The sequence below is a fragment of the Stenotrophomonas sp. SKA14 genome (assembly GCF_000158575.1).
GTDB classification, from domain to species: Bacteria; Pseudomonadota; Gammaproteobacteria; order Xanthomonadales; family Xanthomonadaceae; genus Stenotrophomonas; species Stenotrophomonas forensis.
Genome location: NZ_DS999412.1, coordinates 1,873,938 through 1,975,685 on the forward strand (window position 1 = coordinate 1,873,938; position 101,748 = coordinate 1,975,685).

A 101,748-nucleotide genomic window follows, 5' to 3' on the forward strand; every position below is an offset into this window, starting at 1 on the left:
GGGGTGGGCAGGACCGTTGGCGCCATGGATGGCGCCATCGAGCCCCCATGGATGGGTTTACGGCGTGTCCTGACCACCCACACCGCCCCGCCAAACCCACAGAAAACCAGAGCCGCTTTGGCTGTTGCTGTTGCTGTTGCTCTGGCGCTGGCGCTGGCTTGCAGCAGGTGCAGGGCGCAGCCCTGCCGAAACCCCTACTTCACTCGACGACCCGAACGGTCGATGCGGAACCGCTCTCCGCCTTCCATCGGCGTGTGCCCATCCGTATCCGGCGTGCCGCGACGGCAACCGTTGCAGACCTCGGCCACGCCATCGCGGAACGGCCAGCCGAAATCGAAGGTGCCCGGCACCACCTGACGGAACTTCAGATCGAAGTAGCCCACGCGGTTGCCGACGCGGGCCCGCAGCAGGCCCTCCTGCGGCGTCTCCGGTCCGTTGTCCCAGGTCAGCACCGGCAGGCTGCGGCCCTTGCGGTCGACGTAGTGGAAGCCCTGGTCGGCATAGACCACGGCCAGGCCGTGGTCGTCGTAGTTCAGGTCTTTCAGCGTGTCGGCGCCGATCTTCGGACGGTGATCGACCACCTCGCAGTTGGGCAGCGGCCACAGCCCGTGCTCGTCGGTGAGCAGCTTGCAGGCCGGTGCCTGCGCCAGCGCGCTGGTACTGGCCAGCATGCCGAGCAGGACCAGCGACCGCGCGAGGCGGCCGCTGGCGGCGGCAGGGCGGGCCTGCCGCTCGATCACTTGGCCTCGGCCTTGCGTTCGAAGGTGGTCGGCACCGGCAGCTGCACCGGCACGCCCTTGTCGTCGCAGGTGCCGGCCTGGCAGAGGCGCTCGCGCAGGGCCGGGGTGGCCTGCACGATCATGTGGTAGATCGCGTTCTGTTCCAGCGTGCCACGGATCGCCTTGCTGCCCGGGCCGCGTGCCCAGATGCCGACGTCCTCGCCACCGTGCGATTCAGCCTTCATCGGCACCAGCGCTTCCTGCATGTAGTCCGGGTGCTCGGTGTCGACCTCGCGCAGGTTCGGGCGGCCATTGGCCGGTTCGAAGCTGCTCGGGTTGTGCGGGTAGCGCTTGGCGCCGGCCGGCTGCTGGTTGCTGGCGCCGGTGTGGCCCGGGCCGTTGGCGTAGGTCAGGGTGGTGTACGGCTGGCCGCTGCCGTCCAGCGCATAGTCCAGCTTGCCGGCACCGTCTTCGCCGCCCTTGTCCTTCACCTTGCCCAGGATCGGGTTGCCGCGTGCCGGGTAGCCGACGAAGTTCAGCGTGTGCGAGTGGTCGGCGGTGACGATGATCAGGGTGTCGTCGGCCGAGGTCAGTTCATTGGCCACGCGCACCGCGTCGGACAGGGCGACGGTCTCGGTCAGGGCACGGTAGGCGTTGCCGCTGTGATTGGCGTGGTCGATGCGCGCGCCCTCGATCATCAGCACGTAGCCTTCCTGGTGCTTTGCCAGGTTCTTGATCGCCGCGGCGGTCAGTTCGGCCAGGCTCGGCTCGCCGCCCGGATCCTGCGGGCGCTCGTACTCGTAGCGCATATGGTCGGGCTCGAACAGGCCGAGGATGGCCGGTGCGTTGGCGGCGGCCGCCAGCTGCTTGCTGTTCCAGACATAGGCACCCTGCGGATGTGCCTGCTGCCATTCCTGCACCAGGCTGCGGCCGTCCAGGCGCTGGCCGACCTTGTCGTCGTATTCCGGATCGCGCTCTTCCACGGTGGTGAATTCACCGCGACCGCCGCCGAGGGCGACCAGCGGGCCACGGCCATAGCGCGAGGTCGACAGCAGCTGCTGGGCGATGTCCTTGCAGCCGGCCGCCTTGGCCGCTTCGGTCAGGTCGGTGTCGTTCTCCCAGTTGCGCTCGGGCGAATTCGCGTAGGTGGCGGCGGGGGTGGCATGGGTCAGGCGTGCGGTGGACACCACGCCGGTGGCCAGGCCGGCGCTGTCGGCCAGCTGCAGCCAGGTCAGCAGGCCCTTGGACAGGCTGTCGGCACAGTCGGTGCGGCTGCCGGCGCTGACGCCGATCGCACCCATGTGGGTCTTCACGCCGGTGGTGATGGCGGTCATGGTGCCGGCCGAATCCGGCGTCTGCGAATCGGTGTTGTAGGTCTTGCTGAACGCGGTGGCCGGGAAGCGCTCCCAGGACAGCAGGTTCTCTTCGCCCGAACCGCCCTTCTGCTGGCCCTCGTAGATGCGCGAGGCGGCCACGGTGGTCAGGCTCATGCCGTCGCCCAGGAACAGGATGACGTTCTTGGCCTTGCCGGACATCGCGCCGTTGGCGGCCGCCTGGGCGGCGCCGCTGCGGTACCACCACTGCGGGGTCTCACCGGCCGGGTGGGCGACGGGATCGACGGCGACCTTGAGGCCGGCCGGGGCGGACGCGGGGGCAGTGCTGGCGCAGGCGCCCAGCAGCAGGGTGGTGGCGCAGGCGGCCAACAGGGAGACGGAACGACGCATGGACGCTGGGATCTCACAAACTGTAACGGGACGTTCATTATGCCCGGCCCCGCAAGGCACGCCGATGACACACTGATTTGCCGGCCGGGCGGTCGTTCTGCCGGCCGCCTTGGGCTATCGTTCCAGCATCCCTTCTTCCCCTCTGGATTGCCTATGAAGCTGGTCTCTGCCTGGCTGCGGATTCCATTCTGGCAGCGCGTGGTCGGTGGCTTCGTGCTCGGCGCGCTGGCCGGCTGGGCGCTGGGCCCGGCCGCGGAAACGTGGTTCGGCCCGCTCGGCGAGCTGTACGTCACCCTGATCAAGATGATCGCGGTACCGCTGGTGTTCTTCGCGGTCATCAATGCGATCTCGTCACTGCACGGCCAGAAGTCGGTTGCCGCGCTCAGTGGCCGCACCTTCCTGTGGTTCGTGATCACCGCCGCGCTGGCGGTGTGCGTGGGCCTGGGCGTGGGCACCGTGCTGCAGCCCGGCGCCGGTGGCCTGCAGCTGTCGATGGCCAGCAACTATGTGCCGCGCGAAGTGCCCAGCGTGGTACAGGTGCTGCTGGACGTGGTGCCGGCCAATGTCTTCTATGCGCTGTCCGGCATCGGCACCAAGGTCAATGCGGCCGGTGAAACCGTGCTGGCCGCCGGTCGCGGCTCGATCCTGCCGGTGATCTTCTTCGCAGGTCTGGTCGGATTTGCCATCGTCAAGCTGGGCGAGAAGGTGACCGAGGCGCGCAAGCTGGTCGGCCAGATGAGCGACATCATGATCCAGGTGACCCGCTTCGTACTGGAAGTCACCCCGATCGGTACCTTCGGCCTGATCGCCGGCCTGGTCGGCAGCTACGGCTTCGAGAAGCTGCTGCCGCTGGGTCACTTCGTGCTGGCCCTGTACGTGGCCTGCGCGCTGCACATCGTGGTGGTCTACAGCGCGCTGCTGCTGGCACACGGCCTGAACCCGCTGAAGTTCTTCCGTGGCGCGGCACCGGGCATGCAGGTGGCGTTTGTCAGCTCGTCCAGCTTCGCGGCGATGCCGGTGGCCCTGCGCTCGATCACCCACAACCTGGGCGTGAACAAGGACTACGGTTCGTTCGCGGTGCCGCTGGGGGCCAGCATCAAGATGGACGGCTGCGGCGCGATCTACCCGGCGCTGTGCGCGGTGTTCATTGCACAGTACAGCGGTGTGCCGCTGACCCCGGAGCAGTACGTGGTGGTGCTGATCGCCTCGGTGCTGGGCAGCTTCGGCACCGCCGGCGTGCCGGGCACCGCGGTGATCATGGCCACGGTGGTGCTGAGTGCGGCCAACCTGCCGCTGGAGACCATCGGCTACCTGTATGCCATCGACCGCATCCTGGACATGATGCGCACGATGACCAACGTGACCGGCCAGATGCTGGTGCCGGTGATCGTGGCCAAGGAAACCGGGCTGCTGGATCAGGCGGTGTATGACAACCCGTCCGGCAATGTGGGCGTGGACGATCCCGACCCGACACCGCCGCGCAGCTGAGGTTGTGCGTAGCGATGAAAGGCCCGCCCTGACCGGCGGGCCTTTTGCTTGGCAGGTGGCTGATGCGGTGCCAACCAACGGTCGGCGCCCACCAAAGGTCAGTAGATCCACGCCATGCGTGGATGAAGGCAGCGCCGACCAAGTTCGGTACCCACCAAGGCCGGTCGGCGCCTATCCGTCATTGCGGGCCAACAAAAAAAGCCGCTGCAGGGCAGCGGCTTTTTCTCATGTCAGGCGGCGCGGTCGCGCCAACCGGTCAGATCAGAGATCGACCCGGCGGGCCTGCATGAACTTGTTGCCCCAGTAGCCACTGAGCAGGGTGTCCACGCGCACGTCCTTGCCCGAGCTCGGGGCGTGCAGGAAGCGGCCGTCACCAACGTAGATGCCGACGTGGTCCACGCGGCCCTTGCGGCCGAAGAACACCAGGTCGCCAGCTGCCAGCGCGGTGCGGTCGTTGATCAGTTCGGCGTTGTCATCGTGGGCCATCTCGCGCGAGACGCGCGGCAGCTCGATGCCGAGGGCGGAGCGGAACACGTAGCCGACCAGGCCGCTGCAGTCGAAACCGCTGTCCGGGTTGCTGCCGCCCCAACGGTACGGGGTGCCCAGCAGGGTCATCGCACGGCGCAGCAGCGACTGCACCTTGCCGTTGTCGGCGGCGGTGCCGACAACGCTGCCATTGGCGGCGCTGCTGGTGTCGTAGTTGGCGAGCAGGCGGCTGAGATCGCCGGCCACCACGGCCGAGCGGTCCATCAGCGGAATGGTGTCGTTGGCCGCCAGGTGCGGCAACAGGGCGGCCAGGGTCGCACTGGCGGCGGCATCGACGCGGCTGCGCTGCGGAGCTGCAGCCTCGGCCTTGGCGGCCGGTCGGGCGGGGCTCTCGGCCACCGGGGCCGGAGTCACATCGGAACGATTCGGAACAGTCTGCGACCAGGCCGGAAGGCTGGTCAGACACAGTGCCAGGCCAAGCAACAGCGGGCGGGCACTACGTGAAGATACGGAAGTCTGGCCTTCGCTTTTCAGGTCGTCAGTCGTCACGCGTCGGTCACAGGAAAAAAACGATGGGGCATCATGCCCTGTAAAAGCGTCAATAAGTTAAAAATTCCGTTAGCAATCCGTTAGTTCCATAGTGATGGGCGTCACAGTTTTGAACATATCGCCTGTTCATTTTAGCGAAGGATGCGTTTCGCGCCCGTGTAGTGGTCCTTCCAGTAGGGCCCGCTGAGCGAGTCCAGCCGGACCGTGCCGCCGGTGCTTGGGGCGTGCACGAAACGTCCTTCGCCCACATAGATGCCGACGTGGGTGACGTTGCCGCGACTGCCGAAGAACACCAGATCGCCGGTGGCCAGGCGCTGCGGATCGATCTTCGGGCCCTGTACCGCCGCCAGGTCACGCGAGGTGCGCGGCAGCCGCAGGTCCAGCATCTCGCGGTACACATAGGCGACCAGGCCGCTGCAGTCGAAGCCCGAATCGGGGGTGTTGCCGCCGTAGCGGTAGGGCGTACCGACCAGGCTGATGGCACGCATCAGCACCGAGTTGGCGGCCTCGGGGTTGTCCGGCACGGTCTTCGGCCAGTGGGCCGTCGGCGGGGGCGGAGCGGGGCGGGTGGCCTTGCCGCCGCCACAGGCGGTCATCAGCAGGGGCAGGGCCAGCAGCAGGGCCGGGGCGAGGAGCCGGCGCAGGCCGGACGAAACTGGCGTGATGTGCATGATCTCCGGATAATGCGCCACCTTGGATTGGCCGTCATGATGGCGGCGTCCCCGCCGGGCGACAACCCGCCCCAACCCGCCTGCCTCCGGCAGATCCAGACAGAGTTGCGCATGAAGATCGAAAAAGACCGCGTTGTCCGCTTCCACTACACCGTTTCCGAAGTCGGCCAGGAGCCGATCGAATCGTCCAAGGACCGCGGCGAGCCGCTGGCGATCCTGATCGGCCACGGCAACATCATTCCGGGCCTGGAAAACGCCATGATGGACAAGGAAGCCGGCGCGACCTTCAGCGTCGACGTCACTGCGGCCGACGCCTACGGCGAGCGCCGCGAGGGCCTGTCCCAGCGCGTGCCGAAGAAGCACTTCGGCAACACCAAGCTGGCCCCGGGCCAGCAGGTCGTGCTGCAGACCAACTTCGGCCCGCGTGCAGTGACCGTGCAGAAGGTCGGCATGAGCGTGGTCGACGTTGACCTGAACCACCCGATGGCCGGCAAGGACCTGCATTTCGACGTGGAAATCGTCGATGTGCGCGAAGCCGGCCAGGAAGAGATCGACCACGGCCACGTCCACGGTGACGGTGGTCACCACCACTGATCGCAGCGCGATCGTGATGGCAGCAACGGCCCGCTTCGGCGGGCCGTTGCGTTTCTGGAACACGGCGCGGGCATCCATGGCGCGTGGGCCGGCGGCATAATGGCGGACCTGCCCGACGGATGCCCCGTGAACGCCGCTTCTCCTTCCCTGCAGCCGATGGCTTCCGGCGAACGCATCGCCGTGCTGGACATCCTGCGTGGTGCCGCGTTGTTGGGCATCCTGCTGATGAACATCGAGGCCTTCAGTGGCCCGCTGGACCTGGCGTTCACCGGTATCGACGTGCACTGGCAAGGCATCGACTACTGGGCCGATGCCTTTGTCTATGTGTTCGTGCAGGGCAAGTTCTTCACCCTGTTCTCGCTGCTGTTCGGCGCCGGCTTCGCGGTGATGGCGCAGCGCGCCGACGTGGCCGGCCGCGACTTCACCCCGTTCTACCTGCGCCGCAGCGCCGGGCTGCTGCTGATCGGCCTGTGCCACGCGCTGCTGGTCTGGTCCGGCGACATCCTGGTGATGTATGCGCTGATCTCGCTTCCGTTGCTGGCCTGCCGCGAGGCGCCGCGCAGCTGGCTGCCATGGATGGGCGTGATCGTCTATCTGGGCGGCGCGGCGATGATGCTGCTGGTCGGTGCGATGGTGTCGATGGCTTCGGCAGACGAGGTGCAGGGCATGCTCAGCGAAGCGCAGCAGAGCATCGCGCTGCAGCGGCAGGTGTACGGGCAGGGCAGCTGGGGACAGGCCACCGTGCAGCGCTTGAGCGAGTTCGGCACCTCGATGGGCGCGCTGCTGATCACCGGCCCGGAAGTACTGGGCATGTTCCTGATCGGCAGCTGGTTCGCTGGTAGTGGCGCGCTTGCCGCGCCGGAACGCTTCCCACGCCTGTACGCCTCGCTGCGCTGGATCGCGCTGCCGCTGGGTCTGCTGGTCACGGTACTGGGTGTTGCCTGGAAACCCTACCTGGCACCGGGTGCTTACGACCTGCCGGTAACAGCCGCAATGGCACTGGTGACGATCGGCGGCCTGCCGATGTGCCTGGGCTACCTGGCGTGGATCGTGCACTGGCGCACGCGGCTGGCGTGGCTGGCACCGGTCGGGCGCATGGCCTTGACCCACTATCTCGGCCAGTCGCTGCTGTGCACCTGGATCTTCTACCACTACGGACTGGGCAGGTTCGAGATGATGCCGCGCAGCGTGCAACTTCTGTTCGCGCTGCTGCTGTTTGCCGTGCAGGTGGCCATCTCGCACGTGTGGCTGCGCCACTTCCGTTTCGGGCCCATGGAATGGCTGTGGCGTGCGATGACGTACCGGCAGTGGCCGCCGATGCGGCGCGGAGCCGGGCTGGGCTGATCGATGCCGAGGGCGCGCGAGGACGTGATCGTGGTCGGCGCCGGGGCCATCGGCCTGGCCAGCGCGCTGGCGTTGCGCGCGCAGGGCCGGCAGGTGCGCGTGATCGACCGGGGGCGCGTCGGGGGTGCGACGTCGCATGGCAACTGCGGCACCATCACCCCCAGCCACGCACCGCCACTGGCGGCGCCCGGGGTACCGCTGCGCGCGTTGCGCTGGATGCTCGATCCACGCGCGCCACTGTACGTGCGCAGGCGGCTGGATCCCACGCTGTGGCGCTGGTTGCTGCAGTTTGGTGCACGCTGCAACGCCCGCGACTGGCTGCGGTCCACGCGTGCACGTGGCGCGCTGCTGGGTGATTCGCGGCGGCGCCTGGCCGAGTGGGTGCAGGTACATGCGCTTGACTGCGAATTTGATGCGCGCGGGCTGGACTACGTGTTCGGCGATGCACGCAACTTCGACCACCATGTGGCCGAATGCGAGGCGCTGAACGCGCAGGGCATCGCCACGGCCTGCATCGGTGGTGCCGACTATGCGCGCGCGAATCCGGCCTTCCACGATCGCCTGGCGGGTGCGATCCATTTTCCTGGTGATGCGCAGCTGCGGCCGGATCGCTACACCGCCGAGCTGGCACGCGTGCTGCGCGCGCAGGACGTGGTGATCGACGAGCAGGTGGACGTGCAGGGATTCAGCGATGACGCACAGGGTGTACGCGTGCAGGCGGATGGGCAGTCGCTGGCCGCGCGCGAGCTGGTACTGGCCACCGGGCCGTGGTCGCGGCACTGGGCACGGCAACTGGATCTGCGCGTACCGATCCAGCCTGGCAAGGGCTACTCGCTGACCTGGTCGCGGCCGGCGCTGGTGCCGCAGCGGCCGGTGGTGCTGAAAGATCATTCCGTGTTCGTGATCGCCTGGCGCGAAGCGCTGCGGCTGGGTGGCACCATGGAATTCGCCGGTGCCGATCCAAGCTTGCGCGCGACCCGCCTGCGCGCGCTGCAGCAGGCCGCCGACCATTACCTGCGCGCGCCATGCGGTGCGCAGCTGCAGGAGCAGTGGTGCGGTTGGCGCCCCATGAGCGTGGACGACGTGCCGTTGATCGGCCGTGCGCCCGCGCATCCTCACGTCTGGCTTGCAGCGGGGCATGGCATGCTCGGCATCAGCATGAGCGCCGGCACCGGCCAGCTGATCGCCGATCTCGTCTGCGGCCGTACCCCAGCGATCGATCCTGCCCCTTACCGACCCGAGCGATTCCGATGAGCACTGCACCCTATGATTACGACCTGATCGTCCTTGGCGGCGGCTCCGCCGGCCTGGCCGGTGCGATCCGCGCCGCGCAGCATGGCAAGCGGGTGGCAATGCTGGAGCCGGGCGAACTCGGCGGTACCTGTGTCAATGTCGGCTGCGTGCCGAAGAAGGCGATGTGGCTGGCGGCCGACCTGCACGAACGCATCGGCCTGGCCAGTGCGATGGGCTTCGATGTCGAGGCCCGCCCGGCGCTGTCGTGGAAGGAACTGGTGATCCATCGCCAGGCCTATATCAGCAACATCCACACCAGTTACCACAAGCGCCTGGACGAAACCGGCGTGGTGCGCATTCCGGCGCGCGGCCACCTGCTCGATGCGCACACCGTGGCCTGCAGCGATGGCGTGCGCTACAGCGCCGAACACATCCTGATCGCCACCGGCGCGCACCCGCTGCGGCCGGACATTCCGGGCGTCGAACTGGGCCTGGTGTCTGATGACTTCTTCGATCTGCGTGCGGCACCTGCCGAGGTGGCGATCATCGGTGGTGGCTACATCGCAGTGGAACTGGCGGGCCTGCTGCAGGCACTCGGCAGCAAGGTGCACCTGCTGGTGCGTGGCAAGCGCCTGCTGGAGCGCTTCGATTACGAGCTGACCGATCAGCTGGCCGAGAACCTGAAGCAGCAGGGCGTAAAAATCCATTTCGACTACCGCCTGCGCGAGCTGCAGCGCGATGGCGAACGCGTGCGCGCGATCGGCCAGGATGGCGTGCTGGAGAACGCCTTCGATGCCGTGTTCTTTGCCACCGGCCGCCGCGGCAACAGCCGTGACCTGGGCCTGGAAGCGCTGGGTATCGGCATCGGCGAGCACCAACAGGTGGAAGTGGACGAATGGCAGACCACGAGCGTGCCGAGCGTGCATGCGGTCGGCGACATTGCCGGCAAGGTCGGCCTGACCCCGGTGGCGGTGGCGGCATCGCGGCGGCTGATGGATCGCCTGTTCGGTGGCCGTCCGCAGTCGAAGATGGATTACGAGAATGTGGCCAGCGTGGTGTTCTCGCACCCGCCGTTGGGCGCGGTGGGCATGAGCGAAGAGGAAGCGCGCGCGCGTTTCGAGCAGGTGAGCGTGTACCACAGCCGTTTCCGCCCGATGCTGCAGGCGCTGGCCAATGGCACCCAGCGCAGCCTGTTCAAGATGGTCTGCGCTGGCCCCGAGGAACGGGTGGTGGGCATCCACCTGCTGGGTGAAGCGGCTGATGAGATCCTGCAGGGCTTCGCGGTGGCGGTGAAGATGGGTGCGACCAAGGCCCAGTTCGATGACACCGTGGCGATCCACCCGACCTCGGCTGAGGAAGTGGTGCTGATGCGCTGACCTGCGGTTGTAGAGTCGAGCCATGCTCGACTGCCGTGCGAAAGCAGTCGAGCATGGCTCGACTCCACAGAAGGCGGCATTCGGGCACGCTCAGCGCTACCGGGGCGGGCACCGGCCGCCCCCATGCGACAATGGCGGCCCCCACGCCTTCCCGGGCCGCCCCGCGCGGCCCGCCGTCGTCCTGATGTCCAATCCCGCTTCCCGTATCGCCACCTCGTCCCCACGCATCGCGCTGGGGGGAATCGGTCTGGCTGCGATCGGCGCCATCGCTGCTTCCGGCAAGGCGATCATCGTCAAGCTCGGCCTGCGCCACGGCGTGGATGCCACTACCTTGCTCGCCCTGCGCATGCTGATGGCGTTGCCTTTGTTCGTGCTGATGGCGCTGTGGGCCGCGCGCCGGGCCGAGCCGTTGTCATGGGCCGACCGCGCCCGGGTGCTGTGGCTGGGCTTCACCGGCTACTACCTGTCCAGCCTGCTCGACTTCCAGGGGCTGCAGTACATCAGCGTGACCCTGGAGCGGTTGATCCTGTACTTGAACCCGACCCTGGTGCTGCTGATCAACGTGCTGTTGGCGCGCCAGCGGCCGGGCCGCTGGCAGATCGGCGCGCTGGTGCTGAGCTACCTCGGCGTGCTGCTGGCGTTCGGCCATGACCTGCAGCGCGAGGGCGGGCAGATCATCGTCGGCAGCCTGCTGGTGCTGGGCAGTGCGCTCAGCTACGCGCTGTACCTGTTCGGCAGTGGCCAGGTGGTCGCACGCATCGGTGCTGTACGGCTGACCGCCTATGCCAGCTGCGTGGCCAGCGTGCTGGTGCTGTTGCATTTCGCGGTCACCCATCCGCTGCCGCTGCTGTGGCAGGCGCCTGCGGCGGTGCAGTGGCTGTCGCTGGTCAACGCCACCGTGTGCACCGTGTTGCCGGTGCTGGCGATCATGCTGGCGGTGCAGCGCGTGGGTTCGTCGCTGGCCGCACAGGTCGGTATGCTGGGCCCTGTTTCCACCATCGTGATGAGCCTATGGCTGCTCGACGAACCAATGGGGCCGGCGCAGATCGCCGGCACCGTGCTGGTGCTGATCGGCGTACTGCTGGTGACCCGCCTGCGGCGCTGACGCCGGAGCAGGCGCGCGCGCGCATCCTGGCGGTGATCCGCGCCATCCCGGCGGGGCAGGTGATGGGCTATGGGCAGGTGGCGATGCGCGCCGGCCTGCCCGGGCGTGCCCGGCTGACCGCACGCATCCTCGGCCAGAACGACGATCCGGACCTGCCCTGGCATCGCGTGCTGCGCTCGGATGGGCGCATTGCCATGGAAGAAGGTTCGGCCGGCTGGCGCGAGCAATCGCAGCGGCTGCGCGCCGAAGGCGTGGTGGTGGAGAACGGCCGGGTGCGGATGCCGGCCACCGATCCGGCAGCGGCGCTGGATGCGGCGGTGTGGGGGCCGGGCTGAGCGCGGCTGGCGACTGAACGGGCCGTGCCTGCCGGTCGCCAACAAGGCAGGGTGCTGCGGCTATGATGGAGGCCGTTCCATGCCGGTGCTCCCATGTTCCCGCGACTGCCAACCGTCACCAAGGCCCTGCTGATCGCCAACGCGATCCTGTTCCTGCTGCAGCAGCCGTTCCTGCTCGGCATGCAGACCTTCGAGCCGTTCATGCTGCAACCGTTGCAGCAGGGCTTCGATGCGTTCTCGCCGGGCGGCAATTTCCAGCCCTGGCAGCTGCTGACCTATGGCTTCCTGCATGGCAGCTTCGGCCATCTGTTCTTCAACATGCTGGCAGTCTTCATGTTCGGCGCGCCGCTGGAGCAGACCTGGGGCGAGAAGCGCTTCCTGCTGTACTACCTGGTCTGCGTGGCCGGTGCCGGTGTCTGCCAGCTGCTGGTGGGGACGCTGCTGGAGAACCCGGCGACGGTGCTGGGCGCGTCCGGCGGCGTGTTCGGCCTGCTGCTGGCCTACGGCATGCTGTTCCCCAACCAGCGGGTGATGCTGCTGTTCCCGCCGATCCCGATGAAGGCACGGACCTTCGTGATCCTGTTCGGCGTGGGTGAACTGGTGCTGGGCATGACCGGCTGGCAGCCGGGCGTGGCCCACTTCGCGCATCTGGGCGGCATGCTGTTCGGCTGGTTGTTGATCCGTTATTGGCGCGGGCAGCCGCCGTTCAACAAGCGTCGGCCGCCGGGCCCGCCGAATCGACCGAACCATCTGCGCAGCGTGAAGTGAGGCGCTATGCGCCCCACTTCACGCGGGTAGGTGCCAACCTGGGTTGGCACGCTTTGAATGGGATCATTTGACGCGGTGGATGCCAACCTCGGTTGGCGTGCGCGCTGCCGCTCTGTGCCAACCAAGGTTGGCACCTACCCATCCTGCAGCACCACCTGCGCGGCATTGTGCCCCGGTGCACCGGTCACGCCGCCACCGGGATGGGTGCCCGAACCGCACAGGTACAGGCCGGGCAGGGCGCCGCGGTAGCCGGCCTGGCCGACCATCGGCCGCGCCGAGAACAACTGGTTGGCACTCAGTGCACCGTGGAAAATGTCGCCACCGATCAGGCCGAAGGTCCGTTCAAGATCCAGCGGTGACAGCACCTGGCGGCCCAGCACGCTGCCGGAAAACCCGGGCGCATAGCGTTCGACGGTGGCGATCATCAGGTCGGCCACGGTCTCGCGGTGATCATCCCAGTGACGCCCGTCGGGCAACACCGGTGCCACGTGCTGGCAGAACAGGCTGGCCACATGCTGGCCGGGCGGTGCCAGCGAATCATCCAGCGTGCTGGGAATGAGCATTTCCACGATTGGTTCGCGCGACCAGCCGTCGCGGCGCGCGTCCAGCCAGGCGCGGTCCATGTAGTCCAGGCTGGGCGCCATGATGATGCCGGCGCTGAGGTGATCGCCGGGGCCGGGCAGGGCATTGAAATCCGGCAGCCGCGACAGCGCCACGTTCATCCGGAACGTACCCGAACCGCAGCGCCAGTTCGCCATGCGTTCGCGGGTGGCTGGCGGTACGTGCGCCGGTTCCAGCAGATGTTCGTAGAGCAGTTTCGGGTTGACGTTGGCGATCACCGCGCGTGCGCGCAGGGTTTCGCCGTTGGTCAGTGCCACGCCCACCGCGCGGCCCTGCTCGATCAGCACGCGCTGCACGCCGGCCTGCACGCGTAGTTCCGCACCGGCCGCGCGCGCCGAGGCAGCGATGGCCTGGCTGATCGCGCCCATGCCACCGATTGCGTGGCCCCAAGCGCCCTTTACGCCGTTGCACTGGCCGAACACGTGGTGCAGCAGCACGTAGGCACTGCCCGGGGTATACGGGCTGGCGTAGTTGCCGACAATGCCATCGAAACCGAACAGTGCCTTGATCGGCTCGCTCTCGAACCAGCGATCCAGATACTCCGCTGCCGACAGCGTGAACAGGTCCAGCAGTTCCTGGCGCAGCGAGGGATCCAGCGTCGACAGTTCGCGCCCGAGCCGGCCCATCTGCCACAGGGCGGGCAGGGCACGCCAACCAGCTCCAACACCAATATCCGGCGGTGCACGCAGGGCCCACGCGCGCAGCACGTCGGCGAAGATCTCCAAGCGTGCCTCATATTCGGGCAGGCGCTGCGCATCCCGCTCGGAGAACTTTGCGACTTCGGCCTGGGTGCGGCCCGGTGCCGACAGCAGATAGCGGCCATCCGGCAATGGCAGAAAATTGTTGGCGGGGCGCGCGACGATGCGCAGCCCGTGCGCATGCAGTTGCAGGTCGTCGATCACCTTCGGCTGCAGCAGTGACACCGTGTACGACGCGACCGAGTTGCGGAAGCCGGGATGGAATTCCTCGGTGACCGCCGCACCGCCGAGAATGCCGCGACGTTCCAGCACCAGCACCTTCTTTCCGGCGCGCGCCAGATAGGCCGCGCAGACCAGGCCGTTGTGGCCACCCCCGATCAGGATCGCATCCCATGTCGTCATGCGTTGCGGATCGCCGCTTCGATGGTGGCGATGTCGATCTTCTTCATCGGCATCATCGCGTTGAAGGCGCGCTTGGCCAGTGCCTTGTCCTTGCTGGTCACCGCTTCGATCAGCATGCGCGGGCTGATCTGCCAGGAGATGCCCCAGCGGTCCTTGCACCAGCCGCATTGGCTCTCCTGGCCGCCGTTGCCGACGATCGCGCTCCACAGGCGGTCGGTCTCGGCCTGGTCTTCGGTCTGGATCTGGAAGGAGAAGGCTTCGCTGTGCTTGAACGCGGTGCCGCCGTTGAGGCCGACGCAGGGAATGCCGCAGACGGTGAATTCGACGGTAAGCACATTGCCTTCCTTGCCGTCCGGAAAATCACCCGGGGCGTGATGCACGGCGGTCACCGCGCTGTCGGGCAGGATGCTGGCGTAGAAGGTGGCGGCCTCGAGCGCGCCGGTGTCATACCAGACACAGATGGTGTTCTTGTGCGCCATGTGGGTGCTCCGGGATGGACGAAGCCGCAGCGATAGCATGCCCCGTGTTAACCCCGGATCGTGCTGCACCCGCAAAAAAGAGGGCGCCCGAAGGCGCCCCCTGTGTTACCGGTTCATCAGCAGGCTCAGCGCCAGACCTTGATCTGCTCGGCCTCGCTGCGCTGCATCGGCTGGCCGGCCTTGCAGCTGAAGGTGGCACCGAAGGCCGGCAGGTTGGCCAGCGTGCCATTGCTGCGCCACAGGCCCGGCGCGCGGATGTCGGCGGTCAGGCGGCGCACGGCCTCGTTCGGCGACAGCTGCTGTGCCCACAGCGTCGACCAGGCGCGGAAGAAGCCCTGCTGCTGTGCCTGCTTGGCCTTCGGCTCCTGCGCAACATACGCCGCCCAGGCCAGTTCCAGGCCGGCGATGTCGGCCAGGTTCTCTTCCTGGGTGAGCGTGCCGTTGACCTTGGCCCCCTTCACGCCCGGGAAATCGTAGGCGCTGTACTGCGCGGCGACGCGGCTGCCGAGCAGGGTCCAGGCGGTCTTGTCGGCCGGGGTCCACCAGCTGCGCAGCTCGCCCTTGGCGTCGACCAGCGCGCCCTTGGCATCGATCGCACGGGTCAGTTCGTGACCGACCAGGCCACCGAAGCTGCCGAACTTGTCGGCGGCGTCAGCCTTGGCATTGAACACCGGGCCCTGCAGGATCGCGGCGGTAACGATCAGGCGGTTCTGCGCCAGGTCGTAGGCCAGCGACGGCTGCTGCGGCAGCACGTCCCAGCGACGGTCGGCGTTGCCCTTGCCGATGCGCTTCATTTCCTCGCGATGGCGCCAGGTCGAAGCGATCAGCATGTTGCCGCCGAACGAGCCACGGCCCATCGGCTGCACGCTGTAGTCCAGGTCGCGCAGCGGGGTGCCGATCTCGATCTTCAGCGCGGCCAGCTTGGCCTGCGCTTCGGTCTTGGCTTCGGCGCTCATCCAGCTGCTGTTCCTGACCGCTTCGATCTGCACTTCGCGGACCTTGTCGACGATCCACGCCGCCTGGCGACGGTCTTCGGCCGACAGGTAACGCGCGGCGTACTCGCGGCCGACCATCGGGCCGGCGGCCACGTTGATCGCATCCAGCACGTCTTCCCAGCGCTGCGGCGGCAGGGTTTCGCCACGCAGCACGCGGCCACGGAATTCGAACTCGGCATCGCGGTAAGCCTTGGACAGGTACGGCGCCATCGAGTCACCCACGCGCCAGCGCAGGTAGGCCTTCCACTGGTCCGGCTTGAGCTTGGTGACCATGCCGTCGAGCTGCTTGAACAGGCCCGGGTCGGCCAGCGAGACCAGGTCGTCATCCACGCCCTGTGCCTTCAGGAAGGCATCCAGCTGCAGGTTGCGGTAGCGGCTGTTGAGCTCCTTGGTGGAGATCGGCGCGTAGTTGTTGAACGGGTTGTTGATGCCGGCCAGCGACTGCGCGTTGCGCGCCAGCTCGGTTTCCAGCGCGATCACCGACTGCGATTCGGCATCCAGCTTGGCGGCCGGGGTGCCGGTCAGCGCCAGGATCTGCTTGACGTACGCGCGGTAGCGACCCATCAGCGCCACGGTATCGGCGTCGGTACGGGTATAGAACGCCGGGTCCGGCAGGCCCATGCCGCCCTGCATGAAGTAGCCGATGTGGCGATCCAGCGCCTTCAGGTCGACGTCGGGGCCGAAGTTGAAGGCCACCGGGATGCCGACCTGGTGCAGCGCGGCGATCGAGGCCGGCACGTCCTTGGCTTTCTTGATGGCGTTGATGCGGGTCAGCAGCGGGGCGATCGGATTGGAACCGTCGGCTTCCACGGCGGCTTCGTCCAGGCCGCTGGCCCAGAAGTCACCCAGCAGCTTCTGCACGTTGCCCTGCGGCGACTTCATCGCGGCATCGAGCAGTTCGCGCTGCTGCTGGCGGCTGCGATCGACCAGCTGTCCCAGTGCGGTGGTGGCACCGGTCTGCGGTACGGGGTTGGCCTTCAGCCAGCCTGCGTTGGTGGCGTCGTAGAAGTCGCTGCACTGGGCACTGACAGCCGGGGCGCGTGCGGCCTTCTTCTTGGCGGCGGCGAACGCATCGTGGGTCGGGACCAGGGTCGCCAGGCTGATGCCCAGGGCGATGGCAAGCGGACGGAAGTTGGGCATGTGGAACGAATCCGTGATGGATTGAGGGCGCGCGCACTATAGCAAGCCGCGCATCGACGCGGCATGCAGGCATCACGCTGCGTTCGCAGGGCGCCGCCAAAAACAAAGGCCCGGGAAATCCCGGGCCTTTGCAGGTCTGCCGCAGCGTCAGCCGTGGCTTACCAGATCACCACCTGCTGCTCGCCAGCGCGGGCCATCGGCGAACCGGCCTTGCACTGGAACGCAGCGGCGAAGGTCGGCAGGTTCGACGGCGCACCCATGGCGCGGAACTGCGCCGGGGCATGCGGGTCGGTGGCCAGGCGGACCTTGGCGTTTTCCGGGGTGTACTTGGTGCGCCACACGGTGGCCCAGTTGAAGAAGAAGCGCTGGTCGCGGGTGAAGCCATCGACCTTCGGATCTTCCTTGCCGGCGGTGGCCTTCTGCAGGGCGTCGTAGGCGGTGGCCAGGCCACCCAGGTCGGCGATGTTCTCGCCCAGGGTCAGGTGGCCGTTCACGGCCTGGCCGTCGACCTTGTACTGGTCGAACTGCTTGACCAGCTTGCCGGTGAGGCCTTCGAAGTTCTTCTTGTCGGCCGGGGTCCACCAGTCCTCCATGTTGCCGGTCGGCCCGAAGCGCGCGCCCTGGTCGTCGTAACCATGGGTCATTTCATGGCCGATCACCGCACCGATGCCGCCGTAGTTCAGCGCGTCGTCGGCCTTCGGATCGAAGAACGGCGGCTGCAGGATGGCGGCCGGGAACACGATCTCGTTCTGCAGCGGGTTGTAATAGGCGTTCACCGTCTGCGGGGTCATGCCCCACTCGGTCTTGTCGACCGGCTTGCCGATCTTGGACAGGTTGAACTTGTAGTTGAACTCGCTGGCCGCGCGCACGTTGCCCAGGTAGCTGTCGCGCTGGGTCTGCAGGCCCGCCCAGTCACGCCACTTGTCCGGGTAGCCGATCTTCGGGGTGAAGGTTTCCCACTTGGCGATGGCCTTGGCCTTGGTCTCATCGCTCATCCAGCTCAGGCCCTGGATGCGTTCCTTCAGCGACGCGGCCAGGTTCTTCACCAGCTCTTCCATCTTCGCCTTGGCTTCCGGCGAGAAGGCAACCTTCACGTACAGCTGGCCGAAGGCTTCGCCGGCATCGTTCTCGATGGTGCCCAGCACGCGCTTCCAGCGCGGCTTCTGTTCCTTCTGGCCATTGAGGGTCTTGCCGTAGAACTCGTAGTTCTCCTGCACGAAGGCGTCGGCCAGGTACGGCGAGGCGCTGTCCACGGTATGGAAGCGCAGGTAGGCGCGCCACACCGACGGATCGGTGTCGCCCAGCGCCTTGCTCACTTCTTCATGGAAGGCCGGCATGGCCAGCGAGAACTTCTCCGGCGCGGCCACGCCCTGCGACTTGAAGAACTCGGTCCAGCTGAAGTTCGGGGTCAGCTTGTCGGCGTCGGCCAGGGTGACCGGGTTGTAGAACAGCTCGACGTTGCGCGACAGCTCGACGCGCGACTTGGAGGCCTTGGCCAGGCGGGTTTCGAACTTGACCACGTCCTCGGCCTGCTTGGCGGCATCGGCCGCGGCGACGCCGGACAGTTCCAGCACCTTGGCGACGTGCGCCTGGTAGGCCTTCAGCTTGTCGGCGTTCTTGGCATCGGTGTAGTAGGTGGTGTCGGGCAGGCCCAGGCCGCCCTGGCTGGCGTAGGCCATGTTCACGGCAGAGTTCTTGAAGTCGGCTTCGGCGCCGAAGCCGAACAGCACGTTGTCGCCCTTGGCCGCGCTGGTGCGCAGGTAGTTGGCGATGGCGGCCTTGTCCTGCAGGCCGTCGATCGCGGTCAGGTCGGCCTTCAGCGGCTCGATGCCCTGCGCATTGATCTTGGCTTCGTCCATGCCGGTGGCCCACAGGTCGCCGACGATCTTCTCGATGTGGTTCGGGTTCTTCACCTGCGCGACCTGCTCGGCCAGCTGGTGCTGCACCGCCACCGAACGCTCGTCGAGGATGGTGAAGGCGCCCCAGCTGGTGCGGTCGCCCGGGATTTCATTGGCGGCCAGCCACTTGCTGTTGACGTAGTCGCCGAAGGCGCCACAGGCGTCCTTGCTGGTATCCAGGTCGCTGGGCTGGAAGGCGTTGTAGGCCGGCAGCTTGCTTTCGTCCAGGGTGTAGTGGGTGGCTTCGGCGGCAGCCGGCGTGGAGGCGGTGGCGTCCTTGGCCGGGGCTTCAGTCTTGCCGCAGCCGACCAGCGCGGCCGAAACGGCCAGGGTCAGCAGCACGATCTTGGGAGTACGGGTCACTTGAATGGCCTCCAGGCCGAGTGAGTCAGGGAAGGGCCGCGGGGACGGCCGTGGGCCGAACGATACGCCGCCGGCCTGCCCCGCAAGGGTGTCGAAGGTCATGGCCGGGCGCAAGGGGCCGGCTTCGTGGCCCGGAAAAGACAGACCCGGCAAAAGCCGGGTCTGTCGGTACTGCGGTCAGGCTGGGATCAGAAGCGGTACTTCAGGCGCACGAACGGGGTGCGGCCGAAGTAGTCGTACTGCGTTGCGAACGGAGCAACGTTGCCGTAGCGGCTGGAGGTCGCACCGGTGGAAACCTGCGGCGGAGTGGCGTTGAAGACGTTTGCCACGCCGGCCAGCACTTCCCAGTCGGCCTGCTTGTAGCTCACCGAAACCGTGTGATAGATGCGGGATTCGGCGACCAGGTCGCGGTAGGAGTTCGGGCGACCCTGGTAGGTGAACACCGGATTGAGGTTCTTGTTCTCCGTCTTGCCCACGTACTGGGTCAGCCAGTTGTAGGTCCAATCGCCACGCTCCAGGCTCAGGCCCAGGTTGGAGACAATCTTCGGACGGCCGATCAGGCCCAGCTGGTCCGACGAGGACAGGCCGCTGGCCTCGGCACTGTCGAACAGGTTGGCAACGTCTTCGACGGTGTAGGTGACCTGGTTGTCCAGCGAGAACTTGCCGAAGCTGAATTCATGCTCCCAGTTCAGGGTCATGTCCCAGCCGCGGGTGCGCTGCTCGTTGATGTTCAGGTACTGGGCATACACCTCGGTGATCGAGTTGGCGTCAGTCCCGGTGGTGGGATTGCGCTTCATGAGATCGCAGTAGCGGTTCGGGAAGGTCGTGGAACCGTAGCAGCCCGAAACGATGTCATCCGCGCCCAGCGAGGTGATCTGGCCCTTGACCTTGTAGTCGAAGTAGTCGATCGCAATGCTCAGATCGGTGAACGAGGGAGTGAACACCAGGCCAACGCTCTTGGCGGTGGAGGTTTCCGGCTTCAGGTTGCCGGCGCCGCCACTGGTGAAGATCGTTGCGCTTGAACCCGCTCCGACGTAGTCATCCGGAATGCCGGCGGCGCCGCAGTTCGCGCGGATGTTGGTGTTGTTGCTCTCGCCCCAGCGGATGCACGGGTCGATGGCGCTCTGCGGCTGGAAGCCGGTCTGGTTGCCCAGGAACAGTTCGTACAGGCCCGGTGCGCGGTACGAGGTACCGATGGTGCCGCGCAGGCGCAGCGACGGGATGATCTGCCAGTTCAGGCCGGTCTTCCAGACGCTTTCGGTGCTGCCGGTGGAGTCATAGCGGAAAACACGACCAGAGGCATTGAGGCTCAGCGACTCGATGCCGGTAATGCCCTTCAGCAGCGGAATGTCGAGCTCGAGGAAGGCTTCCTTGACCTTGTCATCACCCTTGGTGACATCGGCCGTGCTCGAACCCCACAGGTCCTTGTAGCCCTCGCCCGGCTGGTCGTTGATCTTGTAGTAGCGATACTCCAGGCCGAAGGCTGCGCCCACCGGACCGGCCGGCAGCTCGAACAGGTTGCCGGAGAAGATGGCGTTGACGGTGGCCTGGTCGTAGGTGGTCTTGCCACGTGCAGTGATGCCCAGGATGCCGACCAGTTCGTCGACCTTGGCACCACTCAGGTAGCCCGGGTCGAAGTAGTTGGCGGCCGGCGTGGTGCCGGTACCCGGACGACCGAGATCACCGGTGATCGAGTTGCGGATGCCGAGGGTCGAGTACTTGCCGCTGGAGCGGCTGTAGTTCGCGTTGACTTCCCAGCCCCACGACTCGGTGCCCTTGAACAGGCCATCCAGCTTGTTGGCAATGTAGAAGTAATCGACCTCAACGCTCGACGCCGACTTGAACGGCATCACCGGCCGGGCCTTGGTGGTCGTGCCCGGGATGTAGACCGTCGGGAAGAACTGGCGCCACTGGAAGTTGTCCGTGGTGCGGTTGTTGTACAGGAACTGCGTCTTCCAGTTGAACGAGTCGAAGCCGAAGTCGGCGGCGACGTAGACGGACTTGCGCTCCTGCTTGTTGATGATGTTGCCTTCACCCCAGCGCGCGAAGTTCTGCGGCTCTTCGTAGTACGCAATCGGGTTGTTGGCGTAGGTCTTGTTCGCACGCGGGCGGTAGCCCGGGAACGGACCGACGGTGGTGCCCTCCGGGCTCGGCACGTAGCGGACGGCGCCGACATCGATCACGTTCATCAGCATGTTCTGGCAGCCGGCCAGGTCGGTGCCCCGCAGGATCGAATAATCCTGGCGATCGATGTTGTTGCCGTTGCCATCGGTGATCAGGTCACGGCTGCACTTGAAGAAGTCGCGATCGCCGCGGGTCAGCTCGTTCTGCTTGTACCACTCGACGGCGGCGACGATGCTGCCCTTCTCGAAGTTCCAGCCATTGGCGAGCGAGGCAGAGAACACTTCGCCACCGCCTTCGGTGGGAACGCGGCCGGTGAAGGTCATTTCCGGACGATCGAAGTGCTTCTTGGTGATCAGGTTGACCACGCCGGCCACTGCATCGGAGCCGTAGATGGACGAAGAGCCGTCCTTGACGATTTCCGCGCGCTGGAGGATTGCTGCCGGCAGGACGTTGAGGTCGAACGCGCCGACCGCGCCACGGGTACCCGCGGGACCCGGTCGCTGGCCGTCCAGCAGGATCAGGGTGCGGTTGGCACCCAGGCCGCGCAGCGAGAAGGTCTGGACGCCGGTGCCGCCGTCGACGACGTAGCCGCCGAACTGGTTGGTGATCTGGGTTTCTGCGGCGCCGATGGCGGACTTCTGCAGGAACTCGCTGACCGTCGCCTGGCCCTGGGCGGCGTTGCGCTCGGTGTCGATGGTGAACACCGGCGAAGTGGTCTCGTAGTCGGCGCGACGGATCAGCGAGCCCGTGACCGTGACCTTGTCAAGATCGGTTGCCTTCTTGCTGTCACGCGAGGGGCTTGACGCCGCCGCTTCCGTTTTGCCTGCGTCCTGGGCCAGAACCGGAGCTGCCTGGAGGCAGGCGAGCACTGCCAGGGCGAGCGGCAGGCGGCTTGGCGTAATGAGGCGGTTGACGATGGTCATGCTGTTGGATCCCCACTTGTTATGCTTCGGTTAATGGAGTGTATGTGCCGCGTAAAATAAATGCAACGTGAATGATGTCGTGGCGTAACTTGTTGTTGCTAATGGTGAATTCAGGAAGCGGGCATGAAAAAACCCCGCCGCCCTGGGGCAGCGGGGTTGTCGGATACCAGACGCTGGAGGTCAGCTCCGGTCAGAGGCCGCCCGGGCCACAGTCCTTGGCAAGGAAGTCGGCCATCAGCGGCAGCGTTGCCCGATAGTGGCTGGGGTACCACGGCATGCTGTGCGGCATGTCCGGAATGAGCTCGAACTTTGCCGGCACCTTGTCCTTGACGGCGTTGTAGAAGTTCCTGGCGTGGAAGGACGGCGTGCGTACGTCGCGGTCGCCCACGAAGGTCAGCAGGGGAATGTTGGCCTTGGCAGTGTTCTGCATCGGGTCCATGCCCTTGACGGTCTGTCCCTGCAGGATCCGTTGCAGCCTGTTCTCGCTCCAGGAGACACCCAGCCGCGCGAGGTCGGTGACCGGCGCGCCTGCGATCGCGCATTGGAACGGGGAGGGCGCGCGCACGGTGGCGGCGGCCGCTGCAAAGCCGCCGTACGAATAGCCGAAGATGGCCAGGCGATCCTTGGCGGCGATGCCCTGCTGCACAAGCCAGGCCGCAGCATCGTCGTTGTCATCCTGCATCGACAGTCCCCACTGCTTGTCACCGGCGCGCCAATGCTCGCGGCCGAAGCCGGTCGATCCACGGTACTGCGGCCGGATCACCGCGTAGCCCCTCGAGGTGAAGAACGGCACCCAGCCCGAGACGTCCCAACCGGTATAGTCGCGCGCCCACGGGCCGCCGTGCGGATGCACCAGCGCCGGAAGCGGTGCGTCGCCCTGTTTCCAGCCGGCCGGAAGATCGACGATCGCCGGAATCGTGCGGCCGTCGCGCGCGGTGTAGGTAATCCAGCGCTGTTCACCGATCTGCTTGCCGTCGATCCAGGGGCGCTCGCTGCCCAGGGCCGTGACCTGCTTGCGGTCGCTCAACAGGCGGTAGGTCGTGGGCTGGTTGGCCGCGTTGGTGGTGAACAGCACCCGTGACAGATCATCGTTGTAGCCGGTGATGGCGACGTAGGCGTCCGGATAAGCCTGCTTCAGGCCGTCGTACAGGCTCTTCATCAGCGGGTCCACATACACCGCTTCGCGGCGCGGACCGTCCACGTAGAAGCCGAGTACCTGATTGAAGTTGCTCGGCTTGGTACCCAGAATCAGGCCACCGATCGGGTATTGCGGATGGGCCGCCAACGGTTCGTTGTCGAACGCGCGCTTGGCCGGGTCGTACAGGCGGGCCTGCACCTGTTCGGAGAACTTGTCGGTGAGCACATACAACTTGCCCGTCTGGTCGTCGATGCCAACCACATCCATGGTGTAGCGGTCGCTCAGGCGGGTGGTCAGCGCATCGTGCTTCTCGAACTGGCCGCTGCTCTTGTTCTTCACCAGGATCTGTTGTTCGTACTCGTTCGAACCGGCGGGCTCGATCTGGGTACGGGTCAGCAGTTCGCCGTCGCGGGGGTGGAACAGGCCCGGCGAGGAGCGGGCATCGCCGCGGAACAGCAGGGAGGTTTCACCCGTGCGCAGGTTGAACAGGTAATAGTTCGACGACAGCGTGGACTGGTTGATCTGCGAAATGATCACCCTGTCCGGGTCCAGCGGCAGCGAGTGCACAAGCGAGGCCGTGCCTGCGATCTCCAGGCAGCGCTGGGTCTGCTCACTGATGCCAAGCTTGCGCGAGCTGTCGGCAAAGGCTTCGTCGAACTTGGCCTGGCGAGTGTCGGTCAGGTAGGCCTTGGTCAGGAAGGTCTTGGTCGAACCCACGGCGTTGCCTTCGCCGCAACCGGCCAGCTGGGCCGTCAGTTCCTGGCGGCCGATGACCAGGCTGCGCCCGGCCTTGAGGGCACTGGCGGCGATGAATTTCATCCGGTCGCCCGAGGGCGTGATCGCAACCGGGCTGCTGCCAGGGGATTCCAGGTTCCAGTTGGCCAGCGCGGTGTCGCCATTGTTGCTGCCGGGCGCGGCGATGATGGCGACCAGCTGCTTGCCATCCGGACTCATCGAGACGGATTGGATCGAGGGGATCTTGGCAAAGTCCTCGACCGGCAGCGGGACAGGCGATGCCATGGCCTGGCTGGCGGCGAGCGCCAGCGCGGCCACCAGGGCGGTGCGGGTTGCAGCGGAGTGGTTCATCTTCGGGACGTCCTTGGCGTTGATCCATCAAGATGACCAGAAGATGAACGAGTGCCCTGATTCCGTCAACTCCGCGTGAATGGCCGGGGTGCAGCGCCCGGGCGCCTCCGGGTACGGACGCCCCGCCGGGGCGGGGCGTCCACCGGGCGGACGAGGTTACTTCGCGCCGAAGTCGTACTGTGCCTGCACGTAGATTGCGCGCCCGTAGGCGTTGTACAGGGAGTTGTTGTACGGCACATCGATATTGCCGGCGTAGGAGTGCTGCTGGTTGTCCGGCACCTTGTTGAACAGGTTGTTGACCATCAGCGAGAGCGTCAGGTTGTCCATGGCGCGGTAGTTCACGCTCAGGTTGTACGTGGTGTACGAGCCCCACTTGCCGGCCTTGTAGCCGGAGGTCGGGTCGACATAGTCGTAGCCGCGGCCCAGGTAGGCCATGTAGTTCGGCGTGCGGCCGATGTAGTTGAAGTACAGCGTGGTGGTGAACTTGTCGATCGCCCAGCCCACCGAGCCGTCGGCCCGGACCTTGGCATAGGAGTCGTACACCCACATCGCGTACGGGTTGCCCAGCAGGTCCAGGAACGGGTCGTTGAGCTGCGGCTGCAGTTCACGCTTGAGCATGTTGGTGTAGTTGCTGGAGAACTGTAGCGAGCCGAAGCGGCCGATGTCCTGCACGTACTTGAAGCTGGCGGTTACCGCTTCCAGGTTCTGCCGCGCAACGTTCAGCTTCGGCGTGTAGATCTCTTCCAGGGCGCCGGTGGCATCGCGGGTGACCCAGTTGGCCACCTCGTCGCAGGTGGCGCCGGCGGTGTTGGTCAGGCCGTTGCGGCAGTAGTACTCGGCCAGCAGCAACTGGTCGGAACTGAGGGTGTTGACCTCGTTCTTGATCTTCCAGTTGTAGTAGTCCAGCGACACTGACAGATTGCTGATCGGCGCCCAGACCAGGCCCGCGTTCCAGACGTCGGCAGTGATCGGCTTCAGCTCCGGATTGCCCGACTGCGTGCCGAACACCGATACGCTGCCGTAGCGGCAATCGACCGTGTTGGACGGATCGAAACCGAGCTGGCCGCAGCGGTAGTAATCCTTGGAGCCATTGGCGTAGTAACCGCTCTTGCCCTGGAAGGCGTCGGGCAGGGAGGGTGCGCGGAACGCGGTGCCGTACTTGCCGCGGACCAGCAGGCTTTCAAACGGACGGAACTCCAGGCCGATGCTGTAGGTGGGCTTGTCGACGGTATGGCCGGCGATCTTGAAGTTGTCGTAGCGGCCGGACGCGGTCACCGTCAGCATGTCGTGCAGGGGCAGGCGCAGTTCGCCGGTCACCGCATAGTTGCTGCGGTGGCCGTTGCCCGCCACGGCGGTGGTGGCGAACACCGTGCCGTCGGTGAGGCGCGCATCCGGGGTGTAGGTCCAGCCTTCGCTGCCGCCTTCAACCACGGCGGCGAATCCGGCGTCGCCGCCGGGCAGCTTGAACAGCGAACTGTTGGTGAGTTGGGCGCGGGTCTGGGTCTGCCAGGTGCGGCTGCGGCTGGTGGTGAAGCCGGTGAAGCTCTGGAAAGCGCCCTCCGGCAGCTTCGAATAGAAGGCTCCCCAGTTCGGGTTGTAGATGTTGTAGCCGTCATCGGTCTCACCCAGCACCGGGCCCAGCACGTTGTCGGCGAACCAGTTGTTGATCGGGTCATTCCAGCGCGCGTAGCCACGCTCGTTGAGCTTGTATTCGCCGCGGGTGATGCTGGCCTCGTAGTCCCAGTTGCTGCCGATCGCACCGCGTGCGCCCAGCGTGACCTGGTAGGACTTGCTGCGATCGGTATTCATGATGTCGCGGTAACCGCCACCACCGATGTCTTCGGGGGCGAACACGCGCTGCAGGCCGAGATAGCGGCCACTGGACTGATCGAAGAACGGACCCATGCTGATGTCCGTGCCCCAGTAGTTGTAGCCCGAGCCGGCGTTGTACTTGACGGTCTCATAGCTATAGAGCACATCGCCGAACAGCTGCAGGTTGTCATTCACATCGTAGGTCAGCGCCGAATAGAACTGGCTGCTTTCCTTGCTGTTCTTGATCGTCTTGTAGCCGGCACCGAACGCCGATCCGCAGGACTGTCCGGCCCGGCGCGTGCCCAGGATGGTGGTGCCGTCGAACTGCCCGGCGACGCCGGCGCAGTTGCCCGGGTCCATCATCAGGAAGTCATCGGTTTCAGCATCGAAGACCAGGAAGTCGTTCGAGGGCAGCTGACGGGTATAGCCGCGCGGATTGTTCTGCCTGGTGATGTCGCGCTGGTAGCCCCAGATCGGGTTGGTCTTCTCGTACTGCACGTTGACCAGCGCGCGGAAGCGATCATCGCGGCTGTTGAAGCCATTGGCCCCGCTGATGCGGAAGTTGGCGCCGCCGCCATCGGAATAGCCGCCGCCTCGGACATTCAGCGTGCCGCCGTCCATGCGCTCCTTCAGGATGATGTTGACCACGCCGGCGATGGCGTCCGAACCGTACAGCGAGGACTGGCCGCCCGGCAGGACTTCGATGCGGTCGACGATATCGATCGGGATGCCGCTGATGTTGTTGAACGCGTCGCTGCCGTTGTACAGCGCCGGGTAGGACAGCATCGGCCGGCCATTGATCAGGTACTTGGTGTAGCCCGGATTCAGGCCGAACATCCCGGCCGCTTCGGCGCCCTGGGTGAACGATGCGGAGGTCTGGCCGCCCTGCAGGCCGCCAGTGGTGAGCGAGGACTGCTGCAGCACTTCGGCAACGCTGGAGAAGCCGCGAGCCTGGATCGCCTCGGCGCTGATGGTCAGCACCGGCGTCTGGTTTTCGATCTGGGTCTGCGGGATCAGCGAACCGGTGACGGTGACCCGGTCGAGGTTGGTGGCTGCACTCTTGCTGTCCTGCGCGAGGGCGGCGGTGCTGGCGCTGGCAAGGAACAGGCCGCTGAGCACGGCGCAGGTGAGCGGATGGCGTGGGAACAAGAAGCGACTGCGAGACATGCGATTACTCCGTGTGATCGTAAGAACGCGTTTCCCCTTCCCGGGGCTCGGTTTATGTCCGGCCGCTCCTGCAGGCCTGCGGCGCGGTGTGCCTGAAACCTAACATGGGCTTAATCTGCATTGCACAGAGGTGTAACCGTAATTGACCGGTTCGGTCACAGTTCTGTGGGTGTTTTCTTTGGAAACAACGACTTGCGGATATAGTCCTGTTTTGCCAAATCTGGCGGAATGAATGAAAGTAAAATGAGTCGTCATTAACAATCGAGACGCTCTTTCATTTTCTGCCCGGTTACTCCAGGCAAAAAAAAGGCCCCGCCGAAGCGGGGCCTGGTCCAGACACGAAGTCCGGAAAACGACGGGATTACTTGCCGAAGTCGTACTTCATCTGCGCCTGGATGGAGCGGCCGTAGATGCTGTAGAAGGCACTGTTGTACGGGGCGCCATCGGTGCCCTCGTAGCTGTAGCGCTGGCCGGTCGGCATCTTGTTGAAGACGTTGTTGACCATCAGCGACAGGGTCAGGTCTTCCTGTGCGCGGTAGGCGAAGCTCATGTTGTACGTGGTGTACGAGCCCCACTTGCCGGCCTTGGCGCCGTAGCGGTTGGTGTAGTCGTAGCTGCGGCCCAGGTAGGCGACGTAGTTCGGCGTGCTGCCGACGTAGTTCGCGTACACCGTGGTGGTGAACTTGTCGATGTTCCAGGCTACCGACAGGTCGCCACGCACCTTGGCGTAGTTGTCGTAGTAGTACATGTTGTACGGATCGCTCAGCAGGTCGATCTTCTTGGCACCCGGCAGCGGCTGCAGCTCACGCTTCAGCATGTTGGTGTAGTTGCCGGAGAAGTTCAGCGAGCCGAAGCGGCCGATGTCCTGCTGGTATTTGGCGCTGACCGCCACCGCTTCCAGGTTCTGGCTGGCGACGTTTAGCTTCGGGGTGTAGACGCGGGTGATGGCGCCAGCGTTGTCACGGGTGATCCAGTTGGCAACATCCTGGCAGCTGGCCGAGGTGTTGTTGGCGGAACCGGTGGCGCAGGCGTATTCGGCCAGCAGCAGCTGGTCGCTGCTCAGGGTCTTGACCTCGTTCTTGATCTTCCAGTTGTAGTAGTCAACCGACAGCGAGAAGTTGCTGACCGGTGCCCACACAACGCCCGCGCTCCACACATCGGCGGTGATCGGCTTCAGGTCCGGGTTGCCGGACTTTTCGCTGTAGACCGAAGTGTTCTTGTAGTAGGGGCAGCGGTCGTCGTTCAGCGCGAAGCCCGCCTGGTTGCAGCGGTAGTAGTCGTTCTGGCTGGACGCGTACGAACCGCTCATGCCCTGGAAGGCATCGGACAGGGTCGGTGCGCGGAACGCGGTGCCGTACTTGCCGCGGAACAGCAGGCTTTCCAGCGGACGGAACTCGATACCGATGCTGTAGGTGGCCTTGTCGACGGTGTTGTCGGCGATCTTGAAGGCGTCGTAACGGCCCGACGCGCTGACCGTCACCATGTCGTGCAGCGGCATGCGCAGCTCGGAGGTCACCGCGTAGTTGCTGCGATGGCCTGCACCGGCCACGGCGGTGGTGCCCCACACGTTGCCGTCGATGAACGACTGGTTCGGGGTGTAGTTCCAGCCTTCGCTGCCGCCTTCCAGCACCACGGCCAGGCCTGCATCACCACCCGGCAGGCTGAACAGCGAGCCGTTGGTCAGCTGCACGCGGCCCAGGTTCTGCCAGGTCTTGCTGTGGTGGGTGCCGTAGCCGGTGAAGCTGCCGAACTCTTCCGGGGTGATCGGCGAGTAGAACGCGGCGTAGTTCGGGTTGTAGATGCCGAACTTGCCACCGGTCGTCGGGTCGGTGTAGGTGCCCAGCTGCTGGCCCAGGACGCGATCGGCGAAGAAGCCGTTGATCTTGTCCTTCCAGCGCACGAAGCGGTCCTGGTCCAGGCGGTACTCGCCGCGGGTGAAGCTGGCGCTGTAGTCCCAGTCACCGAACATGCCCTTCGCGCCCAGGGTGACCTGGTAGGAACGGCTGCGGTCCGCATTGAGGATGTTGTTGTAGTCGCCGACGCCGATTTCTTCCGGCGCGAAGGCGCGCTGCAGGTTCACCACCTTGCCCAGGCTCTGGTCGTAGAAGCCGCCCATGCCGGACTGCGTGCCCCACCACAGGGCGCTGGAGCCGGAGGTGAACTCGGTCTTTTCCTTGCTGTACAGCACATCGGCGAACAGCTGCAGGTTGTCGTTCACGTCGAAGGTCATGGTCGAGTAGAACTGACCGCTGTCCTTGGCGTTCTTCAGCGTCTTGTAGCCGGCGCTGTAGATCGAGCCGCAGGATTCGCCCTTGCCTTCACGGAAGCCGACGGTGGTGGTGCCGTCGTACAGGCCTGCGACGTTGGCGCAACGGCTCGGGTCCATCATGTAGTACTTGCCGCCGCCGGTGACCAGGAAGTCATTCGACGGAGCCTGCGGGCTGAAGCCGGCCGGGTTGTTCTGGCGGGTGATGTCGCGCTGGTAACCCCAGATCGGGTTGCCCTTTTCGTACTGCACGTTGACCAGTGCGTTGAAGCGGCCATCGACGGCGGTGAAACCGTGGGCGCCGCTGATGCGCAGGTTGCTGCCGCCACCTTCAGTGTAGGTGCCGCCACGGACGGTCATCGTGCCGCCGTCCATGTGTTCCTTCAGGATGATGTTGACCACGCCGGCGATGGCGTCCGAACCGTACAGGGAGGACTGGCCACCCGGCAGCACTTCGATGCGCTCGACGATGTCGACCGGAATGCCGCTGAGGTTGTTGAACGACTCGCTGCCGTTGTACAGCGCCGGATACGAGAGCATCGGGCGGCCGTTGATCAGGTACTTGGTGTAACCCGGGTTCAGACCGAACATGCCGGAAGCTTCGGCGCCCTGGGTGAAGGCACCCGAGGTCTGGCCGCCCTGCAGGCCGCCGGTGGTCAGCGACGACTGCTGCAGCACTTCGGCAACGCTGGTGAAGCCGCGTGCCTGGATGTCTTCGGAGGTGATGGACATCACCGGGGTCTGGGTTTCAACCTGGGTCTGCGGGATCAGCGAACCGGTGACGGTGATCTTGTCCAGGTTGGTCGCCTTGTCCTGGGCCATTGCCGGGGCGGCGGCCATCAGAGCGGAAATCAGGGCGACGGCGAGCGTGTTGCGACGTGCGGTGTTGCTTACGTATTTCATGTAGTTCCAATAGAGAGCAAAAACAAAATCGGCACTGCGCATGCGCCATCGTGCGCGCTGGAAACCAGCCCCGCAGCCCAAAACAGTGCTTCAGGAACGTAACATGAACTTAACAATCTGTGCACGAATCCGTAGCAATCCTGAATTTCAGTCAGGCTACGTCCAGCTTGTATGATGTTGGGTTATCCCCCCTGATTCCGCTGGTGCCCGTTGTGAACAGTTCTCTCCGCCGTCCCCATGCCAGCCAGGTCCAGAAGGGGCTGACGCCGCATGCCCGCATCCGCAACGTGATCGCGGTTGGTTCGGGCAAGGGCGGCGTCGGCAAGTCGACGACCGCGGTCAACCTGGCCGTTGCGCTGCAGCAGTTGGGTGCGCGTGTAGGCGTGCTGGATGCGGACATCTACGGTCCCAGCGTACCGGCCATGCTGGGCCTGTCCGGCCGTCCGGAAAGCCCTGACAACAAGAGCATCGAGCCGCTGCGTGCGTTCGGCGTGGATACCATGTCGATCGGCTATCTGATCGAAGAGGACACGCCGATGATCTGGCGCGGCCCGATGGCCACCTCGGCGATGACCCAGCTGTTCAACGACACCCTGTGGGATGACCTGGACTTCCTGCTGATCGACCTGCCGCCGGGCACCGGTGACATCCAGCTGACCCTGACCCAGAAGATCCCGCTGGCCGGTGCGGTGATCGTCACCACGCCGCAGGACATCGCCACGCTGGATGCGAAAAAGGCGCTGAAGATGTTCGAGAAGGTCGAAGTGCCGGTGCTGGGCATCGTCGAGAACATGGCCGTGCATACCTGCAGCAACTGCGGGCACGTCGAGCACCTGTTCGGCGAAGGCGGTGGCGAACGCATGGCGGCGCAGTACGGCGTGCCGCTGCTGGGCTCGCTGCCGCTGCAGATCGGCATCCGCGAGCAGGGCGACGCCGGTACCCCGATCACCGTGGCGCAGCCCGATTCGGTGCCGGCCCAGGCCTACCGCCATGCCGCACAGCGCCTGGTCGAGGAAGTCGGCAAGCGCCCGCGCGCGTCGATCCCGATCCTGTCTTCGCTGCTGTAAGTGCCCGCGCAGGGGCCGCCGGCCACGTCCGGCCCCCTGCTAGAATCCTCGCGCCCCCTCGCATTCCCAGGACAAAGCATGAGCATCAAGAGTGACCGTTGGATCCGCCGCATGTCCGAGCAGCACGGCATGATCGAGCCGTTCGAGGCCGGGCAGGTCAAGCAGGCCAACGGCGAGCGCATCGTCAGCTATGGCACCTCCAGCTATGGCTATGACGTGCGCTGCTCGCGCGAGTTCAAGGTGTTCACCAACATCAACTCGACGATCGTCGATCCCAAGCACTTCGACCCGGGCAGCTTCGTGGATATCGTCGGCGACGAGTGCATCATCCCGCCGAACAGCTTCGCGCTGGCCCGGACCGTCGAGTACTTCCGCATCCCGCGCGACACCCTGGTGGTGTGCCTGGGCAAGAGCACCTACGCGCGCTGCGGCATCATCGTCAACGTGACCCCGCTGGAGCCGGAATGGGAAGGCCACGTGACCCTGGAATTCAGCAACACCACGCCGTTGCCGGCGCGCATCTACGCCAACGAAGGCGTGGCCCAGATGCTGTTCTTCCAGGCGGCATCCGATGACATCTGCGAGACGTCGTACAAGGATCGTGGCGGCAAGTACCAGGGCCAGACCGGCGTAACCCTGCCGCGGACCTGATGACGGTGGGCCGGTACTGGAGCCGAGCCATGCTCGGCTCTACATGAAGGAAGGCGGCGCAATGCGCCGCCTTCGTCATTTCCCGCGACCGAACAGCATCGCGATGCCGACGCCCACCAGTGCCACCGGCCACCAGGTCAGCAGCAGCTTGGACAGGTTCAGGTGCGTCCAGCCGAGGTTGCTGGCGAGCATGAACAGGCCGATCAGGATCAGCAGGATGGCGGCAACGAGGTTGAATCGCATCGGGTCGGCGAAGGCTCAGGAATGGGCCGGATATCCTAGCCGGTCCTTCCAGTAGGCGACATGCTGGTCCAGCGCCGACGGCTCATAGCGGTGCGCCGGGCCGCTGCCCCAGACCGGGCCCGGCCACGCCGGATCGCCGTCATGGCGGCCGATCACGTGGAAATGCAGCTGGCGCACGATGTTGCCCAGCGCGCCGATGTTGATCTTCTCCACGCCATCGGCGCCCTTCAGGGCCTTGCAGGCGCGGTTGAGCTCGGTGCGCAGCTTGTCCTGCTGCTCGCCGTCCAGCTCGATCCACTCGGTCACCCCGGCCAGGCGCGGTACCAGCACCAGCCAGGGGAATCGTTCGTCGTTCATCAGCCGCACTTGCGACAACGGTCCTTCGGCCACCAGCACGCTATCGGTGGCCAGGCGTGAATCGAGTTCGAATTCGCTCATCCAAGATGCTCCGAGAAGAAGTCCAGGGTGCGTTGCAGCGCCAGGGTGGCGCTGTCTGGATCATACGCATGTCCGACCTCCCGATTGAAGGCGTGGTCGGCCGGATAGACGAAGGTGGCCATCTGCGGCAGTTTTTCGCGGTGGGCCTGGACCGCCTCTGGCGGAATGCTCTTGTCCTGGGCACCGAAGTGGAAGATCACCGGGGCCTTGGGCGTTTCATCGAGGAACTGCACGTTGCGCGCACCGTAGTAGCTGACCGAGGGCAGGCCCAGGCGCACTGCCGACAACATCGCCACGGTGCCGCCCCAGCAGTAGCCGACCGTGCCGACCTTGCCGTAGGGGGCAAGCCGGGTTGCCGCGGCGCGAACCACTTCCAGTGCCTTCTCCATGCCCAGCGCGGCGACCCGTTCCAGGCCGTCCTTCACGCCCTCGGGGCTGTAGGGGAGGGCGTCGGGGTCGGCATCGGGGCCGTCGACCAGGTCAAAGAACGACGGCGCCAGCACCGCGTAGCCCTCGGCGGCGAAGCGCTCGGCCACGCTGCGGATGTGCGGGTTGGCGCCGAAGATTTCCTGCACCACCACCAGCCCGCCACGCGCGGTGCCCTCCGGCAGGGCCTGCCAGGCCCGTACCGGGCCGTGATGCGTATCCAGGGTGATCCACTCGGCCATCGTCAACTTCCTCGTTGCAGGGAACAGGACTGCATTGTCGGCGCTGCGCGGGTTAGCGGCGTGTCAGCGGCTGTGCGGGATCGGGCGGCTGGCCGTTCAGAGCGCGGCGGCCAACCCCGGTATACTGGCGCCCTTTCAGGCCCCGGCCCCCAGGAACCCCTGCCATGCCGGCAGGGGCCCAGGCCCCCAGAGTCCCGCGATTCCATGTCCCAGCTGAACCCCAAAGTCGGCTTCGTCAGCCTTGGCTGCCCTAAAGATCGGTGAAATATACTCCTGCTGCCGGGTCACTTGTTCGCGCCCGGCTTCTGCAGCACCCGCATATGGCCCTTGCCGATCAGGAAGTTTCGGTAGGCCAGTACCGACGCATCCCACGCGGCCTTCGCTACCTCCGGGCCGGCAGCCAGCACGCGACCATCCGCGTCCACCACCGCCAACGATGCCGGTCGGCCGTCGGAGCCCACCACCGTAATGCCTTCGAACACCACCGCAGAAATGACTGGTGGGGCCTGTTCGTTGTCGCACTTCATGCCGCGTCCCTCATCAAGCTCATCACCAGGGCCTTCGCCGTGCGGTTCGGTACCGCGTTGCCGATCTGCTTTGTGATCTCGGTGGCGGTACCGGCGAAGTCGTAGACCTCGCCCTCGTCATCGAACGACGTGGCGCGGGCAAGTTCGCGCCAGTGCAGCATTCGGTAGTTGATGTCGATCACCACCTCGTCGGCCAGCTCGGCGGCCGGCTGTGCCAACCCCAGCTCACCACGGTTGGCGCCGGTGATTGTGGGGAGCGGTTCGTCCATGCCGTGCGTCCGGACATCGCCGTGATGCGTGACAGGCAGCGTGAACGGCTCCGCCAGTGCCAACGACTCCGACGTGGTGATCGTCGCCAGCGGTTCGCTGACGGCCCGCATGTCCCGTGTCCGGCCCGCACCAACGTTGCCGCGCATCACGATGGGTTCCGCGAGCGCGACCTCGTTGGAGCCAGTGAGCGCCGGTACCGGATCACTGGCGTCAAGGATCCTGCTGGCAGGATCGCGGCCGTCGCTGTCGCCATGGCCGGCGCGCATCAGCACAGGCTCGGCCAGGCCGAACCGTGCCTTGGTCGTTACTGCCGGTACGGGCTCCGCGATCGAGGACGCGGTGAGCCCTGATCCGCCGCCGTAGTACGGCGCCACCAGCGGCATGGCCACCGCCTGGTCGCCGCCCTTGGCGGTGGTCACCGTGCGTATCGGCTCGGCCACCGAGCGGGGCACGCCCGCGCTGCTGGTGTTCGAAGTCGGGACGATGATGGGTTCCACCAATTGCGGCCGCGCACAACCGGGGCGCTGGCTGCCCGCGCCGCCGGTTGTGATGGTCGGTAAGGGCTGGTCCAGGTCGCGGGCTACGCCGCCGCTGCTGGTCGCCAGCACCAGCCCCACATGGGTGCCGCCGGCCGTGAGGGTCGGCACGGGCTCGTCCGTGGACCGAGAAGCGGACTGCAGGTGTTGCTCGCTGGTGCCGCGCAGGTTCAGCAGCATCGAGTCGGCGTGGACCAAGCCCAGCTCGACGGCCTCTTTCCGAGTGAACACCAGACGCGGTTGCCTGCCGTCGAGGAGCGCCTGCACGGCGTCGACGTAGGGCTGGGGCCAGTTGTACTTCACGGAGCCCGCGAGGATGCGGCGAAGAGTATTCGGCTTCAGCGCCTTCTTCCGGTGGAAGATGCTCTTGCCGGTCATGGTCCAGTCGATAACCTCGCGTGCACCGCGCCACCGCTGGCGGGTACCGAACAGGTCGGTACCGCCCACGCGGTCGTGAGTGAACTCGGGCCACGTCAGGCGCTTCCCGTCGCTCCGGCCGATCAGGAAGAAGCGACGACGGGTGGTCGGGTCGCCATAGTCGGCGCAGCAGACCACCTTCCAGTCGACCTTGAAGCCCACCGCTTCCAGCGCCGCTACCCAGGCGCGGAAGTATTCGCCCTTGCGGCTCGGGATAGGCCGGCCGGTAACCAGGCTGCAGGGGCCCCAGTCCATGAACTCCGGCACGTTCTCGACCAGGATGCGCGCGACACGCAGCTCGGTGCACCAGCGGACCACGTGCCACGGATCCATGCGCTGCTGATCGTGCACAGGACGGCCGCCGCGGGCCCTGCTATGGAACACGCATGAGGGCGCAGCGATGAGCAGGTCGAGGCGCCCCTCGGGCACCAGCGAGAGAGGCAGGGCGGATTCCAGATCAGCGCAGTGGATGCGGTCAGCATCTTCCCGATGGTTGCGGCGGTTCGTCTCGATGGCCACCGGCCAGTGATTCACGCCGATCAGCTTCACCGGCCGATTGAGCTGCCGCATGGCGCGCTTGGCGCCATTCGACAGGCCACCAGCACCGCAGAACAGGTCGCCGATGAGGGCCGGCCGGGTGCGTGTCTTGGTCCGCGTGACGCGGATCTCGGGCGAGCGGGAGCCGTCAGCCATTGGTAGGTTCCTTCATGAAACAGATCCAGTGCGTGCCGGCGCGCTTGCCGGATGGGTGCCCGAAAAGAGGAACTGCATCGGTCAGGGCCAGTACGTCCCGCGTGGCCACCTGGACTTCAGACCATTTGAAGATCAGAACGCCCTCGGGGCGAAGCACGCGGAAGCACTCCGCAAACCCCGCACGCAGGTCCGCACGCCAGTCCTTACTGAGCCGGCCGTACTTGGCGGCCAGCCAACTGTCTCTGCCAGCGCGCACCAGGTGCGGCGGATCGAACACCACCAGCGGGAACGAGTCGTCGGCGAAGGGCAAAGCACGGAAGTCCAGCAGGCAGTCCGGGTGGATGGACAGCACGCGGGTGCCATCGGCGCGGTGGGTGCGGTCGATCACCGTGATGGTTTCGTGCCGCAGGTCGCCGAACAGGACACGCTGGTCGCTGGGGTCGAACCACATCATGCGGCTGCCGCAGCACGGGTCTAGCACGGCGGGAAGCTGGTCAGCCATTCGCTGCCGCCTCCCGGCCGCCAGCCTGGATCGTCAGGATCTCATCGACCGACAGCCCCTTGCGGTATGCCACCGCCCGCGCCTCAGCGGCCGCGACGAACTGTCGACCGTCTGCAGAGCCGAGCCAGTTGGCCAAATGGTCGAACACCTCGATTTCCAGCGCATCCCGGCACACCGTTGGTTTCTCCCAGTCCGCACTGGTCAAATAGTCGGATGACCGGAAGCCGCGGTTGCAGAACGAATGGCGGCGATTCTGCTCGTGCCACTTCCTGAGCACGCTGCAGTCGAAGAGTGGGTCGTTGGTCGTAGGGCCCTTCACCCGCAGGTGCCAGATGATAGAGCCGCCCACGTTGGTGCCCAGCCAGGTGACGAAGGTTGCCGCGATCCGCGAATAGCGGTCGGTCAGTAGAACCGGCATGTTGTGGAGGATGTGACCCAGGGGGCCTGCGAGCTGCTCCTCATCGTCCAGATCCCAGTGGTCTTCGCACTGCGCGCGCACCAGTAGGTGCCACTGGTCCCGGTAGGCATGCTCGGCCGGGTGGTGCTCCCGCGAGCGCGTCGGGAGCGACGGCTCGTGGCTCAGAACTTCGCATGCACCGATCACGCCGGCACCCCCGACGGGCCATTGCCCACCGCATGGCTGCCTATCAAGGCGCGAAACTCGGCGATGACCTCGGTCGCGATGCGCTCCACGTAGGTGCGCTCATGCTTCTTCACGTGCTCATGTCGCCCGCTCAGCATGTTGCCGGCCACGTAGTCGGCATCGCACGCGGCAACGAACTGCATCACCGTGCGGTCGCCCATAGCGCCCCAGAACCCGCACCATGCCTGCCCGTAGCAGGTCACCACGATTCGGCCACGCCCCAGCTCGTAGTCCTGCACGAAAACGTTGATCGGATCGAGCCCATTGCGACGTGGGATCTCGACCAGGCGGATGCCGTGCGGCATCTGCCCCAGGTCCACGGGCTGCGCAGCCGCATCGGCACGCGCCGCTTTCCAGAACGGCTCAGCCCAGTGACCGGCCGGCGGCGGCGTGTGGCCCTGCGCGCCGACCATCAACGTGCCGGTGATCACGTCGCACACGCGGGCGCGGATACCTGCCGGGTCGGCATCGAGCGAGTAGGGCAGGTCCAAGGCCTGCGCAGGCACGGATGCATCGGCGCTGCCCGGCAGCGGGGTGTCGAAGTGCAGCGCGTTCTTGGCTTCCTGCTTCGCCCTGATCTTCGCCATCACATCGGGCTGGTTGATGCGAGCCAGCTCGGCGTCGCCAGCAGTGTGCATGTCGAGGCCCGCCACCCAGCAGTAGCCGGCCAGGGTGACCATGACTCCGCCGACCTCCTGCGCCGGATCGCCGTCCGGGCGACCGAACACGTAGTCAACCAGGGTGGGCACGCGCGCCTTGTCGTAGCCGTGAGCCTGCAGCAGTTCCAGCACTTCTTCCAGCAGGCGGTCGCCGCGCTCGGTCATGTTGCTGTAGAGCGACGGCAGGAAGCACTGGCCCATCCACTCGGCAACGCCAGCCTGGAAGCTGCTCCCCACCGGCTGGCGGGAGGCGAGTGCAGCCTGCAACGTCTGCAGCTCTTGCGGTGCGACGACGACCCCGGTAGCAAGGGCCGATCCGCCGCTCGCCGTGTCACGGAACCAACGCGCTTGCGGACGGGCAAGCAACGTATCGAGGAGGTGGGCAGGGTTCATCGTGCGGCCTCCTTCTTGGCGCGGATCTCGGTGCGATCGATCTCGATCTCTTCCGGCGCATCGAATGCCAGGCGGACCTGGCCGTTCCTGATCTCGGTGACAACAATGCGGATGTTTTCCCCGATAACGATGGACTCGCCGGGGCGGCGCGTGAGGATGAGCATGTGGGTTCTCCAAATTCCATGGAGCCGGCCGCCGGCGCGGCCGGCGTATCAGACGTAGCGGGTCAGGCGGAATGCCTGCTCGAGGGCGTCGAACAGCGCGCCGACCTCACCGACCTGCAGCACGAACCGGGCATCGATCTCGGCCCGTCGGCTGTCCACGTCAGTGACATCGAGCTGATCCACGGCCCCCTCGAGGAAGCGCAGCTTGCGGACGGTCAGATCCTCACCGAGGAGGAACGACAGCCGATCCCTGAACACGAGCCCCAGTTTCGTGACCTGCTTTCCTGCGTCCAGGTGCTTGTCGATCTCGTCGCAGCGCAGCTCCTGGTTGTTGCACTTCACCACTGCGCCGCCCTGTACGGGATCACGCAGCTCCGCTTCCTCGCCGAGGCTCATCCCTTCGGGCAACGGCTCGCCGGCGATCCAGCCCGTCAGAACGGCACGGGGGGACACCTCTGCGTTGACCGGCATGGCAGGGAAGGAGCCGAGTGCGCCCCGGATGGCGGACATCATGTTTTCGCCGGTCTTGCGGCTGGACGTGTCGACAAACACCACGCCGCGCGCGTGGTCGAGGTACATGTCGTTCCGCCGATAGGTCACGAATGCTTTGGGCAGCAGCTCGTGTAGCAGATCGTCCTTGATACGCTTCCGCTCGCGGCCACCTGGTCGGCGCCCCTCGCTTTCCTCGATTTCGGCCAGCTTGCGCTCGAGCATCTGATGGATGACGGCTGCCGGAAGGATCTTCTCCTCTTCGCCGATGGTCAGCCACAGCGCCCCAGCGACCTCGTGGGAAAGCGGCTCGCCATCACCGCGGCCGAAAGGCGACACGAAGCCTGCGGAGTTGTACTCCAGCGGTCCGACCGGCTTGAGGGCGGATGCCTCGAGGCCATCCTGCAGCTCGAACATCGTGATCTGCGGCGCGCGGAACATGGTCAAATTGCGAAAGAACATGTGATTCTCCTTCTCGCCGCGTCAGGCGTTTTCGTGGTCGGCCATGGCCCAGTGGATTTCACGGCACGCCACCATGTCGGCGTGAGCTGTGTGAGCGCCGTCGAACTCGCGCCCCAGGAAATGCCTGTGCGCGTCGATCAGCTTCGGATTCTTGGTCATGCCCATCAGCGCCTTGGCCGCCTTGGCGGTGCACTGCGCGGTGCCTGCCTTCCATTCGTCCGCGACTTGTGCCGTCGCATAGCGCTTCAACGCGATGCGGAGGATCCGGGCATCGAAAGATTCGACATGGCCAATGCGGACATCCGACAACCGCCACATGTCGAGCACCAGCTCGGTCACAAGGCTTTCGTCAAGGCCACATTGCTCGGCCTGCTCGTTGGTGATCCCGTGAATGCGAGTTACTTCCTCGGGTATGGTCCAGCCGTCCGGCTTCACGAGCACATCGATGGACGAGATCACTTTGCGGGTGGTCGCATTCACCAGCGATGCGGCGACCTGCACCAGGTGCGGCTGGTGGGGAGCGTCGGACGGTTCGCTGAAAGCTGGGAGGCCGGTGGTTTCAGTGTCGTAGAAGAAAATCAGGGACATCGTTGATCTCCAATCAGGCGCGGAAGCGCCAAAGGGGTTTGAGGGAGCAGTTGGATGAGGCCGCCGGGGCTGCGCCGGCCTTCTCGATGCGCTTCTTGATCGATGCGCGTTTAGTCACGGCGCCCCAGCTCCGTGCGTCTGGCGGCGGTGGCAGCCCATTTGCTTCTGCCCAGCGCCTCGCCTCCTCGATGAGGAAAGGCTCGGCATGCTGGCGGGCGAACGCGACCAGCAATCCCAGTGCCTGTCCGCTCCACTCGCTTTCAACCCGGTTGGCGTGGTTGACCGCGCGCTCCATTCCGAGCTGTGCGCGTTCAAGCGCAGGCGTGAAATCAATCGCGAGCTGTCGGCACGCTGGTTCGTGGTTTCGCATGTGATACCTCGTGTGCACAGGTGGGGGCTATGCGGCGGCGCCGAGCCAGACAACATCCACGCCTTCGCCCAGGTCGGGGCGTTCCTTCAAGGTGCCTGCGACGATCACCGTGTCGACATGGCCTTCCGCCACCAGGTGATCCATCCAATCCAGTGCATCCCCGCGCGCCAGTGGTGAAAGCACGTCGAAGCGGTCGAGCATCAGGATGCGGGCACCGGCAAGCTCTGCGATGGCGGCCGCGAACATGGCGTCAGCTCGCCACTGCTCAGATTCGGAAACCAGCGCGTAAGGACGGCCGCCGTAGGTCAGGGTGATGTCGCGGGTGACGGCTGCGGGTCGCCAGCCGGCGACGGAAGCGGCCGCGGCAAGAGTGGCGTTCACCGGGTCCAGCGCTCGGGCCAGCAGGATCGAGGGAATGCCCTCGGGTGCCAGGTTCTCCTCGGCCAGCTTCCATGCGGCCGCATCACGGTGATGGCGCGCGGCCTGTTCAGTGCGGTGCTTCGCACGTTCGTGCTGTGCCCGAGCATCGAGGAGGGCGCGGTGTGCGCGTTCGTGCTGCTGCAGTAACTCATTCACATCAGCCAGCAGATCCGGTGCGCGCAGCTCCTCGTCAGTGGGAGCTTCGGGAAGGTTGGCCAGCGTGGACGCGGCGGCCTGTGCGCAGGCGAGTGCCCGGCGAGCAACCTGCAGTTGCGTGTTGGCGTCATGGGCCCGCACCTTGGCGGCGGCGAGGTCGTTGCGCACCTTCTGCACGTCGGTGCCGTCGGATTCGGTGGCGGCGACGAGGCGCTGCCCATCGATCCGGACCGACTTTCCGCAGCATGGGCATGGGACGCCGCCACTGGCACCGGGCTGCAGTTGCACCTGCAGCTTTGCGACCGCTGCCGCCGCGTCGTCGTACACCTGCTGGGCCATGGCGAGGTCGCCCTCTGCTTTACCCTGACCGTCGGACTGCGCCTGCAACTCTGCCAGCTTGTCCGGTGGCAGCATGGCTTCAACCTTGGCAATCGCCGCGTGCAGCGGAGCCACGCGCGCCCGGAGATCAGCGATGGCAGCGGCGTGCTCGTCAATGGCGGCCTGGTCGGGCTCCTCGACCTCAACCGTTGCGGCCCAGCCCTCCGCCTTGGTGGAACCGTAGTTCTCACCGCTCACCGCGCGCCAAGCGCCGCGCGCTTCAGTGGCCTTGTCTCGAGCGTGGGCCGCCGCCGCCTCGAACCCGGCGCGCAGACGTGGCAACAGGTCTTGAATGATGTCAGCGCGAATGCCCTGGGCCTTCATCTGCTCGGAGACAGCCTCGCCATTCGCCTTTACACCGGCGATGGCAAAGAGCAACTTCCGGCGATCCTTGTCATCCAGCCGTGCGAACTGTGATGCCTCGAGGCAGAGGTCGAGGTGCGGGCTTTCCGGAGCATCACCCGTAAGCTTTGCCGTGGACACGGTGCGGCGCAGCGGGTTTCCGTCGACCTCCACCTGGACATAGCCTTTGCTGGCACCCTCGGTCAGCAGCAGGTTGCGGTCCGCAACTCTGGTGACGCCTCGGGGCATTGCGCCGGTCAAGGCGAAGCGGACGGCCTGCAGCAAGCTGGACTTGCCGTCGCCATTCCCGCCAGCGACGAACAAGACAGGCTCAGTAAGGGCGTGCTGAAAGTGGGGAAGGCCAAGGAAGTTGGATACGGTAATTCCGGTGATACGCATAATTGCTCCTGCATTCTGTAGGTTGAATATGTGAAACCTTGTGGGCGCAGTTACTCAATGATTCGGCGTCCGCTGCGCGCTTTCGGCTGTGCGTCTTTGGTTGGCGCCGTGTCGGTCGGAGGCGCCGAAGGCTCGTCTTCGGCGGGCGATCTTGGCTCCGCAAGATCAATGTGCGCGGCAGCGCTGCGTGCACGATCCGCAAGTTCATCCAGCAGGCCGGGCATGCCCCGGTCGTGGTCGTGTTCGATGACAGGAGAAGGCGACTCGCGTGCGTAACCCGGAGCATTCTCGAGATAATCCAGCTCCTCGACCGTGTGCAGACCGAGCGTTACGTCGCTGGCGTTCGTGCGGGACCAGAAGGAAGCCGCGCGATACTGGAACATCTGGTCGCGGAGCGTGTTCCACTTCGACTTCTGGCTGCCGTTATCGCGGTCCCAGCCTTCGCCGATGACCATCGCCCAGTCCACCCACGTGCCCTGCAGGACATCGCCCGTTTCGATCTCGGTCGCGTGGGCGCGGCAGCCGTAGTCGCCAGTAGGCTGCCCGGTGCCATCGTCGGGGGAGCCGCGCCACTCGAACTTGATTCGACTGAACAGTGGGCACGCGTTGATGAGGCCGATCAGGAATGCGCCGCGCAGTCCTGGCCGGCCCTTCACCACGTCCATGTTCTGCATCAGCATCACCGGCGACACGCGTAGACGTGCGGCGTAGTCGATGGCGATCAGGCAGTTGGAGGGATTGCCCTGGTACGGGGCCGGGATCACCGTGGAATCCGACAACATGCTTGCCATCTTCACGGCCAAGTTGAAGGCGTTGCCGTGGCTGAAAACGGTGTGCACACCTTCGAAGCTGGTGGCGTCCATGGCCAAACCACGTTCGATGCTGGCGGCTTCTCGGGCTGGGGAAAGCGCAGTGGATTGTGTGGAATCGGTCATGCTGCCTCGTCGGTGCCGTAGTAGGCGTAGCTGGGGAGGGAAATCTGTCGGAAGCTGGTGGCATAGCCAGGCCAGCGGTCGGTACGCAGACACTCGGCCTGGATGCGCATACGCCGCCTACGCAACCCCATGCCGCGCTGCTCTGCCATGGGATCCAGGTAGTAGGGCTGGCACACGTACGGCGGAGTGTCTTCGCATGCCAGGAAGATGAAATGCTTCACTGGGGTGCCGCATGCGGAACCTCCCGCGCAGTAGTGAGCGGCCTGTTGGTCGTACTGATAGTTGGCGATGGAGCGCGCAAAGGCCTCCTCGCTGGCGTCACGGGTCTTCTTGAGGTCGAGCATGAACAGGCCTGGCTCGTAGTTGTCGATACGTGCCTTGCACGCGAGGCCGGTGTCATCGTCCCGCCATCGCAATGTCGCCTCGCGAATCCCGCCAACCAGCAGGCCCGCCACTTCATCCGAGTGCGAGCGGATGCTCTCGGCCATGCGCTGGCAGCGGTCGTAGTCATCAACGCTGACCAACGTGCGGCCTTCGTGTCCGGCGAGAAACATCGCCCACCAGTCGAGCGCAGCGCGGCTTTCGCGACCTGGCGATTTCGCGTTGAGTTGCCGCGAAGTGGGGCGGGCGGGTGCACCTGCAGGGATCACCGCATAGGTGCGACTGAACACGTCAGGCTCGAGCGTCGCGCAATGGAACGCTCTACCGAACGCGAAGTCCTTGGTGTCGGCATCGGACTGAGGGTTTTCCACCCAGTACCGGAAGTGGGCGGGGGAGCGCCCGATATGGCACAGGCCGGTGTGGTTGGCCACGTCCAGGCTACGTGCGTAATACGTGCTTGGCGCCTCGTCAGGAATGAGACGAGCGCCGTCGATTGGTGGCGTCATGGTTCGCAAGGTTCAACATGTGACACCTTCGACAATACAGCTTTCCGCCGAGGCGTCAACCCCCCGGCTCGATTTTTCTAAATCAGATCCGGCGCGCCAGTGCTGAGGCGAAGCTGGCGAGGGTCTTGTCGGAAACGTCCGGGGTGTCCATCAACACGTCGTACAGGCCGGCCACCACCTGGGCCAGGTCGGCGTGCTTGCCGTTGTCCGGCAGCGCGGCGGCGAGCGCGCGCTCGAGCGCATGCGTATCAAGTCGAACGGTGGAGGCAGCCTTTGCCTTCTGCGGTCCGCGTCCGCTGGAAATCCACTGGGCAGAGAAGCCAGTTACCGCCTCGATGGCGAACAGGTTGTCGTTGGTGGGGTTCTTCACGCCGTCGCGTTCCCACTGGCTGACCAGCGACTTCGTAACGCTGGACCCGCCTGCCTTGTTCACCTGCATGCCCAGTTGCTCCTGGGACAGGTTGGCGCTGATACGGGCGAAGCGTATGCGTTCCCCTTGGGTGCGGGGATTCGACGGCGCAGCGGTGCGCAGGGGTCGGCTCGTGGTCATAGGTAGCAACGATACGCCGGGTAAGGTGCGACATGTTGACACCTAGCGACAAGCGTGCTTTCCTTTCCGGCATGTCAACGATCCTTCGCACCTCAAATGTGCTCGCTTACTTCGGCGGCAATCGCGGCGAAGTCGCGCGCGCCTTCTCTCCACCCTTGACCCGCCAGGCCATCCGGCAATGGGGCGAGTTCGTGCCTGAGTTGCGGGCGCGGCAGCTCCTCGAAAAGCACCCGGACCTGCAGGCAGCAGTGCTGGACCCAGATACGGGGCGGACCCGCATGGAAGCGATGCAGGACCGCCTCGGAACCCCGGTTGCGGGGAAGTGAACGCAGTGAGCAACGCAGTGTTGATCCGCCGCCGAGTCCGCGACGTGTCCCAGCGTGCCGTGGCGCGCCAACTCGGGTGTTCGGCCGCCACGGTCGGCCGAATGCTGCAGGGTATCGACCAGTTCGCCGCGCTGCTGGCGGCCCTGAACATCCACGCAGTTGTGCGGGCGGAATGACATGGCTGGCGACTGGATCAAGGTACGCACCGGGCTTGGAAGGCATCCCAAGGTTGTCCGCATGGCGTCCGCATTGAAAACGGACAGATTGCGGGTGGTTGGCGGACTGCATGCGGTGTGGTGCCTGTTTGACGAGCACACCACCGATGGCGTGCTCGAGGGCTACACGTTGGAGCTGGTGGACGAGCTGATCGGCCTACCCGGCATGGCTGGTGCCATGTTGGATGTCCGTTGGCTGGACGACAGCAAGCCGGGATGCCTTGTGCTGCCTGAGTTCGACACGCACAACGGCGCATCGGCCCGGCGTCGGGCGCAGGACGCGGACCGGAAGCGCGCGGAGCGGAGGGAGTCCGCAGGCGGTGCGGACGGGAAGCGGACCAGAGGAGAAAAGAGGAGAGGAGATTCTTCTACTCCAGATGGTAATCAGCTACCCCTTGGGGGGCTGGACGATCCACCGCCACCACCGCCACGCGAGGGCTACTTCGAGGGGCATGCGGAAGACCAGGCACCCGTTCTAAGCCCTGCGGCGCCGATGGCCATCGCGCTCAACCGGCTTGGCTTCCGATGCACCAGCTACACGCCCGACCTGATCGCAGCGGCTGCCGAAGGTGTCACGGTCGAGCACGTTCTGGAAATCGCCGGCTGGGCTGAGTGTCGCGGGAAGCCCGCGACCTACGTAGTCGCTATCGCACGGCGTGAGAACGCCGAACGCCAGAATCCACCTCCACAGGGAGTGAGCCATGCAACGAATCGGAGAGGTAGTGCCGTCGAACGGATCGAGGCGGCAGTTCGCGCGGGACGCGAGGGAGATCAGCAACGAGGCTGGGGCGCAGACGGCTACATCGAAGGCCGCGCCGATCGTATCGAATGACATCGTTGACTACCTGTGGCTCCGGATGGGCGGCCTGTACGGCGCAACCTGGGAGCGCGATTACGGCGCCAATCCTCGGTCATCGGCCGGGCGTGAGTGGGGGCTGACTCTCGCCGGTATGTCACGGCAGCAGATCGATTCCGGCTTGGAGGCCTGCCGAGTTGAAGGAAGTGACTTCCCGCCGTCCGCTCCGCGATTCCGCGCGATGTGCCTGGGCGTGCCCAGCCTGGGGCGGGTGAAGTTCGAGCTGTCGAAGCATTTCAAATTCCGCTCCGCGTTCACTCGCGCGGTTTGGCGGTACCTGGATGTCTATGCCTACCGCGCTGCATCGGCACGTGATGCCGAGCGGATGCTGCGTGAAGCATACGACGTGGCGAAGGAAGCGGTAATGCGGGGCGAACCCCTGCCGCACGTGGTGGGCGAATTGGAAGCGCCGAAAGGCCGGCCGCACAAGCCGGCAACCAGAGAGCAGATGCGCAAGCACCTTGCTGACATCAGCGCCACGCTTGGCCTGTCGCCGAGCGAAGCTGAAAGCATGGGCAAAGATGGATTATTGCGTGCCGGCGATTCGCGTGGTGATTCCGACTGAGCACTGCTCGGTCGGCGCCACTGCGCACGGCAAATTCCAAGGAACCAACAGACAGGGGTAGTACCGTATGAACAACGCAATTGAGCACCCACCATCGTTCAAGCTCGGCAATATCTGGCTGGTCGCGGCCAACCTCGCCCGCACCGCTGCGGATCTTGGGGGCGGAGCGCCCATGGTGGTGACGATTGACGCGGATGGAATGTTGGAGGCCGTGGGCCCGGACCACCCTGACTACAGCCAGCTCCTGACAGCGCCTGGCTTCGTGTGCACGGTCAGCGCGGCATCGAGCAATGAGCGCATTGCGGGGCGTATCCGCGCAGCCGCTACCGCGTTGGAGATCAGCAGTTGATCGGTGGAAACACGATGCGAGGAGGCGCGGGCACTCGCCCGCGTCACCCGGAAGATGCGCATCAGAAAGCGTTGTTCGATTGGGTGGCGACAGCGAGCGCGCAGCTACCTGACCTGCAGTACCTGATGCACGTTCCGAACGGCGGACGGCGAGGGAAGCTCGAGGCGGCCAGGTTGAAAGCACAAGGCGTTCGCGCCGGCTACCCCGATCTGGTTCTCGATGTGGCGCGGGGCGAGTATCACGGTTTGCGCATCGAGTTGAAGGCGACGCGAATGGACTTGGGGAGAAAGCCCGAGGTTTCAACAGCGCAGCGAAGCTGGTTGACCAGGTTGCAACAGCAGGGGTATCGGGCAGTGGTATGCGAAGGCTGGTTGGCAGCACGGGAGGAGCTGCTCTTTTATTTGGCCCTCGAGGTTTAACATACGACACCTATAGCGAGTGGGGATCATGCGGAATTTCAAGAAGAAGCGGCGCCCTGGAAACAGGGCGATGAGAAAGTCTGAGGCAGCACGCGTTGATGAGGCGAAAGTGACGGTGTGCATCCCGTGCTTGATCTGGTCGGAAATGGGGCGCATGCCGTTTGAGCACGTGGCCACCTGCAGCGACTACAACCACGTGAAGTCGGGGAACATGCGCATCAGCCATGCGCACGGTTACGCCGGATGCCTCTGGCATCATCGCGGGCGCATCGAAGTGGACGGTTGGACGCACGCGCGGATGCGCGAGTATTTCGGCCCCAGTCTGGCCGAAGGGTCACGCACGTTCCACGAGACATTCGGAAGCGACGATTACCTCATTGCGCGCCAGACGGCGCTGCTGACGGGAGAGGCGGCGTGAGCAGGAATGTCGGAAAGACCATGGCGAGGCTCAGCCCGCGCAGCCTGCCGCTGCAGGTGGCCGGGTCACGCGGTACGGGCCAGCCAGAGCTGACCGCCATCGACATCGCGAACGCGCTGGCAGTTGCCGGCGGCGATCACCGGAAAGCACTGGCAGTTGATGTGCTGTGCCTGCGGTGGTGGCCTGCGAGGATCGAAGGGCCCATGCGCGTGGTCGGCCATCGAGAGGTGAAGCGACCACTGCCACCAGTCGACGGCAAGCCCCGCTTCTACATCGAGCGAATGCCGGTAGAGAAGCCCAGCGAAACAGAGGCATTCCTTGGCATCGCGTCGCTACTGGCGCGGGCGCTGTCCGGTCGGGCGCGCAAGGTGCTGGCACCCAAGACCCTCGCCAAGGTGGGGGAGCCTGCGTTTCTTCAACGATGGGCGAGGGCGGTCATCGATGAGTACAGAAACCCGCACCACTGCCCGGTGTGTCGGGATTTTGGCCGACCAGGTGAGGTAGCCAAGCCGGTATTGCAGGAGGGCAAGGTGGTCGGTTTCGAGTGGCATTTGTGCGAGGACTGCGAGGGCACGGGCGTGCAGCCCTGGGGAAAGCATCGCCGGGCCAAGGCTGTGCAGATCCGGGAGGCGACCTTTCGCGACGAGTTGAATCCGCTGCATGAGGGCGCTTTGGCATTGCTGCGGGAACTCGAGCACAGAGGGGCGCGCATGGTGAATGAAAAGCTCCGCGATGACTGAATGCGGGCGGTGTAGAAAAATTTAGGTTCAACATGTTGACACCGCCAAAAGGGCGGCGTAGTCTGCGCAGCAAGCCCGCCACGGAGGCGGGTTTTAACAGACCATGAGGTTTAACATGTCGAACCACGAGGTTTCCTCGACTGCCGCTGCGGAAATGCTGGCAAGCATCCGCTCACAGGCCACCACCAATCACTTCCAGCATGCCGACGACGCCGCCTTCATGGCAGAGCACGATCTGACGGCAGCGGGGAAGTATCAGATCCGTGAGCGGATCCTGATCGAGCGCGCAGTGATCCGGAAGGCTGTGTCGGACCTGATCGCTGAGGGCTACGCCATCCAGGTTCACAACGGTGAAGAACTCTCGGTGACCGGCACCCGCGACGCGGGCACGGTCATGGCGGCGATCATGCAGACCGATGAGGACCGCCTGTATCTGCTGAACGTCGAAGGCCCTGCGCATGCGCCCAAGATGACCCGCGCCGGCTGGGTGCATCTTGTCTATGGCAACGATGGGTGGGACGTGGTGAGCGACTACACGACCAACCTGGGTAACGCACTGACTGGCGCCGGCGACCTCGCTGACGCGCTCGGGGAGGTGCTGTGATGGGTGCTGACAGGACCACCCTCGCCGAGGCGCTGAGGGCGCTGCTGCAGTGGGCTGACCCGAACTGCGGCGACGCCAACGGCAGCATCGAGAAGAAGACCGCCGACTACGAGGCAGCCGTTGCTGCCCTGGCGCAGCATGACAAGCAGTCGCGTTCTGTCAGCGACTGGCAGCGGGTGATCTTCCATCGCGACCGCCTGCATGAAGTGCTGCACGACCCCGATGGTGGCGACGCCGGGGACGAGTGCGATGCGGCCGGCAACCTCGTGGATGCCATCGACGCGTTCCGCGCCTCCCACGGGGATCCGTGATGACTGAAGACACGAAGCCTGCGACCTGGATCACACGGTACGTGTGGGAAATGGCCGCGGTATTCGGCCTGATCGGCCTTGGCCTGGGTTTCGTGCTCGGCTGGGCCATAGGAGAGGCCCGATGACGCCCCCACCACCACCGCCCGGCGATGCCGGGATCGCTTCACCTCGCCGGGCACTGGCCCGGACCCACCATCACACGCCCATGAGGTTCAACATGCGACACCCTCCCGCGTTGACGCTCGCTCAGGCGACCAGGCTGGCCAACCTTGAGGCCGGCTTGGCACGAGCCATCGATCAATCCCACCGTGAAGGCGACGTTGCGCCGTTCCGCGCCTTCGAAGTAGCCCATTCGCCGGAATTGGAACTGCTGCGCGCAGGCGCTGCCGGCGTCGACATCGACGTGCAGGAGATCAGCGCGCAGCGCTGGGCGGACCAGCTCAGCGTGATGCAGCCAGCACGGCACGTGGTGCTGGACGTGGAGAACATCGAGACGTTCACCCCGCGCGAGCCTTACAGCGGCGGCCTGTATCACCGCTATGTGCGGATCGGCCGGCACTGCTACCAGTTCGTGGCCCATCAGCTCGAATCGCTCGAGAGCATGGTCAAGCGCATCAGCGACTACGAGGTGGCAAAGGCGGGCGTCGCTGCCCAGGGCGGTGCCGCATGAGCGCCCCTGTCGATGTGCTGTGGCCTGTGCGCGTGCACGCAGCAGGGCGTGGCCAGTGGGCATTCGTCGCCGGACCGCGCAGTGGGACGGGATACGCCTCGAAGAAGGCCGCGCAGGAAGCTGGTGAGCTTGCCCGCTCTAAGGCCCTCGCCCGCGTCAAAGGCGGTGCCGCATGAACGGGCCAAATATGGAGCGATTCATCAACGCCATCGCCTCAGACCTCGAGGAGGGTGGGTTCCGCGAGGTTACCGGCACCACGCTACGCCGGAATCTGACCACCGCCGTACAGGCGGCACTGCCGCTGCTGAAAGAACAGGAAGGCGGTGGCCACGCGCAGCCCGGTGGGAGGGTGATGCTGGGGGATCAGGCCGAGCGGGCGCGGTTTGAGGCGTGGGTGAAGAACCACGTTTCCTCTCTGGCACGCGCGGCAGATGGGGAGTATGCAAGCAACTTCACGCATGCCCTGTGGTCCGCGTGGCTAGCCGCCCTCTCCGCCCAGCCCTCCCCGGGTGGTCAGGATGGGCTTAGCGAGCGCTCACCTGTGGACTATGCCATCGAGCATGGGGGCTATCTCGCCACTGCTGCAAAGCAGTTGCTTGAGGCTCGCAATGTACTTGATGGCCTTGTGCTGCGCCACGAGGAACTTGACGACGTTGACGATGACGAAATGGAGGCCGCCCAAGATGGTGTCCGCGATGCCAACAGCAGCCTGCGCATCGCCATCCATGAGTTTGAGAAGCGTCGTGATCGCGCCCTCGCCGCGCGCCAGCCGGTGGAGTTTGAACGCGCAATCCCCACCCGTCGCCGTGAGTCTGCCGTGGAATTGCTGCTGTCCCTCGGCTTCGTCTGGAACAATCAGCGATGGGAAGACCGTCGCCATCCGGTGGGGGAGCCGGTCACGGTTGAGGCTGTGGCGACCGTTCGGCGCAACGGCGATGGTGACCGCTACATCGATTGGCTGACGGAAGGCGGGATCGCGGATCTGGAAGTGGGCGACGTGCTGATGGTGTCTGACCGGGCAATCACCGATGAAGACGGTTCGGGCGAGGTCTACGCCGCCCCGCCCGCGCAGGCCGTGGACCTGGGTGCAGTGCGTGCACTGTTGCAGCGACGGATTGAGCAGTGGCGCTCGCACCTGCCCGACGATCCTGGCGCACCTGGAACCCGCGAGATTGAGACCAAGGGCGAGCACGACTACAACAACGACGTGCGTATCTACCGCGAGGGGATCGCCGTCATGGAAGAAGTGCTGGCCCTGACCGACAGCCAGGCGGTGGGCAATGTGCAGGCGCTGCAGCTTGACCGTTACGACGCCGGCCTGCTGAGCGACGTGGGAGGAGGGGACACCGCTTGGTGGCTCGACTATCTGAGGTCGGAGCTGGCCCGCGCCCACGATCACTACCAGCACCAGGTGAACCCAGCAAAGGAGGCCGGCAATGGTTGAGTCGGCCCTGCTGCTGATCGTGGTGGTGATCGGCCCGGCCGCTGCCGGCGCGCTGCTGTATCACCTGTGGACCACCCGCCCGCGCCGACCAACGCACACGCACCAGGCCGTGGGTCAGATCCCGGTGAGCCGCCGCCGGCGGCAACAGGCGCTGCGGCGCCACGTGGAGGTGAGCTGATGGATCGCGAGATCAGCCTGCCGCTGTACGAGGCGGCCCGGCCCGTGCCCGAGGGCGGCTGGTACCTGACGTGGGGCTACGGGCAGAAGCCCATGGTCATGTACGCCAGCCAAGGCCTCACCCAGTGGCGCGATGGCATGCGCGCTATCCCGATCACCCACTACGCCGGCCCGCTGCCGGAAAGGAAGACCCGATGAGCGGCCACTACAAGCTCACGACCAAGCCATACGCCTCGCTCGGTCGAGCCACGCACAGGATCACCTCCCCTGGCGGCATCGTGTGTGCCGAGGTGCACGGCGACGAACTGCTGCCACATGCCGAGCGCCTGCTGGCCGATCTCAATGGCGTCCCGAATCCGTCCGCATCGCCGTCCGCATCCGAAGCGGACGCCTCCCCAGTGTCCATCCGTGGGGTGCTGCAGGCGATGCTCAACGGGATGGCCAAGGCCCACGGTGCAGATGCACCCGCTACCCAGTTGGTCCGCAATGCCATCGCCGATGCCGACCGTCTGGCCCTGGCCGCTGAGCAGGCCAAGGTCTACCTCGCCAGCAACGGCAGCGGCCCCGCACGCGACAAGGCATACAGGGGGCTGCATGCGGCCCTGCCCAGCTACAGGGGGGCGCTGTGATGGCCGAGCCGCAGCTCACGTACATGGGCATGCCGGTGCTGGTGTCCCCCATGGCGACGAAGACCGAGCCAGTCCGTCCGCACGTGAAGGGGAAGCACTCGCCCACCTACCACCGACGCATCAGCAAGAAGTGGCTCAAGCGGTTCGGTACCAGGCAGGTGCCGTGTCTCTACATGGTGGCTTCCCACCGGGTGGGTTTGCTGTCCTCTCCTGACACCGTGGTGGTTCATCCGGCCCTCTTGGACCGGGTAGCGGAGGCAGCTCGCCATGAGTAAGACCACCCTTGGCGCATCGCTACAGGATGCCGACGACCTTGATTTCATTGGAGCTTTGACCAACGGCGCCCGACTCTTTGACGGGATTCCGATGGTGATGCCGCTCGCCCCGGCGCGCGCCGACACAGGTAAACCGTTGGTGCCCACCTCACGTGTGCGCGAGGAGGCCGCCGATGAACAAGCCTGACGCCAGCCAAGGCTACGACTCGAGCAGCGCTCACACTCGCGCCCTGATCCAACGGACGGGCCTCACCTACGCAGCGGTGGCCCAGCGCCTGGGGTGCAGCGTGCGTTCGCTCGAGCGTTGGGCTGGGCAGGGTGGGGCGATACCGTACCCCGAGCATTACCTCCTCGAGTGCCTGGCCGACCGGCGCGTTGCCAAGCCGAAGAAGTCGGCACGTAAGGCCAAGGCTGCCCCGCCCAGCAAACCCCACCCGCTGGCCGGGCTGCTTGGGCGGTAGGTTCAACATGCTTGACCTGGCGCACCCCTATCCCTTACGTTTCCCCACGCTGGCGTAGTTCCCCCTGCTGCCAGCTTCCCCAACCCTCGGTCAGTCTGCGCTGGCCGGGGGTTTTTCTATTAGCGGGATAGAGCAGTCCGGCAGCTCGACGGTTTCATACGCCGTAGGTCGGTGGTTCGAATCCACCTCCCGCTACCACGTTCTTCGGCCAGCGCCCGGTAGTCACGGTCGCAGCGATACCCACACATTGGCCGTCGTGAGACGCGCCGTGCGGGTCCAGCCTATCTCTCCACTCGCAAGGTGATGCACAGCACCGCTGACGCAGCGGGCCGTGCCGGGCGCTGGCCGAACTTTCTCGAGGTCCACATGAGATCCATCGCTACCTGGCTGCGGCGCTGGCAGGAGCCGGTCGTCTGGCTGCCGGCCTTGGCCGTGATCGCTATCGCTGCATGGGTGGTGCTGGGAGCACTGGACCCGGCCTCCACCGTCGATGTCGTGGCTCGCTTGATCGAGCTGCCGATCCAGACCGCGTACGCGATCGCTGCGCTCGGGCTGGCCTGGCTGGCTCGCCGCCGCCAGCGCCGCAAGCTCAGCAAGGAAGAGGGGCAGGAACTGTGGGCCGGCATCGTCGCCGGCCGTCGCGGTCCGCTGATCGTCTACATCACCGACACCATCGTGTGGATCGCATGCGTCGTTCTGCTGCTGCACTTCTTCTCGCCCTGAGCCTGGGCAGCGCGCACGGCGCGCAGCGGGCACTCGATGAGGTGCCATCGGCAATGGTCCGTGCGCGGGAAGCGGTGCAGTCCATCGTCCCGCCGGCGCCCCTGGTGCCGGAGCAGGTGTCCGACGCGGTTGTGGCCCACATCGTCCGGTGGGAGATCACCAGCGCACGGCACTATGAGCAGCGCCTGCGCTGGCCGGTGTGGCCGGGCGGCGCGTCTGGCATCACCTGGTGCGTGGGCTACGACGGTGGACACCAGACGCCGGCGGTGATCGGCCGCGACTGGGCCAAGCACTACGCGGTGCAGCGCCTGAGCACCACCGCCGGCATCACCGGTCAGGACGCACGGGCAGTCCTGCCGCGCTACCGCGACATCACCACGCCGTACAGCTACTGCGAACAGGTGTTCCGCGCGGTGACGCTGCCGGCGTACCACCGGCTGGCGAAGCGGACGTTCTCCAACGGCTGGGACCGGCTGCCACCGGACGCGCAAGGCAGCCTGACGGCGACCGTCTACAACCGTGGCGCCAGCATGGCCGGCAGCCGCCGCAGCGAAATGCGCGCACTGCGCGACGTGTGCGTGCCTGCAGCCGACGTGGCTTGCATGGCACGCCAATACCGCTCCATGTGCCGCCTGTGGCGTGGGACCGTCAACGAAACCGGGCTGTGCAACCGCTATGAAGATGCGGCCCGGCTTGCAGAGGGCCGCGCCCGATGAGCGACATGCAGATCCACCGCGACATGGGCCGAATGGAAGCAACGATCAAGGCTCAGGGAGAGCAGATCACCACGCTGGTGCAGCAGCAGAAGGAAATGCAGGCCCAGGTGCAGGAGATCCATGACGTGCTCACCGAGGCGCGCGGGAGCTGGAAGACGCTGCTGATGGTCGGCGGCCTGTCGTCGTTCATCACCGGGCTGCTGTTCAAGATCGCCACGGTGTTCAGCAAATGATCGCGCGCATCGAGGCCTGGTGGGCTGCATGGAAGTGGGTGGCGATCCTCGCCGCGCTGTGTCTGGTGCTGGCCTCCCTCAACATCTGGCAGGCCTACCGCGCCATGACGGCACCGATGCGGCTCGAGAACGAGGCGCTATCGGCCAGCCTGCGCGCAGTCACCGGCATGGCCGAACAGCGCACACGCGACGACGCGAAGCTGATGGCCGACCTCGAGCGCATCGCTGATCGCGGCCAGCGCGTCCGCATCGAATACCGATCCATCGCAGCCAAGCAGCCGTTGCCGGAGCAGTGCGCTCCCGGCCAGCAGCGCGTGGATGCGATCAACCGCGCCCTCAGCGGCGCAACCAATCAGGAGTCGTCACCGTGACCCCGCAGACCCGTCAGTTCCAACCCCAGTACCTCGAGCAGGAGCTGGAAATCGCCCGCACCGAAGCCAGCATTGCCAACCTGGCCGCGCAGGCCAAGGAAGCCAAGGCGAAGGCATGGTTCTATCGCTCCCTCGCACTGCTGGCCCTCGTGCTGGCACTCGAGGTGCTGCTGTGAGCCGCGTCACCTTGGCCGAGATCGAGGCCGAGATCGTTGACGAGTTCTACGCCAGCGGCGCCGGCGCGTTCAGCAACAACTACCTGACGAAGGAGCACTACAGTGCGCTCAACCAGGTAACGCTGTGCGTGCTGATCCTTCGCAACGGATGCAAGGTGATCGGCGTGAACTACGGGGCCATCGATCCGGCGGACTTCGATGAAGCGCTCGGGCGTGCAGCAGCTCGCGAGGAGGCCATCGACCAGTGCTGGCCGCTGCTGGGGTTCCGTCGACGCGATCAGCTCACCTCTGTCCGCAGTGCTGCGCTCGCGGCTGGCACGATGGCTGCTGCTGGCGCCGGCTACAGCTTCTCCGGCGACGTTGATATGCCGAAGGTCATCAAGCCGACCGTGGGCCGCAAGGTGTGGTTCTACCCAGGTGGCGGCATGTGGCCGGCCGGCATGCAGACGTTCCCGGCCAGCGATTACGACGCCGGCCTGCAGCAGCCCCTGGATGCAACCATCGTCTACGTCCACGGCGACCGGCTGGTGAACCTGCGCGTAGTCGACCATGCAGGCAATGCCTTCCCCGTCCGTGACGTGCAGATGGTGCAGCCGGGCGATGAGTGCTGCGCCGCCGGTCACCGCGCCGAGTGGATGCCGTACCAGGTTGGCCAGGCCAAGAAGGCAGGTGACGCGTGAGCGCTCCCTCGCCGCCGTGCGCGCCGCCGTCCCTCGCAGCCACCGGCATCAGCGCCGGCCGTGAGGACGTAGTAGCGCTCGTGACGCTGGACGCCCAGTTCGCCGAGAGCGGGGAAACCACGCTCAGCGCAGAGCAGGTGCAGCGTCTTGCTGACCTTGGCTGGGTGGAGGAGGGCGACCAGCCGGACGAAATCAGCATCAGCATGCTCGGTCAGGACGTGCTGGCCGAGATTGACCGGCAGGTGGCCACCATCACCCCGATCATCACCGCCGGTGCCGCCGGCGAGAGCCAGGACTGAGCCATGCGCACTGCGCTTATCGCCATCGCCATCGCCGTCGCGGCGCTGCTGGCCGGCTGCGGCCGGATCACGCGCCCGGTGCCGGCGCAGTGCAACGAAATCTGCCTCCTGCCGTGCACGGTTAACGGTGACGCCGGCGTGCGGTGGGAGGCAGACCCCAACAACGCCGAGGCGTGGGACGAGCTGGGTGGGGAGGTTGTGCCCACCCTGATCGGCAAGCTGCAGACCTGCGAGGTCCGCCGCGGCGCATGCGTCCAGTGCCTGCAGCGGCTGGACAAGGCCGGAATCATCCACCTGAAATGAGGACGCCCCATGGCGCTTGACGACTACACGATCCTGGTATCGGACACCCCCGAGGGCCTGACCGCCAAGGTGAAGGCCGCTGCGGCCGCCGGCCTGCTGCCCTTCGGCAGCATTGCCGTTGACGTGAGCCAGAAGCACTTCGCCCAGGCCATGGTGAAGGGCGACGTTGCTGGTGGCGGCGGTGGCGGTGGCACTCTGCCGATCACTGCCGACAACATCACCGACGCCAGCACGGTCGGCAAGCAGGTGTTGACGGCCGCCGACCAGGCCGCAGCGCGCACTGCCATTGGTGCGGGTACCGGCACGTCCAATCTGGCCATTGGCACGACTGCGACCACTGCAGCGGCTGGCAACCACACCCATGGCGCCGCCACCACTGCTGCTGCCGGCTTCATGTCCGGCGCCGACAAGGCCAAGCTGGATGGCATCGCAGCGAATGCCAACGCCTATTCACTGCCGGCTGCAGGCGTAGCCATCGGCGGTGTAAAGATTGGCGTGGCCGTTGCTGATCCCACGAGCGAGACGGATGTCGTGGCGCAGGTCAAGGCCTTGATGGCGTCTCTGCGTGGTTCGGGCGCGCTGGCGACCTGATCGGCATAGGATCGACGTGAGCACGGACGTACTGGCCGGTGCACCTGCGCAGGTGATCGAGGCGTACAAGCGGCTGGGCGGGAAGCTCAAGGCGTTCGCGCTCGCCTTGCCGATGGCAGGGAGCCAGACGGAGGCAGCATTGAAGGCCGGGTATGCCGAGAAGACGGCCAAGGCCAATGCTTCGCAGTTCGCTGCGAACCCGGATGTCCGGATCGTGCACGACTACCTGGTCGGCTCCGTGGTGCGGACGGCGGAGATCACCTTCGAGCGCTGCATGGCGGAGCTGGCCAAGCTGGCATTCGGCGACCCTGCAGCGCTGTTCGGTGAGGATGGCGCGCTGCTGCCGCCGCACGAGTGGCCCAAGGATGCGGGCGCGATGATCGCGGAGGTGCAGCAGATCGACCTGTACGCCGGTGTGGGCGACGCGCGCGAGAAGATCGGCGTCACCAACAAGATCAAGTTCGCCGACAAGCATGCGGCGCTGCGCACAGCGCTGCAGCTCATCGATGCGTTCCCGGACAAGAAGAAGAAGGTGGAGCACACCCACCGCGTCGGCGTGGTGGTGGTGCCGGCGAAGACGGGGCAGGGCCAGTCGGCAGGCCTGCAGGATGCGATCGAGGGCTCCGCGCAGCGCCTCGAGCAGCCGCAGCGCAAGGGAAACGCGCCGGCATTCATGGTTCGCCGGGTGCAATCGCTGGCACAGCAGGGCTGAGCCGTGAGCCTCGACTACCCCGCCGAGGACATCGTGTGGCAGCCCACGCCAAAGCAGTCCGATTTTCTGGCCTGCGACGACTACGAGGTGCTGTACGGCGGCGCTGCCGGCGGCGGCAAGTCGGATTCGCTGCTGATCGACGCATGGTGTCTGCCTTGGAACGGCCCCCAGCACCCGCAGCACCGCGGCATCCTGTTCCGCCGCAGCTTCCCGGAGCTGAAAGACCTCATCGACCGGTCACACGAGCTGTACCCGCAGTTCATCGAGGGCGCTCACTACGACAAGATCGAGCACCGCTGGAAGACGCCGTGGGGCGGCATGGTCGAGTTCGGCTATCTCAACGCCGACAATGACCGGTTCAAGTATCGAGGCCGCGCATGGAACTACATCGGGTTCGATGAGCTGACCCTGTGGCCCACCGCGACCTGCTACCTCTACCTGATGAGCCGCAACCGCACCACGGCGCGGGATCTGCCCAGGTACATGCGCGGCACCACCAACCCCGATGGCGTGGGCCAGCGCTGGGTGATGGAACGGTGGGGTATCGAGGAGGACGGCGGGCCGACGTGCCTGCCGGTCTCCATGATGTTCGAAGAGGAGGACGGCGAGGGCGGCTATCGTGAGGTGCCGAGAACCTTCACCCGCCGATTCATCCCGGCGAAGCTGACCGACAACAAGCACCTGCGCGGCACCGGCTACCGCGAGACGCTGATGATGCTGCCCCCGGAGGAGCGCGATGCGCTGCTGGCCGGTCGGTGGAGCGGCAACCGCGTCGAGGGTGCGTTCTACTTCCGCGAGCTGCAGGCGGCCCGTGCGCAGCAGCGCATCGGCAAGGTGCCGTTCGTACCAGGCGTACCGGTCAACACGTTCTGGGATCTCGGCTACAACGACTTCAATTCGATCTGGTTCCACCAGCAGATCGGGCTCACGAACCGCTTCATCCACGCGTACCAGAACAGCGGCTACGACATCTCGCACTACACCCGGTACCTGCAGGAGCTGGGCACCGAGCGCGGGTACGTCTACGGGAAGCACTACGTGCCGCACGACGCGGCCAACACCTCCCTGCAGACGGGCAAGACCATGATCCAGCTCCTGCGCGAGCAGATGGCCGGGCAGAGCTTCGAGATCGTGCCGCGCGTTGACCACGTTCTGGTCGGCATCAACCAGACCCGAGCCGCATTCGCAGGCTGCTGGTTCGATGAGGAGGAATGCGCGGATGGCCTGGCCTCGCTGGCCGCCTACCGGAAGCGATTCAACAAAGCCATCGGCGCGTTCACTGACGAGCCGATCCACGACAGCCACTCCAACTACGCCGACGCCTTCCGTCAGTACGCGCAGGGATACAACCCCGCCGCGATCATCACGAAGGATTCGGGCGACTGGAAGCGGCGCCTACTCGCGGCCAAGACCAAGGGCCGCAGCTACATGAGCCGCTGACCGATGAGCGACGTAACGAAGAACCGCGACACCGCCCGCGACGTGTTCTGGCGGCTGGACGAGTGCTACAAGCGCGGACATGAGGACTTCATGGCCACCGCGACGCGGCTGGACGACTACTACCTCGGCGCGGGGCGGCAATGGGATCCCTCCATCCGGCAGGAGGTCGAGGCTGATGGACGGCCTGCGGTCGAGGTCAACATGTGCATGCAGGCAGTGAACGCTGCCGTCGGCTACCAGATCCAGAACCGTGTGGACATGGCCTACCTGCCCAAGGGCGGCCAGGCCGATGAGCAGCGCGCCAAGGTAATTTCGAAGGTCATCAAGCACGCCCTGGGCAATACCCAGTACCGGTTCCACGAGACAGACTCGTTCCTCGACGGTCTGATCCAGCAGCGCGGTTACCTGGACCTGCGCATGAACTACGACGACAACGACGAGGGCGAGGTCAGTCTGACCACCTTCGATCCGCGCGACGTGCTGCCGGATCCTGATGCAACGTCCTACAACCCGGACAGTTGGGCCGATTGCAGCATCACTCGTTGGCTCACGCACTCGCAGATCGAGCAGAACTACGGCAAGGACGCGGCGGACGAGATCCGCGACTCATCCATGGCCTACGTCCACAACAACTGGGGCGACGAGCAGGGGATGATGCGCGACGCGTTCGGCAACATGCCGCCGAGCTACGCGATGAACATGGGCTGGTACGGGGAGGAGGGAACCTGGCGCCGCTACAGGGTGGTGGACCGCCAGAGCCACGAGTACCAGCAGACGCTGGTGGCGAAGTGGCCAGCGACCGGTGACCTTCGCATCATCGAGGGCTTCGAGCCCGAGCTGATCGGCTGGCTGATCGAGCAGGGCGTTCACGTGATGCGCCGGCGCATCCGCCGCGTGCGGTGGCAGGTGTGCGCACCAGAGGTGTGCGTCTACGACAAGCTGTCGCCCTACGACCACTTCACGGTGATCCCGTACTTCCCCTATTTCCGTCGGGGCAAGACGGTCGGCATGCTCGACAATGCCGCGCAGGTACAGGATCTCATCAACAAGTTCGTGAGCCAGTACGCGCACATCGTCAACGCCAGCGCCAACGGCGGCTGGCAGGGCGAGGCCAACTCGCTCGAGAACATGACCGACGAGGAGTTCACCTCGCGCGGTGGCGAAACGGGCCTGGTCCTGCTGCGGAAGCCGGGCACCCAGCCGTTCCAGAAGATCGAGCCCAACCAGCCGCCGCGCGGCATCGAGAACATGATCGACTTCCTGCAGCGGAACATGCAGACGGTCACGGCGGTGAATGAGTCTGCGATGGGGCAGGGCAGTGCAGACATGAGCGGCATTGCCATCCAGTCGCGCCAGTTCGCCGCGCAGCAGGCGCTCGGCATTGCCCTGGACAACCTGAGCCGCACCCGGCAGATGCTCGCCGAGCGCACGCTCAAGCTGGTCCAGCGCTTCTACACCGCGCCGCGCGTCATCCGGATTGCCGAGCCTGACGAGTACGGCGTGGAGCGGCGCATCCCGCTGCTGCTGAACATGCCGCAGGACGACGGCACGATCCTCAACGACCTGACCATCGGCGAGTACGACGTAGAGGTCAGCGAGCAGCCCTATGCGGTCACCTTCGACAACGGCCAGCTCGAGCAGATGGAGCGGATCGTCTCGAAGATGGGTGTCCAGATTCCGCCGCAGTTCATCCTCAAGGCTTCGACGCTGGCGGACAAGACCGAGATCGCCAATGCGCTGCGCGAGGCGCAGGGCAAGGCGGATCCGGTCGCCGAAGCCGAGGCCGAGCTGAAACGGGCGCAGGCGCGCCTGGCCGACAACACGGCCGTTGGAAAGGCCGTCGAGGCGCAGTTCAGCGCGCTGCGCACGGCCGAGATCATCACCGCGATCCCGCAGACCGCCGAGATTGCCGACGCGCTGCTGCGGTCCAGCGGATTCAAAGACCAAGACGCGGCGCCGATCGTGCCGCAGCCGGCGCCGGGCGCCCTGCCCGAGCCCGAGGCGCTGCCGCCGGCATCTACCCATCCGCTCACCCCGGACAACCCGGAGGCGGGCATCACCGCCGGCATGCAGTCCCAGCAGCCGATCCAATAACCCAGGAGTCACCACCCTATGAGCACGCAGATCCCCGACGACAGCACCCACCCGAACAACATGGATGAGGCCACCCGCCAGAGCCTGCTGGCCTCCATCGATGACGATGCAGGCGACACCGACGACGCCGGCCAGGCCGCTGCTGGCACTGAGGGCGCCGCTGGCGCTGCCGGAGCTGGCACTGATGATCCCGATGCGGCCGCTGCCGCCGCTGCCGCCGCCGCTGGTGCTGCTGGCGGCGAAGGTGATGCAGCCGCCGGCGCTGCGGGTGCCGAAGGTGGTGGCGGGGAAGCCGGCAGCGGTGCGGCCGCAGGAGCGGCAGGTGCTGGCGCCGAGGGTGGTGCCGGTGCCGCTGGCAGCGAAGGCGGCGACGCCGGTGCGGCCGGCCAGGAGGATGACTCGAAGCCCGTCGACCGGGCTGCCTTCAACGGCGTGTTGAAGGAGCTTCGCGAGACTCGCGAAGAACTCAAGCAGTTCAAGGCACAGAAGCCATCTGTCAGCCAGCGGCCGGCAGATCGTGACTTCGCTGTGGAAAAGCAGAGCCTGCGGGAGAAGTGGGACGCCGGCGACATCGATACGGACGAGTACAACGAGCAGCGCGACGCGCTGGTTGTGGCCGAGGCCGAGCACCGCGCGACCCTGCGTTTCCATGAGCTGCAGGAAGCGCAGCGACAGGACACGATCCGCCAGCAGCAGGAGGCCGATCTGCAGTCCTGGAACGGCAAGGTGCAGAAGTGGGAGGCCGAGAATGCGGACTTCCTGGCCAACCCGATCCGCCGGCAGGCGGTGGCCTCCCTGATGGCGCAGCTCGACGCCGAGCAGGATCCGACGAAGCGCCTCAGCGATGATGCGCTGCTGGATACCGTGCGCAAGCAGGCGCACGAGGCGTTCAACTGGAATCCGGCTGGTGCTGGTGGTGCTGGCGGTTCCGCCGGTGCTGGCGCCGCCAACGTCGACCCGCGCGCAGTCGCTGCTGCCCGCGCCGCGGCGGCAGCATCGGGAACTCCGCCGCTGCCGACCGGTGGCATGGGTAGCGGCGCACTGGCCGGCAAGGTTAATCTGGAAGAGTTGAAGCCGGGTGACTTCAAGAAGCTGTCCCAGGCTCAGCGTGCTGAGCTGCTGGACGGCGAGCTGTAGGGTTCAGCAGTGGGAAAAGGGTGCCGCGCCCCACGCGCGGCTCGCTCACCGAGCAGGTGCTTCGCAGCACGCGAGCTGCGTTACCAATCGCGTCCCAAGGGTGGGTACCCCACGGCTCGCAGCCCCGATCCATGGCTGCGCTTCGCGGCGACCGGCGAACAGGTCAGTCCAGACATTTCCCCATTCCGACTGATGAACCCCGCAGGGAGAACCCACCATGGGTGCAACTGACTTTGGCTCGATGGAGCCGCAAAAGAAGCTCGCGTACCGCCTGAAGGCGTACGAGGAGATGACCGACAAGTTCTTCTTCACCAAGCTGCTGGGCAAGGAAGGCTCGGGCGCGATCGAGCACATCACCGAGCTGTCCAAGAACAGCAAGGGCGAAGCCGGCGCGTTCTTCCACCTGATTTCGCGCATGACCGGCGGCGGTACCGTCGGCGACAACCGCCTGAAGGGTCGCGAGCGCACCCTCGAGGCGCACTGGCAGCGTGTGAACTTCGACCAGATCCGCAATGGTGTGGTCAACAAGGGCAAGCTGGCCGAACAGAAGTCGGTGATCCAGTTCCGCCGCCCGGCGCGTCGCTCGCTGTCCGAGTGGCTGGCCGATTCGTGGGAAGACCAGGCCATCCTGACCGCTTCCGGTATCAGCTACGGCCTGAACACCGATGGCAGCCCGCGTGTCACCCCGGAAGGCCAGGATCCGTGGACCGACCTGGACTATGCGGCCGACATCCGCCCGCCGAGCAAGAATCGCCACTTCCGCTACTCGAAGACGCTGGGCCTGGTGGCTGGCGATACCAGCGCGATCGTGGCCGACGACAAGCCGGCCTACGCCATGCTGCCGTCCATCAAGGCCAAAGCCAAGATGAAGCGCATCACCCCGCTGAACATCGGTGGCAAGGATTACTACATCCTGCTGGTGCACGAAGAGACGATGGCGCACCTGTACCGTGATTCCGACTTCCGCCAGTGCCTGGTCGGTGGCGACGTGCGCGGCGAGGCCAACAAGATTTTCTCGGGCGCCGTCGTGACCATGAACGGGCTGGTGATCCACCCGTACACCCGCACCTTCAGCACCACCGGTGCGGCCAACAGCAACAAGTGGGGCAACGCGGGCACGGTCGACGGTACCCGCTCGCTGCTGCTGGGCGCGCAGGGCCTGGCCCTGGCCGACCTGGGTGCACCGGACTGGGACGAAGAGACCATGGACTATGGCAATCGCCAGGGTATCTCCATCGCCAAGATGGGTGGCTGGCTGAAGCCGCAGTTCCCCAGCTCCTACGACGGCGGCAGCGTCGAGGACTTCGGCATCATGGCGATCGACCACGCGCTGTGACCTGAAGGTTCCACATGAGACACCATCGGCCCGAAAGGGCCGATGCTTCATCCCAACGTCTGAGAGGTACATCCAATGAGCAAGACGCAGAGCGACACCCAGTTCGGGCGCAAGGTCGTGATCGACCTGGGCGTCAAGAACATCGGCGCCGGCAACGAGATCACCGTCAAGCTGCCGCAGGGCGCGATCATCACTGCGGTGGCGCTGCTGACCGTGGTCGCGTTCAACAGCGGCACCACCGCGACGGCCACCATCAGCGACGGCACGACCAAGTTCGCTGATGCCGTGGACTTGAAGTCCATCGGCAGCGAAACGACCGCCAACGCTCCGAAGCACTACGCGGAAGGCGGCACGCTGACCTTCTCGCTGGCGCAGACCGGTACCGCTGCCACCGCTGGCCGCGCACTGGCCATCGCCGAGTACGTCGTCGTCGGCGGCGGCGACGAAATCTACGGCTAATCCACGGGGCCGCCTTCGGGCGGCCCTCTCTCTACCACTTCGGAGTCACCACCATGAAATTCCGTCACCCCGATGGCGTGCGCCTGGCCCTGTCCAGCGGACACGTCACCCTTGTCGGTCCCGACTGGCAGCCCCTGCAGGAGATGTTCCACCAGGAGGCGCTGACGAAGGGCTGCGAATGCGACCAGACCACGATCCGGACGCGAACCCTCGAGCCGGCCGTCGCCGGTCCGAATGCCGTCACCCCGCTGGATGAGCGCGCCAAGATCCGGAAGGCGTTGATCCTGATGGTGGAGCGCAACGGCGAGGGCGACTTCACCGGCAGCGGCGCACCGAACATCAACATCGTCAGCAAGGAATGCGGCTTCCGCGCGGACAAGGGCCTCGTGCTGGAGGAATGGAATTCCATGGTGGAAGAGGCCCAGCAGGAAGAAGCTGCGCGCAAGGCTGCGGAGGCGGCCGGTGTTGCAGGCCCGGACGGCAGTGGTGCGCAGGTTGGCCAGCAGCGTGAAGCCGGCGCCGGCGCCGGTGCTGGTGCCGACGGTGCGCCGGGCGCTGGCCAGTAAGCCATGAACCTGGCTGCCTTGATCGCCGAATACCGGCGGCGGGCCGATGACGAGGTGGTGCCCTTCTTCGCGGAGGGCACCACCCTGATCGGATACGCCAACGAGGCCGTGCGGGAGGCATGCGTCCGCGCGCGCCTCCTGTTCGATGACGCGCCGCGGCCCGGCGTGACCACCTACGACGTTCAACCCGGACAGGAGCGGGTGGAGCTGGGCGAGCTGGTGCACTGGATTGAGGCGGCCAGTTTCATCCGCGCGGACGGCCGCGAGTTCGAGCTTGACCTGACCGGGTTGGATTGGATCCGTGAACACCCCGATTGGCGACGGAAATCAGCGAGCCGCCCGAAGGTGCTGGCGGATGACGGGCGCGATCACCTGCGCATGTGGCCCACCCCCAGCGGCGAAGGAACGCTGCAGCTCGCGGTCTACCGCTTCCCGCTGAAGGAAATGGCAGCCGACGATGACACTCCTGAGATCCGCACTGTCCATCACGCGGGACTGGTGGACTGGATGCTCTATCGGCAGTGGTCGCGGCCAGAGGCCGACGCCGAAGACCAGCAGAAGGCCGGCCTGGCGCTCGCACAGTTCGAGCGCACATTCGGCACCCGAGACACGGCGGACGTGATGCGCAAGCACCGCGAACGCAAGCGCGTCACCACTACCTACGGCGGCATCCGCTAAACCTGGAGCATCACCATGGCAAATACCCTCTACGATAAGGGCCGGCAGCGCTTCCTCGAGGGCCAGTTCAACTGGCTGAGCGATACCATCAAGTGCATCTTGGTGGACACCGGCGCATACACTGCGAACTTCACCACGCATGAGTTCCTGTCGGATATCCCGACCTCGGCGCGTGTAGGCACCGCCAGCGGCGTAACGCTGACGAGCAAGACAACGACCGGTGGCGCGGCGGACGCGGCGGATATCACGTTCTCGAGCGTGACCGGCCCGAGCATTGAGGCGCTGGTGCTCTACGCCGACACCGGTACCGAAGGCACCAGCCCGCTGATCGCCTACATCGACACCGCCACCGGCTTGCCCATCACCCCCAACGGGGGCGACATCATCGTTACCTGGGACAACGGTACGAACCGCATCTTCAAGCTGTGAGGGCGCAGAGATGAGCCAGAAGCCGCCAACCCAGTCACTCGCGCCCGGCGGTATCGCCGCCTTTGGCGCAATGGGAGCAGAGCTTGCCTCTGCGCTCGATTTGGCTGCTCTCTGCCGGTTGCCGCCGTACCAGATGTACGTCGCCGAGCGGGAGCCGAACCATGTCGGCTTGGATGCAGAGCGCTATGCAATAGAGCGGACCGCGCATGCGCAAGCTCGCGGGGAGCTGCAGCGGTGGCTGGATCGCTACATCGCTTGGCATGCAGAGAAAGGCTGCTGGTGCAGCGAAAGCCCGTTCGGCGTGGCGTAACAGAGGAGTTGGAATATGCCTGTACTGGTGCCCATCAGCGATCAGCATTTCACCATGATTGACTTCACGTTGGAGGAGCGAACGCTCGATGCGATCTTCAGCCAGTGGGCGGCCGACGTGGTAAATCCGACTCCGTACACGGCAATTGGTGGAGACGACGGCATTTCGTTGATCGATGCTCCAGCTCTCTGGCCTGGCGGTCGCGACTCGCTATCGGTGGCGTATGAAGGCGGCATCGAGGTTACTCCGCTGTACTTCGGCGCCGGCACGTCCTTTACCGCGAATCTTGCCTCGAACGGCATCAACCGGTACCAAAGCATGGACACGGGACGCCGGGTGGCGCTCATCTACCACCCGACAGGCCTTGACTCGGGTCTCTCCGAGTTCTCGGGAATTCGAAATTCCGTTGTTGGCCTGTTCCGCGGCAGCTACAACCGCACGGGTGAGGGGGTCAAGTTCGTAGCTCGAGCCGTGGCTGGAAAGCGTGTCGAAGTTGCTGTGGACAACACTGCGGCCGCCGCAGGTGTAACCGTAAAAGCTGTGGTGTTCGCCGGCACCAGCGTGGTTTCGGTTGCGGACGTTGGGACCATTCCGCGTGGCCAGCGTTACCTGATCCAGATGACCACTCGAGGGGGAGCCGTATCAGGCACGGTGGTTGACCAAGCAGGTGCGCCGGCGGCACGCCGTGTAGTGATTCATGAACGAGAGACGGGGAGTGTCGTTGGTCGAGGAATGAGCGGCACGGATGGCCGCTACTCGATCGACGTTTCGCTGCTGCCTGGAAAAGTGATGTACGTGATTGCGCTGGACGATGAGGTCGCACCACTGACCAACGCAGTGATCGCTGATCGCGTCGTACTGCAGTAACCATGGCCACCGAGGTCGAACTCCGATTTGACACACTTCCGACCGGATACATCCCGGCGGACAGCCGTGTTCTCGATCTCGGTTACGGCGGGCCGCTGCCGAATCCACCGCCTGGCACGGTTTCTCCGTGGGGCATCGGTCGACTACCGATGCCGAGCGGGGCGACGGTGGTGCGTACCGTCCTGCCCGACCCGAAGGTTCGAGTTGATCTCGACTTCAGCACTACGCTGCCAGGCTATATCGGTCCACCCAGCAACGATGTTCCGCTCTCGTTCCAGCCCATCGGTGGGGTGGATCTGGGCATCTTCCCTGGCGGTGAGGTCTTCACCGTGTTGGGGCAGCCGCTGGTGCGCAACCAGCAGATGCATGTTGGCCCTGCCGGGTTCCTCGCAGGCACTGTCGGCGCTGGCGTGGTTCGGAACCATCTGGCCTACGTGCGACCTGCAGGCGCCGATCAGTCCCGCTACGGCCGGCCGTTGGTCGTCAACGGCTTCCCACAGGCCTTTCCGGTAGGCATCCCCCCGAGCGGCATCGGCCGGCCGACGGTATTCAACTTCAACCAAGAGGTGCGACCGGCTGGCCTGAATGCCTTCCGCGGGTTCGGTGAGCACTGGGTGAGCCTGGGTATTCGACGGATCACGCCGGCCGGGCTGGTGGCCACGCTGTGGGGCACGCATACCCTCGCAGGAGGAGTTCGTTGGATCGACCTTTCCAATCGCGGTATCACCTCCGCCGCGTTTGGCAGTGCCGTTGCCTGGTTCTTCGAGCGTCAGGTGTTTCCGCTGTGGTTTGTCGCGACGCGCTATGGCAACGCCCGATTGGACTTCAACCACGATGTGATGCCCGAAGGGATCCTGCCAGGCCGCGTGGGAACTCACGAGGTGCACGTCCCGCGTGTGATCGTAGACGTGGCTGGACGCGGTATGGCGCCGCCACCTATCCCGCTGCACCGGGTGGAAAATTTCGTCCAGCATGCGCAGCCGATTGGTTGGATGGATGGCGGCCCCAGTGAACCGGAGCGCTTCGGCCGCGGTGAGGTCATCAACAGGCTGCAGGTGATTCTGCAGCTATTCGCACCTTCCCCCAGCGATGGCGGGGTGTTCGGATCCTTCACCCGCGTGGACAACCGGAACAAGCTGGTGCGCACGGAAGGGCGCATTCATGCGGTGATGGGTGGACCTTCAGTGGCCAACAAGGCGCGGGTCGTCCGGACCCTGCCGGATCAGGACATGGCGCGGTGGGGCATGACGCTGGTAGCGGACCGGATCCGCAGTGTAAGGCCGCGAGGTGGGGATTCACTGGCGTGGGGCAGCCCGCTGGGGAACATCGTCTACAACGCGGCGCGCGTGGTAGCTCCTGCAGGCTGGCGAACTGAGGTCTTCGGTCAGCACGGGCCGGTGTGGAGCAACCGCCAGTGGTTCCGCCACGTGGGCGTAGACCAATCCGCGTTCGGCAGGGGAATGGTGTCGTTCCGGGTTCGTGCAGTAGCCGCGTTCTCGCTGCCCAACCCGCCGCCTTTCGGAGCGGCGGTTGTGCAGCACCTACAGCGAACGGTGAAGGCTGAAGGCTGGGCTTCGTTCCGTCACGGGTTGGCCACGCTGCACCAGCGCTTCAACATCATCGCTGCCTGGGCGGTTCTGCCGCCGGCAAACCAGATGGGCAGCAATACCGTGCGCAACGTCACCCCAGAGCTGAAACAGATGGGGGCAGTGGCCACTCTTTGGGGCGACGCACGGATCTATCACCGGTGGCGATCCTTCGACATGCAGGGATTCAACGCCCAGGCCTTCGGTACACATGTCGTAAAGGACCGGCGGCAGCCAGTGTTACCCGGTGGCATTGCACCGCGGCCGATTTCGCAAACGCATGCTGTCCGCAATGTGTTTCCGGATCCACCTGCAACGAGAACGCTCGGTGTGGTTGGGTGGGACAGCGGTGAGCGCAGGGTAGGTACGCCGATCGTGCGCGAGAATGCGATCCGGCCGGAAGGCTTCATCGCTACCCAGTACGGCATGCAACTGCTCGAGTACATGGGCATAGCGCCCATTGGCATCCCACCGCCTCGCGAAATCGGTGGTAACCAGTTCGGAACTCCCTCCCTCAATGCCTGGCGGACCATCGCGCCGGTGGGTGTGGTCGCGCCGGTTCCTCCTGTTGCAGACGTTGGGCCGCGCTACGTGTGGGCTCCGCGAGGCTATCCCTATAGCACCGGCCATTGGAACGAGCTGGGCCACATCATGGATTTCTACAGTCTGTTTAATGCCAACGGCCAGCTCACCACGGAGCGTCCGGTGTGGGGCCAAGCTGGCGTGAGCCATTTCCATCGGGCGGTCACTGCTGTAGGTGTCAATGCAGGGGCGCTGGGAATCCCAGCGCTTCGGGTCAATCCCCAGTACATTCGGATGGAGGGCAGCCGATTCCAGCGTTTCGGATTCCCGAAGGTGAACGCGGGTGGTGTCGTGGAAGCCGTTGGCAAGGACCAGGCAGAGTTCGGCAGGGCCATCATCATCGAGGCCGACTATGGGCCCCGAACGGCCAAGCCATCTGGGATCGTCGGGCTCAGCTTCGGGCTTTCCGAGGTCCAGCTCTTCCATCGCCAACTGCTGGGGCGCGGCTGGGACAGCTTCACGATCAGCTCGCCGGCGGCGCCATCATGGCCGCGGCGATCGCACTGGGTAAGCCACGCATACCCGCCGTTCAACGCGCAGGGCGCGGACATGGCGGTTTACGGATTGCCATGGGTCAGCAACGCGATTCGCTCCGTGTCGCCAGCCGGATTTGGAGACGGGGCGGTAGCTGAGTACACGCCAGGCCACTTCGCGGCGCGCATGCGTGTGCGCCGCACCGGGCGGGTTGTCAGCGCTTCGGTCGGGCCTGCCGGCAGCGTGGGTTGGCCGTCGATCAGCATGGGTACACGCTACGTCTGGCCCCGAGCGCTGGCGGCAGGTGGAAGCGGCGTTCCGCTGCTGGCGAGCACCTCCATTCTGCGCCCAAGCGGGTTGCAGGCCGGCGAATTCGGAGACATCGATCGGTGGGAGGCCGGGCACGCCAAGGTCCACGGTACCGATATGGGAGCGAGCGGGAACGCGATCATTCTGCGCGGGGTGCGTGCCGCCGGGTTTGCCGGCACGGTCGGCGCGCCGAGAGTTGGCCGTCCCGTCGCGCCCCACACATTCCGGGCAGACGCAGTAGGAGTGCCGACCGCCATCGCACGCTGGTGCGGCAATAAGGCAATGGCCGCGCAGGGAAGCGCACACGGCCGAGTAGGGATTCCGAAAATTGACACAGGACAGGTGAGCCCATGACTACTCCGCTCGGCCCGTGGCCGCTGGGAATGGACAACGTGAGCGCGTCCAGCACGCTCAAGCGAGACGAGGAGGGGCGGCAGGTTGCGCTGGTCGATGCCGCGAACGTCGACATTGACCGAGACGGCAGGCCTGGGCGGCGCCGTGGCGCACGCTTGGTACATGCGCGCGCGGACCTCCACAGCATCTGGTCCGGAAACGCCGGGGCGTTCGTGGCCGCTGGGGCAGAGCTGCTTTCTGCCCCCGACCTGCAACCGATCGCGCTGCTGAATAGTGCCGACCCATGTACCTATGCAGAGGTCAATGGGGACGTGATTGTGGGAAATCGGACGACATTGCTGCGCGTCAAAAACGGCCGCGCAGCGCCCCTCGGAGTCCCTGATGCGCCTCCGCCGGCAGCTTCTGCAGGTGAGTCTGGAGGCATGCGCATGGGGCGCTACGGCGTCGCTGTGGCCTTTGTCTCCGATCAGGGTGAGGGAGGCCTTTCATCGCTGCGGTTCGTAGACGTGCCCGACGGAGGCGGAATCATCCTGTCCGCGCTGCCGACTGCGGGCGATGCTACGGCCCTACGTATCTACCGGACCCATCCGAACGGCGAGGAGCTGTACCGAGCGGCTGAGATCCCGCTCGGCTTCCCAAGCTACCACCTGGGCAACGGCGGGCTCGACGCCGCCGCAGACACCCGAAACCTGCGTCGCATGCCCCCAGGGCAGCATGTCGCCTCGTTCCAAGGCTATCTGCTAGTAGCGCACGGAAACGTGCTCCGGTTCAGCGAACCCCTCCGCTACGGCCTGCATTCGCCGCGGCACGGTTTCGTGCAGTTCCCGCACCGAATCACGATGCTTGCTGCCGTCGGGAGGGCCGTGTTTGTAGGGACGAGCGCAGGTGTCATAGTCCTGCGAGGGCCCCGTCCTCGCGAGTGGTCCCAGGACATGACGGGCGCGCTGGCGCCGATCGAGGGCGCTGTTGCTGTGGTCACGTCCGGGGCACTGCGCACTGAACAGCCCGGCCAACGGATGGCCGTATGGCTGGCGCCCAACGGCTACGTGCTCGGAACTGAGGATGGGGCTGTGATCGAGCTGCAGGCAGATCGGATTACCGGTCTGATCCACGCTGCAGGCGCCCTGTGCGTTCACGGACGACGCGTCGTCGCCGCAGTCGCGTAGTACGATTGCAGTCGATGGCTGGGCATGGGCCCGGCCATTGTTGTGGCTGCAAGGTTCCACATGTCACACCATAAATCCACCAAGGAAACCGCCATGACTTCGAAGCTCGAACCGTTGATCCATACCGCCACCAAGAAGATGCGCAACTGGTTGCGGCGCTGGGATCGCCACCTTGCAGACGCACTGCGCCAGGGCAACTTCCGGGTCACGCCGGAAGGCATCGTGGTCTTTGATGACAAGGTGCTGCGCAACGCCTACTTCCATCGGGTCGTCGGGCGTGATGACGACTACACGGTTGACCACAACCTGCTGGTCGATCAGGGAATCATGAAGGCGTTGGGTGTCATGTTCTTCACCGATGCCAAGATCCCGGCCTGGTACCTGACGATGGGCAACGGTGCGGCCAATCCGGGCGCGGGCCTGACTGCCGCCAACTTCGCCTCGACACTGGGCGAGATCACCTCCACGACGGAGGGCTGGAGCAATACCACTCGGCCGAAGTGGAACCCTGCTGCGCCTGCCGCGAACGTCATCAGCAACGTGGCCAACAAAGCGCAGTTCAACATCGTGTGTGCGACCAGCATCAAGGTCACGTGCGGCATGCTCGTTTCCAGCGATGTTCGTGGCGGCACCGATGGCACGTTGTGGTCGGCGGCGCGTTTCAGCAATGAGCGCGAGCTGTACAACGGCGAGGTGTTCGAACTGGGCTACCAGACCAGCCTGACCGGTTGATGTGAGCCCCATGCGCTACGGGCCCGCCCGCGTCGTCTACAGCGGCGACAAGGAACGTGCGCAGGCCTTTCTGCCGAAGGGCCTGCAGCTCCTGCGCAATGCCCAGGAGCGCCAGCGGCTGGGTGGCTTGAACGTCCTGCGCGATTACCAGGTTCTGGACGACGACAGCTACTGCTACGTGATACTGGGCGGCGGCATGGCCGCGGTGCATATCGTCGCCGGGTACGCGCCCTCGGTGGGCGAAGTCGAGGTGGAGCGCAATGTCATTCCGGACTTTGTTTCCGGGGTCATTCGCAACGGGTACATCGAGTCCGCTTCGCGCTGGGAGGGTGACAGTCGACGGGTGCTCTCTCAATTTCATCCCACCTTGCGTTGCGCGGAAACCTATAGCCTGTGGGGGAAGAAGGTGCAGGTTCCTTCCTATGGTTATCAGGAGTTCGAGCGCCTGGCTGTGGAGCCGCTGCAGGGCTTCCCCGAGTTGCGCAACCCTGCAACAAGCGGACAGGCGGCCGAGCGCGTCTATTCGCAGTACACGCTGCTGCGCCCGACCATGTACTCGGGTGCGATGCGGGGGCTTGTACAGGCACTGATGGGCTTCGGCCGCCAGCGCCGTCTGCCCCCCGCGAAAGATGGGCAGTCGCGCGGGCGGGAAATCAGCCTGTACGAGAAGATCCGTAGTGGGCCAGCGCAGACCGACGTGGACGGTGGTACACCGCCATCATCCCGATCCACGTCCACATACCTCACGGAGGTGGCCAACGAGGGGCTGCAGGTTCGCTACGACTGGAAGTTCTACCGCACGCACGGCCTGACGCGGGCAGCGGATGGCCGCTGGTGGTTGGTGGAGATCAGTGGCAGTGCGGGAGTGATCGCGATGCCACTGCCGCTGCATGACGCCACGTTGAGCAGCACGTTCCGTGAGCTGCTCGAGCAGCGTGGAGACGTTGACGCGCTCCACCTCATTGAGCAGTTCGGAGGCTTCCCGACAGGCGAGCCGTTCCCCAAAGCAGGATCACTGGAATCATGGATCCGTGCGGGACGGGTTGTGCGCCTCGCAGCACGAGCGGATCTAGCTGAATTTTACCGTCACAGTCCCTACTCATCGGATATGGGCTGGGCGTTCAATCTGCGTGGCGACGAAGCGCACAATACAGCCTGGCGCTTTGGGGACGATGACCTGCAACGCGGGGTTCACTACGCCATCAGCTTGCAGATCGGCGCGGTCCGGCCGGTCAAGGAAACGGCTGATAGCCCGCTGTTGAAGCGCCTCGAGCGGATGCGCGATGCTGGTTTGTTCCCGGATCGAATTGACGCGGCAATCTGGAAGGCTACGCGCATGTCAGCAAAGCAGCGCGCCCTGGCAATCGGTACCGATGAGGCGGTGTTTCGATACGTCGATGCGCTGGCTTTGGAGCCTATTGCGGTGGGTAGCGCTCGAGTGAGCAGGGTGAGCGAGGGCTTCCTGTGGTTCTCGCCGGCGGCCAAGCAGGACAACGGAAACATCATCAGGTTTCCTGAAACGATGCTGGGTCACCTGGTTTCGCACTCCATGCAGCCTGCGTCGCGATTGGCGGAGCAGCCGGCCCTCTGCCACACGACCATGCATGTTTTCTTCGCAGGGAACGACCTGAAATGGGTCAAGTTCTACTGGGTTCGGGAATCAAGCGCACCAGCGCAGAACACCAGCGACTTTGAAGACTGCATGTACGTCGGCCAATGGCGCGCACATGACGAGGCGGGAACGCGACGCATCCCAATGATGTTCTACACGAACGATTTCGACCACCGTGAGGAGCTTCCTGCGGGTACCGTCGACACCCATATTGAGAGCAAAGACCTCGGATACTCGAGCGTCGATGTCATTGACTTTGGACCGCCCTATGCGAATGAGGGCTCCGTGACGCGCACCAAACGATTCCTTCGCCGTACCGAGGTGCGGCGCGTTTCGTTCCCGGACTTGGGTAGCGGCGTGGCGGTACCCTTCGGCGATCGCGAGAGCTACTACTATGCCTGGCGCCGCGGCCACGCCGGCACCGAGCGTGAGGTGCAGCACGAGTATCGCTATCTGCTTGACCCGCACCACTACGAGCATTGGCGGAACCGCGCTCCGTGGTCGGGCGGCGAGTGGTCAAGCGGCGTAGGCTGGCCGCCGAGCGAGGGTGAGGAACCCGGTACCAGCTACTGGATACGCCTCGAACAGCATCCGACTGGCTACGGTCCGGTGACTCAGCGCACTGTGTGCACGCCCGGCGTCCGCCACGCGCACTACAACTGGCTCGCCGGCACGGCCTGGCACGACGGCAACAGCTACAGCCCCTACGACTGCGGCGATGCCGCCGATGAGGGACCGTGGCTTTCGGGCGGGGAGCATGCGACTTCACTGGCGTACTCCGTCCCTGAGCCCCCTCTCCCCGTGCCGGTGAGGGAGTTGTCACCGCCGGGAGGCGAGTACGAGGTCTGGTGGATCAGCAGCTCGACTTTGGGGCAGATACGCACGCACCGCGAGGAGGGGCTGGGGTTCGGCCTTTGGGCTACCCCGTCACCGACGGTGGATACCAACCTGACCCAGTACATCGAAGCGACCTACAACTGCCTGGGCGAGGCCACGTCTGCGCGGTATGGCCTGAATCTCAACGGCGGAAGCCGAGCGGTGGGTGTACCGCAGTATCCAGGCATGGAGAGCCGCCCCCTCACCTACATCGGAGTAATCGACGGTGGCTGAACATCAGTGCCTGATGCTGGAAGACGGGATCTACCATTCCGAGCAGTGGCTGATCGCGAGGAATGACTTGCTGACCGACGCTGGAAGCGCGGTAGAGGCATACTCCTTCGGCCTGTCCGTGTCGCTACGCGACTCTGCCATGGTGCTCGAGAGCTACATTGGAATTCGAACTCTGGGGCTTGCTGAGGCCGGGGTTTGGCAGGAGGTCTACCGACCGGTCGCCTTGCCCGAAGCGCTGCTGCTAGACCGTGGAAGGATCGGCGAGCGGTGGATGACGCGGCGGTCGGTCACGATGTCGGACGCCGGCGCTTGGGGAGAATCGTACGGCGGCAACAGCCGCCTGGCGGTGCAGGAGCGCGGTGCGTTTTCTGAGCAGTACGTGCCGACCGGATCGCCGTCCGCAATGCTTTCGGACATCGCCAAGGGGGGGGAGCGGTATTCAAGCGCCCGCACCGGAGCCTTGGCCGAGCTTGGTCATTGGGGCGAGCTCTTCACTGCAGCGCGTAGCGCGCTCCTGGCCGATGCTGGGCGACTCGGTGAGATCCTCTCGGCGGAGGCCAATGCGATCGTGTTCATCCGCGAGCGCGGCGTGTTGGCCGACCAGTTCACCGGCATTGGGCGGCCTCGCGGACTGCTGGTAGACGCTGGATGGGGTGATGAGCGATATCTGCCATCGCCGCCGATGCCGGCCGGGGATGGGCATACCGCGCGGCGCGTCGGGATGACCACGGGCTGGACTGCTAACACCGACACCTGGGCCATGAGCCGCTACACCGATCTGCCGATGAATTCGCTGGCGGTGATTGACGGCGTGTTGTACGGCGCCGGCGATGCCGGACTGTTTCGCCTTGAAGGCGAGAACGACTTCGGGCTGCCGATCAATGCGCACGTGCGGACTGGCAAGCAGGCCCTGACCGGCGAGCAAACGGCGACGATGCGGACGGTGTATGCCGGCGCAACCACCGATGGACGGTTGCAGTTGACGGTGGATGCCGCCCCCAAGGGCGTGCCTGTGTTCTACACCTACGATTTCGAGCCGCGCCTGGCTGAAGACCTGGCGCCCCAGCGGGCGAAGTTGGGGCGAGGCCTGAAGTCTCGCTACTGGCAGGCGACCATCGGCAACAAGGCCGGTGCTGATTTCACGATTGACAGCGTGTCGGTGCTCGATAGCGCCGGCCAGAGGAGGGTTTGATGGACAACTCTATCGCACCGTCGAATGACACGAAGAATGCCTATCAGGAGGCCATTCGGAACGTCAACAACGCCATGGAATACATGATGGGTGCGGCCGGCGAATGGCTGGGCCGGACCGAAACCAGCATCCACAACCTTGGACGCTGGACGCCGGCGCAGGAGCTGACGCCACCGGATATACGGCCCAGTGAGGTCGTTGTTGGCGATATGCCGACCTTTACCCCGCCCGATCCGAACTTGCTGGGGGAGGTGGGGGAGGTTGTGCCGCCGCCCTACGAGGATCTGCTGCACCTTATCGATGATCTTGATCTCGATGATCCTGGCCCGTTCCAGCCGAGCGTTGGCTTGCCGGTGATGCCGGCTACTCCGGCGCCGCTGAACCCTGGCGCCGCCCCCGAGCGGCCGGCGGTGAACCCGGTCGAGTTGCCGGTTGAGCCTGATCTGACGTTGCCTGCGGCGCCCTCGCTGGAAGCGCTCACGTTGCCGCCCGTGCCACAGGTGGACATTCCACCGTTCGATGTGGAGGAGGTGCCCACGTTCAATACCGATGTTCCGAGCCTGCGGTTCGACTGGCAGGAGCAGGAGTATTCACCGATGGCCCTCAACGAACTGTCGGCCAGCATCAAGCAGATGCTCGCCGGCGGTTTCGCGATGCCACAGGCGGTGCAGGACGCGCTATGGGCGGCCGCAGTGGAGCGGGAGGATGCGACCGCGCGTAAGGCGATCAGCGCGGCGGCTGATGACTGGGCGGCACGTGGGTACACCATGCCGCCGGGCATGCTTGTGGAGCAGGTGAACGCTGTCCGGGAACAGGCGGCGCTGAATGCCAATGGTCACAGCCGGGATGTGTTCTCGAAGGCTGCAGAATGGGCGATTGAGAATCTTCGAACTGCGGTTGCGCAGGGAATTGCCCTGGAATCGATGTGGTCGCAGCATTGGCAACAGACCGCGCAGAGGGCGTTCCAAGGCGCCGAGGTGATGCTCGGTGCAATGAAGGATGAGTTCAACCTCCATGCCGCGGCGTTCGGCCTGCGGCTGCAGAGCATCCAAGCCAAGCGGGAGGTGTTCGAAGCGCGGCTGCGTGCGGAGTTGGCCAAGCTGGACATTCTGCGTGCGCAGATCGAAGCGGAGCAGTTGAAGGGCACGATCAATGAGCAGAGGGTTCGGATTTATACCAGCCAGCTCGAGGGGGTGAAGGTGCTGGCCGACATGTTCAGTACCCGGCTGCAGGGGGCAAAGATCCGGTCGGAGATCGAGCGCGACAAGATCGACGCCTACAAGGTGGATGTGGAGGCCTGGGATGCGCGCCTGAGTGCCGAAAAGACCCGGTTTGAGGTGTACGACTCTCAGGTGCGGGGTGAGGTGGCCAAGGTGCAGGCCTTCGAAGCCGAAGCGCGGGCCTATGCCGCCACTGTGTCTGCCGCCAGCGACCGCAACAACTCAAGACTGCGCGTGATCGAGGCGAAGCTGAGCGCCACGGATGCCAGCGTGCGGAAGTTCCTGGGCCTACTGCAGTCTCAGACAGCGGTAGTCGCAGCGCGAAAGGACGCGATCACTGCGCGGGCTCAGACCTATGCGGCTGATACTCAGCGGTGGGGCGAGCAGATGCGATATGCCGGCCAGGCTGAGGAGATCCGGGTGCGCGCCCAAGAGGCATCGGTGCGAAACAACATCGCGTACTTTGAGGTGGTCAGCCGTCAGTTCGAAGCACGCATGCAACGTTTGCAGCAGGTCGCGCTGGCCCTGAAGGACGCGATGAGCTCGGCGGGCCAGATGTCCGCTCAGATGGCCGCCGGCGCGATGAGCGCTATCCATGCCTCCGCATCGATCAGCGGCAGCGGCAGTGCCAGCGATTCGACTTCGGTCAGCCGCAGCTACAACTATTCCGGCGAGATCGCCGACGCCTCGTAACCACGAAAGGAACCGCCATGGCAAACGACCAACAGAAGCCCTATCCGCAGGTCAGCAGCACCTTCGCGCCTGCAGCGACGGCAAATCTCACTGGCGCCGACTACCGTGTAGGCCGGGGCCTGAGCAGCGGCGCGGTACCGTCCCTCCAGGCGGCGGCCGGACAGCCGGCGGCCGCTGCGGCACCCGCGCCGGCGGCGGGAACGCGGTTCGGCCGTGGGCTGCGTACCTGGGCCGACGAAACCGAGAAGGTGCACCGTCGAACGGTGAATGCGGGGCTGGGGGCAGCCGAAGGCCTGGCCAACGCCGCTCTGGCACCCGGCCGCACGCTTGGCGGCTTCGCTCGGGACGCAGTGAGCGGCTTCAATGGCACTGAGCACCCGGATGCCGGTAAACCGCTCAACCTGCGGGTCACGCTGCCCCGATTGAGCGCAGCGGCGGCCGCGCCAGCGGCGGGCGCCGTTTCAGCGGACAGCCCGGCAGCATCAGGCGCTACGAGCGCATCGCCTGGCCCGGTGGGAGCTGCCGCGGCATCGCCGCAGGGGCCGACGGTGATCGTGAACGATGGCACGGTTGGGGCGCCGGAGAACCCCTACCTCAAGGACGATCCGAAAGCTCTCGTGCCGGGTATGCGAACGCTGGACGGCCAGCCGGGCGGAGTTGCCTCGCGCATCGGCGAACACGGCGAGAACGTGTACGACAACGCGAGCCTAGCCCGCCTTGGCCAGAACGAGAATCGCAACACGCTGGGCGCATTCGACGCGCGCACCGTTGCCGGACTGCCCGCCAGCCTGCCCGTGGTCGGCGCCGGGACCGCCGGTACCGGCGCGGTGGGTGCTGTGATCGGCATGCCCGGCGAAGCGGAGCGGCGCGCAGCGATGCGGCAGAGCGAGCTGGCCACGGACCTGCGGACCAAGGGGCGCGGCAGCCCGAGCATGCGCCGTGCGTTGGTGGATCAGTACCAGGCGGAGCAGGGCAACGCGGTCAGCATGGCGAACAACGCCGCCAAGATTGCCAGCGATGAAGGGCTGGCCGGTGCGAGCCTCGCCGCGCGCTCCGCCGAGGCTGGCGCTGATCGGCAGCTTCGCGGGCTGGGTCTGGCGGCCGACATTGCGCAGCGCAACCAGCAGGGCCAGCAGGTGGCTCGCATGCTGACGGGTGCCGATGGAAATGCCTATGGGCTGACCAACGATGGCGCCGTGCGGCAGATCACCGGCGCCGACGGCAAGCCATTCCGTGGGGCGGCCGACGCTGCCGGGGCGATCACCCCGAAGGTGCGACTCGACTTCCTCGGCGAGCAGCGCAAGAGCATCAACGATTCCCTGGGCCTCAGCGCCGAAGAGAAGGCCTCGGCGCTGGCTGACGTGGATGCCCAAATTGCTACACTCCTCGGCGGCAATCAGGTTCCACAAGGCGGACCTACGCCGCCGGAGGCGGCCATTGCCCAATTGCGAGCCAATCCCGGCACGCGCGCCCAGTTCGACGCCACGTTCGGCGCTGGCGCAGCGGCCCGCTACTTGGGGAAATAATCGATGTCGCAGGACAAGAACCCTTACGAGCAGTACGTTCAACATGCGGCACCAGAGGCCGGCTCGAGCAATCCGTATGCGGAGTTTGCCCCGCCTCGTCGGCTGAGCGGAGCGCCGGCGGCCGAGCCCAAGGCCGCTGGGTTTGGCGAGGCAGCATGGCGTGGCTTCAAGCGGAGCCTGCCGGAGACGAAAAGCCTCCTGTACGGCGCGGCCGCAGCCACCGGCGGGTTGGTTGGTGCCGATGGGCTGCGAGACTGGGGATTGGAGAACTACCAGCGCGTGCAGCGTGAGGAAGTTGAGCCGCTGCAGAACAACTCGTCGTTCAAGGGGTCGGTATCGGGCGATGCCTCCTTCGGCGAATGGGCCGGCGACACCCTGGGCAACTTCGGTGGCCAGGCGCTTCAAAGCCTGGCCGTCTCTGCGGCCGGCGCTGCTGCAGGTGGTGCTGCCGGCGCTCCTGCAGGCGGTGTTGGTGCTGCGCCCGGCGCGGTGGTCGGCGCGGTGGGCGGTCTGGTCGCCAAGACCGGCGCCAAGAAGCTCATCAACGCAGAAGTGCGCAATCTTGTGGAACAGCAGTTGGCCAAGGGCGTCGGCCTCGAGGCGGCGGAGCTGGCGGGCTCGCAACTGGCGAAGAAGCGCCTCGCGCAGCTCGGCGGGGGCGCCCTCGCCAACACCGGGTTGAATGTTGGGCAGGAAGTTGGCATCGCGTACACCGGCCGAGCGGACGATGCCGCAGAGGCCGGCGAGGCTTTGACCAGCGGTGACGCCGCGCGCGCGATCGCCTGGGGCGTTCCGGCCGGTCTGGTGGACTCTGCGGCCGAGGGCCTGATCGCGGGCCGACTGTTCCGAGGCGCCTCGGCGAGCCCGCAGATGGGGCGTCGCATGCTGACGGGGGCAGTGGAGGGGGCGATCACCGAAGGTGCCACCGAGGGCGTGCAGGCGGTGATGGAGCGCGCTGGCGCGCGGCAGGCGCTGACTGGTGCGGAGGCCTACGACGACTATCTCGAGAACGTCGCCGCCGGTGCGCTGGGCGGCAGCGTGCCGGGCGCCGCGTCAGGCTTCCGCCGCAGGCTGCCGCAGAACGCGCCGGAGGAACAGTCCAGCGTTCCGCAGCAAGCTCCGCTGGCGCTACCGCCACCTGAGGCGGTCACCGTCGACCCCGAGGGGCAGGCGGTCACTGCGGCCCAGGCGTATGCGCGCGACGCGGCTGATGCGGCGTTTGCTCAGGAGCGGCAGAACATCGGCCTGACGCCGGATGTAAATCAGGCGCGCGCTCAGCACCCTGCGGCCGCGCCGGTGGCCACTCCGACGCTGCCGGATGGAAGCCCGGTACCGGACGCCTCGAATGGCCCGCTGTCGCGGGCAGTGAATGTTGCCGTGAACAATGGCGCAACGCAGGCTGCCGCCGACGTGCAGGCGATGACGGCCGCATTGCAGGGCGAGCCCGTTGCTCCCCGCCAGGGCGAATTGATCGAGAGCACCGCGCGCCGCTTGCCGTCCGCGCCGCGCGGCGTGGATCCGGCCACCGGGGAAGTGCTGCAGCGGCCGGGTGCTGATGAAATGCGCTCCTTCCTGCATCGGCAGATGGAGACGAATGGACGCATGCCGGCCGTGAGCACGCTGGCGCGCGCCATGGGTGTTGATGCGTCCGAGGCCCAGCAGGTGGTGAGCGATGTGTTCGCTGATCGCCGTGCCCTGAACGAAGAGGCGAAGACCAATGCACGAGCTGCCGGACGATCCGAAGCCGGACGAGGCGACCTGGCGCGCGGCGCTGTGGACGCTGGCGGGGTTCCAGTCGAAGGTGTCGCTGTTCCGCAGCCTGTTTCTGGCGCAGAAAGCCCCCGCAGCGCCCCCGCCACCGCGGCAGTTGAGCGGGCGGCGACTGAGCCCCTGACCGCTCCGTCGGTCGTCCAGGCCGCCGCAGCAGAGGCTGCGACGAGCCCGGCGAACGCGCGTCCCGAGCCGACCGAGGCGCAGAAGGAGGCCGGCAACTACAAGAAGGGCCATGCGCGTGTGGCTGGCCTGGATGTGTCGATCGAGAATCCGGCCGGCACCAGCCGCCGCCCCGAGTGGCCGCCGCTGCAGGACCACTACGGGTATTTCAAGGGTTCCAAGGGCGCCGACAAGGACCACGTGGACGTGTTCATGACGGACCGGGCAGAGGACGAGAGCCTGCCCGTTTTCGTGGTGGACCAAGTGAACAAGGATGGCTCCTTCGATGAACACAAGGTGGTCATGGGGGCGCCGTCGGAAGCGGACGCCCGACAGACCTATCTGCGCAACTACGAGCCGGGCTGGGGTGGCCTGGGCGGTATCACGCAGATGTCGCAGGAGGAGTTCCGCCGCTGGGTGAAGGATCCGAGCAAGACGACCGTGCCCGCTGCTGCCCAGCAGGTTCAACAAGCGGCACCTGGACGCGCCGCGATCGACACCCGCGAAGTGGATCGAGTCATGGGCGCAAAGGCGTCCGAGCTGACCACCGTGCGCAACGTCCACGGCGAAGCCTTCAAGGTGCGCAAGAAGGATCTGGAAGGTTCCCGCGTACTGCTGCCGACGTACGACGCCAGCGGAAAGCCCCGTATGACCAAGCAGGGCGTAACGCGCCTGCACCGGGACAACATCGCCAGCGATGAGCAGGTGGCCACCTACAACGCGGGTGCGAAAACGATCACCCGCCGTGGAGCCCGCAACACGAAGGAAGAGGGCTTTTCCAAGCCCGAGGTGGTGGAGCGCGAGATCAAGCGGCGTGGGCTGGATCCGGCGGACTATGAGGTGCGCAAGCACTTCGGCGGCTATGTGGGGGTGCTGAAGGACGCCCCGGACATCGCGATCAAGAGCCAAACGCCGACGGCCGGCAACGAGGGCCGGGGTGCCCAGCCGACCAGCAAGGGCGATGGCGCCGCGCGCACGGAAATCCATCGCAAGATCGACCAGGAGTTCGCGGAGAACCTCGAGGCCATCGCAGAGGAGGGCATCGGCGCCGGTGACACCGTGAAGTTCCGCTCCGGCGATGAGACCCTGGCTGCGGAGGTGATGGAGATCGACAACGAGCAGGGCACGCTGCAGGTCCGCCTCGAGAACGGTGCAATTCGCATCGTTCCCGGTCGGGTTGCGGTGAAGCCCGGTGGTGACGCCGCGCCGACGGGCAAGCCGGAGAAGAAGGCCAAGAGGGCCCCGCGCGCTCCCGAGGCAAGCGCGAACACCATTTTCACGGAAGATGCGGCCGAGAGGGCGCGTGCGACTCTTCGTTCCAAGCTGAGCCAGCTCAACTCCGGGATCGATCCTGAGATCCTGCAGGCGGGCATCACGCTGGCCGGGTACCATATCGAGAAGGGCGCCAGAACCTTTGCGGCGTACGCCCAGGCGATGCTGGCCGACCTTGGCGAGGGCGTGCGTCCATACCTGAAAAGCTGGTACATGGGAGTCAGGTTTGACCCGCGCGCAACCGATTTCGAAGGAATGGACAGTGCGGCCGCCGTTGAATCGGCCGACGTGGACGCAATCGCCGCTGCTGCGGCACAGACCGAGTACACCGAGCAGGGGAATGCTGATGAGCAACCGACTGGACCCGAACTGGGTGCGGCAGATCAAGCAGGAGCACAAGCGCCTGCAGGCCGACGAGGACGTGATGCACAACCAGGAGCTGCATCGGCGGATTCTGGCAACGTGGAAGGAAACCAACCCGGCACTGCTGGCGAGCCTGCAGCGCGAGGGGATGGCCGACGCACTGGCGTACGTGCTGCAGCAGAGAATGTGGACGGAGCAGGACGAGCTGATGGCAGCCGGGCTTCCGGTGACCGACGCGCGCGAACAGGCCGAGCGGAACAACCTGATGCTGGATCCCAGCGCCGCGGCGTAGCGAAGTCGCCGACGGAGGTCAGTCCGGCCAATCCTGGGCCGGGGAACTTCCACATCGCGGATCCGACCGCAATCGCTGGTGGCGGTCCGGTGGCTCGCTTCAAAAAGAGCCAGGCCGCGATCGAGCTGTTCAATGAGCTGTCTGCCGTGGGGCGAGAGCCCACGATTGAGGAGCAGGCTGTCCTTGCTGGCTACACCGGCTGGGGCTCCTTCGGCCAGGAACTGTTCCAAGGCACGTGGGAGCGGCCCCGTCCGAAGGCCGGATGGGAGCAGCGCGACGCGTGGCTGAGGGAGAACCTTGGCCGTGAAGCATGGGAGAGCGCGCAGCGCTCGATCACGAATGCTCACTACACGGACCCGCCGACGGTCGCCGCCATGTGGGACATGGTGAAGACCATGGGCTTCCAAGGCGGCCGCGTGCTCGAGCCGGCAATGGGCATCGGCAACTTCTTCGGGCTGATGCCGCAGGCACTGCAGCGGCGCAGCCAGCTCGCCGGCATTGAGCTGGACCAGACCACCGGCGGCATGGCCAAACTGCTGTACCCAGGCGCCAACGTGCGGGTGATGCCGTACCAGGAGTCGAAGACCCCCGACAACTTCTACGACCTGGTGATCGGGAACTGGCCATTCGAGAACACCGTGATTGCGGACCGGCGGTACCAGCGCCTGAACCCGCATCTGCACGACTACTTCTTCTTGAAGGCCCTTGACCAAACCCGTCCGGGTGGTCTGGTAGTGGGCATCACGTCCGCCGGCACCATGGACAAGAAGGGGTTCGGCGTCCGCGCAGAGCTGGCGAAAAAGGGCGAGCTGTTGGCCGCATTCCGCCTTCCGTCCGGAGCGTTCGAGGAATATGCCGGCACGCAGGTGGTCACGGACATCCTGATTCTGCGCAAGCGCGACGTGCCGTTGGCGCAGGCGATGGATGCCGGATGGATCGAGTCGAAGGAGCTGATGACCCCGGCCGGCGAGCCGGTGCTGGTCAACGAATACTTCCATGCCAATCCTGACCATGTAGTGGGGCAGATCGACCACGGGCAGGGCGCCAACAGTGCTCGGCCAGGGATGCTGGTACGCCGGCCGGCCGACATGGGCGCCGAGTTGCAGCGTATTGCCCGCCTCGTGCCGAAGGGGGCGTACCAGAAGGATGCCCGCCCGGCGCAGGTCAGCTACATCACCAATCACACGGCCGATCGCGAGAACGCCCTGACCAAGACGGAAAAGGGATTCTTCATCGTGCGCGGCGAGCACCTGGCGCCGGCCAGCGAGGTGATTGCCTACGCCGTCAAGGATCCGGCCAAGACGGCCGCGCGCGAGCGCCAGCTCTCGAGCCTGATCGATATGCGGCAGCAGTATGCGGCCCTGATCGAGGCGGAACGGGCCGGTACCGACGCAGAGCAGGCGCGCACGGCCCTTCGAGCCCTCTACGATGGCTTCGTGCAGGAGCATGGCCGGCTTGGAGCGAGCTACGGGCTGCAGTACCTGCGGAAGGTGGACGATCCGTTCTACCCGGCGCTGGCGGCACTCGAGGTTCCGGATAGTCGGACGCAGGGCTTCCGGCCCGCCCGGATCCTGACGGAAAGCACCACGCGTGGCGCTCGCCGCATTGAGAACCCCAGCGTGGCGGATGCCTTTGTGCTGGCCCGCAATCGGTCGATCAACCCCAGCGCCGCCGAAATCGCCGAGATCGCCAGCCGCCCCGAGGCCGAGGTCAAGGCCGAGCTGATCCAGCAGGGCGCCGTGTTCGAGCTCCCTGGCGGCGACATCGTGCCTTCGGACATCTACCTGTCGGGTAATGTCCGCGAGAAGCTGCGGCAGGCGCAGGCAGCCGTAGCGGAGGGCATGGGGCACATTCAGCGCAACGTGGACGCGCTGAAGGAAGTAGTGCCTGCCGACATTCCCTATTACAAGATCGAGACGCAGCTCGGCGCCACCTGGGTGCCGGTAGATGCCTACCGCGACTACATCGCGCACATGCTCGGTACCGAGAGTGCACAGGGTGTTGAAGTGTCCTTCTCGGCCGGCCGCTGGCGGGTCCGAATTCCCGATTCAATGAAGGGGAGGGCGGAAGCCCGGACCAACTTCGGAACCGACAAGGTGCCGTTCCAGCGCCTGATGAACGCGGCGATCTCGAATCAGACCATCACGCTGCATCGCCCTGCCAGGGACGGCGGAGGTGTGGATGTCGACGCAACGAAGGAGGTGACGGAGAAGATCGCCAACATCCGCGGTCGCTTCGCCGAATGGTTGTGGAGTGACGCCGAACGCAAGGTGGCGGTGGAACGCGAGTACAACGAGGTCCGCAACGCCTACGCAACGCCCAAGTTCGACGGTTCCTTCCTGAGCTTCGAAGGTATGGCGCTGTCGTTGGGCAGCGGCCCGTTCGACCTCCGCGACCACCAGCGGAACGCCATCTGGCGAGGCCTGGTGATGCGCAAGTCCATCAACGCCCATGAGGTGGGTACCGGCAAGACGTTCACCATGGGCGGTATTGCCGTTGAATCGCGGCGCTACGGCATTGCCAAGAAGCCCTTGCTGCTGGCGCACAACGCCAACAGCGCCAGCGTGGCTGCTGAGATCCAGATGATGTACCCGGCTGCGAAGGTTCTCTATGTGGACAACCTGTCGCCGGCGACCGTCGATGTGAAGCTGCGCCAGATCGCCAACGACGATTGGGATGCCGTGGTGCTGCCTCATTCCCTGATGGATCGCCTGACGTTCCGGAAGGACACGCTGATGGGATTGGCAGCGGAAGAGATCGCCCAGCTCGAGGAGGCCGCGCACGAGGCCGCCAGCGATGATGGAACGAAGCTCACGCCCGAAATGCTGGCGGACGAGGATGAGCTGAAAAAGCTGCGCTCGCCGACGGCAAAGGAGCTGGTGAAGATCCGCAATCGCATCCTGAACTCGATCCAGATCCAAGCCGACCGTGCGTCGCGGCCTGGCGCCATCCCGTTCGAGGAACTGGGGATCGACATGGTGCTGGTGGATGAGGCCCACGAGTTCAAGAAGCCGCCGTTCACTACCAAGATGCGCATGAAGGGCTTGCAGACCCAATCCTCAGCGCAGTCGATTGGACTGAACTTCCTCACGCGCTACGTCCGCACCAACAACAACGGCAACAACGTGCACCTGTTCACGGGCACCCCGGTCACGAACACCATGACCGAGGTGTTCCACCAGATGCGGTACGTGATGGCGGAGGAGATGGAGGCGGCCGGCGTCGACCAATGGGACGGCTGGTTCGGATCGTTTGCGCGCGAAGTGCAGGATGTCGAGCTGAACGCGGCTGCCGAATACGAGGCGGTCACCCGCCTGGCCGCCTTCATCAACGTGCCCGAACTGCGCCGGATGGTCGGGCAGTACATGGACGTGGTGTTCGCCGATGACATGCCGGAAATGCGGCCGCGCCGCACGGCCTCTGGCAAGCGGCTGGGCGACAAGACGTTGACCGAGGCCGAGAGCGCTGAGCTGCTGAACGGCCGCACAGAAGGGGCCAAGGATCGGCCGTACAAGAAGGTGGTTGTTGAGACGGCAGACCTGACGGCGCCGCAAAAGGCTGCCTTCGAGCGCATCCAAGGGTATGCCCGCTCCTGGCGGGGCATGACCAGCAAGGCCCGAAAGGAGGCCATGCTCGCCGGCTTGCCCGAGTCGCCCATCATCACCGAAGGGCTGGCGAACAAGGCAAGCCTGGATGTTCGCCTGCTGGACGGCGAGAAGTTGGCCGGCCAAGAGGGCCGCGCGGAGGATGACCCGAACAGCAAGGCCAGCCGCCTCGTGCGTAACGTCGCGGACCTCTACCGCAGCCATCCGGAGGCGAATCAGGTCATCTTCACCGAGCTGGGGATCTCGACCACCGCCACCCGCAAGGTGGGCCCGGTGGGAGCGCGCATGGACCAGCGCTACAAGGTGTTCTCCACGATCCAGGACGTGGTGGCTCGTCTGGTCGAGCAGGGCATCCCGCGCGACCAGATTGCCCTGGTGGATGGGTCGACCAGCAAGGAAAAGCGCAAGGAAGTTGCCGACCGCATGAACCGGTCGGAAATCCGTGTGGTCATTGGCAGCACCGCATCGCTGGGTGTCGGCGTCAACATGCAGCGCAATCTGCGGGCCATGCACCATCTGGACGCACCGTGGATGCCCGGCGACCTCGAGCAGCGCAACGGGCGCGGTCATCGACAGGGCAACCAGTGGAACACGGTGCTCGAGTACCGCTACCTGACGGACCGACTCGATGGCCGCCGCTGGCAGGTGCTCGCGGTGAAGGATCGCTTCATCAAGGCGTTCCTGCGCTCCAAGGGCGATGAGCGAGTAATCGAGGGAGAGGCGGCAGCGGAGGAGCAGAGCGACATCCTGCAGACCTTTGCGGAGGCGGCTGGCGATCCGCGCATCCTGATCCGGGAAAAGCTCCGCAAGAAGATCGAAGGCCTGCAGTCGAGGGAGCGCCTGCACAGCCGCGGCATCGCTGATTCGCAATCCAAGATTCGCTCGATCAGTAACCGTGCGGACCGCAATGAGGTGGTGCTTTCGAAGATCGAAAAGGCCGGCGCGGTTGACGCCGTGGACACCTTGGTGGCGATGAATGCCGGCAAGGGCTTCTCCATGGACGTTGACGGCAGGGCCCATGCCGACCGGAAGGAAGCGAGCGAGGCGATCGGGAAGTGGATCTCGGCCAACATGCGTGTTGGTGATGGCCCGGAGCGAGTGGCCACCTTCGGCGAGTTCCCGGTGAAGGCCATGTGGGACCGCTACGCGGAGGTGCCGCACCTGGTGCTGGATGTGCACGGCGTCGAGATCACGTCGAACCAGCCCACCGTGGCGAGCCTGGAGGCAGCGCTGCGCCGCTACCCGGTAGAAGTGCGGGAGCTGGCCGAAGGCATCGCCGAGGATCGCGCGACGGCGGAGCGGTTGCGCAAAGCCACGACGGAGCCCTTCCACATGGGCGACCAGCTCAAGGCGGCCGAGAAGGCGCTTGTGGAGCTTGAGCGCGACATTCAGGCCAATCCGGTTCCACCGCCGGCATGGCTCCGCAGCGGCGCTCCCGTCGAGACCGAGGTGGTTTGGAACGGCAAGACGTTCGAGGTGACCGGCCACCGGTGGACCGCTGACGGCTGGTTCGTGGTTGGCCGCGACGCACGCGGCGAGGTGGCCATTCCGTACGCGGAGGCGACCGACGGCCAGGGCATGCCGCTGTACGAGCCGCGCACCTTCGAATCCCCGGTGCTGGTGGACAAGAAGGCGGCACCGGCTGAGGCCGTGAAGCTGTCACGGCCGGCTGAGGTCGCCCACCGCGGCATTTCGGCAGCCCAGGCCAAGAAGGCGATCGGCACGGTGACTGCGAAGTGGGGCAGCGAGGCGCCGGCGGTGGTGGTGCTGGAAAGCCATGCCGATCTGCCAGCACGGGCAAAGAGCGATCCCGAGCACGTGAGCGCGGAGGGGTTCTACGACGACTCGACCGGGACCGTCTATCTGGTGGCCAACAATCTGAGCAGCCCGCAGCGCGCTCTGCAGGTGCTGTCGCATGAGGCGGTGGGGCATTTTGGTATCGAAGCCATCACCGGCGACCGCACGTGGGCGGACATTGCGCGGACGATTGACCGCATGCGGGCCGGAGGAAAGCACGCCGCCCTGTTTGCTGAGATCGACCGCCGCTACCGGGGCGCGAATCGGGAAATCGGTATCCGCGAGGCCGTGGCCGTTATGGCCGAAAAGGGCGTTCGCAACAGCGTGATCGATCGAGCCGTCACGGCGGTGCGCAACTTCCTGCGGCAGCTCGGGTTCACGCTGCAGTTGAGCGAAGCGGAGCTGAGGCAGCACCTGGTCGCGGCGTCGCGATATGTCCGAGGCGGAGCGCGTCCGCGCGCGAGCAGTGCAGGTGCTGGCCTGGCCTTCTCCCGCACTGCCGGCGACCTCAACCAGTCCATTCCGGTAGTCGATGTCACGGTGGGCGACATATCGCCGGACCTGCCGCCGAAGGAGGCCCGTCGCGTGGCTCGCGACTACCTGGTGCGCATGCGCGATGCCGGCACGGTGATGCACAACGACGACAAGGGCTGGGACATCGGCCTCACCCGTCGTTCGATCAATGAGCTGGTGAGTTTCCGACCCGAGAAGCTGCTGCTGGTGCCGGCGCTGCCGCAGATCACGAAGGCGGCGGTACTGGGACGGTCACGCCCGAACGCGGACACGTCTGCGGTGAACCCGTCTGGCGATTCGGTGGTGGCCTATCACGACTTCTACGCACCGGTCCGGATCGGCGACGACCTGCGTGTGGCCCGCGTGGTGGTGCAGGAGCAGCGCAACGGGAAGTTCGCCTACGACCTGCAGCAATCGGATGTTCTGGAAAACGTAAGCCCCGCAGAAGCCGTGCGCGAACCCGGTCACATCCAAGGCGCGTCACGGCCCACAACGGGGCTCACGGCGCTGACCCTATCGCAGTTGCGGGATGCGGTCAATTCCGTGGATCGCCCCGGTTGGGTTATGTCAAGACCCGATCAGGTCCGCAGCCCCGAATTCAGGGAGTGGTTCGGTCGGTCGCAGGTGGCCGATGCCAGCGGCGATCCGAAGGTCGTGTACCACGGTACCGGCGAGGAGTTCTGGTCGTTCGATCCGGCAAGGCTGGGCCGTTCTACCGGGCACATGACGGCGCCACTGGGCTTCTTCTTCGATGAGAGCAAGGCGAAGGCGAAGCGGTACGCCGAGAAGGCCGCAGACGGTGTTCCCGCCGATGAGCGCGTGATCGACGCCTACCTGTCGCTGCAGAATCCCAAGCCCATGACCCTCGATCAGTTCCTCGCTGTCGATTCCTTCGAAGAGGCGAAGGCGCTTCGCTCGGCCCTCAAGGCTGAGGGGCATGACGGTATCCACCTTGCTGAAATCGGGCAGTGGATCGCGTTCGAGCCTGGTCAGGTGAAGTCGGCCACGGCCAACACCGGCGCGTTCAATTCGCGTAACGCCGACATGCGCTATTCGAAGCCCGATCCGGAGGCCACTGTTGCGGCCGTGGACGCCGCGTTGGGTGGACCGTCGAGCCGTGTGGCGGACAAGCTGAAAGCGATGTTCAGGGGGCTGAAGCCCGAGAATCTCCGCGAGAACACTCGGCCGGCCTGGCTCGGTGCGCTGACCTTGCGGCATCTGGCCGAGCTGGGCAGCGACTTGCATCTGCAGCAGGTCGCGGCCTACGCGGACCGAGTGCAGCAGATGGCTACCGACCGCAACATCATGCAGGAGGAGGCCGCAGGGATCGCGGATTCCTGGGAGAAGTTCCAGCGCAAGGACCGCGCCGGGGCTGATGCGACCGCGAACCTGATGCACGACACCACGATCGAGGGTGTCGACCCGTCCCAGGACTATGTGCCGTTGCGTACCGGCGCCACCCGCCGCGGTCCCGACGAGATCGTCACCCCTGCCAGCATCGAGCGCCGTAAGGCCTCGGTGGCAGAGGACATGCGCCAGGCGCGATCGTCGGAGGCTGTGGGCCGCCTGGAGGCCGAGCTGCAGGCACTGGATGACTTGCTCGCACAGGAGCAGGCTCGAAAGGCGGTCTACCCCGAGTTGGTCCGGCGCTTCCTGGCGCTGCCGGCCGCCGGCCAGCAGCTCTACCGCACCGCCAAGCAGGCCTACGTCCGCCAATCGGAACAGATGGAGCAGGCCCTGATCGACCGCATCGAAGCACTGCAGGCCGACCGGAAGTCCAAGGCGACGATGGTGAGCCAGATCCGACAGCAGTTCGAGTCGGCGCGTTTGAATGGTCCCTACTTCCCGCTGCAGCGCTTCGGTCAGTTCTGGATCTCCGCCACGGACGCTGCTGGCGAGCCTGCCTTCCTGATGTATGAGAAGGTCGAGCAGTGGCGGGAGGCACAGCGGGAGCTGCCCGCGCGCGGCTTCACCGTGAAGAAGGCGGGCCGCAAGCTCGATGAGGCCCGCAGCCTGGCCGGTGCCAGCGGCGGCTTCATGGCCGACCTGCAGGAGCTGCTGGCCAACGCCGGCATTGACGAGAGCACACGCGACGACGTGTACCAGCTCTACCTGCGCACGTTGCCGGAGCTGTCGGTGCGAAAGCACCAGATCCACCGCAAGGGCACGGCCGGCTACAGCGCAGACGCCCTGCGGTCGTTCTCGTCAAACCTCTTCCACGGTAGCTTCCAGGTCGCGCGGCTTCGCCATGCCCACGAGCTGGACGCCGATTTGATGGACATGAAGGCAGCCGTTGACCGGTTGACCGAGAGCGATCCGGAGCGCGCGGCCAAGGGGGCGGCGCTCTATAGCGAAATGAACAAGCGGCACGAGTGGGTGATGAACCCCAAGGACTCCAAGACGGTCAGCGGGCTGACTTCGCTGGGCTTCGCCTGGTACCTGGGCACCACGCCGGCGGCCGCGCTGGTCAACCTGTCGCAGACGGCCATCGTTACCTTCCCGGTGCTGGCCGCCCGCTTCGGGGTCGGCAAGGCGTTCTCGGCCCTGTCGTCCGGGATGGGCCTTGCGCTGCGCACCGCGACGGGCGACATCACCGGCAACCTCAATGCGGAAGAACGTGCGGCGTACCACGTCTGGCGCACGTCGGGCGCGATCGACAAGTCCCAGGCGCACAACCTGGCTGGCCTGTCGGAAACGGACACCCGCGCCTTTAACCCTGCGGTGCGCAAGGGCATGCAGGTGATCTCCTGGTTGTTCCACAAGGCGGAGGTAGTGAACCGAGAGGCAACCGCGTTGGCGGCCTTCCGCCTTGCGCGCCAAGGTGGCCAGACGTTCAACGAGGCGGTGAAGTACGCCGGTGATGTGGTGACGGAGAGTCACTTCGACTACAGCAACGCCAATCGCGCGCGCTTCATGCAGAGCAACGCAGCTAAGGTGCTGCTGCTGTTCCGGCAGTACAGCCTGAACATGACGTGGTTCCTGTGGAGAAACCTGTACCAGTCGATCAAGGGCCAGGCACCGGAGGTCCGCCGCGAGGCGCGCACGAAGCTGGGTGGGGTGCTCGGCATGACTGGCCTGTTCGCTGGCCTGATGGGCATGCCGCTGACCTCGGTGATGTTCGGACTGGCTGATGCCGCGGCGTCGGCGTTCGGCGATGACGACGACGAGCCGTTCGATTCGGAGGTGGCGTTCCGCAACTTCCTTGCCGATCTGCTGGGCGCGGATGCGGCCAGAATCTTGGCAAAGGGGCCGGTCGACTACTTCACCTCGGCCAGCATCGGCAGCCGCGTGAGCCTCAACGATCTGTGGTTCCGCGAGCCCAACCGCGAGCTGGAAGGCAAGGAAATGGCCGACTATCTGCTCGAGCAGGCCGGTGGCCCGTTGTTCGGCGGGATGCTGGTCAACACGCTGCGCGGCCTGGCACAGGTCCAAGAGGGGCACACCTGGCGCGGCGTCGAGACGATGATGCCCAAGGCGGTCAAGGACGGCATGAAGTCGGTCCGCTACACCACTCAGGGCGTCAACACCCTGCGCGGCGACCCTGTGATCGAGGATCTTGGGGTAGGCGGTTCGCTGTTGCAGCTCGCGGGATTCTCGCCTGCGAGCCTCAACGAGCGGTACGAAGGCATCAACGCGGCCAAGAACTACGAAAAGCGCCTGCTTGACCGCCGCTCATCGCTGCTGAATGCCTACGCGATGGCGTGGCGGGCGGGTGACGCCGATACGGTCACGAAGGTGTTGGGCAAGATCCGCTCGTTCAACGAGGCTCAGCCGGAGCTGGCGATCAACACGTCCACCATTCGCGACTCGCTGCAGGCCCGCATGCGTTACAGCTCCCGAGCTGAGGGTGGCGTTGTGCTGAACCCGAAGATCGCTGACAAGGCGCGGGAGGAGGCGCGCTTCGCCGAGTAGTCAGCGCCTGGGGCGGAGCATCCTCTCGGCAATGATCGGGAGGGTGCATTGCCTGGGGTCGGCAGGATGCCCGACGTAGCCCGTCGGGCACCCGCCGAAGAAGCCGCGCTTCACGAACTGCGGCACGTCTTTTTCACAGCGATCCACATTCGCCGCCGGCGCGTGCTGGCCGTCGGGGCACACCTTGAAGCACGACTTGCCGACCGGCTTGAAGCCGGCAGCGCACTGCGGCTGCGCGTAGCGCGCATATGGGTTTGGTTCTTCGGCAGCGGCAGCGGTGGCAGCCAGAGCCAGGGCGAGCGCGGCGATGATGCGGAACATGACGATCCTCCTGATGTCAGGAGCGAATGATCGCCGGGTGCGGCCGGCGTGTCGAATCGTTCCGCTACAGCGGCGCTGGCAGCGCCTCAGTGGTCAGCTCCTCGCCAGCCCGCCATTCGCCGGTCTGCCGGTCAACGTGTAGCACCCGCGTGCTGCCGCGCTTGGCCACCAGCACCAGATCGATGGTTCCCTTCCATGACCGGGTTTGGACGGGCTCTATCCCGCGATGGTAGATGGCGATTCGCTCGAATGTATCTGCGACCATCTGGCGAGCCTTGATACGGGCGTCATAGTCGAGCGCACGCACACCCTCCACCAGATCGGCCCAGGCCTGCGCCAGCGCCGGCGGCGGCGTGGCGGCAGCGCTGGACAGCTCGTGCTCGAGCGCGTCCACCTCGGCCTGCTGTCCGGCCAGCGTCTCTTCCAGCTCGCGGGCACGGCGCATGAAAGCAGCCGGGGCCTGGCCGGCGGCCGCCGAAAGCAGGGCATCGGTTACTTTTTCGATCTTGGCGGTGGTGTCGGCGACGGCCGCGCGGGCCACAGCGAGCTGGCCACTGATGCTGGCCTCCCGATTGCCCCCCTCGTGGAGCCGGGTCAGGTTCATCTGGTCGGCGCAGAAAGTCATAAGCGCGTGCTCGATCGGTACCACGCTGCAGCTCCCGGAAACCGCGCAGCCCGAGCCCTGGGAGTTGCCGACGCAGATCATGCGGCGGTGCCCGTGCTGCGGCTGGCCATCCGCCCGGCGACCGCGATTCATCAGGTTCTGCGCAACCATGGCCGAGCCGCAGTATCCGCAGTAGGTGACACGCATGCCGGCGATCAGGCTGGGGATCTCGCTGGTACCCTTGCGGCGGATGCGCTGGCCGGCGACGTGCTGCAGGTCGGCAAACTCTTCTGCCGTCAGCAGGGGCGGGTAGTAGCCCGGCAGCCGGTACTCCTGGCCTTCCACCTCGAGCACCTTCTCACCCACCAGCGCCCGATTGCGGACGATCTTGTAGAGCTGGCCGGCGGGGTTGCCTCCGTTGGTGATCTGCAGTCCCTGCTCCTCGAGGGCGCGCATGATGGTGACCGCGCCATTGCCCTCGCGGAACATGCGGACGGCCAGCCGGACAGCCTCGGCTCGCTCCGGCACCAGCTTGAACTCGCCGGGCTTGGTCAGTTCCAGCCAGTGGGGGTCACGCCCGTTCCGGATAACCCCGCGCCAAGTGCCGGCGATCCAGCCCTGGCATTGCCGGTGAATCGCGGCGCGCACGCGTTTGCTCTTGGTGTCGGACTCTTCGTGGGCCCGGATCATCACCAGCAGGCTGTAGACGAGATCCATGGGCTGGGCCTTGAGCCCGGCCCTGTTGTACTCGCGGCCGTCACTTGCGGTCACCACGGTGATGCCTGCGTTGATGATCTGCGCCAACTGGGCCTGCGCCTGAATGGGCTCGGCGCGGCTGAGGCGGTCCAGGCCCTCCACGATCAGCACCGACCCGGAGGGGATCCGTCCCTCATCTATGGCCGCCAGGAACACCCCGAGGGCACCCTTTTTCACGTGGCGCTGGTGGTAGGCGGAAAGGCCCTCGTCCTGCATGGAAAGGGCCGAATCCAGGGTCATTCCGTGCTCGGAGGCCCAGCGGCGAGCGTACTCGAGCTGGCGGTCGGCACTGCTGCCGGCCGCCTGCTTGGGATCACTGAAGCGCAAGTAGCTGTAAACTCTCGCCTTTGTAGCCATAGAGCCAGGTGTCGCAGTGTCGGATCGCAGGAGTATAGGGTTTATTTCTTTAGGGTGCCCGAAGGCCCTCGTCGATTCCGAGCGCATCCTTACCCAGCTCCGCTCGGAGGGCTACGACATCGTCCCGTCCTATGATTCGGCCGACGTGGTGGTGGTCAATACGTGCGGCTTCATCGATTCGGCAGTGACCGAGTCGCTGGACGCGATCGGCGAGGCGATGAACCAGAACGGCAAGGTCATCGTCACCGGCTGCCTGGGCAAGCGTCCGGAACAGATCCGCGAGGCGTACCCGAACGTGCTGGCGGTGTCCGGCCCGCAGGACTACCAGAGCGTGATGGAAGCGGTGCACGAAGCGCTGCCGCCCAAGCACGATCCGTTCGTGGACCTGGTGCCCGACTACGGCATCAAGCTGACCCCGCGCCACTATGCGTACCTGAAGATTTCCGAGGGCTGCAACCACAAGTGCAGCTTCTGCATCATCCCGTCGATGCGCGGCAAGCTGGTCTCGCGCCCGGTCGACGAAGTGCTGCGCGAAGCCGAGCGCCTGGTGCGTGGCGGCGTGCGTGAACTGCTGGTGGTGTCGCAGGACACCTCGGCCTACGGCGTGGACGTGAAGTACGCCGAGAAGATGTGGCGCGACAAGGCCTACCAGACCCGTCTGAAGGAGCTGTGCGAAGGCCTGTCCGAGCTGGATGCCTGGGTGCGCATGCACTACGTCTACCCGTACCCGCACGTGGACGAGGTGGTGCCGCTGATGGCGGAAAACCGGATCCTGCCGTACCTGGACATTCCGTTCCAGCACGCCAGCCCGCGCATCCTGCGCCTGATGAAGCGTCCGGGCGCGGTCGAGAAGACCCTGGAGCGCGTGCAGAACTGGCGCCGCATCGCGCCGGACATCACCGTGCGTTCGACCTTCATCGTCGGCTTCCCGGGCGAGACCGAGGCCGAGTTCGAAGAGCTGCTGTCGTTCCTCGACGAAGCGCAGCTGGATCGTGTCGGCGCGTTTGCCTACTCGCCGGTCGAAGGCGCCACTGCCAACGATCTGCCCGACGCCGTGCCGGAGGAAGTGAAGCAGGAACGCCTGGCACGCTTCATGGAGAAGCAGGCGCAGATTTCCGCCGCGCGCCTGGAAGCCAAGATCGGCACGGTGCAGCAGTGCCTGGTCGATGCCATCGAAGGCGACATCGCCGTGGCCCGTTCCAAGGCCGATGCGCCGGAAATCGACGGCCTGGTGCACATCCAGAACGCCGACCAGGTGCCGCTGCGCGTGGGCGAGTTCGTCGATGTGGAGATCACCGAGAGCGACGAGCACGACCTGTACGGTGACGCGCTGGCGGCCGCCACCCGCCCGGCGTTCGATCTCAAGATGCTGTGACCGCCGCCGCCGGTGACAACGGCGGCCCCCGGCGCTTCGTGCCGCCGCCACGTGCGGCGGTCGATCCGCAGGCATTCAGGCATCCGCTGTTTGGCGGGCTGCAGGATTTTCGTGACCTGCTGGACGGCACTGCATGGCCGTCCATCGCTGCGCTTGATACGCGGCTGGGATTGCCCGGCAAGCGCCTGGTCGAGCAGGACGCTGCGCTGCTGGCCGACGGTCTGCACTACGAGGTGCGTATCGCGCAGGGACGCATCGCCACCCGCGCCGACAACTGGCATGACCTGTTCAATGCACTGGTGTGGGCCCGTCTCCCGCAGCTCAAGCAGGCACTCAACGCGCAGCAATGCCGGCATGTCGAGGCGATGCCGCCGGGCCAGCGCAACCGCGCGCAGGCAGCACTGACCCAGTTCGATGAAACCGGCGTGATCGTGCGTGTGTGCGATGACGCGTTGCTCGCGGCATGGGATGGGCATGACTGGCCTGCGTTGTTCGAGCCGACGCGCTGGCACAGCGGTGACGTCGCCATCGCTGCGGTATTCGGCCATGCGCTGATGGAACAGGCACTGCTGCCGGGGCGATTGCTGGTGGGCAAGTGCGTGGTGGTGCAGGGTGACGACAATGATGACGCCTGCGTCGCAGCGGTGGCCGCGGCCATCGTTGAGGGCGGGGCGATCACCGATCCAGCGCAGCTGCGGCCGCTGCCGTTGGCGGGCATTCCCGGCTGGCATGAAAGGCAGGATGCCGCCTTCTACGCCGACACCGACTACTTCCGTCCGCTGCGCGCCGGCCGCGCGTACCCGCCGCCGTTGCACGCGGCCCAGTAGAGTCGAGCTCGCTCGACTGCCCCGTTGCGTAGCGTCGAGCTTGCTCGACTGGCTGCAGGTGTAGTCGAGCAAGCTCGACTCTACAACGGCAACGCAGTCGAGCATGGCTCGACTCTACAACGGTGCGTACTCCACGCCGATCACCGCGAAGGTGAACTGCCCGCCGGGCAGCTCCACTGAAAATTCGTCATCCAGCCGCTTCTTCAGCAGCGCCCGCGCCAGCGGCGAATCGATGCTGATCCAGCCCAGGCCGGCGTCGGTCTCGTCCGGGCCGACGATGCGGTAGCGGCTGGTGTCGCCGCTGTCGACGTTCTCCAGGTCCACCCAGGCACCGAAGAACACCGCCTGCGGATCGGTCGGCGTGGTGTCGACCACGCGCAGCGCTTCCAGCCGCTTGGTCAGGTAGCGCACGCGGCGGTCGATCTCGCCCAGCTGCTTCTTGCGGTAGGTGTACTCGGCGTTTTCCGAGCGGTCGCCTTCTGCAGCGGCCGCGGCCAGTGCCTTGACCACCTCCGGCCGTCGCACCCGCCATAGCTCGTCCAGTTCGGCCTTCAGCCGGGCGTGGCCGGCGGCGGTGATCAGAGCGGTGCTCTTTTCTGCGGGGGGACGCCAACGGGACATGCAGTACGACTTCTCTTGCGATGGGGAACGGGCGCGTCGCACCAGGCCTGGCGCGACGCGCGGAAACAGCAGGTGGTCCTCAGCGCTTGCCGCCGAAGATGCCGCCCAGGATGCCACGCACGATCTGGTTGCCCAGCTTGGTGCCGACGGTGCGCGTGGTCTGCTTGGCCATGGTCTCGATCATGCCCTGGCGGCGCTTGGTGCCGAAGATCGCGTCCTTGATCGACTGGCCGAAGCCTCCTTCCTGCGCCTCGTCCTGCTCGCGGCTGCGTGCGGCAGGGGCCTGCGCCTGTTCGGTCGCCTTCTGCGCGCGCTGCGCCAGCAGCTCCGCCGCCGATTCACGGTTGATCGCGGTGTCGTAGCGGCTGCCGACCGGGCTGCCGGCGCGCACCTGGCCGCGTTCGGCGTCGGTGATCGGCCCCATCCTGCAGCGCGGCGGCGCGATCATCGTCTGCTGCACCGGCATCGGTATGCCCTTGTCCTGCAGTGTGGACACCAGCGCTTCACCGGTGCCGAGCTGGCTGAGCACCTTGGCCACGTCCAGTTTGGGGTTCGGCACGAAGGTCTCGGCGGCAGTCTTCACCGCCTTCTGGTCGCGCGGGGTGAACGCACGCAACGCGTGCTGCACCCGGTTGCCGAGCTGGCCGAGGATGTTGCCCGGCACGTCGTCGGGGAACTGCGAGCAGAAATACACGCCCACGCCCTTGGAACGGATCAGGCGCACGACCTGCTCGATGCGCTGCACCAGCGACGGCGGCGCATCGTCGAACAGCAGGTGCGCCTCGTCGAAGATGAAGACCAGCTTCGGCTTGTCCAGGTCGCCCACTTCCGGCAGCTGCTCGAACAGTTCCGACAACAGCCACAGCAGGAACGTGGAATACAGCTTGGGCTTGAGCACCAGCTGGTCGGCGGCGAGGATGCCGATCATGCCGCGGCCGTCGTGATTGACCCGCATGATGTCGGCCAGCTCCAGCGCCGGTTCGCCGAAGAAGTGCTCGCCGCCATCCTGGGCCAAGCGCAGCACCGAGCGCTGGATCGCGGCGATCGACTGTGCGCTGACCAGCCCGTACTCGGTGGAAATGTCCTTGCGCTCCTCGGCCACCAGGCCGAGCAGGGCACGCAGGTCGTCCATGTCCAGCAGCAGCAGGCCACGGTCGTCGGCCAGCTTGAACACGATGTCGAGCACGCCGGCCTGGGTGTCGTTCAGCTCAAGGATGCGCGACAGCAGGGTCGGGCCCATTTCGCTGACGGTGGTGCGTACCGGATGGCCGAGCTTGCCGTAGAGATCCCAGAAAATGGTCGGGCTGGCGGCCGGGGCATAGTCGGCCACGCCGATTTCGGCGGCACGCTGCAGCAGGTTCTCGGCACCGGTGCCGGGTACGGCCAGGCCGGACACATCGCCCTTCACATCGGCCAGGAACACCGGCACGCCCAGCCGCGAGAAGCCTTCGGCCAGGGTCATCAGGGTCACCGTCTTGCCGGTGCCGGTGGCGCCGGCCACCAGGCCGTGGCGGTTGCCGAGTTTCGGCAGCAGGGTGACGGCAATATCGTCGGTAATGCCTTTGCCGAGCAGAATCGGATCCATGGTCCAGCCCTTGTAGTGAATAGCCCAATGTTAACGGGCAGGGGTGACGGTCCGAAGGTCCGGCTTGCCCCGACCTTGGCGGCGCCGCTACTCTGCCTGCCTGTTTCGCACACAGTGCCATCAATGCCCGTTCCTGTCCTGATTTCCCGCGGTTGGCCGCTGCTGGCCCTGGCCGGCCTGGTTTCCCTGGCGCCCGACGCCCATGCGCAACGGGTTTCGGCCCGGGACAAGGTGAAGGTCGATGCGCTGCAGCAGCGCATGACGGCCGCCGAGAAGCGCTACAGCGACGCCCTGCTGCTGGTCGCCAATGCCGACCCCAAGGGCAGCAACGAGGCTGATGCCGCGCTGGAGGACATGGAAGATGTCCTCAACGACTGCGTGAAGCAGAAGGGCTGCCAGATGGGCACCCTGCTGGCCAGCTACAAGCGCCTGCTCAAGCATGACGCCGATGCGGCGGCCAGCGATGACGTGGCCGATGAGGGCGGCGACCGCCTGGAAGCCGATCCCGACCATATCGGTCCGCTCACCGCAGACGTACCCGAGGCGGCCCGCGCCGCCGCACTGCTGAACGACAAGCGGCACGCCTTCGACACGATGGTCGAGTACAACCCGGCGGTGCAGGCCGGCATCCGCCGCTGGCTGACCGACATGCGCCCGGCGCTGCTGACCAGCTATGAGAACTACCAGAACCTGCGCGCGGTAATGTGGCCGGAGTGGGAAAAGCGCGGGCTGCCCGAGGCGCTGCTGTTCGGCATCATGGCCAAGGAATCCAATGGCCGCGTGCATGCCTCCTCGCGTGCGGGTGCCGCTGGCCTGATGCAGTTCATGCCGGCCACCGGCCGCCGCTTCGGCCTGGGCCCGGACGGCACCGGTTTCGACACGCGTTTCGACGCGCGCAGCGCCGCCGAAGCCAGCGCCAGTTACCTCAACGAGCGCCTGCGCGAACTCAACAACAACGTGGAAATGTCGGTGGCCGCCTATAACGGTGGCGAAGGCCGCGCCGCGCGGGTGTTCAAGCAGAGCGCTGGCCAGAGCTTCTGGACCGACAGCGTCTACAACCAGTTCCCGGGCGAGACCAAGGACTATGTGCCGATGGTGATCGCCGCGGCCTGGATCTTCCTGCACCCGCAGCAGTACGGCGTGGAGTTCCCGAAGATCAGCGCGCAGCCGGCCACGCTGCGCCTGGCCAAGTCCACCACCATCTACGAACTGACCATCTGCCTGGGCAGCCACGGTACCCGTGATGGCTACATGCGCGCGCTGCGCAACCTCAACCCGCGCTATGAGGCCGATGGCTGGATTCCGGCCGGCACGCTGATCAACGCCACCACTCGCATCGCCGGCCTGTACCAGCGCAACTGCGTCAGTGGCCCACGCGCGGACCTGGCCCGCACCCTCATCACCGCCGACCTGAACGCGGCGATCAAGCGCCCGACCGCGGCCAGCTACACCGGCAGCGTGGCGGTGGGCGGTGTGGTGCCGGTGGCCGATGCCGCAGCCTCGACCAGCGTGCCGACGACACCCGTGGCGGCGGTGGCGACCCCGCGCCCGGCGCCCGCCCGGGCAAAGCCGGTGCGCAGCCACAAGGTGGGCAAGGGCGAGACCCTGGGCGCCATCGCGGCGAAGTTCCAGTGCGACGTGCCGACCCTGGCCCGCGCCAATGGCCTAAAAGCCCCGGCCTACAGCCTGCGCCACGGCCAGACGCTGAAGCTGCAGGGCTGCGACAAGTAATCCCCCCACCCCTGGAACCCGCATGGACCTCGAAGACACCCGCAACCTGTTCGCCAACCTCCGCGAGAACACCGACTGGGACATCAACGGCCCGTTGCTGTGGGGGTACTTCTTCGTTCACTCGACCGCCGAGCCGCTGCAGGCCCTGGCCGACCACCTGCAGGCGCAGGGCTACACCTTCGTCGAACTGTTCGAGCAGGAGCCGGAAGAAGGCGACGCGCCGTTCCATGTGCTGCACGTGGAGCGCGTGGAGATCCACGACGAAGCCTCGCTGGACCGCCGCAACCAGGAATTCGCGGCCCTGGCCACGGAAAAGGGCGTGGAAGACTACGACGGCATGGACGTCGGCCCGGCCCCGGCCCTGCAGTAACGCGTGTACCGGTAGTGGTGCGTGGTCAAATATCTTCAAGGCCTACGGGCATGTTTTGGACCGCGGAGGCAGCCGGCCTCAGGAACTCCAACACGGTTTGGGGTTGGTTGCGGGACTTGTCTTCAA

The 101,748-nt window shown here is 65.7% G+C and carries 92 protein-coding genes and 1 tRNA gene; 61 read left to right on the forward strand and 32 right to left on the reverse strand.

Annotated features, from left to right (window positions below; all coding sequences use genetic code 11):
• Positions 1–194 precede the first annotated feature (194 nt).
• Both SSKA14_RS08480 and SSKA14_RS08485 read right to left on the reverse strand, forming a co-directional pair.
• The gene (locus SSKA14_RS08480; RefSeq protein ID WP_008264634.1) at positions 195–740 is read right to left on the reverse strand and encodes a WG repeat-containing protein; all 546 of its coding nucleotides are present in this window, start codon (positions 738–740) and stop codon (positions 195–197) included.
• Complete coding sequence (locus SSKA14_RS08485) at positions 737–2,443, reverse strand: alkaline phosphatase (protein ID WP_008265557.1); 1,707 nt, start codon at positions 2,441–2,443, stop codon at positions 737–739. Before SSKA14_RS08485 ends, SSKA14_RS08480 begins: the two co-directional genes overlap by 4 nt.
• A 153-nt stretch (positions 2,444–2,596) precedes the next feature.
• On the opposite strand from SSKA14_RS08485, the gene SSKA14_RS08490 reads away from it, so the two are divergent.
• Complete coding sequence (locus SSKA14_RS08490; protein WP_008266950.1) at positions 2,597–3,931, forward strand: dicarboxylate/amino acid:cation symporter; 1,335 nt, start codon at positions 2,597–2,599, stop codon at positions 3,929–3,931.
• Positions 3,932–4,192: 261 nt separating this feature from the next.
• On the opposite strand, the gene SSKA14_RS08495 is transcribed toward SSKA14_RS08490, so the two are convergent.
• Together SSKA14_RS08495 and SSKA14_RS08500 are read right to left on the reverse strand one after the other, a co-directional pair.
• The gene (locus tag SSKA14_RS08495; protein ID WP_232281429.1) at positions 4,193–4,900 is read right to left on the reverse strand and encodes a C40 family peptidase; all 708 of its coding nucleotides are present in this window, start codon (positions 4,898–4,900) and stop codon (positions 4,193–4,195) included.
• 197 nt (positions 4,901–5,097) lie between these two features.
• Positions 5,098–5,637 (reverse strand): C40 family peptidase, encoded by a 540-nt coding sequence (locus SSKA14_RS08500; protein ID WP_040009468.1) that lies wholly within the window; start codon positions 5,635–5,637, stop codon positions 5,098–5,100.
• A gap of 111 nt (positions 5,638–5,748) precedes the next feature.
• Between SSKA14_RS08500 and SSKA14_RS08505 the strand changes: the two genes are divergently transcribed.
• The 7 genes from SSKA14_RS08505 (at position 5,749) to SSKA14_RS08535 (ending at position 12,392) form a co-directional block, all read left to right on the forward strand.
• Positions 5,749–6,231, forward strand: a complete 483-nt coding sequence (locus SSKA14_RS08505; RefSeq protein ID WP_008266927.1) for a peptidylprolyl isomerase — start codon at positions 5,749–5,751, stop codon at positions 6,229–6,231.
• Between the two features lie 99 nt (positions 6,232–6,330).
• On the forward strand, positions 6,331–7,575 hold the full coding sequence (locus SSKA14_RS08510; RefSeq protein ID WP_040007325.1) for a DUF418 domain-containing protein: 1,245 nt from the start codon (positions 6,331–6,333) through the stop codon (positions 7,573–7,575).
• Positions 7,576–7,578: 3 nt separating this feature from the next.
• Positions 7,579–8,829 carry an FAD-dependent oxidoreductase gene (locus SSKA14_RS08515; RefSeq protein ID WP_008265517.1) on the forward strand — a complete coding sequence of 417 codons (1,251 nt, stop codon included), beginning with the start codon at positions 7,579–7,581 and terminating at the stop codon, positions 8,827–8,829.
• A complete protein-coding gene (gene gorA, locus SSKA14_RS08520) occupies positions 8,826–10,184 on the forward strand; it encodes a glutathione-disulfide reductase (RefSeq protein WP_008265491.1) in 1,359 nt (452 codons plus the stop codon). The genes SSKA14_RS08515 and gorA overlap by 4 nt, the downstream gene beginning before the upstream one ends.
• Before the next feature lie 184 nt (positions 10,185–10,368).
• Entirely contained in the window at positions 10,369–11,289 is a 921-nt protein-coding gene (locus tag SSKA14_RS08525; protein WP_008266694.1) for a DMT family transporter, read from the forward strand.
• Complete coding sequence (locus tag SSKA14_RS08530) at positions 11,286–11,624, forward strand: MGMT family protein (RefSeq protein ID WP_224329410.1); 339 nt, start codon at positions 11,286–11,288, stop codon at positions 11,622–11,624. Before SSKA14_RS08525 ends, SSKA14_RS08530 begins: the two co-directional genes overlap by 4 nt.
• A gap of 93 nt (positions 11,625–11,717) precedes the next feature.
• A complete protein-coding gene (locus SSKA14_RS08535) occupies positions 11,718–12,392 on the forward strand; it encodes a rhomboid family intramembrane serine protease (protein WP_008267505.1) in 675 nt (224 codons plus the stop codon).
• Positions 12,393–12,526: 134 nt separating this feature from the next.
• Here SSKA14_RS08535 and SSKA14_RS08540 read toward each other — a convergent pair whose 3' ends face one another.
• The 8 genes from SSKA14_RS08540 to SSKA14_RS08575 form a co-directional block, all read right to left on the reverse strand.
• A complete protein-coding gene (locus SSKA14_RS08540) occupies positions 12,527–14,113 on the reverse strand; it encodes an NAD(P)/FAD-dependent oxidoreductase (protein ID WP_008268654.1) in 1,587 nt (528 codons plus the stop codon).
• The gene (locus SSKA14_RS08545; RefSeq protein ID WP_008267987.1) at positions 14,110–14,592 is read right to left on the reverse strand and encodes a VOC family protein; all 483 of its coding nucleotides are present in this window, start codon (positions 14,590–14,592) and stop codon (positions 14,110–14,112) included. Before SSKA14_RS08545 ends, SSKA14_RS08540 begins: the two co-directional genes overlap by 4 nt.
• A 125-nt stretch (positions 14,593–14,717) precedes the next feature.
• Complete coding sequence (locus SSKA14_RS08550; RefSeq protein ID WP_008264557.1) at positions 14,718–16,727, reverse strand: M13 family metallopeptidase; 2,010 nt, start codon at positions 16,725–16,727, stop codon at positions 14,718–14,720.
• A gap of 158 nt (positions 16,728–16,885) precedes the next feature.
• Positions 16,886–18,988, reverse strand: a complete 2,103-nt coding sequence (locus tag SSKA14_RS08555) for a M13-type metalloendopeptidase (RefSeq protein ID WP_008268103.1) — start codon at positions 18,986–18,988, stop codon at positions 16,886–16,888.
• 188 nt (positions 18,989–19,176) lie between these two features.
• Positions 19,177–22,035 carry a TonB-dependent receptor gene (locus SSKA14_RS08560; RefSeq protein WP_008267603.1) on the reverse strand — a complete coding sequence of 953 codons (2,859 nt, stop codon included), beginning with the start codon at positions 22,033–22,035 and terminating at the stop codon, positions 19,177–19,179.
• A 190-nt stretch (positions 22,036–22,225) separates the two neighbouring features.
• On the reverse strand, positions 22,226–24,193 hold the full coding sequence (locus SSKA14_RS08565; RefSeq protein WP_232281430.1) for a prolyl oligopeptidase family serine peptidase: 1,968 nt from the start codon (positions 24,191–24,193) through the stop codon (positions 22,226–22,228).
• A gap of 222 nt (positions 24,194–24,415) precedes the next feature.
• Positions 24,416–27,238: a TonB-dependent receptor gene (locus tag SSKA14_RS08570; RefSeq protein ID WP_040007327.1), complete on the reverse strand. Its 2,823-nt coding sequence runs from the start codon at positions 27,236–27,238 to the stop codon at positions 24,416–24,418.
• A gap of 361 nt (positions 27,239–27,599) precedes the next feature.
• Positions 27,600–30,407, reverse strand: coding sequence for a TonB-dependent receptor (locus tag SSKA14_RS08575; protein WP_040007328.1), 2,808 nt, complete (start codon positions 30,405–30,407; stop codon positions 27,600–27,602).
• Positions 30,408–30,619: 212 nt separating this feature from the next.
• Between SSKA14_RS08575 and apbC the strand changes: the two genes are divergently transcribed.
• Together apbC and dcd are read left to right on the forward strand one after the other, a co-directional pair.
• Positions 30,620–31,474, forward strand: coding sequence for an iron-sulfur cluster carrier protein ApbC (apbC, locus tag SSKA14_RS08580; RefSeq protein WP_006459367.1), 855 nt, complete (start codon positions 30,620–30,622; stop codon positions 31,472–31,474).
• Between the two features lie 78 nt (positions 31,475–31,552).
• Positions 31,553–32,125 carry a dCTP deaminase gene (gene dcd, locus SSKA14_RS08585; protein ID WP_008266044.1) on the forward strand — a complete coding sequence of 191 codons (573 nt, stop codon included), beginning with the start codon at positions 31,553–31,555 and terminating at the stop codon, positions 32,123–32,125.
• Positions 32,126–32,200: 75 nt separating this feature from the next.
• Here the strand turns inward: dcd and SSKA14_RS23955 are convergent, their stop codons facing one another.
• The 16 genes from SSKA14_RS23955 to SSKA14_RS08670 all read right to left on the reverse strand — a co-directional run bounded on the left by SSKA14_RS23955 (position 32,201) and on the right by SSKA14_RS08670 (position 44,254).
• On the reverse strand, positions 32,201–32,368 hold the full coding sequence (locus SSKA14_RS23955; RefSeq protein WP_005410498.1) for a DUF5668 domain-containing protein: 168 nt from the start codon (positions 32,366–32,368) through the stop codon (positions 32,201–32,203).
• Between the two features lie 15 nt (positions 32,369–32,383).
• The gene (locus SSKA14_RS08595; protein WP_006459301.1) at positions 32,384–32,806 is read right to left on the reverse strand and encodes an HIT family protein; all 423 of its coding nucleotides are present in this window, start codon (positions 32,804–32,806) and stop codon (positions 32,384–32,386) included.
• On the reverse strand, positions 32,803–33,474 hold the full coding sequence (locus SSKA14_RS08600) for a dienelactone hydrolase family protein (RefSeq protein WP_008267342.1): 672 nt from the start codon (positions 33,472–33,474) through the stop codon (positions 32,803–32,805). The genes SSKA14_RS08595 and SSKA14_RS08600 overlap by 4 nt, the downstream gene beginning before the upstream one ends.
• 284 nt (positions 33,475–33,758) lie before the next feature.
• A complete protein-coding gene (locus tag SSKA14_RS08605; RefSeq protein ID WP_008266822.1) occupies positions 33,759–34,001 on the reverse strand; it encodes a hypothetical protein in 243 nt (80 codons plus the stop codon).
• Positions 33,998–35,917 (reverse strand): DNA cytosine methyltransferase, encoded by a 1,920-nt coding sequence (locus SSKA14_RS08610; RefSeq protein ID WP_050413354.1) that lies wholly within the window; start codon positions 35,915–35,917, stop codon positions 33,998–34,000. The genes SSKA14_RS08605 and SSKA14_RS08610 overlap by 4 nt, the downstream gene beginning before the upstream one ends.
• Positions 35,910–36,419: a class I SAM-dependent methyltransferase gene (locus SSKA14_RS08615; protein ID WP_040007329.1), complete on the reverse strand. Its 510-nt coding sequence runs from the start codon at positions 36,417–36,419 to the stop codon at positions 35,910–35,912. Before SSKA14_RS08615 ends, SSKA14_RS08610 begins: the two co-directional genes overlap by 8 nt.
• Complete coding sequence (locus tag SSKA14_RS08620; RefSeq protein ID WP_040007330.1) at positions 36,412–37,023, reverse strand: hypothetical protein; 612 nt, start codon at positions 37,021–37,023, stop codon at positions 36,412–36,414. Before SSKA14_RS08620 ends, SSKA14_RS08615 begins: the two co-directional genes overlap by 8 nt.
• Positions 37,020–38,114 (reverse strand): hypothetical protein, encoded by a 1,095-nt coding sequence (locus tag SSKA14_RS23960; RefSeq protein ID WP_198283598.1) that lies wholly within the window; start codon positions 38,112–38,114, stop codon positions 37,020–37,022. The genes SSKA14_RS08620 and SSKA14_RS23960 overlap by 4 nt, the downstream gene beginning before the upstream one ends.
• Entirely contained in the window at positions 38,111–38,278 is a 168-nt protein-coding gene (locus tag SSKA14_RS08635; RefSeq protein ID WP_008268134.1) for a carbon storage regulator, read from the reverse strand. The genes SSKA14_RS23960 and SSKA14_RS08635 overlap by 4 nt, the downstream gene beginning before the upstream one ends.
• A 48-nt stretch (positions 38,279–38,326) precedes the next feature.
• Positions 38,327–39,229, reverse strand: a complete 903-nt coding sequence (locus tag SSKA14_RS08640) for a recombination-associated protein RdgC (RefSeq protein ID WP_008266236.1) — start codon at positions 39,227–39,229, stop codon at positions 38,327–38,329.
• A 21-nt stretch (positions 39,230–39,250) separates the two neighbouring features.
• Positions 39,251–39,817, reverse strand: coding sequence for a 3'-5' exonuclease (locus SSKA14_RS08645; protein WP_008267702.1), 567 nt, complete (start codon positions 39,815–39,817; stop codon positions 39,251–39,253).
• 13 nt (positions 39,818–39,830) lie between these two features.
• Entirely contained in the window at positions 39,831–40,187 is a 357-nt protein-coding gene (locus tag SSKA14_RS08650; RefSeq protein ID WP_157635919.1) for a hypothetical protein, read from the reverse strand.
• A gap of 27 nt (positions 40,188–40,214) precedes the next feature.
• Entirely contained in the window at positions 40,215–41,882 is a 1,668-nt protein-coding gene (locus tag SSKA14_RS08655; protein ID WP_157635920.1) for an AAA family ATPase, read from the reverse strand.
• Between the two features lie 50 nt (positions 41,883–41,932).
• The gene (locus tag SSKA14_RS23005) at positions 41,933–42,817 is read right to left on the reverse strand and encodes a hypothetical protein (RefSeq protein ID WP_157635921.1); all 885 of its coding nucleotides are present in this window, start codon (positions 42,815–42,817) and stop codon (positions 41,933–41,935) included.
• Positions 42,814–43,629, reverse strand: coding sequence for a PD-(D/E)XK nuclease-like domain-containing protein (locus SSKA14_RS08665; RefSeq protein ID WP_157635922.1), 816 nt, complete (start codon positions 43,627–43,629; stop codon positions 42,814–42,816). The genes SSKA14_RS23005 and SSKA14_RS08665 overlap by 4 nt, the downstream gene beginning before the upstream one ends.
• A 157-nt stretch (positions 43,630–43,786) precedes the next feature.
• Positions 43,787–44,254, reverse strand: a complete 468-nt coding sequence (locus SSKA14_RS08670) for a helix-turn-helix transcriptional regulator (protein ID WP_083797325.1) — start codon at positions 44,252–44,254, stop codon at positions 43,787–43,789.
• Between the two features lie 32 nt (positions 44,255–44,286).
• Here SSKA14_RS08670 and SSKA14_RS08675 point away from each other — a divergent pair, with 32 nt between their 5' ends.
• From SSKA14_RS08675 to SSKA14_RS08905, 47 genes are all read left to right on the forward strand, one after another.
• A complete protein-coding gene (locus SSKA14_RS08675; RefSeq protein ID WP_040007332.1) occupies positions 44,287–44,580 on the forward strand; it encodes a Cro/CI family transcriptional regulator in 294 nt (97 codons plus the stop codon).
• Positions 44,581–44,585: 5 nt separating this feature from the next.
• On the forward strand, positions 44,586–44,756 hold the full coding sequence (locus SSKA14_RS08680; protein WP_157635923.1) for a helix-turn-helix domain-containing protein: 171 nt from the start codon (positions 44,586–44,588) through the stop codon (positions 44,754–44,756).
• A 61-nt stretch (positions 44,757–44,817) separates the two neighbouring features.
• On the forward strand, positions 44,818–45,627 hold the full coding sequence (locus tag SSKA14_RS23010; RefSeq protein WP_157635924.1) for a hypothetical protein: 810 nt from the start codon (positions 44,818–44,820) through the stop codon (positions 45,625–45,627).
• A 25-nt stretch (positions 45,628–45,652) separates the two neighbouring features.
• Positions 45,653–46,216: a hypothetical protein gene (locus SSKA14_RS08690; RefSeq protein ID WP_157635925.1), complete on the forward strand. Its 564-nt coding sequence runs from the start codon at positions 45,653–45,655 to the stop codon at positions 46,214–46,216.
• Between the two features lie 67 nt (positions 46,217–46,283).
• Positions 46,284–46,565, forward strand: a complete 282-nt coding sequence (locus tag SSKA14_RS08695) for a hypothetical protein (RefSeq protein ID WP_040007336.1) — start codon at positions 46,284–46,286, stop codon at positions 46,563–46,565.
• On the forward strand, positions 46,562–46,984 hold the full coding sequence (locus tag SSKA14_RS08700; protein WP_157635926.1) for a VRR-NUC domain-containing protein: 423 nt from the start codon (positions 46,562–46,564) through the stop codon (positions 46,982–46,984). The genes SSKA14_RS08695 and SSKA14_RS08700 overlap by 4 nt, the downstream gene beginning before the upstream one ends.
• A gap of 70 nt (positions 46,985–47,054) precedes the next feature.
• Positions 47,055–47,402 carry a Ref family recombination enhancement nuclease gene (locus SSKA14_RS08705; RefSeq protein ID WP_008265657.1) on the forward strand — a complete coding sequence of 116 codons (348 nt, stop codon included), beginning with the start codon at positions 47,055–47,057 and terminating at the stop codon, positions 47,400–47,402.
• Complete coding sequence (locus tag SSKA14_RS08710) at positions 47,399–48,142, forward strand: hypothetical protein (RefSeq protein WP_008265348.1); 744 nt, start codon at positions 47,399–47,401, stop codon at positions 48,140–48,142. The genes SSKA14_RS08705 and SSKA14_RS08710 overlap by 4 nt, the downstream gene beginning before the upstream one ends.
• 115 nt (positions 48,143–48,257) lie before the next feature.
• Complete coding sequence (locus SSKA14_RS08715; protein ID WP_008265196.1) at positions 48,258–48,746, forward strand: hypothetical protein; 489 nt, start codon at positions 48,258–48,260, stop codon at positions 48,744–48,746.
• On the forward strand, positions 48,746–49,057 hold the full coding sequence (locus tag SSKA14_RS08720) for a hypothetical protein (RefSeq protein ID WP_040007339.1): 312 nt from the start codon (positions 48,746–48,748) through the stop codon (positions 49,055–49,057). The genes SSKA14_RS08715 and SSKA14_RS08720 overlap by 1 nt, the downstream gene beginning before the upstream one ends.
• The gene (locus SSKA14_RS24255; RefSeq protein WP_008264457.1) at positions 49,057–49,182 is read left to right on the forward strand and encodes a hypothetical protein; all 126 of its coding nucleotides are present in this window, start codon (positions 49,057–49,059) and stop codon (positions 49,180–49,182) included. Before SSKA14_RS08720 ends, SSKA14_RS24255 begins: the two co-directional genes overlap by 1 nt.
• A 92-nt stretch (positions 49,183–49,274) precedes the next feature.
• A complete protein-coding gene (locus SSKA14_RS08725) occupies positions 49,275–49,727 on the forward strand; it encodes a hypothetical protein (protein ID WP_157635927.1) in 453 nt (150 codons plus the stop codon).
• A 172-nt stretch (positions 49,728–49,899) separates the two neighbouring features.
• Positions 49,900–51,171, forward strand: a complete 1,272-nt coding sequence (locus SSKA14_RS23770) for a hypothetical protein (RefSeq protein ID WP_157635928.1) — start codon at positions 49,900–49,902, stop codon at positions 51,169–51,171.
• Complete coding sequence (locus SSKA14_RS08735) at positions 51,164–51,349, forward strand: hypothetical protein (protein WP_040007342.1); 186 nt, start codon at positions 51,164–51,166, stop codon at positions 51,347–51,349. Before SSKA14_RS23770 ends, SSKA14_RS08735 begins: the two co-directional genes overlap by 8 nt.
• Complete coding sequence (locus tag SSKA14_RS08740) at positions 51,349–51,546, forward strand: hypothetical protein (protein ID WP_008268603.1); 198 nt, start codon at positions 51,349–51,351, stop codon at positions 51,544–51,546. Before SSKA14_RS08735 ends, SSKA14_RS08740 begins: the two co-directional genes overlap by 1 nt.
• On the forward strand, positions 51,543–51,977 hold the full coding sequence (locus SSKA14_RS08745; RefSeq protein ID WP_040007344.1) for a hypothetical protein: 435 nt from the start codon (positions 51,543–51,545) through the stop codon (positions 51,975–51,977). Before SSKA14_RS08740 ends, SSKA14_RS08745 begins: the two co-directional genes overlap by 4 nt.
• Positions 51,977–52,252, forward strand: coding sequence for a hypothetical protein (locus SSKA14_RS24085; protein ID WP_040007346.1), 276 nt, complete (start codon positions 51,977–51,979; stop codon positions 52,250–52,252). The genes SSKA14_RS08745 and SSKA14_RS24085 overlap by 1 nt, the downstream gene beginning before the upstream one ends.
• The gene (locus SSKA14_RS23775) at positions 52,245–52,439 is read left to right on the forward strand and encodes a hypothetical protein (RefSeq protein WP_157635929.1); all 195 of its coding nucleotides are present in this window, start codon (positions 52,245–52,247) and stop codon (positions 52,437–52,439) included. The genes SSKA14_RS24085 and SSKA14_RS23775 overlap by 8 nt, the downstream gene beginning before the upstream one ends.
• Positions 52,440–52,834: 395 nt before the next feature.
• A tRNA-Met gene (locus SSKA14_RS08760) sits at positions 52,835–52,911 on the forward strand.
• 168 nt (positions 52,912–53,079) lie between these two features.
• Positions 53,080–53,436, forward strand: coding sequence for a hypothetical protein (locus SSKA14_RS08765; RefSeq protein ID WP_008265005.1), 357 nt, complete (start codon positions 53,080–53,082; stop codon positions 53,434–53,436).
• Positions 53,400–54,152 (forward strand): hypothetical protein, encoded by a 753-nt coding sequence (locus SSKA14_RS08770; RefSeq protein WP_157635930.1) that lies wholly within the window; start codon positions 53,400–53,402, stop codon positions 54,150–54,152. Before SSKA14_RS08765 ends, SSKA14_RS08770 begins: the two co-directional genes overlap by 37 nt.
• Before the next feature lie 5 nt (positions 54,153–54,157).
• Entirely contained in the window at positions 54,158–54,385 is a 228-nt protein-coding gene (locus tag SSKA14_RS08775) for a hypothetical protein (protein WP_157635931.1), read from the forward strand.
• Complete coding sequence (locus SSKA14_RS08780; RefSeq protein WP_008268829.1) at positions 54,382–54,756, forward strand: hypothetical protein; 375 nt, start codon at positions 54,382–54,384, stop codon at positions 54,754–54,756. The genes SSKA14_RS08775 and SSKA14_RS08780 overlap by 4 nt, the downstream gene beginning before the upstream one ends.
• The gene (locus SSKA14_RS23780) at positions 54,753–54,932 is read left to right on the forward strand and encodes a hypothetical protein (protein ID WP_040007350.1); all 180 of its coding nucleotides are present in this window, start codon (positions 54,753–54,755) and stop codon (positions 54,930–54,932) included. The genes SSKA14_RS08780 and SSKA14_RS23780 overlap by 4 nt, the downstream gene beginning before the upstream one ends.
• Positions 54,929–55,612, forward strand: coding sequence for a Gp49 family protein (locus tag SSKA14_RS23015; protein WP_050413357.1), 684 nt, complete (start codon positions 54,929–54,931; stop codon positions 55,610–55,612). The genes SSKA14_RS23780 and SSKA14_RS23015 overlap by 4 nt, the downstream gene beginning before the upstream one ends.
• A complete protein-coding gene (locus SSKA14_RS08795; protein ID WP_040007352.1) occupies positions 55,609–55,911 on the forward strand; it encodes a hypothetical protein in 303 nt (100 codons plus the stop codon). Before SSKA14_RS23015 ends, SSKA14_RS08795 begins: the two co-directional genes overlap by 4 nt.
• Before the next feature lie 3 nt (positions 55,912–55,914).
• Positions 55,915–56,214 carry a hypothetical protein gene (locus tag SSKA14_RS08800; RefSeq protein ID WP_008264519.1) on the forward strand — a complete coding sequence of 100 codons (300 nt, stop codon included), beginning with the start codon at positions 55,915–55,917 and terminating at the stop codon, positions 56,212–56,214.
• Positions 56,215–56,223: 9 nt separating this feature from the next.
• On the forward strand, positions 56,224–56,805 hold the full coding sequence (locus tag SSKA14_RS23020; protein ID WP_008265655.1) for a head fiber protein: 582 nt from the start codon (positions 56,224–56,226) through the stop codon (positions 56,803–56,805).
• Between the two features lie 16 nt (positions 56,806–56,821).
• The gene (locus tag SSKA14_RS08815; protein WP_008268771.1) at positions 56,822–57,517 is read left to right on the forward strand and encodes a terminase small subunit; all 696 of its coding nucleotides are present in this window, start codon (positions 56,822–56,824) and stop codon (positions 57,515–57,517) included.
• A 3-nt stretch (positions 57,518–57,520) separates the two neighbouring features.
• The gene (locus SSKA14_RS08820) at positions 57,521–58,957 is read left to right on the forward strand and encodes a terminase family protein (protein WP_008266580.1); all 1,437 of its coding nucleotides are present in this window, start codon (positions 57,521–57,523) and stop codon (positions 58,955–58,957) included.
• Positions 58,958–58,960: 3 nt separating this feature from the next.
• Entirely contained in the window at positions 58,961–61,051 is a 2,091-nt protein-coding gene (locus SSKA14_RS08825) for a hypothetical protein (protein WP_008266975.1), read from the forward strand.
• Between the two features lie 18 nt (positions 61,052–61,069).
• Positions 61,070–62,188: a hypothetical protein gene (locus SSKA14_RS08830; protein ID WP_008265989.1), complete on the forward strand. Its 1,119-nt coding sequence runs from the start codon at positions 61,070–61,072 to the stop codon at positions 62,186–62,188.
• A gap of 217 nt (positions 62,189–62,405) precedes the next feature.
• A complete protein-coding gene (locus tag SSKA14_RS08835; protein ID WP_008265674.1) occupies positions 62,406–63,524 on the forward strand; it encodes a DUF4043 family protein in 1,119 nt (372 codons plus the stop codon).
• Positions 63,525–63,599: 75 nt separating this feature from the next.
• A complete protein-coding gene (locus tag SSKA14_RS08840; RefSeq protein WP_008265421.1) occupies positions 63,600–63,983 on the forward strand; it encodes a hypothetical protein in 384 nt (127 codons plus the stop codon).
• Positions 63,984–64,036: 53 nt separating this feature from the next.
• Complete coding sequence (locus SSKA14_RS08845) at positions 64,037–64,549, forward strand: hypothetical protein (protein WP_008268380.1); 513 nt, start codon at positions 64,037–64,039, stop codon at positions 64,547–64,549.
• A 3-nt stretch (positions 64,550–64,552) separates the two neighbouring features.
• Positions 64,553–65,227 carry a DUF6682 family protein gene (locus tag SSKA14_RS08850; RefSeq protein ID WP_008265757.1) on the forward strand — a complete coding sequence of 225 codons (675 nt, stop codon included), beginning with the start codon at positions 64,553–64,555 and terminating at the stop codon, positions 65,225–65,227.
• 15 nt (positions 65,228–65,242) lie between these two features.
• Positions 65,243–65,656, forward strand: a complete 414-nt coding sequence (locus tag SSKA14_RS08855; protein WP_008266645.1) for a hypothetical protein — start codon at positions 65,243–65,245, stop codon at positions 65,654–65,656.
• Between the two features lie 10 nt (positions 65,657–65,666).
• Positions 65,667–65,966: a hypothetical protein gene (locus SSKA14_RS08860; RefSeq protein WP_040007356.1), complete on the forward strand. Its 300-nt coding sequence runs from the start codon at positions 65,667–65,669 to the stop codon at positions 65,964–65,966.
• Positions 65,967–65,981: 15 nt separating this feature from the next.
• Positions 65,982–66,833, forward strand: a complete 852-nt coding sequence (locus tag SSKA14_RS08865) for a hypothetical protein (RefSeq protein ID WP_008265549.1) — start codon at positions 65,982–65,984, stop codon at positions 66,831–66,833.
• A gap of 2 nt (positions 66,834–66,835) precedes the next feature.
• The gene (locus SSKA14_RS08870; RefSeq protein WP_008267616.1) at positions 66,836–70,138 is read left to right on the forward strand and encodes a hypothetical protein; all 3,303 of its coding nucleotides are present in this window, start codon (positions 66,836–66,838) and stop codon (positions 70,136–70,138) included.
• A complete protein-coding gene (locus SSKA14_RS08875) occupies positions 70,135–71,304 on the forward strand; it encodes a hypothetical protein (protein WP_040007358.1) in 1,170 nt (389 codons plus the stop codon). The genes SSKA14_RS08870 and SSKA14_RS08875 overlap by 4 nt, the downstream gene beginning before the upstream one ends.
• Before the next feature lie 93 nt (positions 71,305–71,397).
• Positions 71,398–72,036: a hypothetical protein gene (locus SSKA14_RS08880; RefSeq protein ID WP_050413359.1), complete on the forward strand. Its 639-nt coding sequence runs from the start codon at positions 71,398–71,400 to the stop codon at positions 72,034–72,036.
• A gap of 10 nt (positions 72,037–72,046) precedes the next feature.
• Positions 72,047–74,758, forward strand: a complete 2,712-nt coding sequence (locus tag SSKA14_RS08885; protein WP_008267629.1) for a hypothetical protein — start codon at positions 72,047–72,049, stop codon at positions 74,756–74,758.
• Positions 74,751–75,950 carry a hypothetical protein gene (locus tag SSKA14_RS08890; RefSeq protein WP_040007359.1) on the forward strand — a complete coding sequence of 400 codons (1,200 nt, stop codon included), beginning with the start codon at positions 74,751–74,753 and terminating at the stop codon, positions 75,948–75,950. Before SSKA14_RS08885 ends, SSKA14_RS08890 begins: the two co-directional genes overlap by 8 nt.
• Positions 75,950–77,863 carry a hypothetical protein gene (locus SSKA14_RS08895; protein WP_008265179.1) on the forward strand — a complete coding sequence of 638 codons (1,914 nt, stop codon included), beginning with the start codon at positions 75,950–75,952 and terminating at the stop codon, positions 77,861–77,863. The genes SSKA14_RS08890 and SSKA14_RS08895 overlap by 1 nt, the downstream gene beginning before the upstream one ends.
• Before the next feature lie 17 nt (positions 77,864–77,880).
• On the forward strand, positions 77,881–79,389 hold the full coding sequence (locus tag SSKA14_RS08900) for a hypothetical protein (RefSeq protein ID WP_008265542.1): 1,509 nt from the start codon (positions 77,881–77,883) through the stop codon (positions 79,387–79,389).
• A gap of 3 nt (positions 79,390–79,392) precedes the next feature.
• The gene (locus SSKA14_RS08905; protein WP_008267244.1) at positions 79,393–93,075 is read left to right on the forward strand and encodes a PLxRFG domain-containing protein; all 13,683 of its coding nucleotides are present in this window, start codon (positions 79,393–79,395) and stop codon (positions 93,073–93,075) included.
• Here SSKA14_RS08905 and SSKA14_RS08910 read toward each other — a convergent pair whose 3' ends face one another.
• Both SSKA14_RS08910 and SSKA14_RS08915 read right to left on the reverse strand, forming a co-directional pair.
• Positions 93,076–93,396: a hypothetical protein gene (locus SSKA14_RS08910; RefSeq protein WP_040007360.1), complete on the reverse strand. Its 321-nt coding sequence runs from the start codon at positions 93,394–93,396 to the stop codon at positions 93,076–93,078.
• 64 nt (positions 93,397–93,460) lie between these two features.
• A complete protein-coding gene (locus tag SSKA14_RS08915; protein WP_040007361.1) occupies positions 93,461–95,200 on the reverse strand; it encodes a recombinase family protein in 1,740 nt (579 codons plus the stop codon).
• Here SSKA14_RS08915 and rimO point away from each other — a divergent pair.
• Both rimO and SSKA14_RS08925 read left to right on the forward strand, forming a co-directional pair.
• A complete protein-coding gene (rimO, locus tag SSKA14_RS08920; protein ID WP_040007362.1) occupies positions 95,130–96,488 on the forward strand; it encodes a 30S ribosomal protein S12 methylthiotransferase RimO in 1,359 nt (452 codons plus the stop codon). The two genes, SSKA14_RS08915 and rimO, sit on opposite strands and share 71 nt — an antisense overlap.
• Entirely contained in the window at positions 96,485–97,315 is an 831-nt protein-coding gene (locus SSKA14_RS08925) for a DUF3025 domain-containing protein (RefSeq protein WP_008264867.1), read from the forward strand. The genes rimO and SSKA14_RS08925 overlap by 4 nt, the downstream gene beginning before the upstream one ends.
• Positions 97,316–97,429: 114 nt before the next feature.
• Here SSKA14_RS08925 and greB read toward each other — a convergent pair whose 3' ends face one another.
• Complete coding sequence (greB, locus tag SSKA14_RS08930) at positions 97,430–97,936, reverse strand: transcription elongation factor GreB (RefSeq protein ID WP_008265494.1); 507 nt, start codon at positions 97,934–97,936, stop codon at positions 97,430–97,432.
• A gap of 79 nt (positions 97,937–98,015) precedes the next feature.
• On the reverse strand, positions 98,016–99,521 hold the full coding sequence (locus SSKA14_RS08935) for a helicase HerA-like domain-containing protein (protein WP_008265229.1): 1,506 nt from the start codon (positions 99,519–99,521) through the stop codon (positions 98,016–98,018).
• 123 nt (positions 99,522–99,644) lie between these two features.
• On the opposite strand from SSKA14_RS08935, the gene SSKA14_RS08940 reads away from it, so the two are divergent.
• Positions 99,645–101,252, forward strand: coding sequence for a transglycosylase SLT domain-containing protein (locus SSKA14_RS08940; protein WP_008268347.1), 1,608 nt, complete (start codon positions 99,645–99,647; stop codon positions 101,250–101,252).
• Positions 101,253–101,274: 22 nt separating this feature from the next.
• The gene (locus tag SSKA14_RS08945; protein ID WP_008267600.1) at positions 101,275–101,622 is read left to right on the forward strand and encodes a ribonuclease E inhibitor RraB; all 348 of its coding nucleotides are present in this window, start codon (positions 101,275–101,277) and stop codon (positions 101,620–101,622) included.
• Positions 101,623–101,748 lie beyond the last annotated feature (126 nt).

Excerpts from the sequence above, each read along its gene's own strand:
- SSKA14_RS23770 (WP_157635928.1), top strand. The coding sequence starts at position 49,900 with ATGAACGGGCCAAATATGGAGCGATTCATCAACGCCATCGCCTCAGAC.
- SSKA14_RS08540 (WP_008268654.1), bottom strand. The coding sequence starts at position 14,113 with ATGACGACATGGGATGCGATCCTGATCGGGGGTGGCCACAACGGCCTG.
- SSKA14_RS08765 (WP_008265005.1), top strand. The coding sequence starts at position 53,080 with ATGAGATCCATCGCTACCTGGCTGCGGCGCTGGCAGGAGCCGGTCGTC.
- SSKA14_RS08875 (WP_040007358.1), top strand. The coding sequence starts at position 70,135 with ATGACTACTCCGCTCGGCCCGTGGCCGCTGGGAATGGACAACGTGAGC.
- SSKA14_RS08560 (WP_008267603.1), bottom strand. The coding sequence starts at position 22,035 with ATGACCATCGTCAACCGCCTCATTACGCCAAGCCGCCTGCCGCTCGCC.
- SSKA14_RS08715 (WP_008265196.1), top strand. The coding sequence starts at position 48,258 with ATGTCGAACCACGAGGTTTCCTCGACTGCCGCTGCGGAAATGCTGGCA.
- SSKA14_RS08490 (WP_008266950.1), top strand. The coding sequence starts at position 2,597 with ATGAAGCTGGTCTCTGCCTGGCTGCGGATTCCATTCTGGCAGCGCGTG.
- SSKA14_RS08720 (WP_040007339.1), top strand. The coding sequence starts at position 48,746 with ATGGGTGCTGACAGGACCACCCTCGCCGAGGCGCTGAGGGCGCTGCTG.
- SSKA14_RS08725 (WP_157635927.1), top strand. The coding sequence starts at position 49,275 with ATGCGACACCCTCCCGCGTTGACGCTCGCTCAGGCGACCAGGCTGGCC.
- SSKA14_RS08885 (WP_008267629.1), top strand. The coding sequence starts at position 72,047 with ATGCGCTACGGGCCCGCCCGCGTCGTCTACAGCGGCGACAAGGAACGT.
- SSKA14_RS23005 (WP_157635921.1), bottom strand. The coding sequence starts at position 42,817 with ATGACCGATTCCACACAATCCACTGCGCTTTCCCCAGCCCGAGAAGCC.
- SSKA14_RS08615 (WP_040007329.1), bottom strand. The coding sequence starts at position 36,419 with ATGGCTGACCAGCTTCCCGCCGTGCTAGACCCGTGCTGCGGCAGCCGC.
- SSKA14_RS08880 (WP_050413359.1), top strand. The coding sequence starts at position 71,398 with ATGACTTCGAAGCTCGAACCGTTGATCCATACCGCCACCAAGAAGATG.
- SSKA14_RS08485 (WP_008265557.1), bottom strand. The coding sequence starts at position 2,443 with ATGCGTCGTTCCGTCTCCCTGTTGGCCGCCTGCGCCACCACCCTGCTG.
- SSKA14_RS08780 (WP_008268829.1), top strand. The coding sequence starts at position 54,382 with ATGATCGCGCGCATCGAGGCCTGGTGGGCTGCATGGAAGTGGGTGGCG.
- SSKA14_RS08910 (WP_040007360.1), bottom strand. The coding sequence starts at position 93,396 with ATGTTCCGCATCATCGCCGCGCTCGCCCTGGCTCTGGCTGCCACCGCT.
- SSKA14_RS08505 (WP_008266927.1), top strand. The coding sequence starts at position 5,749 with ATGAAGATCGAAAAAGACCGCGTTGTCCGCTTCCACTACACCGTTTCC.
- SSKA14_RS08525 (WP_008266694.1), top strand. The coding sequence starts at position 10,369 with ATGTCCAATCCCGCTTCCCGTATCGCCACCTCGTCCCCACGCATCGCG.
- SSKA14_RS08500 (WP_040009468.1), bottom strand. The coding sequence starts at position 5,637 with ATGCACATCACGCCAGTTTCGTCCGGCCTGCGCCGGCTCCTCGCCCCG.
- gorA (WP_008265491.1), top strand. The coding sequence starts at position 8,826 with ATGAGCACTGCACCCTATGATTACGACCTGATCGTCCTTGGCGGCGGC.
- SSKA14_RS24255 (WP_008264457.1), top strand. The coding sequence starts at position 49,057 with ATGACTGAAGACACGAAGCCTGCGACCTGGATCACACGGTACGTGTGG.
- SSKA14_RS08905 (WP_008267244.1), top strand. The coding sequence starts at position 79,393 with ATGTCGCAGGACAAGAACCCTTACGAGCAGTACGTTCAACATGCGGCA.
- SSKA14_RS08900 (WP_008265542.1), top strand. The coding sequence starts at position 77,881 with ATGGCAAACGACCAACAGAAGCCCTATCCGCAGGTCAGCAGCACCTTC.
- SSKA14_RS08635 (WP_008268134.1), bottom strand. The coding sequence starts at position 38,278 with ATGCTCATCCTCACGCGCCGCCCCGGCGAGTCCATCGTTATCGGGGAA.
- SSKA14_RS08545 (WP_008267987.1), bottom strand. The coding sequence starts at position 14,592 with ATGGCGCACAAGAACACCATCTGTGTCTGGTATGACACCGGCGCGCTC.
- SSKA14_RS08690 (WP_157635925.1), top strand. The coding sequence starts at position 45,653 with ATGGGCGGCCTGTACGGCGCAACCTGGGAGCGCGATTACGGCGCCAAT.
- SSKA14_RS08855 (WP_008266645.1), top strand. The coding sequence starts at position 65,243 with ATGGCAAATACCCTCTACGATAAGGGCCGGCAGCGCTTCCTCGAGGGC.
- dcd (WP_008266044.1), top strand. The coding sequence starts at position 31,553 with ATGAGCATCAAGAGTGACCGTTGGATCCGCCGCATGTCCGAGCAGCAC.
- SSKA14_RS08515 (WP_008265517.1), top strand. The coding sequence starts at position 7,579 with ATGCCGAGGGCGCGCGAGGACGTGATCGTGGTCGGCGCCGGGGCCATC.
- SSKA14_RS08850 (WP_008265757.1), top strand. The coding sequence starts at position 64,553 with ATGAACCTGGCTGCCTTGATCGCCGAATACCGGCGGCGGGCCGATGAC.
- SSKA14_RS08770 (WP_157635930.1), top strand. The coding sequence starts at position 53,400 with ATGCGTCGTTCTGCTGCTGCACTTCTTCTCGCCCTGAGCCTGGGCAGC.
- SSKA14_RS08865 (WP_008265549.1), top strand. The coding sequence starts at position 65,982 with ATGCCTGTACTGGTGCCCATCAGCGATCAGCATTTCACCATGATTGAC.
- SSKA14_RS23020 (WP_008265655.1), top strand. The coding sequence starts at position 56,224 with ATGGCGCTTGACGACTACACGATCCTGGTATCGGACACCCCCGAGGGC.
- SSKA14_RS08705 (WP_008265657.1), top strand. The coding sequence starts at position 47,055 with ATGAGAAAGTCTGAGGCAGCACGCGTTGATGAGGCGAAAGTGACGGTG.
- SSKA14_RS08830 (WP_008265989.1), top strand. The coding sequence starts at position 61,070 with ATGAGCACGCAGATCCCCGACGACAGCACCCACCCGAACAACATGGAT.
- SSKA14_RS08825 (WP_008266975.1), top strand. The coding sequence starts at position 58,961 with ATGAGCGACGTAACGAAGAACCGCGACACCGCCCGCGACGTGTTCTGG.
- SSKA14_RS08510 (WP_040007325.1), top strand. The coding sequence starts at position 6,331 with ATGGCGGACCTGCCCGACGGATGCCCCGTGAACGCCGCTTCTCCTTCC.
- SSKA14_RS08595 (WP_006459301.1), bottom strand. The coding sequence starts at position 32,806 with ATGAGCGAATTCGAACTCGATTCACGCCTGGCCACCGATAGCGTGCTG.
- SSKA14_RS08775 (WP_157635931.1), top strand. The coding sequence starts at position 54,158 with ATGCAGATCCACCGCGACATGGGCCGAATGGAAGCAACGATCAAGGCT.
- SSKA14_RS08860 (WP_040007356.1), top strand. The coding sequence starts at position 65,667 with ATGAGCCAGAAGCCGCCAACCCAGTCACTCGCGCCCGGCGGTATCGCC.
- SSKA14_RS08735 (WP_040007342.1), top strand. The coding sequence starts at position 51,164 with ATGGTTGAGTCGGCCCTGCTGCTGATCGTGGTGGTGATCGGCCCGGCC.
- SSKA14_RS08800 (WP_008264519.1), top strand. The coding sequence starts at position 55,915 with ATGCGCACTGCGCTTATCGCCATCGCCATCGCCGTCGCGGCGCTGCTG.
- SSKA14_RS08565 (WP_232281430.1), bottom strand. The coding sequence starts at position 24,193 with ATGGCATCGCCTGTCCCGCTGCCGGTCGAGGACTTTGCCAAGATCCCC.
- SSKA14_RS08655 (WP_157635920.1), bottom strand. The coding sequence starts at position 41,882 with ATGCGTATCACCGGAATTACCGTATCCAACTTCCTTGGCCTTCCCCAC.
- SSKA14_RS08570 (WP_040007327.1), bottom strand. The coding sequence starts at position 27,238 with ATGTCTCGCAGTCGCTTCTTGTTCCCACGCCATCCGCTCACCTGCGCC.
- SSKA14_RS08670 (WP_083797325.1), bottom strand. The coding sequence starts at position 44,254 with ATGACCACGAGCCGACCCCTGCGCACCGCTGCGCCGTCGAATCCCCGC.
- SSKA14_RS24085 (WP_040007346.1), top strand. The coding sequence starts at position 51,977 with ATGGCCGAGCCGCAGCTCACGTACATGGGCATGCCGGTGCTGGTGTCC.
- SSKA14_RS08915 (WP_040007361.1), bottom strand. The coding sequence starts at position 95,200 with ATGCGCTCGGAATCGACGAGGGCCTTCGGGCACCCTAAAGAAATAAAC.
- SSKA14_RS08640 (WP_008266236.1), bottom strand. The coding sequence starts at position 39,229 with ATGTTCTTTCGCAATTTGACCATGTTCCGCGCGCCGCAGATCACGATG.
- SSKA14_RS08610 (WP_050413354.1), bottom strand. The coding sequence starts at position 35,917 with ATGGCTGACGGCTCCCGCTCGCCCGAGATCCGCGTCACGCGGACCAAG.
- SSKA14_RS08535 (WP_008267505.1), top strand. The coding sequence starts at position 11,718 with ATGTTCCCGCGACTGCCAACCGTCACCAAGGCCCTGCTGATCGCCAAC.
- SSKA14_RS08895 (WP_008265179.1), top strand. The coding sequence starts at position 75,950 with ATGGACAACTCTATCGCACCGTCGAATGACACGAAGAATGCCTATCAG.
- SSKA14_RS23960 (WP_198283598.1), bottom strand. The coding sequence starts at position 38,114 with ATGAACCCTGCCCACCTCCTCGATACGTTGCTTGCCCGTCCGCAAGCG.
- SSKA14_RS08600 (WP_008267342.1), bottom strand. The coding sequence starts at position 33,474 with ATGGCCGAGTGGATCACCCTGGATACGCATCACGGCCCGGTACGGGCC.
- SSKA14_RS08740 (WP_008268603.1), top strand. The coding sequence starts at position 51,349 with ATGGATCGCGAGATCAGCCTGCCGCTGTACGAGGCGGCCCGGCCCGTG.
- SSKA14_RS08675 (WP_040007332.1), top strand. The coding sequence starts at position 44,287 with ATGTTGACACCTAGCGACAAGCGTGCTTTCCTTTCCGGCATGTCAACG.
- SSKA14_RS08575 (WP_040007328.1), bottom strand. The coding sequence starts at position 30,407 with ATGAAATACGTAAGCAACACCGCACGTCGCAACACGCTCGCCGTCGCC.
- SSKA14_RS08745 (WP_040007344.1), top strand. The coding sequence starts at position 51,543 with ATGAGCGGCCACTACAAGCTCACGACCAAGCCATACGCCTCGCTCGGT.
- SSKA14_RS08940 (WP_008268347.1), top strand. The coding sequence starts at position 99,645 with ATGCCCGTTCCTGTCCTGATTTCCCGCGGTTGGCCGCTGCTGGCCCTG.
- SSKA14_RS23955 (WP_005410498.1), bottom strand. The coding sequence starts at position 32,368 with ATGCGATTCAACCTCGTTGCCGCCATCCTGCTGATCCTGATCGGCCTG.
- SSKA14_RS08605 (WP_008266822.1), bottom strand. The coding sequence starts at position 34,001 with ATGAAGTGCGACAACGAACAGGCCCCACCAGTCATTTCTGCGGTGGTG.
- SSKA14_RS08945 (WP_008267600.1), top strand. The coding sequence starts at position 101,275 with ATGGACCTCGAAGACACCCGCAACCTGTTCGCCAACCTCCGCGAGAAC.
- SSKA14_RS23010 (WP_157635924.1), top strand. The coding sequence starts at position 44,818 with ATGGCGTCCGCATTGAAAACGGACAGATTGCGGGTGGTTGGCGGACTG.
- SSKA14_RS08840 (WP_008265421.1), top strand. The coding sequence starts at position 63,600 with ATGAGCAAGACGCAGAGCGACACCCAGTTCGGGCGCAAGGTCGTGATC.
- SSKA14_RS08845 (WP_008268380.1), top strand. The coding sequence starts at position 64,037 with ATGAAATTCCGTCACCCCGATGGCGTGCGCCTGGCCCTGTCCAGCGGA.
- SSKA14_RS08870 (WP_008267616.1), top strand. The coding sequence starts at position 66,836 with ATGGCCACCGAGGTCGAACTCCGATTTGACACACTTCCGACCGGATAC.
- greB (WP_008265494.1), bottom strand. The coding sequence starts at position 97,936 with ATGTCCCGTTGGCGTCCCCCCGCAGAAAAGAGCACCGCTCTGATCACC.
- SSKA14_RS23775 (WP_157635929.1), top strand. The coding sequence starts at position 52,245 with ATGAGTAAGACCACCCTTGGCGCATCGCTACAGGATGCCGACGACCTT.
- SSKA14_RS08695 (WP_040007336.1), top strand. The coding sequence starts at position 46,284 with ATGAACAACGCAATTGAGCACCCACCATCGTTCAAGCTCGGCAATATC.
- SSKA14_RS08650 (WP_157635919.1), bottom strand. The coding sequence starts at position 40,187 with ATGCGAAACCACGAACCAGCGTGCCGACAGCTCGCGATTGATTTCACG.
- SSKA14_RS08835 (WP_008265674.1), top strand. The coding sequence starts at position 62,406 with ATGGGTGCAACTGACTTTGGCTCGATGGAGCCGCAAAAGAAGCTCGCG.
- SSKA14_RS08935 (WP_008265229.1), bottom strand. The coding sequence starts at position 99,521 with ATGGATCCGATTCTGCTCGGCAAAGGCATTACCGACGATATTGCCGTC.
- SSKA14_RS08550 (WP_008264557.1), bottom strand. The coding sequence starts at position 16,727 with ATGCCCAACTTCCGTCCGCTTGCCATCGCCCTGGGCATCAGCCTGGCG.
- SSKA14_RS08645 (WP_008267702.1), bottom strand. The coding sequence starts at position 39,817 with ATGTCCCTGATTTTCTTCTACGACACTGAAACCACCGGCCTCCCAGCT.